This is a genomic window from Klebsiella sp. RHBSTW-00215, assembly GCF_014103785.1.
GTDB lineage: Bacteria > Pseudomonadota > Gammaproteobacteria > Enterobacterales > Enterobacteriaceae > Klebsiella.
Map to the genome: position 1 here is coordinate 228,544 of NZ_JABXQS010000001.1, position 115,343 is coordinate 343,886.

Below are 115,343 nucleotides of genomic sequence, written 5' to 3' on the forward strand. Positions count from 1 at the left end.
GGATCAACATGTTCGCCCTGGCGGTCAACGAAGAGAACGCCGCCGGTGGCCGCGTGGTGACCGCGCCGACCAACGGTGCCTGCGGCATCGTGCCTGCGGTGCTGGCCTACTACGACAAGTTTATCCGCAAAGTGAACGCCAACTCGCTGGCGCGCTATCTGCTGGTTACCAGCGCCATTGGCTCACTGTATAAAATGAACGCGTCGATCTCCGGCGCTGAAGTAGGCTGCCAGGGTGAAGTCGGCGTGGCCTGCTCAATGGCAGCGGCCGGTCTGACCGAACTGCTGGGCGGCAGCCCCGGTCAGGTGTGCATCGCCGCAGAAATCGGCATGGAACACAACCTCGGCCTGACCTGCGACCCGGTTGCCGGGCAGGTGCAGGTACCGTGCATCGAGCGTAACGCTATCGCTGCGGTTAAAGCCGTCAACGCCGCACGTATGGCCCTGCGCCGCACCAGCGAGCCGCGCGTGTGCCTCGATAAAGTCATCGAAACCATGTACGAAACCGGCAAAGATATGAATGCCAAATACCGCGAAACCTCTCGCGGCGGCCTGGCGATGAAGATTGTCGCCTGCGATTAACGCTCACGCCCGGTATGCTGCAGCATATCGGGCCCCTCTCCTTCAATTACGTTATATAAATGAAAATTTAGTTATTTATTGGTTATAAAGACGATTTGTTACCTTACGCAAAACCGCTTAAGGAGAACGAATCATGCTCAAACTATCTCGCCCGGCCCTGCTGCTACTGCTTGCTGGCTTATCCACTTCCGCGCTGGCGAAAACGCCGGAAACCGTCAATATCGGCTACCAGAAAGCCAATATCTTCGCGCTGCTGAAATATCGCGGCACTCTTGATGAGAACTTTAAAAAGCAGGGGATCGCCGTGCGCTGGATAGAGTTCCCGGCTGGGCCACAAATGCTGGAAGGGCTGAACGTCGGCAGCATCGACCTCGCCGCGACCGGTGATGCGCCACCGGCCTTCGCCCAGGCCGCACAGGCAGATCTGGTCTATCTGGCCCATTCACCGGCGAACCCGAAAACAGAAGCCATTGTGGTGGCGGAAAACTCAGCGATTAAGACTGTCGCCGATCTTAAAGGCAAGCGCGTGGGGTTAAACAAAGGCTCCGACGTGAACTACCTGCTGGTGGCCGCGCTGGAAAAAGCCGGACTGAGCTATAAAGATATCACCCCGGTCTACCTACCGCCTGCCGACGCCCGCGCCGCCTTCCAGCGTGGCGCCATTGACGCGTGGGTTATCTGGGATCCGTTCCTGGCGGAAGTGGAAACTAATGCCAAAGCCCGACAGATCCGCAACGCCGAAGGGCTGGTGCCGCACTACACCTTCTATCTGGCAAGCCGTAAATTTGCCGATACTTATCCGGATACTGCGAAGCAAGTGGTTGATGAACTGGATAAACTCAGCGAATGGGCCAATAGCCATCAGGATGATGCCGCCGGGATCCTTTCCACCTCAACCGGGCTGGATAAGGCCATCTGGCTGAAGACGCTGGCGCGCCTGCCCTACGGTGCCGAGCGCATGACGCCAGCGGTCTATAGCGAACAGCAGGCGCTGGCGGATACCTTCACCCGCATCGGCCTGCTGCCGGTGAAAGTCGATGTGCGCAGCGCCACCTGGTCGCTGGATAAACAGTAATTTAGCTTTCCATCCCCGGGTCGCGGCGCAAGCGCCTTACCCGGGCTACGAAACCGCAGACTGCACGGATCGGTAGCCCGGACAGGCGCGTCAAGCGCCACCTCCGGGAAAGCGCTCCGGCCCCACAAACCGCACGAGCCAGTCCCCCGCCCCTTTGGGGAGAGGGTTAGGGTGAGGGGAACCAACTGCACCATCTGTACTGGCCTGGTAAAACTCAACCCACCTTCTCTTCGCTCCCGACCGCGACCGGTGCGCCGTGGCGATAGCTGGCCCCCGGATGCGGCGCTGTCAGCCGTGGACCTGCGCCAAACAGCTTTTCACGCAGGGTTCCTTCGCGATACTCCTGCTTGAACACACCGCGCTTTTGCAGTTCAGGGATCAGCAGGTCGACCACGTCGCGGAAGGTTTCGTGCGTCACCGCATAGGCGAGGTTGAAGCCATCGACATCGGTCTCCTCCACCCAGGACTGCAATTCATCGGCAACCGTCTGCGGGCTACCGACCACCAGCGGGCCGAAGCCGCCGATCCCGGCCCAATCCGCCAGCTTCTGCACCGTCCACTGGCTATTCGGATCAGCGGTTGAAAACGCCTCCACCATCGACTGAATCGCATTGGTATGCAGATACTCCAGCACCTGATCTGGCTGATACTGACCAAGGTCGATTCCGGTCCAGCCCGAGAGCAGCGCTAGCGCCCCTTCGTAGCTGACGTACGGTTTATACTCCTGCCATTTCGCCTGCGCTGCGCTGTCGGTCTCACCGACGATGACCGTCTGCATATTGAAGATCAGGATGCTGCGCGGATCGCGTCCGGCCTCTTCGGCACGGCGGCGAATATCCGCCACCGTCTTTTTCAGCAGCACTTTTGACGGCGCGCCAACGAACACGCACTCCGCATGCCCGGCGGCAAACTGCTTACCGCGGCTGGAAGCGCCCGCCTGATAGAGCACCGGCGTGCGCTGCGGTGACGGTTCACATAGATGGATCCCCGGTACAGAAAAAAAGTTGCCCTGATGATTTATCGGGTGAATTTTTCGCGGATCGCTGAAGATCTTACGCTCCCTATCGCGCAGCACCGCACCATCTTCCCAGCTCCCCTCCAGCAGCTTATAGACCACCTCCAGATACTCATCGGCATAGTCGTAGCGGGCGTCGTGGTCGGTCTGCGCTTTCTGGCCAATATTGCGCGCACCGCTCTCAAGGTATGAAGTCACAATATTCCAGCCGACCCGCCCTTTGGTCAGATGGTCGAGAGTCGACAGACGACGGGCAAACGGATACGGATGTTCAAAGGAGAGCGAAGCGGTCAGGCCGAATCCCAGATGCTCCGTCACCAGCGCCATCGGCGTAATCAGGGCCAGCGGATCGTTAACCGGCACCTGTGCCGCCTGGCGAAGCGCCGCATCGCCATTACCGTTCAGCACATCGTAAACGCCGAGCACATCGGCAATAAACAGGCCATCAAACTTACCGCGTTCCAGCAGTCGCGCCAGATCGACCCAATACTCAAGGTCTTTATACTGCCAGGAGCGGTCGCGCGGATGGGCCCATAGCCCCGGCGACTGATGGCCGACGCAGTTCATATCAAAAGCGTTCAGACGAATTTCACGTTGTGATGACATAGCACTTCTCCACGGCGCGCCCCGGCAGCGGGACGCGCGCATAATCATTAAGGGAATCAGGGATAAAAGACGTTCAGAACGCCGGACATCGGGTGGATTGTTTGATTCCCAGGGTTAGCAGAGCTTCGGCCGCGACGTCGGCGGCATGGTCAGCCACCTGCGGCAGGCCCATCAGTTCACCAAAGAACCCCCGCGCGGCAGGCCCGGAGATCAGCAAGTTGGGCACGGCACGGCCCTCCCGATCAACGGCGCGGGAGCGCTCATCAACATCCAGCCCCAGCCCAAGGGCATCGGCACAAATCAGCCCGCGCTGGCTCAGTTGGCGCAGCAGTGGCTGGCTGTCGGTCAACGCGCCGTGCGCCGGGCCGGTGGTTAAAATTAAATGATCAACGGTCACTCGTTGCGGTTCACCGCGCCGAGGCGACAGGGTTAGCGTCAGCTTTTGCGCGTCGGCTTCCAGCGCCGTCAATCTCGCGGCCTGTACGCTCAGGTTGCCATCACGCTGGCGCTGTTCAAGCACCTCAGCCACCTGCGGGGCGATACGGTAGCGGTGAACATCCCAGTAGCTGCGCAAATGGCGCAGAAAGCGCTGACGATCGGCAACCGTCAGTCCCCGCCAAATGCGTTGCCCCTGGTTGCGCACCGCGTCCAGTACCACCTGCCAGGCCAGTCCCTGCTCCGCTGCGCAGTCGATATCCTTGCGGATCTTCCGCAGCCGCTGGCGCAGCGAACCCTCGTCGTATTCAGCGGGCCAGCTCGCGCTGTTGCCGCTCTGGTTGCTGCGGGATAACAGCCCACGGCGTGAAAACGCGGTAATCGGCCCCCGATGGCCCAGGCGCGTTAGGGTGGCGATGGTATCCGCCATCATCAGGCCAGTCCCCATAACCGCCACGCTCGTCTCTGGTGCGATATTTTCCAGAGCGCCCGCTCGCCAGGGGTTAGCGATTAACGCCGGATGTTTCTCAAACGGTTTAGCCAGCAACGGTAAAGAAGGTGGCGGATGGCTTATCGCCAGTACCAGCAGATCAGCTGATAACCGACGACCACCGTCGGTGACCACCTCGCCATCATTAAAGCTCAGCGCCTGTTCGCGCAGATGTACCAGCCGTCCTTCGCTGGCACGCGCCGCCCCGGCAAAACGCTCAGCAATGTAACGGCCAAACTGCCCGCGCTGCGGATAAACCGTGCCGTCCGCAAGCTGGGCCTGCGGATCGTCAGCAAAAGCAGGCTGGTGGCGGTACCAGCTATCAAATGCACCGTCCTCTTCCCCCGCCAGCTGCATCCGCGCGGCAGGAACGTTGATCCGATGGCTCGGCTCCGTCGTGGAATAGGCCACGCCCGCGCCGGGGATCTCGCGCGGTTCCAGTAGCGTCACCCGCACGCCAACCGGGGCCAGTCGCAGTAGATGAATAGCCACCGCCGCGCCGCTAAATCCGCCGCCGACAATCACCACATGGGGTTCAGTTTGCATAGTCCAGCGCCTTCAACATTTGGCCTCCTCTCAGCTTGCGCTGACCTGTTTTACCGGGCGCTTATCGCCGCCGATGGTTTCACCGAACGGGCCGGTATTCACGCTACGCGCTTTCGGCTGATCATGGCCTGCCAGCGGCAGTAGCGGCATCACCAGGTCTGCGAAGCGATGCGCCTCTTCCAGATGCGGATAGCCGGAGAAGATAAAGTTGGTGATACCGAGCGCCTGATATTCACGAATGCGTTCCGCCACCTGTTGTGGGTTGCCAACCAGCGCCGTCCCTGCCCCGCCTCGTACCAGCCCTACGCCCGCCCACAGGTTTGGCGCAATGCGCAGATTGTCGCGCGAACCTTTATGCAGCGCGCTCATCCGCGACTGTCCGGTGGAGTCCATGCGGGCAAAAATTTTCTGCGCCTGGGCGATAGTGTCGTCATCAAGATGAGAAATCAGGCGATCGGCAGCTGCCCACGCTTCCTCTTCGGTTTCACGAACAATCACGTGCAGACGAATACCGTATTGCAACGTGCGTCCACGGGCGGCTGCGCGCTCGCGCACTACGGCCAGCTTTTCGGCCACCAGCGCGGGCGGCTCGCCCCAGGTCAGGTAAGTATCGATTTGGTCGGCGGCGACATCGATGGCATCTTCAGAAGAACCGCCAAAATAGAGCGGCGGGCCGTTTTCCTGCACCGGAGGAAACAGTACTTCCGCGCCCTCAACGTGAATATGCTCGCCGTGATAGTCCACATTTTCGCCTTTCAGCAGACGCGAGTAAACATCGAGAAATTCGCGGGTCACCTGATAGCGTTCGCCGTGACTAAGGAAAATACCGTCACCTTTGTTCTCCACCGGATCGCCGCCGGTGACGACGTTAATCAGCAGCCGACCGCCAGACAGGCGATCGAGCGTCGCCGCCATTCTCGCCGCCAGCGTCGGCGGTTGCAGGCCTGGACGGACGGCGACCAGGTAGCGCAAACGGCGGGTCAGCGGCGCCAGCGCCGAGGCCACCAGCCAGGAATCTTCACAGCTTTTCCCGGTGGGGATCAGCACGCCGTAGTAGCCAAGGCTATCGGCCGCCAGCGCCACCTGCTGCAGGTAAGGCAAATCAACCGGGCGTCCCCCCTCTGCGGTGCCCAGGTAGCGGCCATCACCGTGGGTAGGCAGGAACCAGAACACATTGATTTTCTCGTCGGCTTTTTGGGTCATTATCTCTTTCCTATATAACCATATTCGATATTTATCGAAGTGTTGTTTTAATTTAGTTATATGAGTGTTAGCGATAATCATGCCAATGGTAAATAAAAAATTAACCAAACAAATTCAGTGTGTTGGCAGAGATTAAATTTCACCTTGCTGTTGCAAATGCGCCAGCCAATGCGACCAGACTGTCGCTTTTGCAACAGTCCGGCGAGTTTACCCTCTGGTTTCCGCCGTCGGCACAGGATAAGTTCAGGGCATCAACTACCGGAGATCCGCCATGCTGAACCCTGAATTCCCATCCGCTACGCCCGTGCTAATCGACCCGGCGTCAAAAGCGTTTCAGAGTCTGTTGGATAAACTGGCCCCTACCGAAGCGACGGTGCTGATCGTCGGCGAAACCGGCACCGGTAAAGAGGTTGTCGCCCGCTACCTGCATCACCATAGCCCGCGCCGTCACCGGCCGTTTCTGGCGGTCAACTGCGGCGCGCTCAGCGAAAGCCTGGCGGAAGCGGAGCTGTTTGGTCATGAAAAAGGGGCCTTTACTGGCGCGATACAAAGCCATCCTGGCTGGTTCGAGGCAGCGCAAGGCGGCACGCTGCTGCTCGATGAAATCGGCGAGCTGAGCCTGTCGCTACAGGTCAAGCTGCTGCGCGTCCTGCAGGAGCGCGAAATCACCCGCGTCGGCTCACGCAAAGCGATCAAGGTCGATGTGCGGGTGATCGCCGCCACCCACGTTGATCTGATGCAGGCCATCCGCGAACGTCGTTTCCGCGAAGACCTCTACTACCGGTTGAATATCGCCATCGTGCCGCTGCCACCATTGCGCCAGCGCCGTCAGGATATTCCCGTGCTGGCGGACCATTTCCTCTCGCTCTACGCCCATCGTCTGGGCCGCCCGGTTTGCCGTCTGGCCCCGGAAACCCTGGCAAGGCTGATGGATTACCCCTGGCCGGGCAATATCCGCGAGCTGGAGAACACCCTGCATAACGCGGTGCTACTCAGTAAAGAAGAGGTCATTAGCCCTGCCCAGCTACGGTTGACGACCCTAAGCAGTGCGCTACCGGCAGCCAGCGATAATGAACTGGACGACCTTATTCACCACCAGCTCTCCCTCCCGGGTGAGCCGCTGTGGGAGCGGGTCACCGGGGCGTTGATTCGCGGCGCGATGGCACACTGCGACGATAACCAAAGCCAGGCCGCGGCGTTGCTAGGCATTAGTCGCCACACGCTGCGCACGCAGCTGGCGAATTTTGGCATGATTAAAGGCCGCCGCAGGCTGGAGCCGACTTATCGTCCGGCGGTAAATAGTGACAGTCATGACCGGGAACTGCGCATCGGTTTTCAGCGTTTCGGCAACCTCGGTATCCTGAAAGCGCGGCAAAGTCTGGAGAAAGCCTTTGCCAGCCACGGCGTCAGCGTGCTGTGGAGCGAGTTCCCCGCCGGGCCACAGTTGCTGCACGCGCTGGCCTGCGATGAGATAGATTTCGGTACCACTGGCGAAGCGCCTCCGGTCTTCGCTCAGGCCAACAACAGCGATCTGGTCTACGTCGCCTGGGAGCCGCCCGCACCGCAAAGCGTGGCGATGGTCGTCCCGCAGCACAGCGATATCCACACCATTGCCGACCTGCGTGGCAAGCGCATCGCGCTGAATAAAGGTTCTAACGTTCACTGGCTGCTGCTGCATATTCTGGAAGAGGCCGGGCTAGAGTTGAATGACGTCAAAGTGGTCTACATTCCACCGAAGTACCCGCTAGCCGCCAGCGATTATCTAACAGTTGATGCGTGGATGATGTGGGATCCGCTACTCAGCGATGCGGAATGTAGCGGTGAATTACGGGTCGTCACCAGCGGTGAGGGGCGCGTCAACAACCACCATTTCTACCTCTCGCGCCGCGACTACGCCATCCGCAATAACGATATTATGCAGCGCCTGGTTGCCGAATTAACGCAGACCGGGCAGTTTATCGACCAGCACCGTGATGAAGCTGCAAACCTGCTCTCTGCGGAGCTGGGGATTAATGCCGCTTCGCTGACCCGAGCATTAGGCCGCCGCAGCCATCGTACACGCCCGATGGAACTCAACGTGATTCGCGCCCAGCAAAGTATCGCCGATCGTTTTTACGCCCTGGGGCTTATCAACAAACCGATTTCGGTGCGCGAAGCGGTCTGGTACGGCGACGCCACTAATAGCGAACCCAGCCTGCTGATGCACGTCGATTAGGTCGAAACTGCGAGTCATCTTCCTGATTCTCCTGGTGCCAATAGCCTCATCCGCGCAGCGATGTTACCCTAAAAGGCATTAAGAACAGGAGCCTATCTATGGGGACATCCGTGGCCGTTCATCTACTCATCGTCGACGCACTTAATCTCATTCGCCGCATCCACGCGGTGCAGGGGTCGCCCTGCGTCGATACCTGCCTGCACGCGCTTGAACAACTGGTGGTCCATAGCCAGCCGACTCACGTCGTGGCGGTGTTTGATGATGAAGACCGCGCTCACGGCTGGCGACATCAGCGCCTGCCGGACTATAAAGCCGGGCGCGCACCGATGCCGGAAACCCTCGAAGCGGAGATGCCAGCACTGCGAGCGGCGTTCGAGCAGCGTGGGTTCCGCTGCTGGGCGATCTCCGGCAGCGAGGCCGACGACCTTGCCGCCACTCTGGCGGTGAAAGTGGCGCAGGCCGGGCATCAGGCCACCATTGTTTCCACCGATAAAGGCTACTGCCAGCTGCTGTCGCCAACTATCCGCATTCGCGATTATTTCCAGAAACGCTGGCTGGATGCGCCGTTTATCGCCAAAGAGTTCGGCGTCACGCCCGAGCAACTGCCTGATTACTGGGGGCTGGCGGGCATCAGCAGCTCAAAGGTTCCCGGCGTGGCGGGGATTGGGCCGAAAAGCGCCGCCCAACTGTTAACCGATTTTCAGGATCTGGAAGGGATCTACGCGCGACTGGCGGAAGTGCCGGAGAAGTGGAGTAAGAAGCTGGAAGAACATAAAGAAATGGCGTTTACCTGCCGTGAGATAGCACGCCTGCAAACCGATTTGCAGCTGGATGGCAACCTGCAACAGCTGCGTCTGGCACGGTAGCGCTATCCTGCCCGCAGACGATGGTGAACCCGTTGCCCGGATGGCGCATCCTGCCCACAGACGGCGGCTACCCCGTAGCCCGGGCAAGGCGCTTTGCGCCGCCCCCGGGAGCAGAGTGCAGAGGGGCAGAATTTCCCGGAGGCGATGCTGCGCATCTGTCCAGGCTACCATCCCGCAGACGGCGGTAAACCTGTTGCATCCTGCCCACAAAGCGGCATCAAACACAGGCCGGATAAGGCGATACGCCGCCATCCGGCTGCCGGGAGAAAACATTCTCTTAGGCTTTATTCTTCGATACGTAGTCCGTAGGTTTTGAATTTTTCCAGCACGATAGCGATCGCCTCGTCATCAAGCACCGGAACCGGATCGACAATAGCCAGCGTGCTGAGGTAGAGCTGCGCCAGCACTTCCACCTCATGCGCCAGCCACAGTGCTTTTTCCAGATTCGCTTCGCAGGCGATCAGGCCATGGTGCTGCAACAACGTCGCTTTACGGTTTTTAAGGGCTACGGCCACATATTCAGACAGCTCGCGGGTCCCAAAAGTGGCGTATGGTGCGCAGGGGATAGAATTACCGCCCGCCGCCGCAATCATGTAGTGAATAGCCGGAATAGGACGGTTGAGGATCGATACCGCCGTGCAGTGAACCGCATGGTTATGCACCACCGCGTTAACGTCAGAACGCGTCTGATAAGCCGCCATATGAAAACGCCACTCGCTGGATGGCAGTTTGCCCTGCTCATGCTGACCGTCGGCATCAATATAAACAATGTGTGCTTCGGTCAGTTTTTCATAAGCGATGCCCGTAGGCGTTATGAGCATTCCCCCTTGATAACGCACGCTCACATTACCTGCGGTTCCCTGGTTTAATCCCAGGCGGGTCATTTCCAGACAGGTATCAATAATCTGCCGGGCCAGTCTATTTCGTTCCATTTCTTACCTCTCTTTATGATGCTCAATACGACAACAGACGACTCACCTGGCATGACGCCCTGGCGCTGTTGAATAATGCGAATAATTGTTCACCATCATCATCCTGAATAATGAGAAAGGAATTTACATCACCACATTCTGTGACACCCCTCACTTATTTAAAGCTAAAAAAAACAGATAGCTCATTTTTAATTTCTCAAAAATGCCCGTTATTACTGATACATTAGAAAACGGGCATTTTAGCGATAATTGTAACAACTGCCCGTTTTCCACATTATAAATTTAATCGGTCATTCTCTTTGTGGGTTTTAGAATTAACATTCTCAAACGGTCATGTTTTCCTGATTATTAAAGTGATGATAATCACATAAAATCAATCAATAGATGCTAAGTGTGACCACCATCATATTAAAAGACGTTTTTTATTTGAAAATGCATTCATGAGTTCATTCCGTGATGTTTATTTCACTGTTTACACCGTCACCGGAACTCCCCTGATTTTTGCGGTCTGGTGGGTATAACCAACCACACTCTAATGCTGCTGAACACGCTTCTGAACCAATGAGGATGCTATGGGAAACACAACAATACAAACGCAGAGTTTTCGTGCGGTAGATACAGGGCAAAGCAAGCGCTACATTATTCCCTTCGCCTTACTGTGCTCGCTATTTTTCCTTTGGGCGGTCGCCAATAACCTGAATGACATCTTATTACCCCAATTTCAACAAGCTTTTACGCTAACTAATTTTCAGGCCGGACTAATCCAATCCGCTTTTTATTTTGGCTACTTCGTCATTCCTATCCCTGCGGGGATCTTGATGAAAAAATTAAGTTACAAAGCAGGGATTATTACCGGATTATTCTTATATGCTTTAGGCGCAGCATTATTCTGGCCAGCCGCCGAAGTGATGAACTACACCTTATTCCTGATTGGATTATTTATTATCGCCGCAGGCTTAGGTTGTCTGGAAACGGCGGCGAATCCTTTTGTTACCGTTTTAGGGCCAGAAAGTGGTGGACACTTCCGACTTAATCTGGCGCAAACTTTTAACTCTTTTGGTGCCATTATCGCCGTCGTCTTTGGGCAAAGTCTTATTTTGTCTAACGTGCCGCATCAATCTCAGGAAGTGCTCGATAAAATGGCGCCCGAACAGCTCAGCGCCTATAAGCACAGCCTGGTGTTATCGGTACAAACCCCTTATATGATCATCGTCGCGGTCGTCTTACTGGTCGCTCTGCTGATTATGTTGACCAAATTCCCAGCCCTGCAAAGTGATGATCATAGTGATGTCGGACAGAGTTCATTTTCAGCATCGTTTTGCCGCCTGGTGCGCATTCGCCACTGGCGCTGGGCGGTACTGGCGCAGTTCTGCTACGTCGGCGCGCAAACCGCCTGCTGGAGCTATCTGATTCGCTACGCTATCGAAGAGATCCCCGGCATGACCCCAGGCTTTGCCGCCAACTATCTGACCGGCACCATGGTGTGCTTCTTTATCGGTCGCTTCACCGGTACCTGGCTTGTCAGCCGCTTTGCGCCGCATAAAGTCCTGGCAGCCTACGCCCTGCTTGCCATGATCCTGTGCCTGATTTCAGCCTTCACGGGCGGCCAAATCGGCCTGTTGGCCCTGACGCTGTGTAGCGCATTTATGTCGATTCAGTATCCGACCATCTTCTCGCTGGGTATCAAAAATCTGGGACAGGACACCAAATACGGCTCCTCTTTCATCGTCATGACCATCATTGGCGGCGGCATCGTCACCCCGGTCATGGGTTTTGTCAGCGACGCCGCAGGCAGTATTACGACCGCAGAGCTCATTCCGGCACTTTGCTTTGCCATCATCTTCATCTTTGCCCGTTTCCGTTCACAAACGGCAGCTAACTAAACATTTATCCGAATAACGTGAGGAATCTGTAATGAAAAAAATCAGCTTACCGAAAATTGGTATTCGCCCGGTGATTGATGGACGTCGCATGGGAGTGCGCGAGTCGCTGGAAGAGCAAACCATGAATATGGCGAAAGCCACCGCCGCGCTTATCACCGAGAAACTCCGCCACGCCTGCGGCGCACAAATTGAATGCGTGATCGCCGATAGCTGTATCGCGGGAATGGCCGAATCCGCCGCCTGTGAAGAGAAATTCAGCAGCCACAACGTCGGTGTCACCATTACCGTCACTCCGTGCTGGTGCTACGGCAGCGAGACGATCGACATGGACCCGCTGCGCCCAAAAGCCATCTGGGGCTTTAACGGCACCGAGCGCCCTGGCGCGGTGTATCTTGCGGCAGCGCTGGCGGCGCACAGCCAGAAAGGCATTCCGGCATTCTCCATTTACGGTCATGACGTGCAGGATGCCGATGACACCTCCATTCCGGCAGATGTCGAAGAAAAACTGCTGCGCTTTGCCCGCGCCGGTTTAGCGGTCGCCAGCATGAAAGGCAAAAGCTATCTTTCCGTCGGCGGCGTGTCGATGGGGATAGCCGGTTCCATTGTCGATCACAACTTCTTCGAATCCTGGCTGGGCATGAAGGTGCAAGCGGTGGATATGACCGAACTGCGCCGCCGTATCGATCAGAAAATCTATGACGAAACCGAGCTGGAAATGGCACTGGCGTGGGCGGATAAAAACTTCCGCTATGGCGAAGACCAGAACGCGCAGCAGTATAAGCGTAATGAAGAGCAGAGCCGCGCGGTGCTCAAAGAGAGCCTGCTGATGGCGATGTGCATCCGCGACATGATGCAGGGCAACAAGAAGCTGGCGGAAAAAGGGCTGGTGGAAGAGTCGCTGGGCTATAACGCCATCGCCGCCGGCTTCCAGGGCCAGCGTCACTGGACCGATCAATACCCCAACGGCGATACCGCCGAAGCGCTGCTCAATAGTTCATTCGACTGGAACGGCGTACGTGAGCCGTTTGTCGTCGCCACCGAGAACGACAGCCTCAACGGAGTGGTAATGCTGATGGGACATCAGCTAACCGGTACCGCTCAAGTGTTTGCCGACGTCCGCACCTACTGGTCGCCGGAAGCGGTAGAACGCGTCACCGGAAAACCGCTGACCGGGCTGGCTGAGCACGGCATTATCCACCTGATCAACTCCGGCTCGGCGGCGCTGGATGGATCTTGTAAACAGCGAGATGACAACGGCAAACCGACCATGAAACCACACTGGGAAATCAGCCAACAGGAGGCCGACGCCTGCCTGGCAGCCACCGAGTGGTGCCCGGCGATTCATGAATATTTCCGCGGCGGCGGCTTCTCTTCCCGCTTCCTGACCGAAGGCGGCGTGCCGTTCACTATGACCCGCGTGAATATCATCAAAGGCATTGGTCCGGTACTGCAAATCGCCGAAGGCTGGAGCGTTGAGCTGCCGAAAGAGATGCACGACCAGCTTGATGCCCGCACCAACTCCACCTGGCCCACCACCTGGTTTGCACCGCGCCTGACCGGTAAAGGCCCGTTCTCCGACGTCTATTCAGTGATGGCGAACTGGGGCGCTAACCACGGCGTGCTGACCATCGGCCACGTCGGCGCCGACTTTATCACCCTGGCGTCTATGCTGCGTATTCCGGTGTGCATGCATAACGTCGAAGAGGCGAAAATTTATCGCCCTTCCACCTGGTCTGCGCACGGCATGGACACAGAAGGCCAGGATTACCGCGCCTGCCAGAACTATGGCCCGCTGTACAAGCGTTAATGCGGCTTTGCCCGGTGGCGCAAGCTTACCGGGCCTACGGGCGCGTGAACCGTAGGCCGGATAAGCGCAGCGCCATCCGGCGACGTTTATGGAGTTATATATGAAACAAGACGTCATCCTGGTTCTCGACTGCGGCGCCACCAACGTACGGGCGATTGCCGTTGACCGACAAGGAAAAATTATTGCCCGTGCCGCCACCGCAAACGCCAGCGATATTGCCGTGGAGAACAGCGCCTGGCACCAGTGGTCGCTGGAGGCCATTGTGCAACGCTTCGCACAGTGCTGTCGGCAGATTCGCAGCGAACTGTCCTCCTGTCGGGTTCGCGGCATCACGGTCACCACCTTCGGCGTCGATGGCGCGCTGGTTGATGAACACGGCGAGCTGCTCTATCCGGTGATCAGCTGGAAATGCCCGCGCACCGCAGCCGTTATGGAAAGTATCAGCCGTTTTATGCCCCCGCAGCAGCTCCAGCAAATCTCCGGCGTCGGCGCGTTTAGCTTCAACACCTTGTACAAGCTGATATGGCTGAAAGAGAACCACCCGCAGTTGCTGGAGCAGGCCCACGCCTGGCTGTTTATTTCCTCGCTCATCAACCACCGGCTGACCGGGGAATTCACCACCGATATCACGATGGCGGGCACCAGCCAGATGCTGGACATCCACCAGCGGGATTTCAGCACGGAAATCTTACAAGCCACCGGCCTGCCGCGCCGCCTCTTTCCCCGCCTGGTCGAAGCGGGCGAGAAAATAGGCACGTTGCAATCTGATGCCGCGAACTTGCTGGGCTTACCCACCGGTATTCCGGTTATCTCCGCCGGACACGACACGCAGTTTGCGCTGTTTGGCGCGGGCGCAGAGCAGGATGAACCGGTACTCTCATCCGGCACCTGGGAAATTCTGATGGTGCGCAGCGCCCAGGTCAACACGCCGCTGCTTAGCCACTACGCTGGCTCCACCTGCGAGCTGGATAGCCAGGTAGATCTCTATAATCCGGGCATGCAATGGCTGGCTTCCGGCGTGCTCGAATGGGTGCGCAAGCTGCTGTGGACGTCGGAAACGCCGTGGCAGACGCTGATTGAAGAGGCGCGAGTTATTCCTGAGGGTGCTGAAGGCGTGAAGATGCAATGCGACCTGCTCGCCTGCCAAAACGCGGGGTGGCAGGGCGTGACGCTCAACACCACTCGCGGTCATTTCTATCGCGCTGCGCTGGAAGGGTTAACGGAACAGCTTGCGCGCAACCTGCAAACGCTACAAAAAATTGGCCACTTTAAAGCGACCGAACTGCTGCTGGTCGGCGGCGGCAGCCGTAACGCGCTGTGGAATCAGATCAAAGCCAATATGCTCGATATTCCGATTAAGGTGCTGGATGATGCCGAAACCACCGTGGCCGGAGCGGCAATGTTCGGCTGGTACGGCGTCGGTGAATTTACCAGCCCGGAACGGGCCAGAGCGCAGGTGAGCTACGAATACCGTTATTTTTATCCGCAAACCGAACCCGAACTGATTGAGGGAATTTGAGATGCTAAAGACTATTTCACCGTTAATCTCCCCAGAACTGCTGAAAGTGCTGGCGGAAATGGGGCATGGGGATGAGATTATTTTTTCCGATGCCCACTTCCCGGCGCACAGCATGGGGCCGCAGGTGATTCGCGCCGACGGGCTGTTAGTTAGCGATCTGTTGAAAGCCATCATTCCGTTATTTGAACTCGACAGCTACGCCCCGCCGCTGGTGATGATGGCTGCGGTAGAAGGCGATACGCTCGACCCGCAGGTTGAAACGCGCTATCGCGATGCGCTTTCAGGCTCTGCACCCTGCCCCGATATCACCCGCATCGACCGCTTTGCCTTCTACGAGCGGGCGCAAAAAGCCTTTGCGATCGTTATCACAGGTGAGCGTGCCAAGTACGGGAATATTCTTTTAAAAAAAGGGGTAACGCCGTAATCTCATGCCGCAGCGCCCGTCCAATGCGGGCGCTCCTCGAACGCCAGGGTGAGAAAAATGAAAGCGGCACGACAGCAAGCGATTCTAGACCTGCTCATGAACCATACCAGCCTGACCACCGAAGCCTTATCGTTACAGCTTAACGTCAGCCGGGAAACCATTCGTCGCGACCTCAGCGAACTCCAGTCCCAGGGGAAAGTGCTGCGCAACCATGGTCGGGCAAAAGTGATTCATCGGGAAAACCAGGACAGCGGCGACCCTTTTCACATCCGTCTTAAAAGCCATTACGCCCACAAGGCAGATATCGCGCGTGAAGCCCTTGCGTGGATAGAAGAAGGGATGGTTATCGCCCTTGATGCCAGCTCAACCTGCTGGTATCTGGCCCGCCAGCTGCCGGATATCGACCTTCATGTGTTTACCAATAGCCAGCCGATTTGCCAGGAATTGAGCAAGCGCGAAAATATTCAGCTCACCTGCTCCGGCGGTACGCTCCAGCGCAAATATGGCTGTTACGTCAGCTCGTCGCTTATCTCGCAGCTCAAATCGCTGGAAATCGACCTGTTTATTTTTTCGTGTGAAGGCATCGATAGCGACGGCGCGCTTTGGGACTCGAATACGGTCAATGCCGATTTTAAATCGCTGCTGCTGAAGCGGGCTTCGCAATCGTTACTGCTGATTGATAAGAGCAAATTTAATCGTTCGGGGGAGGCGCGGATCGGCCATCTGAATGATGTGACGCATATTGTTTCTGATGTATCGCAGTCATAATGGCTATTTGCAGCGCCGGATGGCGGCTTAACGCTTTATCCGGCCTGCAAAATCGACAAAACTAGCGTTCGTCGCGACGACCACCGACGGCAGCCCACAGGCGGCGCACGTGAACGGTCACTTCTTCGCGATCGTGATACAGCTGGCGCGCCTGGATTTGCGCGTTAATGCCGTGCTCGTCCAGTTGCTCCTGAATATAAGCCAGGTTGCGCGATAGCTCTTCATAGCGTTTTTTCATCGGCAGCTTAAGGTTAAAGATAGTTTCACGACACCAGCCATTCACCAGCCACTGCGCCATTAGCGCCGACACTTTCGCCGGTTTTTCCACCATATCGCACACCATCCATGAGATGTTGTTGCGCGTCGGACGATATTTGAAGCCATCTTCACGCAGCCAGGTCACCTGCCCGGTATCCATCAGGCTTTGCGCCATCGGGCCGTTATCCACCGAGGAGACCCACATGTTGCGCTGCACCAGCTGATAGGTCCAGCCGCCGGGACAAGCCCCGAGATCTACCGCGTACATGCCGTTCGCCAGACGCTCATCCCACTCATCTGCCGGAATAAAGGTATGAAACGCCTCTTCCAGCTTGAGGGTTGAACGGCTCGGCGCGTCAGACGGGAATTTAAGGCGCGGAATACCCATATAGAACGGCGAGTTGTTATTGGACAACGAATAGCCGGTATAGCAGCAGCCGGGGGCGATAAAGAACACATGCACCACCGGGCGTTTCGGCGTTTCATAGTTGGTCAACACCCCCGCCTCGCGCAGCGCCGCACGCAGCGGTACTGTAAACTTACGGCAGAACTTCATCAGCTCTTTGCTTTCGTTGGTATCAGCGACCTCAACGCGCAGATCGCCGCCTTTTTCGACCACGCCCTGCAGCATCCCGACAATCGGAGTGATCCTGTCTTCCGGCGGCAGGTCGCGCAGCAGCTCGCTGACAACAAACATCTGACGAGCAAACACCAGCGAACTGAACGGCAGTTCACGCACCAGCTTTTCGCCGTCTTCAGCCTGATAGCACTCAAAAATTACATAGCCGGAGTCGTCTTTGACTCGGGCAAAACCAAATACCTCAAGGCGGCCAGCCTTATCGGTAATTTCTGCTGCGCACTCTTTCTCAAACCCAGGGCGACAATAGAGGACAACTTTATTCATGAACAACGCCCTTACGTTTCAGACGAATTGCACCAATTAACATTAATACCCAACCGGCAAGGAAGCAGACGCCTCCCACCGGCGTAACGAACGCCCACAGGCGTAAATGCGATAGCGCCAGACAGTACAGGCTGCCGCTAAAAAGAACGGTACCGAGCGCCATAAACACGCTGCTCCAGTAAAACCAGATGCTGATACGGCGCTGCATCGCCACCGCCAGACCAAAAATTGCCAGCGTGTGGAAAGCCTGATATTGCAGGCCGGTATGGATCCAGCCCATTTCCACAACGCCCATCGTTTTACTTAAAACATGCGCACCAAAAGCGCCCAGAGCCACAAAGATAAAACCGCTTATCGCGGCGAATATCAGCATAAAACGGCTGGTCATGTGATTACCCTACAATGATTTATTGTTCGTAACGAAAGCGAAATTTTTCTTGTTCATTAGCCGCTTTTGCCAGAATCCACTGGCGGAAGGCAGCTATTTTACCCAGTTCAGCCTGACTGTCATGACAAACGAGATAAAACGCATTCTTGCTGACCAGAACATCATTAAACGGGCAGACCAAACGGCCTGCCTCAATCTCGGACTGCGCCATCACGTTGTTGGCCAGAGCGACACCTTGTCCATGGATTGCGGCCTGCAGCACCATTGCGCTGTGGCTAAAAATCGGTCCCTGTTGCACATTAATATGGTTTAGACCCAACTGGCGGGTATAAGTTTGCCAGTCGCGACGGGAAGCATCGTGTAACAGCGTATGTTGCGCCAGATCGGCAGGTGTTTTCAACGCTTTGTCACCAGTAAGCAACAATGGCGAGCAAACCGGGAGCAGACATTCGGCGTATAATTTTTCAACGCGCAGCCCCGGCCAGTTGCCGCGGCCATAAAAAATCGCCACGTCGACATCATCCGCCAGCTTGTCTTCCTGACGGTCTACCGCCTGGATTCTGACATCGATTCCCGGATAAGCTGAGTTAAAGCTTGTGAGTCTCGGCACCAGCCACTGTATGGCAAAACTGGGCAGCATACTGACGGTCAACGCCCCTTTTGCACTTCGTGCCTGAAGCTTGCGGGTCGCCTCGGTGAGCTGGGAAAAAATATCTTTAATATCCTGAAAATAGCTCTGTCCCTCTTCCGTCAAAAGAAGAGAACGATTGCGTCGACGGAACAGCTTGAGGCCGAGGAAATCCTCCAGGGACTTGATTTGGTGGCTGACTGCGGCCTGGGTCACAAAAAGCTCATCGGCGGCGCGAGTGAAGCTAAGATGACGTGCGGCTGCATCAAAAACACGTAATGCATTCAGAGGTGGCAAACGCTTTGACATAGTTATTCTGGCTTAGATGTTAAGGCAATTTAACAAACAGGAAACAACAGTTAACCTATTAGTTTTTTTTATCTGAGCCATTATAATTTGTCCGTTGAGGTTCTACCAGCAAATACCTATAGTGGCGGCACTTCCTGAGCCGGAACGAAGAGCTTTTTTTGGAATGCGTGTTCCAACAAGCTTTTGGCTTACGGTTGTGATGTTGTGTTGTTGTGTTTGCAATTGGTCTGTGTGTGCGGACCATGGTAGCTAAGCTACCCCTTTTTCACTTCCTGTACATTTACCCTGTCTGTCCATAGTGATTTAATGTAGCACCGCAATGCGCGGTGCTTTTTTTTGCCTGCTAAATGTCAATCACTTATCCAGTTCGCCCAACTGTTTTACATCTGAGCGATTAATCTGCTGCTTGTTTCCCCAGGCATCTTTGTAGGAAATCATCCCGGTATCATTGTCCGTTTGCGGTTTCCCGTCCGTCACAATGGTGCGCCCGTCATTAGTGTGCATCACGTAGTTGGAAGAACAGGCGCTCAGACCGAAGGTCAGCACACAGGCAGAAATAATGGCGGCAGTCTTATTCATTTTCATCTTTCTCTCCTTACGACTATTTATACTGTTTATGATTCATTCATCACCAGGTTAAAACGCAAACCCAACACTATTCAGCATAACCATCTTTTACACCGCCGAAGTCACATTCAGAAAATTCCACTCGTTAGCACAAACCTTGTATCGCCAGCCGATTTGCGCGACGATCGCCGAATCAAAATGAGGAGCTCATGAACGCATTCAACCCCGTCCAATTTCGCGCCCAGTTCCCGGCGCTGGCCGATGCTGGCGTCTATCTTGATAGCGCAGCAACGGCGCTTAAGCCGCTGGCGGTAATCGAGGCCAGCGACCAGTTTTATCGGCTCAGCGCGGGTAACGTCCATCGCAGCCAGTTCGCCGCTGCTCAACGCTTAACCGAACGCTATGAAGATGCGCGCGAACGCGTGGCGGCGCTGCTTAACGCCCCTTCCGGCAAAGATATTGTCTGGACGCGCGGCACCACTGAGTCCATCAATATGGTGGCGCAGAGCTACGTCCGTCCGCGTCTGAAGCCGGGCGATGAAATTATCGTCAGCGAAGCTGAGCATCACGCCAATCTGGTTCCGTGGCTGATGGCCGCAGAGCAGACCGGAGCCCGGGTGGTGAAGCTTCCGCTTGCGGCCAATCGCCTGCCGGATGTGGCTCAACTGAGTTCCCTGATTACGCCGCGCAGCCGGGTGCTGGCTATCGGCCAGATGTCCAACGTCACCGGCGGCTGTCCGGATCTGGCGTTGGCGATTGATCTGGCCCACGCTGCCAATATGGTAGTGATGGTGGATGGCGCGCAGGGCGCGGTGCATTTCCCGGCGAACGTACAGGCGCTGGATATCGACTTTTATGCCTTCTCGGGTCATAAGCTTTACGGGCCAACCGGCATCGGCGCGCTGTATGGCAAAAGCAAACTGCTGGCCGAGATGTCGCCCTGGCTCGGCGGCGGGAAAATGATTACTGAAGTCACCTTCGACGGCTTTAAAACCCAGCCTGCGCCTTACCGCTTCGAAGCAGGAACGCCGAATATCGCCGGAGTGATTGGCCTGAGCGCGGCGCTGGAGTGGCTGGAAGAAACCGATATTGCCCAAGCGGAAAGCTGGAGCCGCAGCCTGGCAACGCTGGCGGAAGAGGAGCTGGCAAAGCGTCCGGGCTTCCGTTCCTTCCGCTGCCAGGACTCCAGCCTGCTGGCGTTTGATTTTGACGGCGTGCACCATAGCGACATGGTCACGCTACTGGCGGAGTCCGGCATCGCATTGCGGGCCGGTCAACACTGTGCTCAGCCGCTGCTGGCGGCGCTTGGCGTCAGCGGTACCCTGCGAGCCTCGTTTGCGCCTTATAATACGCAAGACGATGTTTATGCGCTGGTGCACGCCGTTGACCGCGCCCTGCAAATACTGGTGGATTGATGACGACTTCTCACCCTTTTGGTACCCGCATTACTGAAGAGGCCTTGCGCCAGACCTTCGCTCCACTCACCCAGTGGGAGGATAAATACCGCCAGCTGATTTTACTCGGTAAGCAGCTTCCGGCGCTGCCGGACGATCTGAAAGCCCGTGCCAAAGAGATTGCCGGGTGTGAAAACCGCGTCTGGCTGGGCTATTTCATTGATGCCGAGGGCAAACTGCATTTCTACGGCGATAGCGAAGGCCGCATTGTGCGCGGCATGCTGGCGGTGTTATTAACCGCCATTGAGGGGAAAAACGCCGGGGAACTGCTGGCACGGGACCCGCTGACGCTGTTTGATGAGCTGGGACTACGCAGTCAGCTCAGCGCCTCGCGCAGCCAAGGGCTGAATGCGCTGAGCGAGGCTGTTCTCACCGCCGCCCGCGAGGTTTAAGCTCACCCCGGGGGCGGCGCTTGACGCGCCTTGCCCGGGCTACGGGTTAGTGCGATTTTGTAGCCCGGACAGGTGCGCAGCACCGCCTCCGGGGAATTACCCGACAGAAGCCGCCGCTTCACGCGCCATCTTCGCCAGCATTTTCTTCAATGCATGGGAGACGGCGACAAAACCAAAGGTCGCGGTCACCATCGTTGCCGCGCCAAATCCGGATGCGCAATCCATCCGTTTTGGACCCTCGGCGGTGCTTTTCATCGCGCACACGCTGCCGTCTGCCTGCGGATACACCAGCGCTTCAGTGGAAAAGACGCAATCAATGCCCAGCTTACCTTTACTGTTCTTCACCACCCCAAACTGGCTTTTTAGCCGCTCGCGCAGCTTGGCTGCAAGCGGGTCCTGGATGGTTTTAGCCAGATCGGCGACCTGAATTTGCGTCGGGTCGATTTGCCCACCCGCACCGCCAGTGGTCACCAGCGGCACCTTATAGCGACGGCAGTAAGCGATCAACGCCGCTTTCGGGCGCACGCTGTCGATGGCGTCAATCACGTAGCTAAAGCCGACGCCGAGATACTCCGCGACGTTTTCCGGGGTGACAAAATCGTCCACCACCGTCACCCGACACTCGGGGTTGATCAGGCGAATGCGTTCCGCCATCACCTCGGCTTTCGCCAGCCCGACGTTACCGCCCAGAGCGTGGATCTGGCGATTGGTGTTAGTCACGCAGACATCATCCATATCGATAAGGGTAATCGCGCCAATCCCAGTTCTCGCCAGCGCTTCCGCCGCCCAGGAACCTACGCCGCCAATACCGACCACGCAGACATGCGCATCGGCAAAACACTGCAGCGCTTTTTCACCATATAAACGCACCGTACCGCCAAAACGCTGACGCCAGGCATCGCTGATTACAACAGACATAAAACCTCAGAATAAGTGGAAATTCCCGGAGGCGGCGCGTTGCGCCTGTCCGGGCTACCAGACCAACCGTAGTACCGGGGAATATTCCCGGAGCTGCGCGTTAACCGCTAAAGACGTTGCCAGCGCCCGGCGCGCTTTTCAGCACCCATACGCGACCATAGTGGTTATACCAACCGGCACGATGCCCGGCATCTGCGCCAATGCCCTGGTAAATATCAAAGTGCTGACCCTTAATCGCACCGCCAACGTCCAGAGCAACCATTAAGCGCAACTCGTACTGGCCGTTAAACTTACCGTTATTATCCAGTAGCGGCACTTCCGCCAGCAGCGTGGTTCCCGCAGGAATAATCGAACGATCGGAGGCGACCGATGCACGGCCAATCAGCGGCACCGCGCTGGCGCCTTTCACCGGCGCGAAAGACTGCGGCTTAAAGAAGACGAACGACGGGTTCTGCTCCAGCAGTTCACGAACTTCCGCCTCGCTGTGCTTTTCACCCCATTCGCGGATCGCCTGCATCGACATATCTTCACGCTTCACTTCGCCGCGATCGATAAGCACCTTACCGATGCTGTAATAGGACCAGCCGTTTTTCCCGGCATAGCTAAAGAAGTTCAGCGGCGAACCGTCGCCAAAATCAATATAGCCGCTGCCCTGCACGTCCATTATAAAGTTGTCCATCAGCGAGTTGCTGTAGGCCAGGATGTAGTTGTCGCTCAGAGCACCCGCGTAAATGCTGGCGCGGGACGGCAGCTTACCGCGCTTGGGCGGCATACGGTAAATCGGATATTGGAACTCGCCCTGGCGAGTATGGCGCGCCTGCACCACCGGCGTGTAGTAGCCGGTAAACTGGACGTTACCGTAGTTGTCCGTCCCCTGCATCTGCCAGGCATCGATACCAAACTGGCTCAGCGTGCGGGTATCACCGCCGGAGCGCAGCCAATCCTGCAACGCGTTGTAGACGTTGCTCTGACTATTATAGAGGCGCGGCGAGGCGCTACGGATTTTGCTCACCTGCTCGGAGAAGTCACCAGCGTTAATCGGTGAGCCGACCGCATCAGGTTGGTTAACCAATGAAAACGGCTGGGTGAGTTTGCCTTCATTATACTGCTGACCGCGATCGGTCGGTTTTGAGGAACAGGCGGCCAGCATTGCCAGCATTGCCCCTGTTACTGCGTATTTTGCCCAACGTCCTTTCATGGTATCTCTTCTTTATGCAACTAAGCCCGGGTGCGTGATGAAGATAACAAACCCCCAGGGCTAATGAAATGCGCTTAGGCACGGCAAAGACAGTTTTGCGCAAAAAACAGACTAACAATGCTTCCATATGCATCAATTCTTACAAAATTGACGATTTCTATGAAAAAGGGTTGCATCAAAACGTTAGCAGAGTATAGTGCGCTTCCACGGACGCGGGGTGGAGCAGCCTGGTAGCTCGTCGGGCTCATAACCCGAAGGTCGTCAGTTCAAATCTGGCCCCCGCAACCAATTAAAATCAGAGAAGTAACGTTACTCGATGGAAGAGTAATGACGGACGCGGGGTGGAGCAGCCTGGTAGCTCGTCGGGCTCATAACCCGAAGGTCGTCGGTTCAAATCCGGCCCCCGCAACCAATTAAAATCTGATGCAAGTTTACTCGATGAAGAGTAAAGACGGACGCGGGGTGGAGCAGCCTGGTAGCTCGTCGGGCTCATAACCCGAAGGTCGTCGGTTCAAATCCGGCCCCCGCAACCAACATCATAAACACCCTCAAGGGTGTTTTTTTGTTTCTGCGTTCCGCAAATCCCAGACCTTTCACGGGAACGGCTTAGCACCGTCCCCGCAAATCTCCTCAGCCTTTTGGCAACACAATATTGCTTGCCGCCAGCATGCCCATATCGTGGTACATCGCACAGGCCGCTTCGACAATTGGCATGGCCAGCGCCGCGCCGCTGCCTTCTCCCAGGCGCATACCCATATTGAGATACGGATCCAGCTCCAGGTGCATCAGCGCCGTGCGTGCGCCCTTCTCTGCCGAATAGTGCGACGGTATCAGATAGGGTTTCACTTCCGGCGCAATTCGGCACGCCGCCAGCGCCGCCGCGTAAGACAGGAAGCCATCGAGCAGTACCGGCAATCCACAGGAAGCCGCGCCCAGCATCACGCCCGCCATCCCCAATAAATCAAAACCGCCTACTTTCGCCAGCACGTCCAGACCATCATTCGCGTCAGGCTGGTTAACGGCGATGGCTCGACGCACCACTTCCACTTTGTTACCGACTTTGGTCAGCGGTAAATTCGCGCCAATCCCCACCACTTCTTGCGCATCGCTACCGGTCAGAACGCTGACAATCGCCGCCGCCGGGGTAGTATTCGCCATCCCCAACTCACCAACGCCAAACAGCGTGACGCCATCTTCCGCCAGCCCACGGGTATAGCGAATCACCTCCAACAGCAGCTCTTCGGCCTGACCACGGCTCATTGCCGGGCCGACGGCGATATTTCCGCAACCACGCGCCACGCGCATATTGATAACGCCAGGAATCAGCTCGGCATCAATCCCGACGTCAATCACATGCATTTCCGCCCCTGCTTGCGCCGCCAGCACGCAAACGCCGGTCTTGCCCAGCGTCATATTCGCCGCCTGAATCGCAGTCACCACTTTGGGCGAAATCGCCACCCCTTCATCCCAAACGCCGTGGTCGGCGCACATCACCAGCAGCGCCTTCTTTTTCACCTGCGGCACGCCTTCAAGACCGGGCATTCCCGCGAGCTGTACGGCCAGGTCTTCAAGGCGTCCAAGGCTTCCCGGCGGCTTAAGCAGGCCATCAATATGGAGTTGCGCGCGCGCCATTGCATTTTCATCAAGCGCAGGGATCGCGCCCAGTAGAGAGGTTAAGCTTTGCATTGAAATTCTCGTCATGTTGGCTGGCTCATGGCAGAGCCAGCAGGAAGAATAACTCCCGGTACGGAGCGCCTGATTTATTTGATTTTTACGCCAATGCCCGACACCACCAGCCAGACCTCATCCGCCGCCGCCGCAAGGCGCTGATTCACCCGCCCGGCGATATCGCGGAAATGGCGGGCCAGACGGTTTTCCGGCACGATCCCCATCCCCACCTCATTGGTTACCAGCACCACGTGAGCCGGGCAGCGCTGACAGGCGGCAATCAGCACCGCGATTTCGGCGTCAATAGCCCGCTCCATCGCCGCGTAATCCCAGCCGTCCGGCGAACTGTCGCCGCCCAGCGCAAACAGCAAATTGGTGACCATGGTGGTAATACATTCCAACAAGATCGCTTCTTCGGGATGGTTATCCGGCGTTATCAGCTCATCAAGCTGCTGCCAGCGCTCAGCCGTGCGCCAGTGCGCGGGCCTGCCGTCGCGGTGGTGCTGGATCCGCGCCGCCATCTCATCATCAAAAATCTGCGAAGTGGCGATGTACAGCACCTGCGGCGAGTGGGCGATCAGCGCTTCGGCGTGACGACTTTTACCGCTGCGCGCCCCGCCAGTGACTAAAGTCAGCATACGGGCTCCTGATGCTGGCGCATGATGGCGTAGATTTTTTCGATATCAATATTCTGGCGCATCGCGTCGGCCAGTAGATCGAACTGCTGGGATTTGTACTGCGCATACTGGAAGTCACTATCGAGCGCCGCCAGACCTTTACGCTGGCGCAGGCCGTTAACCAGCGCGCGGGTGAATTCATCGCTATCAAACAAGCCATGAAGATAGGTACCAAACGCCAGACCATCGTCGCTCACCGCGCCGTCCGCCACGCTCAGCCCGTTTTTATGTAATTGCATCAACGAACGGCAGCCGTCGTGCAGCTCGGTCTCGCCCATATGAATTTCATAGCCGCGTACGGCAAGCCCTGCAGTTTCCGCCAGCCACTCCGGCAGCGCTGGAGCCAGTGTCGCCGTGACCTGAGTGGTGGTTTTGTGCTGTGCGAAGTGGGTCACGGTATTGAGCAACCCTAGCCCGGGCTGGGTGCCAAGTCCCGATTCCACCTCATCAATAATGGTTTCGCCGAGCATCTGGTAGCCGCCACAAATCCCCAGCACCGGCACGCCCTGACGCCGGGCCTGCAGCACCGCGTGCGCCATCCCGCTTTCGCGCAGCCAGAGCAGATCGCCGAGCGTATTTTTGCTGCCCGGCAGGATCACCATATCCGCGCCCGCCAGTTCCTGCGGCTGGCGAACATAGCGCACGCGAACGTCCGGCTGAGCCGCCAGCGCGTTGAAGTCGGTAAAGTTGGAAATATGCGGTACCTGGACCACGGCAATCTCAATGTCACGCTTATCGGTGCGCAGGTATTTGCCTTTTTGCAGCGCCACGCCGTCTTCGTCTTCGAGATCAACATCCAGCCACGGCATCACGCCGAGCACCGGGACGTTGGTCAGCGCTTCTATCTGCTCGATACCCGAGTAAAGCAGCGTCACGTCGCCGCGAAATTTGTTAATGATCACCCCTTTGACCCGCGCACGTTCGTGGTCGTGCAGCAGTGCGAGGGTGCCGTAAATGGAGGCGAAGACGCCACCGCGGTCGATATCCGCCACGAGGATCACCGGGCACTGCGCCATTTCGGCCATGCCCATATTGACGATGTCGCGGTCGCGCAGATTGATCTCCGCCGGGCTGCCCGCCCCTTCCAGCACCAGCACATCATGCTCGGCTGCCAGGCTGTTATAGACCGAAAGGATCTGCTCGCGCAGTCGCGGCTTGTATTCGTGATAGCTCACCGCGTCCATATCGGTCGCCACCTTGCCCATCAGCACCACCTGGGCTTTGCGGTCGCTGGTCGGCTTGAGCAGCACCGGGTTCATACGCACATCCGGGGCAATGCCGGCTGCTTCAGCCTGGAAAATCTGCGCACGCCCCATCTCTTTGCCATCCGGCGTGATACCGGAATTGAGTGCCATATTCTGCGATTTAAACGGCGCGGTACGCTGCCCGTCCTGATAAAAAATACGGCACAGCCCCGCCACCAGCACGCTTTTACCGACGTCAGAAGCGGTGCCCTGTAACATAATTGCCAGCGTCATGACGCCTCCTTCATTGCATGATTTCGCATCCGCTCAAAAAACTCGTCTTCGGTTTTGCACAGCGGCAGCCCCAGCTGCGCATGCAGTTTCACCAGCCACGGCTGGGTGAGTCCAGCTTGCGTCATTAACTCGCTGCGGGAAAATACCTCGCCGGGTTCACCGTGCGCCAGCACTTCGCCACGACGCAAAACGTAAACCGCATCGCTGACTTCATAAATCAGATCGATATCGTGGCTGGAGATCACCACGTGGTTGCCTTGATCGACAATGCGCTTAATGATGTCGATCATCTGCGCGCGCCCGGAGGGATCGAGGCCCGCTGTGGGCTCATCAAGCAGTAAATAGCGTGCCTGCAGCACCAGCGCGCCGGCAATCGCCACGCGTTTTTTCTGCCCGTGGCTCAGGCACTGAATCGGCTGCTGGCGAAAAGACTGCGCATCAACCAGGGTCAGCGCATCGTCCACCCGGCGGGCAATTTCATCTTCCGCAACGCCCAGGTTGCGCAGGCTGAAGGCGATATCGCTGTCGATATCGGTATAAAAGATCTGCTGATCCGGATCCTGAAATACGGTCGCCACCTGTTGACGCAGCGCCAGCAGGCCGCGCTTGCCGTAATCCAGCGGCTTTCCTTGCCACAACACCGCCCCTTTTTGCGGGCGCAGCAGGCCGCTCAGGTTCATAAAAAGCGTGGATTTTCCGCAGCCGTTTGCCCCCACCAGCCCGGTCACGGAGTGGTGAGAAAAATCCAGCGTCAGCCCCTTCAGCACCAGCTCATCCTGATAGCGAAACCAGAGATCGGTCGTGGCAAGCATACTTATCCTTAGAGGTGAAAATCACCCTGGTACAGTTTGATATCCAGCGTGGTGCTCATTTGTTGGTAGCGGATCATCACCCGGGTAAACAGCAACCCCACCAGCATCGCCAGCGAGCGATAGCCTTTCGGCACGCTACGGTAGCCAAAACGCAAAGTTTGCGCACGGTGAATCGCCAGCGCTTCGTCCAACAGAATAAAAATAAAGCGCCAGGTCAGCAGGATTTGCTCGGTCAACAGTCGTGGTACCCGACCGCGCTTAAGCAGCAAAATCAGCTGCGGGAACGGCAGGTTCAGCACCAGCCAGAAGGTTGACGCCAGCGCCGCCAGGCTGCGCCAGAAGGTCTCATTAGCGGTGTTCAGCCCCGCTGACGTGATGCCCAGCCAGTAGCTTCCCAGCGGAACGCTCACCAGCAGAGCATGCGGGTCGCGGCTGATGCTAAACAGAATGGTCAGCACGCCGATCAACAGGAAGCCGAACGGTAGCGCCATCCAGCGGCACCAGCGCCATAATGAAACCCGCAGCAGCCAGCAGGTCAAGGCGGCAATCAGCACCATTTCAATACCCTGCCCCAGCGGAGGCAGGGTAAAGGCCAGCACCATCAGCAGCAGCCAGAACAGAAACTTGCGCTCTGGCGCGACGTGAAACCAGCGGCTTTGATAGCTTAGTCTGTCAAACCCGGTCATCACGGCGTTGTCTGCCTTTGCTGTAGCCCAAAATATAGAAAATCACCGCCGCGCCAAGAGAGCCCTGTAGCGTAAACAGCAGACTTTCAATCTCCCCGCTCGCCGGTTCGTACAGCGGCTGGAACCATGGCTCATAGTGCGGTGCAACCACCTGAATCTGGCTCTCCGCCTCGCCGTCCGAACCGCCATATTCCCCGCCGTGATTAATAAAGAACGGCAGGATCACCAGCGCCACTACCATCGCTAACAATATCAGCGTCTTTTTCATGTTAATGCCCCTGTGCGGTCTGTGCGGTGATCAGCTGACGTTTGGTCAACTGGTCGTAGATCATGACGGTTAACAACCCTTCAGCGATGGCGATCGGGATCTGCGTCAGGCAGAAGATCCCCATGAATTTGACGATCGAGCCGGTTGCGCCCGCCGTCGGATCCGGGAAGGCCACGCCAAGCTGCACGGAGGTGACAAAGTAGGTCACCAGATCCGCCAGCATCGCGCAGAGAAAGACCCCGACATCGCGGCGAATCCCCGCCCGGCAGGCCATTTTCCACACCATATAGCCGACCACCGGCCCAATCACCGCCATCGACATGCCGTTAGCGCCGAGCGTTGTCAGCCCGCCATGCGCCAGCAGCAGCGCCTGGAACAGCAGCACGATAGCGCCAAGGATCGCCACCACGCCCGGCCCGAACAGAATGACCGCCAGGCCGACGCCGGTCGGGTGCGAACAGCTGCCGGTGACGGAAGGAATTTTCAGCGCCGAGAGCACAAAAATAAACGCTCCGCACAGAGCCAGCAGTACCTTCTGGTTGTTATCTTCCTGCACGATACGGCGCAGGCGCACCAGCCCGTACCACAGGCAAGGCAGAAACAGCAGCCACCATGCCAGGGCCCACATCGGGGGTAAAAATCCCTCCATGATGTGCATCGCGAAGGCCTTTTCGGGAACCACTATCAGCAATAGCGCCGCAGCTAACCCGCTGAAAGACAGCTGTTTTAGCTGTTGTTCAAGTTTCATTCTGCATACTCCCACTGTTTATTCACCAGGATGGTCGAAAAATAGGGCAGCGGCTGTTCGTCGCTGACATCATTCAGATGACGCCAGCACTGTTCGCCGGGCAGCGTGGCCTCGGACATCATCAGCGCGGCATCGAGCAGGCCGTTTTTCTCCAGCAGCACTTTAATGCGGGGGAAACGGCCATACACTTTCATCAGCACCAGGCTTTCATGCTGGCGCAGCGCCTGTTCAATTTCTTCTTCCGGCGCGGTGCAGGAGACCACCGCCAGCGACTGTTGCTCCATAGCCAGCGGCGTTTTTGAACGCGCGGCAATGGCGGCGAAAGAGGTGACGCCGGGAACAATCTCCAGCCAGTTCGCACAGCCGATACGCTGGAGTAAGAACACCCAGGTGCTGAACAACATGGCGTCGCCGAGGGTAATAAACCCGACCTGTTTACCCGCCTCCACTTCGTGCACCAGCGCAGCGGCAACTTCGTCCCAGACCGCCTCTTTTTCCGCACTGTCAGCGCTCATCGGAAAATGGCAGCAGCGTACTTCGGTCTGTTCGCCGATATATTCACGCACGATGGAAAGCGCCAGGCTGTCACCGCCTTTACGTCCGGCGGGGGCGTAGAGAATATCCAGTTTGCCAAGAATGCGCGCCGCGCGAACGGTAATCAGGTCGGACGCGCCCGGCCCGGTGCTCAGGGCATACAGTTTGCCGCTCATGCCGCTTCCTCCATCGCCAGATTCAGCGCCTGCTGTAGATGGGCGACGAACATTGCGCGCACCGCCGGGTTCTCTCCCAGCCCGCTAAGCCACGGCGTCGCCGGAATACCGGCGGCGTTGAACAACGTTTTCCAGGAGTCCTCTTCATCGGAGGCCATATCGTTGATGGCATGATCGCCCGCCACCAGCATCAACGGCATCAGGTGAACGCCGGTAACCTCCTGCTGGCGCAGGCTGTCGATAAGAATGTCAACTTCTGGATAACTTTCGACTGCCCCAACCCGCGCCGGAAAGCGCTGGGCGGTCATCATATGGTCCAGACAGGCGTAGGCGGCGAAGGCGTGATGACTGGCACCGTGCCCCATAAAGACCACCGTTTCTTTCTCAGCAAGCGGCGGCATCTGCTGACGCAGTGCGTGCATCAGTTGAACATAATCGTCATGGCTGCTCAGCAGCGGCGCGCCCAGCGTCAAGCGGGCGAATAGCGGGCGCATGCTTTGCACTTCGCGAACGATCTTTTCGTATTCATCGCCGTTAATGATGTGCAGCGACTGAATCGCCACATCCTGATAGCCCTGTTCGGCGAGCTTCTGCAAAGCCTGCAACGGCGTATCAATCTCGATACCATCACGCTGCTTGAGCTTGCGAATAATCATCCCGGAGGTAAAGGCGCGAAACGTGTCGCGGTCAGGACAGCTGGCCGCCAACTCACGCTCGCAGGCGACAATGTTCTTTTCACAGGTGTCGGGATAGCTGGTGCCAAAACTGATCACCAGAAGCGCTTTTTTCATTTCTGACTCCTTAAGCAGCGGCCAGCCAGCGCGCTAAGCGTTGGGCAAAGGCAGCCTGACTTTCCAGTAACTCTTCACCCGTCACCAGCGGTGCCGGGCGCGTAATCACGATGCAGGGGATACCGGCATCAAGACAGGGTTGTACTTTTTCCTGATAGCCGCCTTCCGCGCCGGAGGCCTTGGTGATCACCACATCGGCGCGGCACTGGCGGTAAAAAGCGGCGTTAAACTCGGCGCTGAACGGCCCGCATAGCGCGAAGATCTCGCCGACGCCAAAGCCAAGCTCAGCGCACTGCGCGATAACATCGGGAACGGGCAGTACGCGAGCCAGCAGCGTTTTTTCACCTAATCCTGCCCGCCAGCGCGCCAGATCTTTGCTTCCCGTGGTGAGCAATACGCGCTGACCAAAGCCCCGCGCCACATCGCAGGCTTCTTCGATGCTCTGCACGGTATAAAGCTGTGGATGCGTCAGGTTGCTAAGCTGTTCCGGGCGCTGATAGCGGCTGAGCAACACGCCAGCGATTTCACAGGCGCGGATGATGTTACGACTCACCACTTCGGCGTAAGGGTGCGAAGCGTCAATGACCCAGCGAGTACGGTTGGCCTTTAGCCAGGCAACCATCTCCTCCAGCTCAAGTCGCCCGCAGCGAACCTGACCCTGAATATCGCCTGCCAGCTGCTGGCCGGTCGGCGTTGCCACCGACAGGGTGTATTTGACCTGCGCCGCGTCCAGCTGTTGGCATAGCGCCCGCGCGTCGCTGGTTCCGCCCATGACCAGCACTTCGCCAAAGCTCACAGCACATAGCCTCGCGGCGTGATCATCAGGCCATCCTGTATATAGGTCGCTTTATTACCTACGATCACCAGGCTGGTCATATCGACGGGTTCAAAATCCATCTCCCCCAGGGTGGTCAGCCATTTTTCCTGCTTTTTGCGCCCGGCGGATTTCACTACGCCCACCGGCGTTTGTGCGCTTTTTCTGGCAGACAGCAGTTCAAAGGCACGGGCCAGATGTCCTTCGCGGCCGCGGCTGCGCGGGTTGTAAAAACAGATAACGAAGTCGGCTTCACCTGCGGCAACAATTCGTTTTTCAATCACCGGCCACGGCGTCAGCAGGTCGCTGAGGCTGATATGGCAGAAGTCGTGCATCAGCGGTGCGCCCAGTAGCGAGGCGGCGGCGATACTGGCGGTCATCCCTGGAATAAGGCGGACTTCTACGTCGAGCTTCTGTTTGCTCACCAACTCCAGCACCAGTCCCGCCATGCCGTAAATACCGGCGTCGCCGCTGCTAATCAGCGCCACGTTATGCCCGGCCTGCGCCAGCTCAATCGCCGCCTGGCAGCGTTCAATCTCTTTACACATCCCGGTTTTAATCACCTGCTTATCGCCGGTAAAGGCTTTCACCAGGTGGGTGTAGGTTTTATAACCCACGACGATTTCCGCCGCCTGTAACGCCTCAATCGCTTCCATAGTCATCATTGACTGTGAGCCAGGGCCAATCCCGATTACGCTTAACATCAGTGTGAAACTCCCAAAGTAATAGTGACGCCCTGTTCGCGCAGGGTTTCGCCCAACAGTTGCCCATGGCTCAGCAGCCACGCCGCCGGACCCGATACGCTCCCAACCCCCACCGTTTGGCGAACAAACGAGGACGCAGGGAAATGATGTTCATGCTCACGCAGCGCGTCAGCGGTAAAGGTTTCAAACGGCACGCGACAGCAGGAGGCCAGCTGGATCAGCCCCTGCTCGTGTTTCTTCAGCGTGACGCTGCCGATGGCTTTCAGGGCCAGCGGATCGAGGCGCTGCGCTTCAAGCTGGCGCGCCAGCAGCGCCGCTAACAGCGGAAACGGCGTATCGCGGCGGCAGCCGATGCCCGCAACGACGCGCTGCGGCACCAGCTTCCAGTGCGGCACGGCGATCTCCGGCAGCTCGTTGCGCAGAGTGATGCAAATAAGCGCATCCAGTTCGGGAAGCTGATTCAGGTCAGAAACGGTAATAAACCCACGCCGGTCGCAGTGATTGACATCTTCATCCAGCTCTTCATCCCACCACAGGCCGACGCGCTGATGGCTGACTAGCATCTGGTTAATGATTTTCACCGCCGCGCGGAAGTCGGTCATCCGCGCGTTAAGCTGGAATGCCAGGGTATCGAGGGCCGCCATATCGTTAACGTCGGTGGCGGTGGTGATCACCGGATCGGCACCGAGCATTCCCGCCAGATAGCGGCTCAGAGCATTAGCCCCGCCCGCGTGACCGGAGAGCAGGCTGATGACGTGCTGCCCGCGTTCATCGATCACCACCACCGCTGGATCGCTGAACTTGTCATTAACCAGCGGCGCCAGCACGCGCACCGCGATACCGGTCGCACCGATGAAAATCAGCGCCGAGTAGCTGCTGAAGGCCTCGCGCGCGGCGTTGGCGAAGCCGTTTTCAAAGGGTAGAAACCCCTCCTCCAGCAGCTTCTCGCTGGTAAAGCAGGTTAACGGCAGCATTGCCGCCAACCTTTTCGCCAGCAAGACACCTCCGGGGGTCAAGCAGAAAAGAGCGATAGATTCAGGCTTTACGGTATTCATGGCTAAAGTCCGCCGCGTAGAGTTTTGAGTAGTGATACTCGTCCCCAAGGAAATTCCCGACCAGAATGAGCGCCGTTTTACGGATCCCTGCATCGCGGACCTTGTCGCCGATATCGGCCAACGTGCCGCGCACGGTCTGGCTTTCCGGCCAGGTCGCTTTATAGATAACCGCCACCGGCGTGGTGGCCGGGTAGCCGCCTTCAATCAGGCGTTCCGCCACCCGATGAATGCGCTGCACCGAGAGATAAATCGCCATTGAGGTCTGGTGGCTGGCAAACGCTTCAAGCTGCTCGCGTTCCGGCACCGGCGTGCGCCCTTCAAGACGGGTAATAATCAGACTCTGAGAGACTTCCGGCACGGTGTACTCGACGCCCAACTCCGCCGCCGCGCCCAAAAATGCGCTGACGCCCGGCACCACCTGCCAGTCGATACCGCGTTTAGTCAGCTCTTCACCCTGCTCGCGTACCGAACCGTACAGCGAGACGTCTCCGGTCTGTAAACGCACCACCGTTTTCCCGGCTTTTACGCCCGCTTCCATCAGGTCGAGAATTTGCTCCAGATGCAGTTCGGCGCTGTCGTGGCACTCAGCTCCTGCCGGGCAATACTCCAGTAATTCGGTGTTTATCAGCGAACCGGCGTAGATCACCACCTGGGCCTGCTGCAACAAGCGGTAACCCTTGAGGGTAATCAGCTCACGGTCGCCCGGCCCTGCGCCAACGAACCACACACTACGGGGGTCAAATGTCTCAGCCATGGTTTTCTTCCTTCTGACAGGCGATAACAAAAACGGGATTATTCGGTTTGAAATAGTGGCCGCTGCCAAGCCGGGTCAGCGACGAAACGTTAAGCTGGAGGCAATCGACCTGTTCGATCCCCCGTTGTTGCAGATAGTCGAGGGCGGAGTTCAGGTTCTCTTGCAGAATAAAGGTCATCACCAGACGACCGCCGGGATAGAGCTGCTGCCAGGACCAGTCAATCAGTTCCCCAAGATGGCCGCCGCTGCCGCCCATAAAAATGGCGTCGGCCCGTTCAGTTATCACCATCGGCGCTTCGCCGGGCAAGATCTCAATGTTGCCGCAGGCGAAGTGCTGGCGATTTTCGTCCAGCAGTTGCAGAGCCGCCGGGTTGCGTTCGACCGCCGTCACCTGTAGCGAGGGGTATTGCAACGCCGCCTCAATCGACACGCTGCCGGTACCGGCGCCGATATCAATCAGGTGGCTTGCCCGGTGCAGTTCAAGTTTGGCCAGCGCCAGCGCGCGAACCGCTTCTTTGGTCATCGGCACTTTCTCGCCGCGCAGAAAAAGCTCATCTTTCATCGAGGATCACCACCGCGTTCATTTCATATTCAGCGTCGACCTCACTAACCGGCAGCCAGTGAATGCGCTCATTTTCCATCGCCAGATTTTCGCCAATCACCATCCAGCGATACCCTTTTCCCCGCGCCGTCAGCTGGGCGGCAATTTCACGCGGCCCGCAGCGTCCGTCGGTCACCATCGCCACTTTGCTGTGGCGAGCCAGCTCATCGAAAGAGACCTCTCGCCCGTGACTGCTGGTCAGCCAGATATCGTTCATATCGATTCCGGCGCGGGCGCACAGGTATTGCACCGCGCTGATACCGGGGATAATGCGCACGCGTTCGATGCCAAAGTGGGCAATCAGCCGCGTGCCGATGCCGTAAAACAGCGGGTCGCCGGAGGCCAGCACCACCACTTGCTGCGCTTCACGCTCTTCGAGCCATTCCAGCAGCTCGGCAATATTGGCACCCAGCGCAAACTGCTCGCCGTGAAATTCAGGGAACTGCAATAGATGCCGCTTGCCGCCAACCAGGGCGTCTGCCGTCGCCACCGCCTCACGCGCCGCGGGCGTCATCAGATGCAGGCCCGACGGCCCCATGCCGACAACCGTTAACATGACATCTCCCGAGCGATCTCTTCGACCGGGCGATTGCTGCCGAGAACCTTGTTATCAAAGGAGAACATGATGGCGTCGCAGGTGGGCGGCGTTTTGGTAAAGCGCAGCATCTGCATCACCCGCAGGCAGATGCGCTCGGCAAGATGGTCGTAGATATGCTGAAAACCGTATGCGTCGATATGCTCCATCGCCGCTTCAGTGGTATCGCATTCGCTGACCAGCCGCAGCAGCTCCAGCGGCGCGCCGAGCAGCGCCAGGTGCGCGACGAGCGTTTCCATGCGCGCATCGGCAATATGGCTGTGGGTGTGGAAAATACCGGCGGCAATTTTAATCAGCTTGCCGGGATGGCCGATCAGCACAATCTGGCGGAAACCAAGGCGCACGGCCTCTTCAATCATGTAGCCGACAAAGTTGCTCATGGTGACCACCACCTGAGAATCAATCCCCATCTGCTCGCGAACAAAGCGCTCGCCGTGGTTGCCCGGCACCAGCACCACGCGCTCCAACCCCGCCGCGCGTTTGATCTCCAGCTCCAGCGACAGCGAACGCTTCCAGCTCTCCTCCGACATTGGCGTGACGATCCCGGTGGTACCGATAATCGAGATGCCGCCTAAAATACCGAGCCGTGAGTTGTAGGTTTTCTGCGCCCGCTCTTCGCCTTCCGGTGCGAAAATTTCTACCGCCGCCCCGCGCGATGGGCCAATCGCTTCGCGCACCGCTGACTCAATGGTGTGGCGCGGAGTACGGTTAATTGCCGGACTGCCGATGGGCAGGCCAATCCCTTTGCGCGTCACGGTGCCGACGCCTTCACCGCCGCGCAGAGTGATGTCGCCGGAGTCATCAAGGGTCACACGAGCAAAAATCATCATCCCGTGGGTGGCATCAACATCGTCGCCGCCGTCTTTACGAATCGCGGCAATCGCCTGCTGTCCTTCGACGTGCGGCGACTCGACGTTAAGACACAGCGTCACGCCGGACGGGGTAATAATCGAGACCTGATGAATCAGATGCTGGCGCATCACCATCAGCGCCGCGACTTTTGCCGCCGCCGTCGCGCAGGAGCCGGTGGTATAGCCTTTACGCAATGCCTTGCCGTTGTGCCACACCGGGGAGTCGAAGGATTGCTCGCTCATCGCGCCCCCTGCTGGTGATACAGAATGGCGTTGACGATAGCCGCGGCGACGTTGCTACCGCCTTTGCGACCCAGAGCGGCAATGGCTGGCAGGTTGCTTTGCGTCAGGGCCTCTTTCGATTCCGCCGCGCCGACGAAACCAACCGGCACGCCAATCACGCCGTTCACCGCGACATCATGCTCAAGCAGACGAAACAGCGCGGTGGGGGCATTGCCGAAAACAAACACCTTCTCGCCCTCTTCGGTAACCGCGATGTCAACCGCCGCCATCGAGCGGGTCATCCCCTGCGCTTTCGCCTCCGCCACTACGCGCGGATCGCTGATATAGCAGCGGCACTCGCCACCGGATTTAGCCAGCAGGGTTTTATTAATCCCGGAGAGCGCCATGGTGGTATCGGTATACAGGGTGCAGGGCTGGCTCAGGGCTGCGCTGAGGCGCTCAAGAACATCGGGGGAAAACCACAGAATATCCAGCCAGTCAAAATCGGCGGTGGTGTGGATCACCCGTTTGATAATGGCTTCATGCAGCGGGCTGGCAAAGCGGTAGTCCGGGCGAGTTTCTGCAATAATGTCGCCAATAATGTCGAAGCTTTTCGCCTCAATCGCCTGTGGTTGCTGGATATAGTGCATTTATTTGTCCTCAGGCCACGCCAACCAGCCAGTACCGCGTCGCCATAAACAGCGCCAGTGCCAGGGTCGAGGCTACCCACATCAGTCGAATCGTTCGGGAAATATCGTCTACGGCAATGTCGCGCGTCGCGTCGCCAATCCACGGCTTCTCCACGCGCTGACCAAAGTAATCATTGGGGCCACCAAGCTGAATGCCGAGCGCCCCGGCAACCGCCGCCTCTGACCAGGCGCAGTTCGGGCTGCTGTGGTTGTAGCGATCGCGCCAGCCAATACGCAGCGCGCGGTCGCCCGCTTCACGGCAGAGGAAAGCGGCCAGGCTGATAAGCAGCCAGCTCAGGCGAGCAGGAATAAAGTTGGCAACATCATCAAGGCGGGCGCTAACCATGCCGATGGCGCGGTATTTTTCATGTTTGTAACCGACCATCGAGTCGAGGGTGTTGACCGCTTTATAAGCCATCGCCAGCGGCGCGCCGCCCAGCAGTAGAAAGAAGAGCGGCGCAATAATGCCGTCAACGGCGTTTTCCGCCACCGTTTCCACCACCGCACGGTTAATCTGCTGCGGCTCAAGTTGCGAGGTGTCGCGCCCGACAATCCACGACAGCTTGACGCGGCTTTCCGCCAGATCGCCCGCGCGTAGTGGACGCTCAACATCCCGCGCCGACTGCGCCAGACAGCGTCCGGCCAGCACGGTGAAGATCATCCACACCTCAAGCACCCAGCCAAGCCACGGATGAATCATCTGCGCCAGCGTCAGCACGCCCCAGGAGATACCCCACGTGAGGCCGACCACGATGACCCACATCACCCCGCCGCCGATGCGTAAAGCAAAGTCGCTGTGGCAGTAGCGGCGCACGCTGCGCTGAACGGCGGAGATCAGGTTGCCTATCCAGCGCACCGGATGCGGCCAGCTCTGCGGGTCGCCGATGATAAAATCGAGGAGCCAGGCAACGCACCAGGCCAGCAGCGTCATTGGGCGCTCCTTGCGGCAGCCAGCCAGTGGTTGAGCATCGCCGGACGCTGGGCGAAATGCAGATGCAGGTAGCTGGCAAAAGTGTTGCCTACCTGCCAGCCCCCCGACCACTGCTGAAGCGTCAGCCCGTCGCGCACTTTACGGCAGGCCAGCACCGCCGGGTTTTCCGGGATGAAATCTGAGTAGTGAAACTCGTGCCCGCGTAGGGTTTCACCGGGTGCTGCCAGCAGCGTTTGCCGCATCGCCCTCGCTTCGCAGTAGCCAAAGCGGGTGAGCCGTTTGCCCATCTTGCTGTGGCCGGGAATAAGATTGGCCATCGGGTAAACTTCACCGCCGGCGTCTTCAAGGGTGCTGCCGAGATACATCAGCCCGCCGCATTCGGCGTAGATAGCCACCCCGCGCCGATGCGCATCCTGCAACTGCGCCAGCATGGCGGTATTGGCCGCCAGCGCGGCGGCATGAATTTCCGGATAACCACCGCCAAGCCAGATCATCTGGCACGGCGGGAGTTCGCTATCGTGCAGCGGGCTGAAGCGCACAATATTCACTCCGCAACGTTCAAGCAGGGTGAGGTTATCCGGGTAGTAAAAGTTGAAGGCTTCGTCGTCTGCCAGCGCCAGAGTCAAACCTGCTCCGGCAGCAGGCGACGGTAGCGCAGGCCACTCCCCGGTGGGTAAAGCAGTAAGCTGGCTGAGGGTCAGAAGTTGTTCAATATCCAGAGTTTGCGCCAGCGTTTGGGCAAAATCGCGCCACGGCTGCTGGTTAACCAGCGATTCTCGGGCGGTCACCAGCCCCAGATGGCGTTCGGGCAAGGCCACGCCTTCCACTCGCGGCACGTAGCCGAGAACCGGCAGCGCGCAGTAGCGTTCAATCGCGCTTTTCAGTAGCTGATAGTGGGATTCGCTGTTAACGCGATTGACGATAACGCCAGCGATATTCAGGCTGGGATCGAAGTGCTGAAATCCCATTACCGTGGCGGCGATGGAGGTGGATACCGCTTTGCCATCGACCAGTAAAATCACCGGGCAGCCGAGCTGTTTGGCCATCGCGGCGGTGCTGCAATAATTCGGGTCGGTGCCATAGCCGTCATAAAGCCCCATGACGCCTTCAATCACCGCGATGTCCGCCTGCTGCATCTGTTCACAAAACAGCGCATTGAGAATCGGTTCCGGGAGCATGAAGCTGTCGAGGTTGCGGGAGGCGACGCCGCTGACGGCGGTATGCCAGCCGGTATCGAGATAATCCGGGCCGACTTTACAGGGCTGAACCCGCATGCCGCGCTGTTTCAGCAGGCTGAGCAGACCGAGCGTAACGGTGGTTTTGCCACAACCGCTGCCGGTCCCTGCGAGAATAAATGCATGCTGCCTGGCTGCCATACCCTGATCCTGTTCAGGGTGGTAGGGCTGTAGAGGTGCGCGCAAACCCAGTCTTTCGACTGTACGCATCTGAGCAACCCACTTCCCACCGAAGTTGTTGGTAGTCACCGACAGGCAGGTCTTCTGGCTTAGCGTCGTCCTCTCCCATCCTTCCCAATCTCGCGATCAGTGGTCAAATATGGGTTCGTCAGCATCACAGCAGCGGGGGCTGCGGGGGATTTACACCCCCTTCCCTGGCACCTGTCGGTTTTCTCGAGCGGGATGAGTCCTCACTCGAATAATTTCTGGAACATCTTACGGAGGCTGGATGGCTTCCGTCATCTCTAATATCTAATTGCAAAATCTTTTCATTACGCCTGCGGCGACCTGAAAGCAATTTCTGATAACACTCTATCCCATCAAATAAATAAAAACTGGTGCAGCTTAGCGCTCTCTCATTATTAATTTGTTGCGCTATGACAATTTATTGCTCTGGATGAGAGTTTTTCATTTTATAATGAGGCAGATACGGGGGCATATCAAAAATCGGCAATAACAAAATATTGTCATTTAAAATGGTTCAGTTTGTGATCTGGCATTAATTTGTTGGCGATAAGCCTGCGGAGTCACCTGATAGGCCTGGCGAAAAACTTTGCAAAAATAGCTGGTTTGAGAAAATCCTAAATTCCGCGCAATGCTGGCAATACTCCAGTCGCTGTGACACAGCAGCTCTTTGGCGCTCACCATCCGCTGATGGTTAACCCACGCGTTAAAGCCAATTCCCTGATATTTTTTGAACAGCTTACTGAAGTAGTACGGGCTGAGATAAACATGGGCGGCAACGTCTTCCAGGCGAAGCTCATCAGACAAATGGGCATCGATATAGCGCAACGCCTTCTTCATTTTACTGTCATGGGGGCTAACGGCCCGGCTGGCGCGCGCGGGTTCAGGCTGCTGCGGATTGTCTTTAATCACGACAAAATTGAGCTGTTTTTTAAGACAATTTTCTACTATTAGCTTGAGTAAATCGGCGGAAGCAATGACGCGCGAGTAGTCCATCTCCGGTACGTCGCGGAACGCTTTGACCAGCTCAGGATCGGTCTGCCAGCGGTCATCGACGTTCAAAATGTCGACCAGTTCAACATCGTTACTTAAGCGCACCTGCCCGCATAGCACAAAGCCCACCAGGTGCCCGGCAATAACCAAAGGGATGGAAAAATCGGTTAACCCGGCGTGGCAGCGATAGATACAGAGCTGATCGGTTTTTGAAGCTTCCAGACCACCGCAGCGGTCGCTCATCCGACAGCGGGTGCTGTGCTGAGGGTGCTGACGCATCAGCTGACAGAAAGGCGTAAAATTAAACAGTTCAGAAATTTCATCACCGTGAATATTGACTACCACAACCGCCAGACTGGTGGCCTGCGCAAAATCCTGTGCGATTTTATTGATGAGTTCTGAGTTCAGTGTGCTCGCAGAAATCATGATAAAACCTCTCAGTTAATTTTTTGTTATAAATAAAACATTTCTTTAATATTCACTTACTTTCATCATCATTTGCCGCCAACGATAAAAGAATAATACGATAGCAAATGTCTCCCATCCGTGGGAGACATTTTGGGCGACTTCGTGATACCGGTTCATGAAAATTTTTAGTTATTTCAGCGGATACATCAATCCTCTAATTTACAGGTATTACAGGGTAAGTTATTACCAATCAGATAACGATAGATAGCCGCCCCCAGACAGGCCCCGATTAACGGTGCAACAATCGGCACAATAAAGTACGGAATATCCCGTCCGCCAGTCATCGCGATATCACCCCAGCCCGCCATCCACGTAAATAGCTTCGGTCCAAAATCACGCGCCGGATTCATCGCAAACCCGGTAAGCGGCCCGGTGGATGCGCCAATAACCGCGACCAGTAAACCAATCAGCAGCGGAGCCAGCGGCCCTTTTGGCACACCGTTACCGTCGTCAGTCAGTGCCATAATCATCCCCATCAGCATGGAGGTAATCACCACTTCGACCAGCGCCGCATGCCAGATGCTCAGTGATGCCGCGGGATAGGTACTAAAGATGCTTGCCAGCTGCAGGCTCTCTACGCTACCGCGCACGATATGGTGTGTGGCTTCAAACTCGGTAAACATTGTGCTGTAAAGCACGTAGGCCAGCACAGCTCCGCCAAAGGCGCCTGCGACCTGTGCAATGATGTAAGGAAAAACTTTTCGTCCCGGAAAACAAGCAAATAACCACAACGCGACGGTAACAGCAGGGTTGAGATGGCCACCGGATATTCCTGAGGTCAGATAGACAGCAAGAGAGATCCCCAATCCCCATATGATGCAAATCTCCCACAATCCGAGGCTTGCTCCCGCCACCTTTAACGCGCTCAGGCAACCGATGCCGAAAAACAAAAACAGCCCGGTGCCCAAAAACTCGGCGGTACATTGCGCTTTTAGCGAATCATTCATTGTGACACCTTCTTAGCAGAGTTCGTGTCCTGACCAGCCAACATCCTGCTGGCAGTAGAGTACAGCGGGCACCACTATATGAATTCCTGTCTGCAAATTGTTGGCAACCTGCTGACGGCCAGCCCGGAAAATTCGGGCATGGATAACAAATTATTGCCATTAAATAATTGCTGGCGGCATAGCACACGCGCGGCCTTCGCAATTAATCACCCCACCAGGCATGCAAAAATATTGCTATAACCAACTCGCTGTTTTCCAACAAGCATCACAAATCGTTTTTTTCGCATAGCAGATAAAATTAAAATCGTCATAAACAAATTTGTAAATATGGAATATACAAAACAAAATAATCACATCAAAACAAATAAATAAAATAATACAAATCAACAAGTTAAATTATAAAATAGCAATTTTATATTATTGATAGCCCACTATTTTTTCATCATCAAATTCAAGTCAGCCATTCTTTTTCCTCGCATCTTCTTATAGTCCCAACTATCGGAACACTCCATGCGAGGTCTTTATGCAACAAGAAGCACTAGGAATGGTAGAAACCAAAGGCTTAACCGCAGCCATAGAGGCCGCTGATGCAATGGTTAAATCGGCCAATGTGATGTTAGTGGGCTATGAAAAGATTGGCTCCGGGCTGGTAACCGTCATCGTCCGCGGTGATGTCGGTGCGGTTAAAGCGGCAACCGATGCAGGTTCCGCCGCCGCACGTAACGTAGGTGAAGTGAAAGCCGTACACGTCATCCCACGTCCTCACTCCGATGTAGAAAAAATCTTACCGAAGGGAATTAGCCAATGAGCAGCAATGAGCTGGTTGAACAGATCATGGCGCAGGTGATTGCCCGAGTGGCAACGCCGGAACAGCAGGCCACCCCTACTCACCCCCATCCTATACGAGAGACGGCTATGGCAGAAAAAAGCTGCAGTTTAACGGAATTTGTCGGGACCGCCATTGGCGACACCCTGGGTCTGGTTATCGCTAACGTTGATACCGCCCTGCTGGACGCGATGAAGCTTGAAAAGCGCTATCGCTCCATCGGCATTCTTGGCGCACGTACCGGCGCAGGTCCGCACATTATGGCGGCGGACGAAGCGGTGAAAGCCACTAACACCGAAGTGGTCAGCATCGAACTTCCCCGCGATACCAAAGGCGGAGCAGGTCACGGTTCGCTGATTATTTTAGGCGGCAACGACGTTTCTGACGTCAAGCGCGGTATCGAAGTCGCGCTGAAAGAGCTCGATCGCACCTTCGGCGATGTTTACGGCAACGAAGCCGGGCATATCGAGCTGCAATACACCGCCCGCGCCAGCTACGCCCTTGAAAAAGCGTTCGGTGCGCCGATTGGTCGTGCCTGCGGCATCATCGTCGGCGCTCCGGCTTCCGTCGGTGTGTTAATGGCCGATACCGCCCTGAAATCAGCCAACGTTGAAGTGGTCGCTTACAGCTCTCCGGCGCACGGCACTAGCTTCAGTAACGAAGCCATTTTGGTGATTTCTGGCGACTCCGGCGCAGTCCGTCAGGCGGTCACCTCCGCCCGCGAAATTGGCAAAACCGTCCTTGCGACCCTCGGTTCTGAACCGAAAAACGATCGCCCGTCCTACATCTAAACCCCACGAGGCTGATTCATGAGATCGAAAAGATTTGAAGCACTCGCGAAACGCCCTGTGAATCAGGACGGCTTCGTTAAAGAGTGGATCGAAGAAGGCTTTATCGCGATGGAAAGCCCGAACGACCCGAAACCGTCGATTAAAATCGTAAACGGCGCGGTGACCGAGCTGGACGGGAAACCGGTTAGCGAATTCGACCTGATCGACCACTTTATTGCCCGCTACGGTATTAACCTGAATCGTGCAGAAGAAGTCATGGCGATGGATTCGGTCAAGCTGGCGAACATGCTGTGCGATCCTAACGTAAAACGCAGCGACATCGTCCCCCTGACCACCGCCATGACCCCGGCGAAAATTGTCGAAGTGGTTTCGCATATGAACGTCGTCGAGATGATGATGTCGATGCAGAAAATGCGCGCACGCCGCACCCCTTCTCAACAGGCGCACGTCACCAACGTCAAAGATAACCCGGTGCAAATTGCCGCCGACGCCGCCGAAGGCGCATGGCGCGGGTTTGATGAGCAAGAGACGACGGTTGCGGTAGCGCGTTATGCCCCGTTCAACGCCATCGCGCTGCTGGTAGGTTCACAGGTAGGCCGTCCGGGCGTGCTGACTCAGTGCTCCCTGGAAGAAGCCACCGAGCTGAAGCTCGGTATGTTAGGCCACACCTGCTATGCGGAAACTATTTCCGTATACGGTACTGAGCCGGTGTTTACCGACGGTGACGATACTCCGTGGTCGAAGGGCTTCCTGGCCTCGTCCTACGCCTCTCGCGGCCTGAAAATGCGCTTCACCTCCGGTTCTGGCTCTGAAGTACAGATGGGCTACGCCGAAGGTAAATCGATGCTTTATCTGGAAGCGCGCTGCATCTATATCACCAAAGCCGCTGGCGTTCAGGGTCTGCAAAATGGCTCTGTAAGCTGTATCGGCGTGCCGTCTGCCGTGCCATCAGGCATTCGTGCGGTGCTGGCGGAAAACCTTATTTGCTCATCGCTGGATCTGGAATGCGCCTCCAGTAATGACCAGACCTTCACCCACTCCGATATGCGTCGTACCGCACGCCTGCTGATGCAGTTCCTGCCGGGTACCGACTTTATCTCCTCCGGTTATTCCGCGGTGCCGAACTACGACAACATGTTCGCCGGTTCCAACGAAGATGCGGAAGACTTTGACGATTACAACGTTATCCAGCGCGACCTGAAAGTGGACGGCGGTCTGCGTCCGGTTCGCGAAGAAGACGTTATCGCTATTCGTAACAAAGCTGCTCGCGCCCTGCAGGCCGTGTTTGCCGGAATGGGTCTGCCGCCAATTACCGACGAAGAAGTCGAAGCCGCGACCTACGCCCACGGTTCGAAAGATATGCCGGAACGTAACATCGTTGAAGATATCAAGTTCGCACAGGAAATCATCAGCAAAAACCGTAATGGCCTGGAAGTGGTGAAAGCGTTGGCTCAGGGCGGGTTTACCGATGTTGCGCAGGACATGCTCAACATCCAGAAAGCCAAGCTGACCGGGGACTATTTGCACACCTCCGCCATTATCGTCGGCGACGGACAGGTGCTCTCTGCGGTTAATGACGTCAATGACTATGCCGGTCCGGCAACGGGTTATCGCCTGCAGGGGGAACGCTGGGAAGAGATTAAAAACATCCCTGGCGCTCTTGATCCCAACGAGATTGATTAAGGGGTGAGAAATGGAAATTAATGAAAAATTGCTGCGCCAGATAATTGAAGACGTGCTCCGCGATATGAAGGGCAGCGATAAACCCGTCTCGTTTAATGCGCCTGCGGCATCCACTGCACCACAGACCGCTGCGCCTGCGGGCGACGGCTTTCTGACCGAAGTGGGTGAAGCTCGCCAGGGCACTCAGCAGGACGAAGTGATTATCGCCGTCGGCCCGGCATTTGGCCTGGCGCAGACCGTCAATATCGTCGGGTTACCGCATAAGAGCATTTTGCGCGAAGTCATTGCCGGTATCGAAGAAGAAGGCGTTAAAGCGCGCGTGATTCGCTGCTTTAAATCCTCCGACGTGGCGTTTGTCGCCGTTGAAGGCAACCGTCTGAGCGGCTCGGGTATCTCCATCGGCATTCAGTCGAAAGGCACCACGGTTATCCATCAACAGGGACTGCCGCCGCTCTCCAACCTGGAGCTGTTCCCGCAGGCACCGCTGCTGACGCTGGAAACCTATCGGCAGATTGGTAAAAACGCCGCCCGCTATGCGAAGCGCGAATCACCGCAACCGGTTCCTACGCTTAATGACCAGATGGCACGCCCAAAATACCAGGCGAAGTCGGCCATTTTGCACATTAAAGAGACCAAATACGTCGTGACGGGCAAAAACCCGCAGGAACTGCGCGTGGCGCTTTGATAAAGGATAACTCCATGAATACCGACGCAATTGAATCGATGGTTCGGGACGTATTGAGCCGCATGAACAGCCTGCAGGGCGATGCGCCAGCGGCGGCTCCTGCCGCTAGTGACGCGACCCGTAGCGCAAAAGTTAGCGATTATCCGCTGGCGAACAAACATCCGGAGTGGGTGAAAACCGCCACCAACAAAACGCTGGATGACTTCACGCTGGAAAACGTGCTGAGCAATAAAGTCACCGCTCAGGATATGCGTATTACCCCGGAAACCCTGCGTTTACAAGCGTCTATCGCCAAAGATGCTGGTCGCGACAGGCTGGCGATGAACTTTGAACGCGCCGCCGAACTGACCGCAGTACCGGACGATCGCATTCTTGAAATCTACAACGCTCTTCGCCCGTATCGTTCCACCAAAGAAGAGCTGATAGCAATGGCTGACGATCTCGAAAGCCGCTATCAGGCAAAAATTTGCGCAGCCTTTGTTCGTGAAGCGGCAACGCTGTACGTCGAGCGCAAAAAACTCAAAGGCGACGATTAAGGATTGCGTATGCGATATATAGCTGGCATTGACATCGGCAACTCATCAACGGAAATCGCGCTGGCGACGCTTGATGGGGCAGACGCACTGACGATTACGCACAGTGCGCTGGCGGAAACCACAGGAATCAAAGGCACGTTACGTAACGTGTTCGGGATTCAGGAAGCTCTTTCCCTCGTTGCAAAACGCGCGGGGATCAATGTCAGCGATATTTCGCTCATTCGCATTAACGAAGCCACGCCAGTCATTGGCGATGTGGCGATGGAGACGATTACCGAAACCATCATCACCGAATCGACAATGATCGGCCATAACCCGAAAACGCCGGGCGGAGTAGGCCTTGGTGTGGGTATCACGATTACGCCGGAGGAGCTGTTAACCCGCCCGGCGGACTCGTCCTATATTCTGGTGGTGTCATCAGCATTCGATTTTGCCGACATCGCCAACGTCATCAACGCCTCTATGCGCGCCGGATACCAGATTACCGGCGTCATTTTGCAGCGCGATGATGGCGTACTGGTCAGCAATCGGCTGGAAAAACCGCTGCCGATTGTTGATGAAGTTCTGTACATCGACCGCATTCCACTGGGGATGCTGGCGGCGATTGAAGTCGCCGTTCCGGGGAAGGTTATCGAAACCCTCTCCAACCCTTACGGCATCGCCACCGTATTTAACCTCACCGCCGATGAGACGAAAAATATCGTGCCGATGGCGCGTGCGCTGATCGGCAACCGCTCTGCGGTGGTGGTCAAAACGCCCTCTGGCGACGTCAAAGCACGCGCCATACCGGCCGGTAATCTGGAACTGCTGGCTCAAGGACGTACCGTGCGCGTCGATGTTGCCGCTGGTGCCGAAGCCATCATGAAAGCGGTCGATGGTTGCAGCAAGCTCGACAACGTGACCGGCGAGGCCGGGACCAATATCGGCGGCATGCTGGAACACGTGCGCCAGACCATGGCCGAACTGACCAACAAGCCCAGCAGCGAGATTTTTATTCAGGATCTGCTGGCCGTTGATACTTCGGTACCCGTCAGCGTCACCGGTGGTCTTGCCGGGGAGTTCTCGCTGGAGCAGGCCGTCGGCATCGCTTCGATGGTGAAATCAGACCGTCTGCAAATGGCGATGATTGCCCGTGAAATCGAGCAAAAGCTCAATATCGACGTGCAAATCGGCGGTGCTGAGGCCGAAGCCGCGATTCTGGGCGCGTTAACCACGCCGGGTACCACTCGACCGCTGGCGATCCTCGATCTCGGCGCAGGTTCTACAGACGCGTCAATCATCAACCCCAAAGGCGAAATTATCGCCACCCACCTCGCCGGCGCAGGCGATATGGTCACGATGATCATTGCCCGCGAGCTGGGGCTGGAAGACCGCTATCTGGCGGAAGAGATCAAGAAATACCCGCTGGCCAAGGTCGAAAGCCTGTTCCATTTACGCCACGAGGACGGCAGCGTCCAGTTCTTTCCGACGCCGCTGCCTCCCGCCGTATTCGCCCGCGTCTGCGTGGTGAAACCCGATGGACTGGTGCCGCTTCCCGGCGATTTAGCGCTGGAGAAGGTGCGCGCCATTCGCCGCAGCGCTAAAGAACGCGTCTTCGTCACCAACGCCCTGCGCGCGCTGCGTCAGGTCAGCCCGACCGGCAACATTCGCGATATTCCGTTCGTGGTTCTGGTCGGCGGCTCGTCGCTGGATTTCGAAGTTCCGCAGCTGGTCACCGATGCGCTGGCGCACTACCGCCTGGTTGCCGGGCGAGGAAATATTCGCGGCAGCGAAGGCCCAAGAAACGCGGTGGCAACTGGCCTGATTCTCTCCTGGTATAAGGAGTTTGCTCATGGACAGTAACCACACCACTCCGGCAATTGTCATTACCGCTATCGACGACTGCGCCAGCCTCTGGGGCGAAGTGCTGCTGGGTATCGAAGAGGAAGGCATCCCTTTCTTGATTCAACATCATCCGGCTGGAGACGTCGTAGACAGCGCCTGGCAGGCGGCGCGCAGCTCGCCGCTGCTGGTCGGCATTGCCTGCGATCGGCGCACGCTGGTCGTGCACTACAAGAATTTACCCGCATCCGCGCCGCTTTTTACGCTGATGCATCATCAGGACAGTCAAGCCCAACGCAACACAGGTAACAACGCGGCACGGCTCGTCAAAGGGATCCCTTTTCGGGATCTCCATGCTTAAACACAGGAGAACGGCAGTATGAATAACGCACTGGGACTGGTTGAAACAAAAGGGCTGGTCGGCGCCATTGAAGCCGCCGATGCGATGGTGAAATCCGCCAACGTGCAGCTGGTGGGCTACGAAAAAATTGGCTCTGGTCTGATTACCGTGATGGTTCGCGGCGATGTTGGCGCGGTTAAAGCAGCAGTAGACGCAGGCAGCGCGGCGGCGAGCGTAGTGGGTGAAGTGAAATCCTGCCACGTTATCCCGCGTCCGCACAGCGACGTTGAGGCCATTTTACCGAAAGCTTGATCGATGGCGAATAAGGAGCACCGCGTGAAGCAATCTCTTGGATTACTTGAAGTTTGTGGTCTGGCACTGGCTATCAGCTGCGCCGATATCATGGCGAAATCCGCTTCTATCACGCTGGTCGCCCTCGAAAAGACCAATGGTTCAGGCTGGACGGTTATTAAAGTGACCGGTGATGTCGCCTCCGTGCAGGCGGCGATCACCACCGGCGCACATTTTGCCGAACAGCGAAATGGCCTGGTGGCCCACAAGGTCATCGCCAGGCCCGGAGAAGGGATAATGCCCGCAGAAACTCCCCCGCCCTCCGTCATGGCACCTGAACCTGAAGAGCCAATCATGGCCGATGTCGTTTCTGAAGAGCCAGCAGATGAAGTACCACAGGAAGCCGGACTGGTCAGCTGCAACCTGTGCCTGGACCCGAAATGCCAGCGCCAGAAAGGCGATCCTCGTTCTCTTTGCCTTCATTCAGGCAAGCGAGGTGAAGCGTAATGGATAAACAGCTTCTGGAATCAACGGTTAGCAAAGTTCTTGATGAGATGCGCGAGCGCCCGATTCCGCTGGGCGTCTCGAATCGTCATATCCATCTGTCTGCGCAGGATTACGCGCAGCTTTTTCCCGGCCATCCCATCAGCGAGAAAAAAGCGCTGCTGCAGCCGGGGCAATATGCTGCGGAACAAACTGTCACCCTGGTGGGGCCAAAAGGGCAGCTCAAAAACGTACGCCTGCTTGGTCCACTGCGCTCAACAAGCCAGGTGGAAATATCGCGCACCGACGCAAGGACGCTGGGAGTGGCAGCACCGCTGAGAATGTCCGGCAACCTGAAAGGGACGCCGGGCATCCGTCTGGTCAGCCCCTTTGCCGAACTGGAATTATCTTCTGGGGTGATTGTCGCCCAGCGGCATATTCATATGTCGCCGCTGGATGCCCTGATCCTGCGGGTCTCCCACGGCGATAAGGTCTCCGTGGCAATCGAAGGCGACGAGCGCGGGCTGATTTTCAACAACGTGGCGATTCGCGTTTCACCGGACATGCGCCTCGAAATGCATATCGATACCGATGAAGCCAACGCTGCTGGTGCCGATAACCCGCAGGCCTTTGCCCGGCTGGTGGCCCCACGATGAACGGCGAAATTCTGCAGCGCATTGTTGAGGAGATTGTCTCCCGGCTGCAGCGTCGCGCCCACAGCACGGCGACGCTGAGCGTTGCGCAGTTGCGTGAAGCGGACAGCCGAAGCCTGTTCTGTCAGCACGCGTCGTTGCGCATTCTGCTCATCGACCTGCCGCTGCTGGGCCAGCTTGCTGAAGCGGAAACCGACGACCCTGCAGCCTGGAAAATTCACGACGCCCTGGCTTTCGGCATCCGCGTACAGCTCTCCGTGCATAGCCAGCTACTGCCGGTTATCCCGGTAAAAAAACTGGCTCGTCTACCGGTGATGTTCACCGACGAGCACGGGCTGGCGCTGACTCTGCACGCCGGTTCGCTGCTGAGCTATCGCGATGTCGCAAGCCTGGGCAAAGGACGCCTGGTTCTCCATCGCAAATGCATCGTGACCGCACTGGCGCATGAAGCGGCAAGCGCGCGGAATATTCAATTAATTAAGCAGGAGTAAATCATGCATCTGGCACGAGTCACGGGCGCGGTTGTCTCCACGCAAAAATCGCCCTCCCTGGTAGGGAAAAAGCTGCTGCTGGTACGTCGGGTCAGCGCCGATGGCGAACTTCCCGCATCACCAACGTCAGGCGATGAAGTTGCCGTTGACTCCGTCGGCGCAGGCGTCGGCGAACTGGTGCTGCTTAGCGGCGGCTCCAGCGCCAGACATGTCTTTTCCGGGCCCAATGAGGCCATTGACCTCGCCGTTGTCGGCATTGTAGATACGCTTTCGCGTTAAGGGGCGATTATGGCGATTTATACCCGAACAGGTGACGCCGGTACCACATCGTTATTTACCGGCCAGCGGGTGAGCAAAACCCACCCGCGCGTCGAAGCCTACGGCACGCTGGATGAGCTGAACGCCGCGCTGAGCCTGTGCGCCTGCACCGCTGCGGATGAAAGCCATCGCATCTTACTCGAGGCCATCCAGCAGCAAATTTTCTGGTTTAGCGCCGAACTGGCCAGCGACAGCGAGCAGCCGTCGCCCAAACAGCGCTACATCAGCAGCGAAGAGATTTCGGCTCTGGAAGCCGCTATCGATCGGGCGATGGCCCGCGTCGAGCCGCTGCACAGTTTTATTTTACCCGGTCGCTGCGAAGCCGCGAGCCGCCTACATTTTGCCCGTACGCTGGCCCGCCGGGCCGAACGCCGCCTGGTTGAGCTGGCCGCAGAAATCAACGTGCGCCAGGTGCTGATGCGCTACATCAATCGCTTATCAGACTGCCTGTACGCCCTGGCTCGCGCCGAAGATAGCGATGCGCACCAGAACGATATCATCCGTGAAATCAGCAAACGCTATCTGGCTGCCAGCCAGCCCCCCCGCCTCAAGGAGACGACGCCTATGGCTCTCTCGTTTCACGACCTCCACCAGTTGACTCGCTCCGCCGTAGAGCGCGCCCAGCAGCTACAGGTGCCGGTGGTGGTCAGCATTGTTGACGCGCATGGTACGGAAACCGTCACCTGGCGGATGCCGGACGCCCTGCTGGTCAGCAGCGAACTGGCACCGAAAAAAGCCTGGACCGCAGTCGCTATGAAAACGGCAACCCATGAACTGAGCGATGTCGTTCAGCCGGGCGCCGCGCTTTATGGCCTGGAAAGTCATTTACAGGGAAAAGTCGTTACCTTTGGCGGCGGTTACGCTCTGTGGCGTGACGGTCTGTTGATTGGGGGTCTGGGCATCAGCGGCGGCAGCGTTGAGCAGGACATGGATATAGCACTGGCTGCTATTGCGGCCATTAACGTGGGAACTCATCAATGAATACTTCTGAACTCGAAACCCTCATTCGCACCATTCTCAGCGAGCAACTGACCCCGGAGCAAACGCCGAGCCAGCCTCAGGGCAAAGGGATCTTCCAGTCTGTCAGCGAGGCAATCGACGCCGCGCACCAGGCGTTCTTACGTTACCAGCAGTGCCCGCTGAAAACGCGCAGCGCCATCATCAGCGCAATGCGTCAGGAGCTGACGCCGCTTCTCGCCTCGCTGGCGGAAGAGAGCGCCAATGAAACGGGCATGGGCAATAAAGAAGATAAATTTCTGAAAAACAAGGCCGCTCTGGACAACACGCCGGGCGTAGAAGACCTCACCACCACCGCGCTAACCGGCGATGGCGGCATGGTGTTATTTGAATACTCACCGTTTGGCGTCATCGGTTCGGTCGCCCCAAGTACCAACCCGACGGAAACCATCATCAACAACAGCATCAGCATGCTGGCGGCGGGCAACAGCGTCTACTTTAGCCCGCATCCGGGAGCGAAAAAGGTCTCTCTCAAGCTTATCAGCCTGATTGAAGAGATTGCTTTCCGCTGCTGCGGCATCCGCAATCTGGTGGTCACCGTCGCAGAGCCAACTTTCGAAGCCACCCAGCAGATGATGGCCCACCCGCGCATTGCGGTACTGGCGATTACCGGCGGACCGGGCATTGTGGCGATGGGCATGAAGAGCGGTAAGAAAGTGATTGGCGCAGGTGCGGGCAACCCGCCTTGTATCGTCGATGAAACGGCCGATCTGGTGAAGGCAGCGGAAGATATCATCAACGGCGCTTCGTTCGATTACAACCTGCCCTGTATTGCCGAGAAGAGCCTGATCGTAGTGGAGAGCGTCGCCGACCGACTGGTACAGCAAATGCAAACCTTCGGTGCGCTGCTGCTAAGTCCTGCCGATACCGACAAACTCCGCGCCGCCTGTCTGCCAGAAGGCCAGGCGAATAAAAAACTGGTCGGCAAGAGCCCATCAGCCATGCTGGAAGCCGCCGGGATCGCCGTTCCTGCCAAAGCGCCTCGTCTGCTGATTGCCATCGTCAACGCCGACGATCCGTGGGTGACCAGCGAACAGCTGATGCCGATGCTGCCAGTGGTGAAAGTCAGCGATTTCGATAGCGCGCTGACGCTGGCGCTGAAGGTTGAAGAGGGGCTGCATCACACCGCGATCATGCACTCGCAGAACGTGTCGCGCCTGAACCTCGCAGCGCGCACCCTGCAAACCTCAATATTCGTTAAAAACGGCCCATCCTATGCCGGGATTGGCGTCGGCGGTGAAGGGTTTACCACCTTCACTATCGCCACGCCAACCGGTGAAGGGACCACGTCGGCGCGAACTTTTGCTCGCTCACGGCGCTGCGTGCTGACCAACGGCTTCTCCATCCGCTAACCGAGGTCGCGATGAATACTTTCTCACTACAAACGCGGTTGTACAGCGGTCAGGGCAGTCTGGCGGTGCTTAAGCGCTTTACCAACAAGCACATCTGGATAATCTGCGATGGGTTTCTGGCGCGCTCGCCGCTGCTGGATACCCTGCGCAACGCGCTGCCCGCAGATAACCGCATCAGCGTCTTTAGCGAGATAACGCCGGACCCCACCATCCACACCGTGGTGCAGGGCATTGCGCAAATGCAGGCTCTGCAACCGCAGGTGGTGATCGGTTTTGGCGGCGGCTCGGCAATGGACGCGGCGAAGGCCATCGTCTGGTTTAGCCAGCAGAGCGGGATCAACATCGAAACCTGCGTGGCGATCCCGACCACCAGCGGCACCGGTTCTGAAGTCACCAGCGCCTGCGTGATCAGCGATCCTGATAAAGGTATCAAGTACCCGCTGTTCAACAATGCGCTGTATCCGGATATGGCGATCCTCGACCCGGAGCTGGTGGTCAGCGTACCGCCGCAGATTACCGCCAACACCGGTATGGACGTGCTGACCCACGCCCTGGAGGCCTGGGTGTCACCGCACGCCAGCGACTTTACCGACGCGCTGGCGGAAAAAGCCGCCAAACTGGTGTTCCAGTATCTGCCCACGGCGGTGGAAAAAGGTGACTGCGTAGCGACGCGCGGGAAAATGCACAATGCTTCAACGCTGGCGGGGATGGCGTTCAGTCAGGCGGGTTTGGGGCTTAATCACGCGATAGCTCACCAGCTCGGCGGACAGTTTCATCTGCCGCACGGGCTGGCCAATGCGCTGCTGCTCACGACGGTGATCCGCTTTAACGCGGGTGACCCGCGCGCCGCCAAACGCTACGCGCGGATGGCGAAGACCTGTGGTTTTTGCCCGGCAGAAGCTAATGATATCGCGGCGATCAATGCGCTGATTCAGCAAATCGAACTGCTTAAGCAACGCTGCACCCTTCCCTCACTGGCCGCTGCGCTTAAAGAAGGAAAATCCGACTTTTCCGCGCGCATTCCAGCGATGGTGCAGGCTGCGCTGGCTGACGTCACCCTACGCACCAACCCGCGTCCGGCTAATGCCGAAGCCATTCGGGAACTGCTGGAGGAACTGTTATGAGTACCGCCGTCAACGCCGTTGAAATGTCTCATAGCGCTGATGAAATTCGCGAGCGCGTTCGCGCAGCGGGCGTCGTCGGCGCAGGTGGCGCAGGCTTTCCCGCTCACGTAAAGCTGCAGGCGCAGGTGGAAATTTTCCTGGTGAACGCCGCCGAGTGTGAACCGATGCTCAAAGTTGACCAGCAGCTGATGTGGCAGCAGGCCGCGCGTCTGGTACGCGGCGTGCAATATGCGATGACGGCAACCGGCGCTCGCGAAGGGGTCATTGCCCTGAAAGAGAAGTATCACCGGGCTATTGAAGCATTAACCCCGCTGCTGCCTGCCGGTATCCGTCTGCATATCCTGCCGGATGTTTATCCGGCGGGTGATGAGGTGCTGACCATCTGGATGGCAACCGGCCGCCGGGTCGCTCCGGCTGCGCTACCAGCCAGCGTCGGCGTGGTCGTCAATAACGTGCAAACCGTCCTTAACGTTGCCCGGGCGGTCGAGCAGCAGTTTCCGGTCACTCGTCGCACGTTGACCGTGAACGGCGCGGTCGCCAGACCGTTGACCGTTACCGTCCCCATCGGCATGTCGCTGCGCGAAGTTCTGGCGCTGGCGGGCGGTGCAACGGTTGACGACCCCGGTTTTATTAACGGCGGCCCGATGATGGGCGGCCTGATTACCTCGCTGGATAACCCGGTAACCAAAACCACCGGTGGTCTGCTGGTGCTACCGAAAAGCCATCCGCTTATCCAGCGGCGAATGCAGGACGAGCGCACGGTGCTTTCCGTCGCGCGTACCGTCTGCGAGCAGTGCCGTCTGTGCACCGATCTCTGCCCGCGGCATCTGATTGGCCACGAACTCTCCCCGCACCTGCTGGTTCGGGCAGTGAACTTTCACCAGGCCGCCACGCCGCAGCTGCTGCTGAGCGCCCTAACCTGCTCGGAATGCAACGTTTGTGAAAGCGTGGCCTGCCCGGTGGGGATCTCGCCGATGCGCATCAACCGGATGCTGAAACGCGAGCTGCGGGCGCAAAACCAGCGCTATGAAGGGCCGCTATATCCGGCCGATGAGATGGCGAAATATCGCCTGGTGCCGGTGAAACGGCTGATCGCCAAACTGGGCTTAAGCCCCTGGTATCAGGAAGCACCACTCTGCGCTGACGAACCGTCAGTGGAAAAAGTGACCTTGCAGCTGCGCCAGCATATTGGTGCCAGCGCAGTGCCGAATGTCACGCAAGGGGAACGCGTCACGCGCGGACAGTGCATTGCCGATGTCCCGGCAGGTGCATTAGGCGCGCCGATTCACGCCAGCATCGACGGCGTTGTATCGGCCATCAGCGAACAGGCCATCACGGTTGTAAGAGGTTAACCATGTCTCAGGCTATAGGAATTTTAGAACTCACCAGCATCGCCAAAGGCATGGAACTTGGTGATGCCATGCTGAAAAGCGCCAACGTCGATCTACTGGTCAGCAAGACCATCTGCCCAGGTAAGTTTTTACTGATGCTGGGCGGCGATATCGGCGCGCTCCAGCAGGCCATTGAAACCGGCACGTCGCTGGCGGGCGAGATGCTCGTCGACAGCATGGTGCTGGCGAACATCCATCCCAGCATTCTCCCGGCTATCAGCGGCCTGAACAGCGTCGAAAAACGCCAAGCGGTCGGCATCGTCGAAACCTGGAGCGTAGCGGCCTGCATCAGCGCCGCGGACCGGGCGGTGAAAGCCTCAAACGTCACCCTGGTAAGAGTGCATATGGCCTTCGGCATCGGCGGTAAGTGCTACATGGTGGTGGCGGGCGACGTTTCTGACGTCAATAACGCCGTGACGGTTGCCAGCGAAAGCGCGGGCGAGAAAGGGCTGCTGGTTTACCGTTCGGTGATCCCGCGCCCGCATGAAGCCATGTGGCGACAGATGGTGGAGGGATAATGGAAAGACAACCGACAACGGATCGCATGATTCAGGAATACGTGCCGGGGAAACAGGTCACCCTCGCGCACCTGATTGCCAATCCAGGCAAAGATCTCTTTAAGAAGCTGGGCCTGCCGGATGCGGTTTCCGCCATTGGCATCCTTACCATCACACCGAGCGAAGCGTCGATTATCGCCTGCGATATCGCCACCAAATCCGGCGCGGTGGAGATTGGTTTTCTCGATCGCTTTACCGGCGCGGTGGTGTTGACCGGCGATGTTTCCGCCGTCGAATATGCCCTCAAGCAGGTGACGCGCACGCTGGGCAATATGATGCAGTTCACCACCTGTTCGATCACCCGGACGTAAGCCAATGAAGCGTTTGATGTTTATCGGCCCCAGCCAGTGCGGAAAAACCTCGCTGACCCAAAGCCTGCGCGGCGAAGCGCTCCATTATAAGAAAACTCAGGCCATTGAATGGTCGCCGATGGCCATCGACACGCCGGGCGAATATCTGGAGAACCGCTGCCTGTATAGCGCCCTGCTGACCAGCGCCTGCGAGGCCGACGTCATCGCGCTGGTGCTGAATGCCGACGCCCAGTGGTCGCCCTTTTCTCCGGGTTTTACCGCCCCGATGAACCGACCGACGATTGGCCTGGTCACCAAGGCCGATCTGGCCGAGCCGCAGCGTATTTCGCTGGTTGCGGAGTGGCTTACGCAGGCTGGCGCACAGCAGATTTTTATTACCAGCGCGTTGAATAACTCGGGTCTCGACGCCGTGCTGGATTTTCTGAATTCGAAGGAACCTTTATGTCTTACAAAATAATGGCTATTAACGCCGGCAGCTCATCATTAAAATTCCAGCTGCTGGAAATGCCGCAGGGCGAGACGATCTGTCAGGGACTGATTGAACGTATCGGCATGGCCAACGCTCAGGTAACGATAAAAACCCCTGCGCAAAAATGGCAGGAGTCGGCGCCGATCGCCGATCATCGCGAGGCTGTCACCCTGTTGCTGGAAAAGCTTCTTGGCTACCAGATTATTCAGAGCCTGCAGGATATCGACGGCGTCGGTCACCGCGTGGCGCACGGCGGGGAACGTTTTAAAGATTCGACACCGGTCACCGATGAAACCTTAGCGGAAATTGAGCGTCTGGCTGAACTAGCCCCGCTGCATAACCCGGTTAATGCGTTGGGGATCAAAGTGTTCCGCCAACTGCTGCCCGATACGCCGTCGGTCGCGGTATTTGATACCGCTTTTCACCAGACGCTGGACGAGCGCGCGTTTATTTATCCGCTGCCCTGGCGCTACTACAGCGAGTTGGGCATTCGTCGCTATGGATTCCACGGCACCAGCCATAAGTACGTCAGCGCGACGCTGGCAGAAAAGCTGGGCGTGCCGCTGAGCGCGCTGCGCGTGGTGTGCTGCCATCTTGGTAACGGTAGCAGCGTTTGCGCCATCAAAGGCGGGCGTTCCGTGAACACTTCGATGGGCTTTACGCCGCAGTCCGGCGTGATGATGGGCACCCGCAGCGGCGATATCGACCCGTCGATTTTACCGTGGCTGGCGCTGCATGAGGGCAAAACGCCGGAGCAGCTCAACCTGTTGTTAAACAATGAATCGGGCCTGCTTGGCGTCTCCGGCGTCTCGCACGATTATCGCGATGTCGAACAGGCTGCTGACGGTGGCAATCAGCGGGCATCCCTGGCGCTGACGCTGTTTGCCGAGCGCATTCGCGCCACCATCGGCAGCTATATCATGCAGATGGGCGGCCTGGACGCGCTGATCTTTACCGGCGGCATCGGCGAAAACTCGGCCCGCGCCAGAAGTGCCATCTGCCACAACCTGAATTTTCTCGGGCTGTCGGTCGATGAAGAGAAAAACCAGCATAACGCCACCTTTATTCAGGGTGAGAACGCGGTCGTCAAAGTGGCAGTCATTAATACTAATGAAGAGTTGATGATTGCCCGCGACGTTATGCGTCTCGCGCTTCCCGAAGCGCAGACGTTAACCGTTTCAGCCTGAGTTCGCCGCCCGGCAAGTTGCGGTGAATCATGGAAATAGCGGGATCGGCATGACACTATGCGCCCTGGCAATCTGAGCAAAGGGTAGAAAAACGTGGCTGTTGCGCAATGCCCCGCCTCCTGTGGCGAACTCATCCAGGGCTGGATCCTCGGCAGCGAGAAGCTGGTCTCCTGCCCCGTTGACTGGTACAGCACCGTCGAGGTGGACTACGGTTCACCTCGTACGGATGAGCGTCCGCTTTCACGGGCAATGGTCGACCGGCTGCTGAACTACTGGCGCTATCCGGCTGACCTCAGCAAAGAGATTCGTATCGACATTTGCTCCACCATTCCGGTCGCCAAAGGCATGGCCAGCAGCACTGCGGATATCGCCGCAACGGCGGTAGCTACCGCGCATCATCTCGGCCACCCGCTGGATGAAACCACCCTCGCCCAACTGTGCGTTTCTCTGGAACCGACCGACAGCACCCTGTTTCGCCAACTGACGCTGTTCGATCACAACACCGCCGAAACGCAAATAGCCTGCCATTCTCAGCCTCAGCTTGATCTGCTCGTACTTGAAAGCCCCGCCACGCTGCTGACCACTGATTATCACCGCCTTCCCCGACTTGAAAAGCTGCACGCTCATTCTGCCGCCCTGCAACAGGCTTGGGAGAAAATCCAGCAGGCCTGTCAGACGGATGACCCCCGTTGCATGGGAGAAGCGGCAACGCTCAGCGCCATCGCCAGCCAGCACCTGCTGCCTAAACCGGGGTTTGATACGCTGCTGGAGCTGGTAGAGGAGTGTGATTTATACGGCCTGAACGTGGCGCACAGCGGTAGCGTTGTTGGCCTGATGCTCGACCGTGAACGTCACGATATAGAGTATTTGCAGCGGCGGCTGGTGGAAACACGGCTAAGCGAATACTGGCCCGAGCAACACCTGCTGCGCATGGTGCAGGGCGGCGTCGAATTGCGCTAGCGCCGACAATCATATTTCCCGGAGGCGGCGCTCGACGCGCCTTGTCCGGGCTACCGGCCCGCAGACGACTGTAAACTCGTAGCCCGCAGACGCCAGGAACATCTACCCGGTAAATACCTGCCTGAAAGCCGTTAGCAACTGGGTGTTTTCCTGCTGGCTGCGGATCGCGACGCGGAAGTAGCGCCCGTCCAGCCCCGGATAATTGGAACAACTGCGGATCAGGATATGCTGTTGCAGCATGGCGTATTGCAGGTCAAGGTCCGGCACGTCGCAACGCAAAAACAAATAGTTGGCCCGGCCAGGATAAACCATCAGGCCGGGAATGTGGCGCAGTTGATGGTAAAAACGCTGCCCCTCTTCCTCCAGCCACAGCCAGGTTTTCTGCTGATAGTCGCTATCCTGAAGAATGATTTCACCCGCCAGCGCAGCAAAGGCGTTAATTGACCACGGCATCTGTCGCTCGCGCATTCGCGCCACCGCCCGTTCATCACCATTGACCAGATACCCCAGGCGCAGGCCGGGGATGGCATAAAACTTGGTGAGCGAACGCAACACCCATACGTGTGGGTTATCGCGCAAAAGCGGAATAAATCCCGGCTCATCGGGAATAAAATCGATAAACGCTTCATCAAGAATCAGCGCGATTCCCAACGATTGACAACGCTGCGCAATTAATTCGAGCAGGCGACGTTCGGGTAGCAGTCCGGTCGGATTATTTGGTGTACAGAGGAATAAGCAGTCCAGATCCGGCGTCAGGGCATCAAGGATAGCGCCAGTCAGCTGCCAACCATCCTCTTCATGCAGAAGAAATTCCCGCACCGCGCAGTCAACCGATTGCAGCGCCCGGCGATACTCGGCAAAACCCGGCGTGACGATCATCGCCTGACGGGGCTTCAGGCCCTGAACGAGGGTGAAGATCGCTTCCGTTTCGCCATTTCCAGCGAGGATCCACGAAGCGGGAACCTGATGATGTTCCGCCAGCGCGAGGTGCAGTTGCTGATACTCAACGTCCGGATAGCGTTCAGCACAGGCCATATTATCGATGATGGCGTGCTTTAAACTTTCCGGCATCCCCAGTGGATTAATATTGGCGCTAAAATCCAGCAGTTGTTCCGCAGAGATTCCCAATAGCGCGGCGGCCTCGCGGATGTTTCCGCCGTGCGCGCTCTTCAATAGAGCCATTTACATTCCCGTTGCGTTACCCTCGCCTTGCCAGCGTCGCGCCGTCAGCGAAGTAGGCTTTAATCCCTGCCAGAATCGACTCTGCAACCTGCTGCTGGAATTTCGCCGTTTTCAATTTACGCTCTTCTTCGACGTTACTGATAAACGCGGTTTCCACCAGAATCGATGGAATATCCGGCGCTTTCAGCACCGCGAAGCCCGCCTGCTCAACGCGATTCTTGTGCAGGTTATTAATATTGCCCATCTTTTCCAACACTGCCTTGCCAAACTTCAGGCTATCGGCGATGGTCAGCGACTGCACCATATCAAACATGGTGTGATCGACGTAGCGATCGCCGCTTTTGCTTACGCCGCCAATCAGATCCGAGGCGTTCTGGGTCTGGGCCAGAAACTTCGCCGCGGTACTGGTGGCTCCCTTGGTCGATAGCGCAAAGACCGAAGAGCCGCTGGGCTGCCGACTGGTAAACGCATCGGCGTGAATAGAGACAAACAGGTCGGCACGCTGCTTCTGCGCCTTGGCAACGCGCACCTTCAGCGGGATAAAGACATCCTCGTTGCGGGTCATATAGACCTTCATATTGCCCTCTTTCTCGATCAGCGCGCGCAGTCGTCGGGCAATTTGTAGCACCACGTCTTTTTCGCGAGTGCGATATTTCCCCACCGCGCCAGAGTCTTCACCACCGTGGCCGGGGTCGAGCATAATCACGATCGGCCGATCGCGCCCGGCTTTACCCGGTTTCGGCCCGCTTTCCGCAGGGGGAACCTGACGCTGAAGATCGCCTTTATTGTAATCCTCAAGCAGCGCCAGCAGCGGATCCTGCACATCGGTGGCATTGGAGGGGTAGAGATCCATCACCAGACGCTCTTTAAAACCAGCAACCGGGGCCAGCGCAAAGAGCTGAGGTTTCACGTTCTGTTTGAGCTCAAACACCATACGCACGGTTTGCGGATCGAACTGACCCACGCGAGCGGACTGAATATAAGGATCGTCGCCGCGAATCTGCCCGCCCATTCCTTTTAACACCGAGTTGAGGTTAACACCTTCCAGATCCACGACCAGTCGTTCAGGATTACTGAGCGCAAACTGCCGATACTTCAGAATATGATTGGACTCCACGGTGACGCGGGTGTAGGTCGACGATGGCCAGACTCGCACGGCAACAACCTGCGCCGCGGCAGCCAACCCAACCGGACTCACACTCATTAACCACATGGCGCCCGCCCCTTGTAAAAAACGGCGGCGGCTTAATTCTGACTTGTATCCCGACATGCCACTCCCAAGCAGTAAGAAATCATTGGTATTTAAAACAAACAGATTGACCAGAAACTTTAACGAAAGGCGTATAACCTGTCATCTATAAAAGGGTAAACAATCTTTGACACCCTGATTTAGCTCACACTGCTTTCTCAACTCAGCAACAAATTGGCGCTTGCGTTTACCGGCAAAACAGAATAAAAATACACTAATTACGAATAATCATGCATTGAGGTTGTGTCATGGTGAAGGAACGTCGCACCGAACTGGTAGAGGGATTCCGCCATTCTGTCCCCTATATTAACGCCCATCGGGGTAAAACGTTTGTCATCATGCTGGGCGGAGAAGCCATCGAGCATGATAATTTTTCTAGTATAGTCAATGATATTGGCCTTCTTCACAGCCTGGGTATTCGCCTGGTGGTGGTTTATGGCGCACGCCCGCAGATTGACGCCAACCTGGCAGAGCATCGTCACGAGCCGGTTTATCACAAACAGACCCGAGTGACTGACGCCAAAACGCTTGAGCTGGTTAAGCAAGCGGCGGGCATGCTGCAGCTGGAAATTACCGCTCGCCTGTCTATGAGCCTGAACAACACGCCGTTGCAGGGTGCCCATATCAACGTAGTCAGCGGCAACTTCCTGATCGCGCAGCCGTTAGGGGTAGATGACGGCGTGGATTATTGCCACAGCGGACGCATTCGGCGCATTGATGAAGAAGCCATTCACCGCCAGTTGGATAACGGCGCGATTGTGTTGATGGGCCCGGTTGCGGTGTCGGTCACTGGCGAAAGCTTTAACCTCACTTCCGAAGAGATTGCCACTCAGCTGGCGATTAAGCTGAAAGCCGAAAAAATGATCGGCTTCTGCTCGTCGCAAGGGGTCTACGACCAGAATGGCGATATCGTTCCCGAACTGTTCCCCAACGAAGCTCAGGCGCGGGTTGAGGAGCTGGAAGCAGACGAAGATTATAATTCCGGCACGGTGCGCTTCCTGCGCGGGGCAGTAAAAGCCTGCCGTAGCGGCGTGCGTCGCTGTCACCTGATCAGTTATCAGGAAGACGGCACGCTGTTGCAGGAACTGTTCTCACGCGACGGTATCGGTACCCAGATTGTGATGGAGAGCGCCGAACAGATCCGTCGTGCCACCATCAATGATATCGGCGGGATCCTTGAACTGATTAGCCCACTGGAGCAACAGGGCATCCTGGTGCGGCGTTCGCGCGAACAGCTGGAGATGGAAATCGATAAATTCACCATTATTCAGCGTGATAACACCACGATTGCCTGCGCCGCGCTCTATCCGTTCCCGGAAGAGAAAATCGGTGAAATGGCCTGCGTGGCGGTGCATCCGGATTACCGTAGCTCATCGCGCGGAGAAGTTCTGCTCGAGCGCATTGCCGCTCAGGCGAGGCAAATGGGCCTGAGTAAGCTGTTCGTGCTGACGACCCGAAGCATTCACTGGTTCCAGGAGCGCGGCTTTACCCCAGTAGACGTCGACCTGCTGCCGGAGAGCAAGAAAGAGATGTACAACTATCAGCGCCGTTCAAAAGTGCTGATGGCGGACTTGAGTTAATGTCCTTCCCCGGTTCACGGTGTAAAACAGCCTCCGCACCAGATTTATAGCTCCACCGCCGGGAATATTCCCGGCGGCAATACGATGCGCCAAGCCTGGCTTCCGGCATATCTGATAAATAATTACACAGCGTTAATCTAAATGTATAATTTAGCCTGACTACAAAGGAAAGCAGGCTATTTATGGATAATTCTGGCAACTGGTTTACCCGCAATATCAGCATTATTGTTATCGTGCTCTCTTTATATCCCTGGCTGCTGCTATTAATTGCAAGCCTGAATGGCGCAAGTAAAGCAAGCTGGTTACTGAGAGCAGGTGCCGGGATAGCTATTTATGCCTTCGCGCTGTCTGTCATTAATCTGATTATTTCAATCATTTTTATTGTCTTTACTCATATAGTTACCCCCTCAGCAGCAAAAAACTCCGCAGGGCGTTTCTTTGCTATCAACTCCATTTCTGCCGTCTGGGTATTGTTACTTTCACTTCTTGTTTCACAGGGGTAACGACATAGCTATGGTTTATCCTGTCTATGAATTCAAATTAAGGAATATAGATTAATGGTGAATAACTCAGAAAACGGATTTGTGAAAAATATAAAAATAATCGTCACCGTTATTTCGCTCTACCCCTGGCTGCTCATTCTGCTGATGATGATGGGGAGCGGAGGCTCGTCAGGAAGCGCTTACGGTGCCGGGCTGTTTATTTTCTTTATCTTTATGATCCTCTCCGTTATTAACCTGGTGATTTCCGCCATTGTCCTCGTGGTGGCCAACGTCTCGACCCCACCGCTTGCAAAGGGTTCGGCGAAGTATTTCTTCGCCATGAACTCCATATCGCTGCTGTGGATAATGCCTTTAGTCGCCCCTTATTAGCGCCCGGCAGATTCAGAGATGCCCCTGCTCCGCAAAGATCTCCGTCAGCCCGCTGCGACGTTCGGTACGTGCGACAACCGCCTGAGTCAGCACTTGTTCATCGGCATAAATTGACAGCTGCTGTTTGGCGCGAGTAATGGCGGTGTAAACCAGCTCACGCGTCAACAGCGGCACGCTGCGGGAAGGCAGGATCAGCGCCGCATGATCGAACTCCGAGCCCTGCGATTTGTGCACCGTCATCGCCCAGGCGGTATCGTGCTCCGGCAAGCGGCTCGGTTGTACCGACTTGATGCTGCCATCGGGCATCGGGAACCAGACGCGCAGGCCGTCACCTCTTTCCAGCGCAATGCCGATATCGCCATTAAACAGCCCCAGCGCGCTATCGTTGCGGGAGATCATCACCGGACGCCCTTCATACCAGCGTGAATGGCGCGGCAGGGTAATTGCCCGCTTGCGGTTTAGCATCTGCTCCAGCTGTTCATTCACGCCGCTAACGCCGTAGGGACCATCGCGCAGCGCGCACAGCAACTGGAACTCACCGAATGCGGCAATCATCTCTTCGGGTTCGGCTCGTTCGCGCAGCAACTGCAGGAAACGACCGTAGCCCGCCTGCGCCTGGATGAGCATCGCCTCGTACTCTTCGGTGGTACTCAGCGGATGCAGAGTGATGTCGTCGAATGGTTGGCGCAGCGTCGCGCGTACTGCGCTACGTTCGCCGCTGTTCACCGCATAAGCCAGATTTCCAATGCCGGAATGGCGACCAAAACGGTAGCTTTTTTGCAGCAGGCACAGGCTGTCACGCAGCGCCCCCGCCGCTTCGCTCTCGCCCGCAGGCACCGGCTGACCCGTTAATCGCCCCAACTGGGCCGCGCGTTCGGGGGTATATCCCGCATTAACCCAGGCACAAATATCACCGAGTACCGCCCCGGCTTCTACCGAGGCCAGCTGATCGCGGTCGCCAAGGAAAATGACCCGCCCATGTTCAGGCAGAGCGTCAATCAGGCGCGACATCATCGGCAGGTCGATCATTGAGGCTTCATCGACCACCAGCACGTCAAGATGCAACGGGTTTCCGGCGTGATAGCGCAGCCGCTGGCTCCCCGGCTGAGCGCCAAGCAGGCGATGGAGGGTGCTGGCTTCGGTCGGCACCAGCGCCTTTTGCTCGTCCGTTAACGGCAGACGGCGCAGCGCAGCGCCAAGGGATTCGGTCAGGCGCGCCGCGGCTTTGCCGGTTGGCGCCGCCAGGCGGATGCGACAGCGCGGGCTGGCGTGCGTCTGAATCAGCGCCGCCAATAGTTTGGCGACGGTGGTGGTTTTTCCGGTACCGGGGCCGCCGGAGATCACCGAAATCCGTCGGGTCAGAGCAACCGCTGCGGCCACTTTTTGCCAGTCAATATCATCCCCAAGCGGAAACAACGCGTCCAGCGTTGAAGCCAAACGGGCTTCATCAACATCCAGTACCTGATTGGCTTCGTTGAAAAAGCGCGCGACGGTCAGTTCATTGCGCCACATACGGTTGAGGTAAAGCCGTTCGCCGCAGAGAATGATGGGCGTCGGCCGCTCGCCGCGGCTGACCGCCTCAGAGCCAAGCAGCAGCGTTGACCAGTCGTCCGGGGTACCTGTCAGCTCAAGGATTTGCTCGCGCAGGCCCGCCGCTTTTCCACTCAACAGCTCATCATCTTCGAGACGAGAAATTGGCAGGCAAACATGCCCTTCACCCGCATCGCGGCTCAGGATCGCGGCGGCCAGTTTCACCGCCGGATGCGCTTCTTGCGCCACCATCAGCGCAAACTGGACATCCAGCGGGCGCAGCAGACGCTGCTCAGCGGCCTCCAGCAACAGTTCGTCCATAGTCATAGCGCCACCTCCTGCGTTTCCCCGGCAAACAGCGCATCAAGGCCGTCAATCAACGGCAGCGCCGGGCGGGTGGTAAAGATCCCCTGACCGCCGTCCTGTCCGTCCATACCGCGTAAAAAGAGATAAATCACGCCGCCAAAATGGTGTTCATAGTCGTAGTCCGCAATACGATGGCGTAAATAACGGTGCAGCGCCAGGCTGTAGAGCTGATATTGCAAATCATAACGATGCGTGCGCATTGCCTGCATCATGGCGTCCTGGGTATAGGCCTCGCGATCTTGCCCCAGCCAGTTCGATTTGTAATCCAGCAGGTAATAGCGGTCATTATGGCGAAATACCAGGTCGATAAAGCCTTTCAACATGCCGCGTACCTGACGGAAATCGAGGGTTGGGGTATCAACGGAGAGCGGATCGTACTGACGGATTAGCGCGTCCAGACGCAGCGGATCCAGAGGCTGTTCGATGGGTAGATAAAAGGCCATCTCTACCTGTTTATCGCTTTCGCTAAGCTGATTCAGGGCGATCTCCGCCCCCGGCAGGCGGGTGCGCAGCACACCGTCGAGCCATTCGGTCAGCACTGGAGTCCATTTCTCCTCGAACCCGCTCAGCTGTAGTTTCTCCGCCATCCAGTCGGCGGGCACCGGCAGGGTGAAATCAATATCTTCAAACAGGCTATGCAGAAACGTCCCCGGCGATGCGCCGCGCGGGAACTGGTGCGGCGTGAGCTGCGGCTCTTCCATTACTTCGCCAACGCCTGCGGCATCGACATCCAGGCGCGGCAGAAGATCCTGCGCCGCGCTGTGGCCGTGCTGCTGTAAACCGGAATAGCTGGTGACTCGCCAGTCGTCGACCACCGTGCGCTCAAGCATACGCGCACAAAGCGGCGGCAGTTCCGTCTGCGGAGCCTGCCAGGGCGTCAGATCCGTAAGCACAGGACGTTGCAGAGCAATATCATCGCAGCAGAAAGTCTGTAAACGAGCCGTTAGCCCTGCGGCATCCATCGCCTCCCCGCCCTGGAGCAGGCGGCCCAACGCACTGTGGTGAAAATCGCTGGCACCAGGTTTATCGCTACGGCGGGTGCTGAGCGGCGCAACGCCAAGGCTACAGTGCCAGACCGCACGGGTCAGCGCCACGTACAGCAGGCGCAAATCTTCAGCCAGACGTTCGGCCTCCGCCAGTTCCATACTGCCGTCATCCTGCCCGAGGTCGAGGACCGCCGCAAAGGAACTTCTGTCGTGATAAAACGCTTGATCTTGTTTACGAAAACGCGCGATAAACGGCAACCAGACCAGCGGATATTCCAGACCTTTTGATTTGTGAATGGTGACAATCTGCACCAGGTGCTTGTCGCTTTCCAGGCGCATCTGCTGGCTGGAGGCATTGCTATCCGGCTCGGCGATATGCTGCGCCAGCCAGCGTACCAGCGCATGTTCACTTTCAAGCTGGTTGGCAGCTTCCTGAAGTAGCTCGCTGATATGCAGAATATCGGTCAGGCGTCGTTCGCCACCGTTTGTAGCGAGCAGATTTTCGGCGATACGTCGCGCGGTCATCAGCGCGCGTAGCATCGGCATGACCCCACGCTGACGCCAGATTTGCCGGTAGCCGCTAAACTCCTCAACCAGTTCATCCCACGCCCGTTCATCCTGATTGAGGTTTTCGATATCCCGAGCGTTCAGGCCGAACATTGAGGTCGCCAGCGCGCTGCGCAGGGTATTTTCGCGTTCGGGCGCCAGCACCGCCTGCAGCAACCATAGCAGCTCCTGCGCTTCCGGCGTTTCAAACACGCTATCGCGGTTGGAAAGGTAGACGGAAGGTATCGACAACAGCTGGAGGGCATCGCGGATCAGCGAGGCCTCCTGGCGGTTACGCACCAGCACCGTGATATCCGAGGCCTGAACCGGAGAGGATTTTTCACCACGCCATAGCAGCGCTTTGCCCTGCTGACCCGCGCTGAGCCAGTCGCGAATTTGCCCGGCGCAAATCTGCGCCATAAATGTTTGATAATCCCCCGAGCCAACGGCCTCGCCCGGCATCAGCCAGACGTTCATTGCGGGGATCACGGCATCATCAACAGTAAAGCGCAGCCCCTGGTTTTTATCCGCCGATTTGACCGGCAGGAACGGGATTTCGCGAAACATAAAGGGGTTATCGCTGAGGCTAAACAGGTGATTGACGCTTTCAACCATTCCCGGCGCGGAGCGCCAGTTAGTATCCAGCGTATAGTGGGCGCTCACATCGCCACGCGCTCTCATGTAGGTAAAAATGTCCGCGCCGCGGAAGGCGTAAATCGCCTGCTTCGGGTCGCCAATCAGCAGCAGCGCGGTGTCTGCCTGCTGTCGCCAGATACGACGAAAAATACGATACTGCTGCGGGTCGGTATCCTGGAATTCATCGATCATCGCTACCGGAAAACGCTGACGAATCGCGCAGGCCAACGCTTCGCCGCTATCACTACGAAGAGCATCATCAAGGCGACTGAGCATATCGTCAAAGCCCAGCTCGCCGCGGCGACGTTTCTCCCGGGCCACTGCTTCACGGATTTCGACCAAAGCCCTGGCGATAACCAGATCGGTCAACGTTAACGGTGAAGCCAACAGCTTCTCTACCGCGCTAAACAGCGGATGTACCGGCGATTCACCGCCCGCTTTGGTGCGTTCAAGCAAGAAAGCCTGAGAGAACTTTTCCAGCGCGTCCGGAAGCTGATAGCCCAGGGTCTCTTCCTGTGCCCAGGCATTCACTTTCTCCAGCCACTTTCCCTGATTTCCGCGGTTGAACTTGCGCCGGTCGAGGCCTGAATTTTCCAGTACAGCCTCAATTTCGCCTGCCTGTTCCAGCCACTGCTGCTTAAGCGCATTAATGCGCCCGATAATTTGCTGATGGCGTTCGGCCAGCGTTTCTTCGGCAGGTGGTGGAGATTTTAGCTGCGGCGCTTCGCCTTGCAGCCAGCGGTCGATTGATTTCAGCAGGTCACGGGGGCCTTTCCACGCTTCATGAATAACCGCGGCGATATCGCGCGGCAGCGGATAGCAGTGGCGACGCCAGAAGTCGGCGCAGGCCTGATAGCGCAGGCGGGATTCATCTTCAATAAGCTGCTGTTCAAACAGCATGCCAGATTCAAAAGCGTTGAGGCTCAACATCCGCTGACAGAAGCCGTGAATGGTAAATACCGCCGCTTCGTCCATTTGGCGTTCCGCCAGCAGCAGCCTTTGCGCGGCGAGGTTCTTGTCAGGTATTTCCGCCAGCAGTCCGGCATAGAGAGGGTTATCGGTACTGTCACGCAGGCAGGCGATGCGCAACTCGTGGATGTTGCTACGAATACGCCCGCGCAGCTCTTCGGTCGCCGCTTCGGTAAAGGTCACCACCAGCAGTTCTTCAACGCTGACCTGCCGGGGAAAGGCGGATTTACCGCCCAGCCCCAGCAGCAGCCGCAAATAGAGCGCGGCAATGGTAAAGGTTTTTCCGGTGCCCGCAGAGGCTTCTATCAGGCGCTCGCCCGTCAGGGGCAAGCGCAGGGGGTCAAGAGACTCGGCGGTTTCGGTCATTCATTCTCTCGCATCAGGGGTAAGGATTTCTGCAATGCGCTGACGTTTTCCCAGACTTTGCCATCCTGCGGATGTGCGTATTCCGTCTTGCCGTTCTGGCTCCCGGAAACCTGGGAAAGTATCGCCATGCCTTGCGGATCCACTACCGTCTGATGGAAGAAGTCAGCAAGTTTTTGCGGCGTCAGCAGTTTAATCTGAGCCACTACTTTATCACGTGAATCAAAACGCATATTACCGCGATCGAAATCTTTGCTCAGCTTTGATGCCTCATCGCCCAGGGTCTGCGGTGCCTGCTGCATCTGGCTAATAACCGCCTGCTGGATCTGCGCAAACTCTTCCGGCTTCATCGCCCGCAATTTGGCTTCCGCCGTCGGGAAGAAGGCCTGGAAACGCTGCCACAGGAATTCAGGCTGCTTGTCGTTACTTTGCAGCAGGAAGCCCATTCCCCACTGGCGGCCAACGTTCATTGAGAAGGCAAAAACCGCATAGCCCAATTGTTCTTCCGTGCGCAGTTGGTTGTAAAACCACGGCTGCACGATTTGCCCGAGAAGAGAACTCGCAGCAGAACTGGTGTATTCATCGACGTTCGGCGGCGCGAAGACGGCGGCCAGCGCGGAGTCCGTGCTGTTGCCCGCTTTTTCAAAAATAGCCAGCTGTTTGCTGTTTATCAGCACGTCTTTATTACGGCACCATTCGTTGCCGTCTGCCCCCAGCTGTTTTTGAATCTGCCGCGCCATAGCGGTTGATTGATCGGCAGTGAGATTACCAATTACCAACAGCTCCGGACGCCCTTTGGCTTTGAGATTATCACGGTACTCCAGCACCTCTTTAAGCGTAATCGAGGGCAGCAGCGCCCGGCGATCTTCGCGCTGGAAATACGGCACCTGTGAAACCATCTGAACCGGCATGATCGCCTGATCGTAGGCTTTGCCTTTATCCGCCGAGTCCATCATCTGGGCGTACCAGGATTTAGCCTGCTCCAGTTGTTCTTCGGTCGGCGTATAGCTGAAGTAACCATCCAGCAGCGCGTTAAAGAGTTCCGGAAGATGCTGCGTGTAGCCGTTGGCGTTAACCATCAGCCCATTATTAGCACCGGTGGAGAAGCTGATGCCGCCGACCGCCGCCTGGTTGCTAAGCTGGTCAAGCGCGATACCCGCCAGATAATCATTAAGGGCAAACATCACCTGACGACGGGCGCTGTCCATGCCCTGCGGGTTACGCAGGACCAGCGAAATATCCGCCTTCGGTTCACTGGCGAAGTACTGGCTCGGCGCGTAAATCACACGTAGCGTCGGCTCATCAACGATCAGCTGTGGATGCGGATAAGCCTTGTCGCTTTTGATTAAGGTGAAATCATCAGGAATATAGGGGTTCAGCACCGCTAGCTTAAGGTCAATGGCGCTGGATTTCTGCTGCCAGTCGGCAAAGGTCTGCGCGCTGATTTTATCCACCTGATAAGGCGCGTTAACGAAGTAGGCCGTCTTGTTATGCGGTTCCTTCGGACTGATATACCAGATGCGGGCGTTTTGCGGCGTCATCATCGCCAGACGGTCTTTAATCGCCTGCGGGTCGTAACGGTCGGCAATGTTGACGACGTCCAGAGTATGCTCAACCGGCACGCGGATCATGGTGTCAGCCAGCCATTCGACGTAATCCATATCGCGATTAATTGATGGGTAGCGGAAATCGAGCGCCAGCACATGGGACAGTTCATCAAAATAGCGTTTATCAATTCCCTGGCTACGCAGCAGATTGAGGTAACTGAAAATGGCCGCTGTGACTTCATCACGATGCGCCAGGCCTTTATCCGTCAGGGTTGCGGAAATAGCCAGCACCCCGCTGTTGCCGTTAACCACCGGGTCGGAATCGGCACGGATACCTTCAACCAGTCCTTGCTTTTGCAGCCAGTCAGAAAGCGTGCCCGGGCTACGGTTGCCGATCATATAGGTCACCAGCTCGTCGGTTTTACTGCGGAACTGGTCGCTATTGTTATCGATGCGGAACTCAACGCGCAGCACTTTACGCGGCATCGCCGGGACATAGTGAATGATGATGCCCTTTTGCGCATCGGTCACCACCGGCACGGTAATTTCCGGCTTGCTGATATTATGGTTCGGCACGCGACCATAGGTAGCCGCAGCGATGCTCGCCAGCTCCGGCAGAGGTTTGTTGCTGTAGATCACCGCTTTCATCAGGTTGGCGGAATACCAGCTATCGCGGAAGGTATGCAGCGCATCGAGTACCGGCTTGCCGGGCTTGTCGCTCAGCGTTTCGAGGTTACCGCCGGAAAAATGCGAGCCTGGGTGCGCCGGGTTGATGGTTTCAGCGCTAACCTGCGCCATCCGCATCCCGTCACGGGTTCGCGCCATCGTTAGCTCGGCGTTAACTGCATTACGCTCGCGGTCGGCATATTTTTTATCCAGCAGCGGCGCGGCAATGGCGTCAGCCAGACGATCAACAGCGCCGTCCAGCGCATCGTTTTCCACTTCAAGATAGAACGCGGTGCGATACGGCGCGGTACTGGCGTTATGGCTGCCGCCGTGCATTTTGAGGAACTCGGCGAGGCTATCAGGCTGCGGATATTTCTGCGAGCCCATCAGCGTCATATGTTCCAGGAAGTGAGCCAGTCCCTGATGCTCCACGGGATCCTGTAGTGAACCCACAGGGACGACCAGCGCCGACAGCGATTTCACCGCCTGCGGATCGGAAACCAGCAGAACCACCATGCCATTATCCAGGCGAATCGCCTGATATTGACGGGTATCTTTTTCGCTTTTACGAATGGTTTCCTGAATCGGTTGCCATCCGGTGTCTGCCTGACTTAACGGTGCCCAAAGGGCGGCCAGAACTACAATAACCTTGAACCATAAACTGCGGGGCATTCACGGACCTCATCATTAACAAACCTGGCGCTGCACGGTATGCAGCCTTAATAAAACATCAGTCCGTGATTCGTTGCGCATCATAAATGAACAGCCATATATTGCGCAATTTTTATACTATTAAAATTTTATTCGGACTGATGGAAACGAAATACCGGCAGCAAATAGCGCTGCGTTTGCGCGATAATCTCTTCATAGTATTCCGGCTCCAGAGTGCGCCACAGGCGCTGATACCAAACATCGGTACCCTCACCGCTGACCACCATGTTCCCTTCATAGGCCTGAAGAAATTTACTACGCGCTTTCTGCTGCGTCTCTTCATCCATTAACATGACATCCTTTTCGGCGTCGTAACAGACTTTTAGCCATGCACCTCCGCTTTCTGGCAGCAGCAGTAGCGGTTTAGACATCCCTTGCAGATAACCGTCAACCAGTTCATTCAGGTATCCTTGAGCCTGCTCTTGCGCCAGCGGAGGGAAATGCCACTCCCCGTCTTTGCGCACAAACAGTCGACTTTCGCCGATACCGCCACTTGCACAATAGACAAGATGCTCCAGCCAAAGTTGCATTCCCTGCGCCACGCTCAGCAGCGATGGCCGCCAGCGCAGCAAACCGTCGGATTGTACCTGCTGCAACCACCCAGTAATGTTGACTCCGTTACATTGCAGATCGATTTCCAGACTCTGCCCCGGTTTGCGGCTGGCAATGACCCGCTCCGCCAGGTTTTGCATCTCTTGTCGCTGGGTCTCCCAGGCCAGTTCGCCGAAAGCGCCATAGGGTAACTCTCCGGCGGCACGGAAACGGCGATACATCACCGAGGCGTCCTGCTGCTCAATCAGCGTATTCAGCAGTTGCTGGTTCAGCTGATAGCGGCTCAGCCCTTCAAGGGTGAAAGGTTCATCGTCGGGGATTTCGCTCTCTTCCGAGCGGAAATTAACCCGCAGCCGCTGCTGGAAGAAGGCGCGAACCGGATGCTGCCAGAAACGCAGCAACTGTTCGAAAGGGAGGTGGTCAATTTTCGGGGCGGGTAGCGGCTGGATAAAATCACCGTGCGCCTCCCCCTGCTGGCTGGCGGCTGCCAGCCATTCCCGGGCATAGCTTTGATCTTCGTTGTCTTGAAAGTTGGCGGCATCAAAAGGCATGCGCGTATGCAGATGAGTGATGTGCTCTTTGACACGACGCTCGCTGGCATCGCAATCCAACGACTCATCGCCCGCCAGACAGTGGCTTTGACCGATATAGTCCGCCAGCTCCTGGACCAGAACGGAAGGATAGCGCTCGCTATTATCCTGAATAGAGCGACCAATATAGCTGATATACAGCTTCTGCTCGGCCGACATCAGCGCTTCGAGGAACAGATAACGGTCATCATCACGACGGCTACGGTCGCCACGCTGCGGTTTCTGGCTCATTAAGTCAAAACCCAGCGGTGCCAGAGTACGCGGATAAACGCCGTCGTTCATTCCCAGCAGGCAGACCACTTTAAAAGGAATCGAGCGCATGGGCATCAGGGTACAGATGTTCACCGGCCCGGCAAGGAAGCGCTGGCTGATGCGCTGCTGATCGAGGCGCTGGGAGAGTTCATCACGAAGCAAAGATAGCGGCACCGCTTCGCCGTACTGGGCCTCAACGCCGCCATCAATCACCGCCTGCCACTGTTGTTCAATAAGCGCCAGAGCCGCCTCTGTTTCGCTATCTGGCAGGAAAAAGTCGTTCAGCAGGTCACGGCATACCGGCAGCCACTCCGCCAGAGGGCGCTCCTGAGCCAGCCCGCGCCGCCAGAGATTAAGCTGCATTAGCAAGGATGCCAGGCTACCCACCAGTTCGGCGATAAGCCCGCTCGACTCATCGTATGGCAGAACCGAGCGCCACTCCCCCTCGCTGCTGTCCATTGCGTAGCCCAACAGCATCCGCGTCAGGCCAAAGCGCCAGGTGTGCTGGCCGGTTGCCGGGAGATCCAGCTCACGAACGTTGTCGTCATCCATCCCCCAACGCACGCCGGATTCGTTAACCCACTGGCGTAGGTAGCGTAGCCCCTCTTCGTCAATATAAAACCGCGCCGCCAGCACCGGAACGTCCAGCAGCGCCAGCACGTCTTCGCTGGCAAAACGGCTATCGGGCAGCGAAAGGAGGGTAATAAATGCCTGTAGCGCAGGATGCGATTCACGGGCGCGACGGTCGGAAATCGCCCACGGTAGCCAGCGTTCGCCGCTGGCGCTGCCGAAGACGGCCTGGATATAGGGACTGTAGCTATCGATATCCGCGACCATGACGATAATATCGCGTGGCGTCAGTTCGGGATTCTCTTCGAGCATCGCCAGCAGCCTGTCGTGCAGCACCTCGACCTCGCGCTGCGGGCTGTGGCAGACATGAATCATCAGGCTGCGATCGTCCAGCGCTAAAGGGCGCTTGCTGCGGCTGTTGGCGAACTCCTCGGCGCTACGCCCGGCCACTGCGCCATTGCGCAGATCGAGGATGTCAGCCTGAAGATTATGCAGCAGGTTGTCAGGTACGATATCAACAAAAGCATCCAGCTCTTCATAGCGTTCCAGACCCGCCAGTAAGTAGATATAGTCACGCCCCAGCTTGCCCCAGGAGGCCAGCATTGGGTTGCCGACATCCTGCTCCCCGGAATCATTAAATAATCCGGGTGCCTGTTCAGTATCACGGAACAGCGGCAGCTCTCGGGTCGTTTCACGATGATGGCGACGCTGGCGGGATATCAGTCTGGCCAAAAATGCGGGATCTTTGATGTCACCCCAGTAGTAGCGGCAAGGGTTAGTGAAGAGGACGTAAACATCAACATGCTTACCCAGCGCCTGTAGCGCCTGCAGGTACACCGGCGGCAGCGCCGAAATCCCACAAATAAATACCCGCGACGGCAGCCCGGCAGGAGGCTCTTCAGCGGATTCAAGCGCGCTGATAAAGCGTTGATACAAGTTGGCGCGATGCCACAGCGGCTGACCCAGTTCCGCAGTGTACTCCACCAGCTCTTTCCATAACGGCGCTTGCCAATCCTGTGCCTCGCCAAGGCCGTCCACGCGCCCGTCAGCCTCCCAGCGTATTAGCCATTCAGGGCGATAAACCAGATACTGGTCATAGAGATCCGCTACCCTTGTCGCCAGTTGAAACAGTTTGCGCTTGTCACTGTCGTCGCTCAGATAGTGGCGCAGCAGCGTGAAGGCTTCATCGTCAAGACGCTGAGGCAGCAAGGTCATCAGCTTCCAGCTCATGCTCTGTTTGCTGAACGCGCTTTCCCCGGGGATATCTTTCAGCACCCGTACGAACATGTCCCAGATAAAACTGGCTGGCAGAGGGAATTCAATATTGGCCGCGATCCCGAATCGCTTCGCCAGCGTCATCTGTAGCCATTGCGCCATCCCGGTACTCTGCACCAGCACCATTTCAGGAATGAAAGGGTCATCCAGCCGCTGGCGTTCGACGATAAATTCCATCAACGCTTCAAGCACATCCAGACGGTTTGAGTGGTACACCCTTAACATATTCGCTCCTGGCTACTGACTGACCGGGCAATGCAGCCGGGTCATCTGCGCCCGCCTTGCGGTGGGCATCGTGATCGTTACCGTGATGCTGACACATCTTTGCACCGATGTCTGCACACGGGATACCTGTCGGTTTGCTGGAATCTCGGCAGGGCTAAGCTGCCCGAATCGCCATGCGTCACGCCACAGCTGACGATACTGATTGAGCTGCATAAAACCATTAGCCAGCCCACGTTGATATCCCGCCAGCGCGGTAACGGTCATTATCAGCAACACTAAAGCTAGCAGCGTTTCCGGCAGGCTAAAACCGCGTTGTCGCCTCAAGGCATCTGACATAAGCTCGCCTCCTTTAGCGGGCAAAAATCACTCCAGCCGTGGGGTGAAAAGCGCAGCTGGTTTTGCTCTACCACGCCAGACTGCCACAACAGCATGGTGCCGCTACCGCCTATCAGCAATACCGATGCGTCGCTGAAAATGCGCATGCAAGCGCGCCAACCAAATTCGCCATTCTGCTGGCAGTTCACTGCATTCTGCAACGGCCAGGAGAGTCCCTTTCCCCACTGTAGTGCGGAATGCGCACCAGCAGTATCGCGAAGCGCCTGCGTTTCGCTGGCCGTTTGCGCCAACAAAGAACGCTGCTGCTGGTTTAACCCCTGAAGCAGCAGACTACCAAGCGCTAACAGCAGGAGCACCATCAGCAACGAAGAGATACCGCGCTGGCGATTCACAGGTTATATCCCGTTACGCTGTATTCCGCCTGCGCGTGAATTCGCGAGTCAGCAACGGATTGCGCCGCCAGCGTTATTGATAGCTCAGGGGGATAATCCGTCCTGCCCTGCCGGGTAATCTGAAACGTGGTGACTTTAATCGCCGCCGGGTTGGTCATTCTCTCCCAGCCTTTGCCGCTACAGTCACTCGCCCCGCGTAAGGTTTCCAGCGCGCCATCGCGTAGCCGAAAGCCTGTCGTATCAGATTCCGACGACGGTGAGGCATTCCAGACCCCGTCGCTGTTGCCATCCCAGCGCAGGAGCACACAATCACCGCTGCCTGTAATGTGCAGCGCTTCCCCGCTACAGCGTCCATTGCAATAACCGGCGCGTTGCAGATGCTTCGCCACGGCATAGAGACGCTGCCAGAGTTCATTTTCCAGAGACTGCTGCTGGGTCTGGTTCAGAACCGCTCGCTGCAAAGAGGGCAAAAAGCGGGCGCTTCCGAGTAATAAAACGGAGCTAATCGCCATCGCTATCAGCGTTTCGGGGAGAGAAAAGCCACGATGAATTACTGACATGATGTCGTCTCCTCGCCGCGACACAGGCGGATTCTCCCCCAGTTGGAAACAATAATATTCCAGCCGCCCGCTGCGCTTTGCAGCCTTATATGCCCGGCCCAGGCGGTATTGCGCAGGCCGTAAAACCCAAGACCTGGTGTGATCGCACTGAGCGAAACGTCCGGCCACAGCGGTTGCAACGTGAAAGCGCTCTTTACGCTACAGTTGGCCGCCGCGCCGGTGGCACTCAGGCACCAACCCTCCGCGCTTTGCCCGACGTTTAATATTCGGTCGCGGTTGTGCCAGTTGGCGTCGTCGCGCAACAGCACAAGATAGTCCCGGACCTGGCAAGCGGTTTGCCACAGGCGCTGCTGCTGTCGCCAGCTCTGCCATCCGTATAGCCCACTGGCGCTAAGAATGACAACCAGCATCATCGTTATCAGGGTTTCAATCAGGGTATAGCCATGTTCTCTGTTCATGGGCCGAGTATGCGTATCCTTGATGACTGATACGAACGGCAAAGTGAGGGTTTGCGTCGCGCGTCGGAGAGTATTTAAAGCGTTGCAATGGGTTGCAAAGGTGCGGGAAACCAGCTCGCAAAAAGCGGGTTCTGATCACGGTTTATAGCCGTCGTTTAGCAGGGTTGGCACATAAAAAAACCGCCTGCAGAATGAAGTGAACTCCATTCTGCAGGCGGTTTTCCAAGTCTCAGGATTCGCACACCGCGACTTTAATCGCCAGACCGCCTCGTGCTGTTTCACGATATTTGGCATTCATATCTTTGCCTGTCTCAAACATCGTTTCGATGACTTTATCCAGTGAGACTTTTGGATCGCTGGTACGATACATCGCCATGCTGGCCGAGTTAATGGCCTTCACTGCCGCAATCGCGTTACGCTCAATGCACGGTACCTGAACCTGTCCGGCCACCGGATCGCAGGTCAGACCGAGGTTATGTTCCATGCCGATTTCCGCGGCAATGCATACCTTATCCGGACTGCCGCCCAGCAGCTCTGCCAGTCCGGCAGACGCCATCGAGCAGGCCACCCCCACTTCCCCCTGACAACCAACCTCTGCCCCGGAAATAGACGCATTCATCTTGTACAGAATGCCAATCGCACCCGCGGTCAGATAGTAGCGCATATAGATTTCCGGCGTCACCGCCTTGATAAAGCGATCGTAATAGGCCAGTACCGCCGGGATAATTCCGCAGGCACCGTTGGTCGGTGCGGTAACGACTCGCCCGCCCGCCGCGTTCTCTTCCCCTACCGCCATCGCGAACATATTGACCCAATCCATCGCACTCAGTGGTGTAATCGACTGGCTCTGCGGTGCCAGCACGCGGTGCAGCGCAGAAGCACGACGTGGCACTTTTAGTGGTCCAGGCAAAATGCCTTCCGTGTTCATACCCCGGTTAATAGCGTTTCTCATGGTCTCCCAGATTTTCGCCATATTTTGCTCAACGCTCTCCCTGCCGTGGCGGGCGATCTCGTTTTTCATCATCACCGCAGAAATTGACAGGCAGTTGTCCTGGCAGTGTGCCAGCAGGTTGCGGGCAGAATAGAACGGGAACGGAATATCGACCTCCGCGTCCTGATTCTTGCCAAAGTTTTCCTCCGTGACGATAAAACCGCCGCCAATGGAATAGTAAGTCTGAAAATGGACGATTTTTCCGTCGCAAAACGCGGTAATACTCATGCCATTTTCATGTAGCGGCAGAAACTCATTGTGAAAACGCATGCATTCTGCCACCGGGAACTGAATTTCTCTCTGGCCTTCTTCAATAAACAGACGATGCATGGTGTTTACATCGCAAATAATGCCGGGAATGGCGTCGATATCAACGGTATCAGGTAAATACCCGGACAGCCCAAGAATAATTGCAATATCGGTATGGTGGCCTTTACCCGTTAATGACAGGGAGCCATACACATCCACCACCAGACGAGTCACTTTATGCAGCAGGCCTTTTTCCTGCAGGGTATCAACAAAATGTTTTCCTGCTTTCATCGGCCCAACAGTATGTGAGCTGGACGGCCCGATGCTGATTTTGAAAATATCGAAAACGCTAATCATGTGGCACCCATGCGGTTACAAAGCAAAACGGATGTGCCGCCTGCAACAGGCGGCGCTGAAAACTTAGCTGAACAGTGAGAAGAAGATGGCAGAGATGGCAATTAACCCCATCACAACCACAAACACGTTGCTGATGTGACCACTGTATTTGCGCATGGCTGGCACTTTGTTGATGGCATACATCGGCATCAGGAACAGAATCATCGCGATAACCGGGCCGCCCAGCGTTTCAATCATGCCCAGGATACTCGGGTTCAGTGTCGCTACAATCCAGGTGGTCACCAACATGAACAGCGCAGTGATCTTGTTCAGTTTGTTGATTTCTATTGATTTCCCTTTACCGCGCAGGGACTTAATCACCATGCCATTGAAACCTTCACGCGCACCGAGGTAGTGGCCGAGGAAGGATTTGGTAATCGCAATCATCGCGATGATAGGTGCCATCCAGGCAATCACTGGCGCATTAAAGTGGTTCGCCAGGTAAGAGAGGATGGAGATGTTCTGTGCTTTCGCTTCCGCCAGGTTTTCCGGAGAGAGGCTCAGCACGCAGCTGAACACGAAGAACATAACGGTCAGCACCATCATGATGTGGGCAAAACCCAGGATACGGGAACACTTACGCTCAGCGTCCTGACCGTATTCTTCACGTTTTGCCACCGCAAAAGAGGAGATGATTGGCGAATGGTTGAAGGAGAAAACCATTACCGGGATGGCCAGCCACAGGGTCATCCACAGACCATTACCCGTTGCGGAAGCGCTGCTCAGCGACAGGGTATCCAGTACCGCACCATTCCATTGTGGGATCAAATAAAGTGCCAGCAGCATCAGCGCAAACACGAACGGAAACACCAGCACGCTCATGGCCTTAACAATCATTTTTTCGCCAAAGCGGACAATGCCCATCATGCCGATAATCAAAATCAGCGACAAAATAGCGCGCGGCGGAGACGCAAGGCCAAGCTGGTGAGTAATAAAGCTATCAACCGTGTTGGTAATTGCGACGCTATAGACCAGCAGAATAGGATAAATAGCGAAGAAGTAGAGCAGCGTAATAAGCTTACCCGCACCAGTGCCGAAATGCTCTTCAACCACTTCGGTAATATCTTCACCCGGATTTTTTCCCGAGAGAACAAAACGGGTTAAACCACGGTGGGCAAAAAACGTCATAGGGAATGCGATAATTGCCATAATGATCAACGGAACTAAGCCCCCAACCCCGGCGTTAATCGGCAGGAAAAGTACCCCTGCGCCAATCGCAGTACCGTACAGACCCAGCATCCAGACGGTATCACTTTTTCTCCAGCCGCTGCTCTCGCGAGCAACGAGGGTATTTTGAACGGTTTCCATAGTATGGCCTCAGTAATATAGAGTAGTGTCAGATTTATTTGACTCTGATTCAGGTAATAAATGTGCTGTGTTTATTTGGCTATTTTATTAAATACAACTAAGCTGATTCACTAACCGCGATCACATAACCTGATTTATAGAGAGGACTTTTAACGCATCAAAAATAGCACCAAAAATTTAATATTTTTTAAAGTATCATTTTTAATACGTTATTATTTCGACACCCACTTCAATTAGCCATATATTTATATATTTTAATTCCAGAGATAACAAACGATATTTGTCATACAATTCATGAGAATCAAAAAACATTATCTCCAATTTAAATATGTCAGATTGCTGATGGCTGCCAGACTGAGCAACCGTGGCAGGTTTCCACACCGGGCGACACCACAACGGCGTCCCGATGAGCCGTTATCGAGCCTGGTTTCTGAGGAAATATCCGAATTTGAGCCTCTGCCAGTCCGGTAAACAGCATCAACACCGCCACGAGGGCAATGGACAGTAACCGTCGCCGCAGAAGTACCTTAAACAACTGAAGAATATAACAACATCCAACTATTTAAAGGCGCTACCAAAAAAACAATGTTGTGACTATCGCAAAAGAGAAATTATCTGCTTTATTTATAATTTAATATGCTAAATAATCTGTCAGGATTTATTACGCAGTAGAGGAATTGAAATGCGTTTCAGTACGATGCCCGACAGTGAAATTATTTCTGAATTGTGCCGCAGAATTAAAGAAACGCGTATACAGCTTGGGCTGTCACAGATTGAGCTGGCCGAGCGCGCACAGGTCGGCGCTGCAACCATCAAACGCGTTGAATTAGGCGAGTCCGTAACTCTCAGTACGCTTATTGGTATTTTACGTGGTCTGGATCGTCTGCATCAGTTGGAGTCTGTTTTATTCGATTCACACATTCGTACCTTTAACGCGCAAATCAATACCACGACACCTTCCCGTATCCGTATTCGGAAAAAAACACATCAGCCAAAAGAGAAATTTGCCGCGACCGCACAGACCAACGAGGCAAACGCCACCATTAACGAATGGTACACCTCATCGGCCTCTCACAGCGTGGTGTGGTCTTTCCAGCCGCCTGACGCAGAGAAAAAAGGGTAGTCAGCTTTGGGGAACGGTGCCGTTGCCAGCGCCAAATAGCTTTGATGTCCCTCCGGTATCATCCTTTCCAGAGAGGGAATAAAGGGCAACAGATTGCTTGAATCTGACTGAATAGTTTTGTCTTCCATAAACAACAAACCCCTACTTGCTGGATATCCAACTTTCGGGGTTCACTTCAAGTATCAGCGGTTTTTCGTCGTCACTTCCAGATCAAATCGCCACTGGCGCTTTAATCCCCGGATGCGGGTCATAGCCTTCAATTTCGAAGTCTTCAAAACGGTAGTCGAAAATCGACGCCGGTTTGCGTTTGATGACCAGCTTCGGCAGCGCGCGCGGTTCGCGGCTCAGCTGCAGATGCGTCTGCTCCATATGGTTGCTGTACAGGTGAGTGTCGCCGCCAGTCCAGACAAAATCGCCTACTTCGAGGTCGCATTGCTGTGCGACCATATGCACCAGCAGCGCATAGCTGGCGATATTGAACGGCAGGCCGAGGAACACGTCGCAAGAGCGCTGATACAACTGGCAAGAGAGCTTGCCGTCCGCCACATAGAATTGGAAAAACGCGTGGCACGGTGCCAGCGCCATTTTGTTCAGCTCGCCTACGTTCCATGCCGAGACGATGATGCGGCGCGAATCCGGGTCGTTTTTCAGCTGTTCCATCACGGTGCTGATCTGGTCGATATGACGTCCATCCGGCGCAGGCCATGAACGCCACTGTTTACCGTAGACCGGTCCCAGATCGCCGTTCTCATCCGCCCACTCGTCCCAGATGGTGACGTTGTTTTCGCGCAAATACGCAACGTTAGTATCACCTTGCAGGAACCACAGCAGTTCATGGATGATGGAGCGTAAATGACAGCGCTTGGTCGTCACCAACGGGAATCCTTCCTGCAGGTTAAAACGCATCTGATGGCCGAAGATAGAGACTGTGCCAGTTCCGGTGCGGTCATTTTTTTGCGTGCCCTCAGCGAGCACTTTCTGCATCAAATCAAGATACTGTTTCATGGTTCCTCAAGAGTTTTGTTGCTGCGGACGACAACGGTACGCCCAGACCATCATTATGATACCCGCAAGCACCATTGGGATGGAAAGAATCTGCCCCATGCTGATGTACTGTACCCAGCCGCCGGTGAACTGCGCGTCGGGCTGGCGGAAGAATTCTACGACGATGCGGAACAGGCCGTAGCCAATTAAGAACAGGCCAGAGACCGAACCGGTTGGGCGCGGTTTGCGGATAAACAGGTTCAGGATCAGGAACAACACCACGCCTTCCAGCGCCATTTCATAGAGCTGCGAAGCGTGACGCGGCAGCGCGCCGTAAGTGTCGAACAGCGATTGCCACTCAGGATGCGACGGCAGCAGCGCCAGATCTTCTGCACGGGAGCCGGGGAAAATCATCGAATAGTGAAAGCTCGGATCGACGCGTCCCCACAGTTCACCGTTGATAAAGTTGCCCAGACGCCCGGCACCCAGGCCAAATGGAATCAGCGGCGCAATAAAATCAGAGACCTGGAAGAAAGTGCGCTTCGTGCGTTTGGCGAAGATGATCATCACCAGAATCACACCGATGAGGCCGCCATGGAAGGACATCCCGCCGTCCCAGACGCGGAACAGATAGAGCGGATCGTCGAGGAATACCGGCAGGTTATAGAAAAATACATAGCCAATACGACCTCCGAGGAAGACCCCGAGGAACCCGGCATACAGCAGGTTTTCAACTTCGTTTTTCGTCCAACCGCTGCCCGGACGATTGGCCCGACGGGTGGCCAACCACATCGCAAAAATAAACCCGACCAGGTACATCATGCCGTACCAGTGGAGGGCGAGCGGTCCAATGGAAAATATTACCGGATCAAACTCCGGAAAATGCAGGTAGCCACTATTCATCTGTCACCATAAACACTTGTTATTCCGCCGAAAGTGGACAGCGGTTATCGTTCGCGCCCGCCAAAAACGGGCGCTCCAAAGGCTGCGAATGATAGCATAAGCGTTAAGGACGATCCGCGCCGGACATGTAAAAGATATGTATACGAATGCGAATACGTAGCTGAGCATTCCCGGAGGCGGCGCGCTGCGCCTGTCCGGGCTACCCAACCCGCAAACTGTAGCCCCCGCTAGCGGCCACCGCGAATCAGGCCGCCGAGACCGCGTCTCTCCATAAAGGCGGCAACCTGGTGGCGAACTTCCGCAGTCATTTGCGCTTCCAGACTGCGGTGAGAAAGCTCCTGAGCCTCATTGATATCAATACGGCGCAGCAGGTATTTCACCCTCGCCACCGAACGACCGTTCATCGACAGATGGCGATAACCAAGACCAATCAGGATCGTCACGCACATCGGATCGCCCGCCATTTCCCCGCAAAGACGCAGGTCGATACCAAAACGCTCGGCATCACGGGCAATCATCGCCAGCGCCCGCAGTACCGCCGGGTGCAGGCTATCGTACATACTGGCGACTCGGGTATTGTTACGATCCACAGCGAGAAGATACTGCGTCAGGTCATTAGTGCCAACGGAGATAAAATCGACGCGGCTGGCCAGTTGCGGCAGCATAAAGACCATCGAGGGCACTTCCAGCATCACGCCAAGACGCGGACGTGGAATGGCATAACCGATCATCTCTTCCACTTCACGGCTGGCGCGATCGATAAGACGGCGGGCCTCATCCACTTCATCCAGGCTGGTGACCATCGGTAGCAAAATGCTGAGATTGCCGGTCGCCGCGTTGGCACGCAGCATCGCGCGCACCTGAACCAAAAAGATCTCCGGCTGATCGAGCGTGATCCGAATGCCACGCCAGCCAAGGCACGGATTTTCTTCACTAATCGGCATATATGGCAGCTGTTTATCCGCCCCGATATCCAGCGTGCGCAGGGTCACCGATTTCTCGTTGAACATCTGCAACATACCCTGATACTGCGCAACCTGCTCCTCTTCAGAGGGGAAGCCGCTTTGCAACATAAAGGGGATTTCGGTGCGATACAGACCAATGCCGTCGACAAAATTGCCAAGTTTTTCTTCGTGCTCAGGGCTCAGGCCCGCGTTGAGCATCACTTTTACCCGCTCACCGCTTTTCAGTTCGGATGCGCGTTCGAGATCGTCTTCAGCCAAGCGACTGAGCTCGTTTTCTTCGCTGATCAGGCGCTGATACTCTTGCAGCAGCACCGGCTCCGGGTCAACCAGCAGCTCGCCGCGATAGCCGTCGACGATCAGGGTATGTCCGTGCAGCAGCGAAGGCTGAATATCCGCCCCCATCACCGTCGGAATGCCCAGCGCACGGACCATAATCGCAGCGTGTGAGTTCGCCGCGCCGTCGCGAACGACCACGCCCGCTAAACGCTCCTGGGGAACTTCCGCCAGAGTCGCCGCCGACAGCTCATCGGCCACCAGCACAATGCGCTCTGGCCAGGTATTCGGACCTTGAATACTGTCATCAAGATGGAAAAGCAGCCGCTGGCCTAGCGTACGCAGATCGCCCGCGCGCTCTTTCAGATAACCATCGCTGAGCGCGGCAAACTGTTCGGCGAACTTCTCGATAATCTTCTTCACCGCCCACTCAGCCACCGCACCCTGATCGACTTCGGCGAACAGCTCACGGCGCAGGCGCGCGTCGGAAAGCAGGTGTGAATAGAGATCAAAGATTGCCGCTGTCTCTTTCTGCGCCCCGGCAGAATAGCGCTTGCTGTAGCGGCGAAATTCGTTGGCCGCCTCTTCCAGCGCGCCGGTCAACCGTTCGCGCTCGGAAGCGGTATCAAGCGTCGAGGCTTCGTAGACCTGCTCCATCAACGGCAGGCTGACGTCCATCCAGCCTTCGGCAATCGCGACGCCCGATGAAGCGGGCAGCGCGCGGATGCGGGTCTGACGATATTGACCGAACAATGCGGTCAGCTGAGATTGAGAGAGAATGCCGGCGATTTGCGTGGCCAGAGTGACAAGAAAAGACTCTTCGCTTTCATCGAACTGACGCAGCTCGCGCTGCTGTACTACCAGTACCCCCAGCAGCTGACGCCGCTGGATGATCGGAACACCAAGGAAGGCGCGAAAACGGCCCTCTTTTACCGCAGGAATATATTTAAAGCTGGGGTGCTTTTGCGCGTCGGCAAGGTTAATGGGTTCCGCCAGTCGGCCAACCAGACCGACCAGGCCTTCATCAAAAGCGAGCGCAACAATACGCCCGCGGGGCTTTTTCAACCCGCGAGTCGCCATCAGGTAATAGCAGCGTCGGTCGTTGTCAGCCAGATAAACCGAACAGACTTCCGTCTCCATCGCGGCGCAGATATCGGTTACCAGGATATCCAGCGCCTCGTTTAAACGCGGCGCACTCGCGACCTTCTCGACTATTTCTCGCAACCGAGTGAGCATAATGTGCGTGGCTTAACCTCTTTTACGTCGATATGCAGGCGCGCTTTGCGGCTTAGGCGCGCTCTCCGCTAGCGCCATCGTGACGCTGGCAAACTCTTTCATCACCCGGCGGTAAACGTCGCGCTTAAACGACACCACCTGGCGTACCGGGTACCAGTAACTTACCCATCGCCAGCCATCAAACTCAGGTGTACTGCTGGTTTGCATATTGACATCCGCATCACTGCCGATCAATTGCAGGAGAAACCACTTTTGTTTCTGGCCGATACATACCGGCTTTGTGTCCCAACGCACCAAACGCTTAGGTAATTTGTAACGCAACCAGTTACGGGTTGAAGCCAGGATCCGCACATCTTTGCGGCTTAACCCAACTTCTTCGAACAATTCCCGATACATCGCTTGCTCTGCTGATTCTCCTGGATTAATGCCCCCTTGCGGGAACTGCCACGAGTGCTGACCATAGCGCCTGGCCCACATGACCTGGCCCTGGCGATTACAGATTACAATGCCGACATTTGGGCGGTAGCCATCGTCATCAATCACCGGACTACCTCAAAATAAGCTTCAATGTGAATGATTGTTTCACACTCGCTGGAAACGGTAAACCACTCTGTTAGCACGATGAGATCGAATAACATTTGAATAACTCACAGTAATACCCCGAGTTATAAACAGCGAAGGCCATCACCGGGCGATTTTATTCACTTTTTCTGTGGATAGAGTTGTGAAGAAGTATGGAATTAACCAGGGAAAACCCGGAGTAATCCGAACAGCGTAGTGATAACACAAATAAATAATGACATGTTTTTCATTAAGTTATAATGAAAAACTTTCATAAACCATAGCATAACGTGATGATCATCACATATGAGATCCTGGAACTGATGAAAGATCGAGCAATGTTGGTTTTATCCACAGCTTAAGCAAGCCAACTGAGCATATTTCGTCTAAAAACTCGATTTTACCCGCACGTCAAGGCTGTAAATGGAAACAGTAGTGGGGCTTTTCCCCAGTTATCCCAGTTTTCTGTGGATAACATGGTGTAAGATCCTGTTCATTGCCAGTGACCAGTTCTGGAAAACTCGTTTTAACAATTTTTAAAGCGGTAAAAAATAGAAAAAAAAGTCATACGAATCATCACATTGTCATACTTACCCCAGAAAAGGTAAACTCTATCCACAACGGATGAAATTACCGCTCATTTTTTAGACAGAGGTTTCTTGTTATGCCAACCATTGCGCCGCTCCCATCACCACCGCAAAGCCAGGAGCAACTGCTGGCCCAGGCGCAGCAGTTAGCAGGTTATTCGTTAGGTGAATTGGCCGCACTGGCGGGCATTCCGATCCCACGCGATTTAAAACGTGATAAAGGGTGGATCGGCATTCTGCTGGAGATTTGGCTAGGAGCCAGCGCGGGCAGTAAACCCGAGCAGGATTTTGCCGCGCTGGGCGTTGAGCTTAAAACGATACCGGTCGACTTTCAGGGCCGTCCGCTGGAGACCACCTTCGTCTGCGTTGCACCGCTTACCGGCAATAGCGGCGTCACCTGGGAGAGTAGCCACGTGCGCCATAAGCTTAAGCGCGTATTGTGGGTACCCGTTGAAGGCGCGCGCACGATCCCACTTGCCGAGCGCCGCGTCGGAGCGCCGCTGCTGTGGAGCCCGAGCGAAGAGGAAGATCGCCAGCTGCGCATGGACTGGGAAGAGTTAATGGACCTGATCGTTCTGGGGCAGGTTGAGCGTATCACCGCTCGCCATGGCGAAGTACTGCAGTTGCGTCCAAAAGCCGCGAACAGTAAAGCGCTAACCGAAGCCATCGGTACTCACGGCGAGCCCATCCTTACTCTACCGCGCGGGTTTTATCTAAAGAAAAATTTCACCGCCGCCCTGCTGGCCCGCCATTTCCTTCTCTCCTCTAAATAACGACCAGAGGATGATTAATTTTTTGTTCTGCCGCAATGGTTGCATATAATTGCATCTTTCTATTTTGCAGGACTTTGAACGATGTTATTTGCATGGGTAACCGATCCTAACGCCTGGCTGGCGCTTGGTACGCTGACGCTGCTGGAGATAGTGCTTGGGATCGATAATATTATTTTCCTCTCTCTGGTTGTCGCAAAACTCCCCACCGCGCAACGGGCTCATGCCCGCCGCATCGGGTTAATGGGGGCGATGATCATGCGTCTGGCGCTGTTGGCGTCAATCGCATGGGTCGTCAAGCTCACCAATCCACTGTTTACCGTGTTCAGCCAGGAGGTCTCTTTTCGCGATCTGATTCTGCTGCTCGGCGGGCTGTTCCTTATCTGGAAGGCAAGTAAAGAGATTCACGAATCGATCGAAGGGGAAGAGGAAGGGCTGAAAACCAACGTCCATTCATTTATGGGCGCGATTGTGCAAATTATGCTGCTGGATATTATTTTCAGCCTCGATTCGGTGATCACCGCCGTTGGGCTGTCGGATCATCTGTTTATTATGATGGCTGCGGTCATTATCTCGGTGCTGGTGATGATGTTTGCCGCTCGTTCGATAGGCGATTTTGTTGACCGCCACCCTTCAGTCAAAATGCTGGCGCTGTCGTTTTTGATTCTCGTCGGCTTCACGCTGATGCTCGAAAGTTTCGACGTGCACGTGCCGAAAGGTTACATCTATTTCGCAATGTTCTTTTCCATTGCGGTTGAAAGCCTCAACCTGCTGCGAAATAAAAAAAACCCACTGTAACCCGCTAAAATGCAGCCCTGAAACGGGCTGCAATCCTTTTTTAAGACTTAACTGCTTTTTATGTCTCACAAATCAGGCTATTAATATACTGGTACGAGGTGCGGCCATAAATAATAGAGGTAACAACAATGAAAAAATGGGCAGTATTGATTTCCGCCGTAGGACTAGCGTTCTCGGTTTCCGGTTGCAGCAGCGATTACGTGATGGCGACCAAAGATGGTCGTATGATTCTGACTGATGGTAAACCCGCAGTAGATGATGATACCGGTCTAATCAGTTACGAAGATCAGCAAGGTAACAAAATGCAGATCAATCGTGATGACGTTTCCCAGATTATTAAACGTTAAGGTATTTCGTTGACCAGCAGCTTGTCATTCATCGCGTGGCTGCGCTGCCTCTTCAACATCCTTCAGTTTTCAAAAAAGAGTCGGGAAAATCTGATGCATCCGCAGGGATAAATCAGGCTACGTTTCGCAAGCCCGGCTTTTTTGATCTTTTTACTTCCTCTTTTTCTCCCCCTCTGCCATTTTTATATTCCTTTGTCGGGGAACGCCTGACCTTGTAGATAAAAAAGGAAGCTGGCTATGCAGTATCACCGTATCCCACACAGTTCTCTTGAAATCAGCACGCTGGGGCTGGGCACAATGACGTTTGGTGAGCAGAATAGCGAGGCCGACGCACACGAGCAGCTCGATTACGCCGTCAGTCAGGGTATCAATCTGATTGATGTCGCTGAAATGTATCCCGTCCCGCCTCGCCCGGAAACCCAGGGCCTGACGGAAACCTACGTCGGTAACTGGCTGGCTAAGCGCGGCAATCGCGAGAAGCTGGTTATCGCCTCTAAAGTTAGCGGCCCTTCTCGCAACAACGACAGCAGCATTCGTCCTGACCATAAGCTGGATCGTAAAAACATCCGCGAGGCGCTACACGACAGCCTGAAGCGCCTGCAAACCGATTACCTCGACCTCTACCAGGTCCACTGGCCACAGCGCCCAACTAACTGTTTTGGCAAGCTGGGCTATACCTGGACCGACTCCGCTCCGGTCGTCACTCTATTGGATACGCTGGAGGCGCTCGCTGAGTTCCAGCGCGCCGGGAAGATTCGCTATATCGGCGTTTCTAACGAAACGGCGTTTGGCGTGATGCGTTATCTGCACCTGGCAGACAAACACGACCTGCCGCGCATTGTAACCATCCAGAATCCGTACAGTCTGGTGAACCGCAGTTATGAAGTGGGCCTGGCGGAAGTGAGTCAATATGAAGGTGTCGAGCTGCTGGCTTATTCCTGTCTGGCGTTCGGTACGCTGACCGGGAAATACCTTAATGGCGCGAAACCGGCCGGAGCGCGCAATACGCTGTTCAGCCGCTTTACGCGCTATAGCGGAGAGCAGACGCAGAAAGCAGTGGCAGCCTATGTCGATATCGCTAAGCGTCACAATATTGACCCGGCTCAGATGGCGCTGGCCTTCGTGCGTCGCCAACCGTTTGTCGCCAGCACTCTGCTTGGGGCGACGACGATGGAGCAGCTTAAGACTAACGTCGAGAGCCTCCATCTGGAGCTCAGCGCAGAGGTTTTAGCGGAGATTGAAGCGGTGCATCAGGTTTATACCTACCCGGCACCGTAAGACAGGAAAGCCCCGGGTCGCGGCGTAAACGCCTTACCCGGGCTACAAAATTCCAGAACCGCGCAGGCTTTTTTCCCGGAGGCGATGCTACGCATCTGTCCGGGCTACACGTTCGTGCGGTTTTGTAGCCCGGACAGGCGCAACGCGCCGCCTCCGGGAGATTATTTACGCCGTCCCCAAATCCACAGGGCGGCGATAGCCAGGGCAAACACCACGCCGAAGCCAATCCCTACGCCGACAACCGGAATACCGATGCTCACCGCCAGAGAATAGAGGCCCAGCATCAGCAGCATCGCCACGTTTTCGCCGAGGTTCTGCACCGCGATCGCGTTACCTGCGCCAACCGTATGCTTCCCGCGCTCCTGGAGCAGCGCATTCAACGGTACGATAAAGAAACCGCCGAACGCGCCGAGCAGCAACAGCAAGCCAAACGCCGGTAACAAGGCTTGTTGAATGGCAAAGAAAACCACGACAATGCCAATTAAGAAACCGGCAGGCAGACAGCGGGACACCGTTTCCAGCGTCACCAGCTTCGCCGCCGCACCGGCACCCAGCACAATCCCTACTGCCACCATCGCGTTGAGATAAGTCGGCATCGCGTTGCTGGTGATCCCCAGCGCCACCGGTACCCACAACACCAGCAGGAAGCGCAGCGTAACGCCCGCGCCCCAAAATAAGCTGGTACCCACCAGCGAAAAGCGGGTTTCGCTGTTGCGCCATAGCGTGGTACAGGCGCTAAAGAAACTGTGAGTCATCGGCTTAAAGCGCCATGACTGCCCCGGACGCGCCGCGGGCAGCTTCGGGATCCACAGGTTGGCCACCACCGCGCCGGCATACACCACCGCGCAGACGCTGAGCGCCGCAACAACATGCCAGTCCGCCAGAACACCACCGGCCATTGAGCCAAGCAGTATCGCCGCAATGGTTGAGGACTCCATCAAGCCGTTAGCTTTCACTAACTTATCACCGGTCGTCAGCTCGCCGAGGATACCGTATTTGGCTGGAGAATAGGCGGCTGCGCCAATGCCCACTAACGTGTAGCCAATAAACGGGTTCACGCCGAAGCAGATGCAGCCTGCGCCGACAAGCTTCAGCCCGTTAGCGACCATCATCACCCGCCCTTTAGCGAAGCTATCGGCAAACTGCCCGACAAATGGCGCAAAAAGAATGTAAGCGCCCACAAACAGCATCTGCAATACCGGCTGACTCCACTCCGGGTAGAACAGCTGCTTCATCAGCGCCAGGGTGGCGAACAGCAGCGCGTTATCGCCAAATGCCGAGAGAAACTGGGCGCAGATAACCGCCACCATCCCTTTCGAGTACAGCGAATTGTTAGTGTGTACTGACTCACTCATGGGAATGTTCCGTCTGTTCTACCATACCTTTGAGGGTGACAAAGTCCGGCTTGCCGCTGCCCAATAACGGGAGCTGCTTAAGCCAGCGAATGTCGCGCGGTACCGCCAGCTCCGGCACGCCGTGTTCACGGGCATAGCGCAGCAGTTTTTCACGATTCAGTTCATTATCGGTGGTAAACAGCACCAGCGCCTCGCCCTTGCTGGCATCTTGTTTAATCGCCGTGCCGTGCATTTTGTCCGGCGAAATCGCCAGCGCCAGCTGCTCGACCATCTCCAGCGACACCATCTCACCGGCGATTTTGGCAAAGCGCTTGGCACGGCCCTGAATTCGCACATAGCCTTGCTCATCAAAGCCGACGATATCCCCGGTGTCATACCAGCCGGTTTCCACTTCGCCGTGCTGATTTTCCGCCGTCGGTGCTTCCAGCACGCCAGGGTTTTCTACCCGCAGATAGCCTTTCATGATATTCGGGCCTTTGAGCTGTAAACGGCCCCCCTCTTCAATACCAGGCATCGCCAGCAGACGGGCGTCCATGCCAGGCAGAATACGGCCAACAGTGCCCACTTTCGCCGCCATTGGCACGTTAATCGATACGACCGGCGCGCATTCGGTGACACCGTAGCCTTCAAGAATGCGCAGGCCGAACTTGTCCTGCCAGATCTGCTTCGTGCTTTCCTGCAGCTTCTCTGCCCCCGCGACAACGTAACGCAGGCGATAAAAATCATACGGATTGGCAAAGCGGGCGTAGTTGGCGAGGAATGTCGAGGTACCGAACAGCACGGTACAGTTGCGGTCGTACACCAGCTCCGGCACCACGCGATAATGCAGCGGGCTGGGATAGAGAAAGACTTCTGCGCCGGTAAACAACGGCGTCAGCAAGCCTACCGTCAGACCAAATGAGTGGAACAGCGGCAATGCCGACATAAAGCGGTCGTTGGCGGTGAAGTCAGCGATGGTTTTAATCTGCTCAACGTTGGCCAGCAGGCTCTTGTGGCTATGCACCACACCTTTCGGGTGACCTTCCGAGCCGGAGGTAAACAGGACCATCGCCGCGTCTTCCGGCTGCTGCTTAACCTGCGCCAGCTTCGGCATCAGCAACCGACTGAAAATCCACAGTTTATCGGCAGCGGTGACGTCACCTTTTAAATCTTCGAGGAATACCCAGCGCACCTGAGTCAGTTGCTCCGGCAGATGCCAGAGTTTGCCTTTGTCGAGGAAGGTACGGGAAGTAAAGATGGTTTTGATTTCCGCAGCGGTAATCGCACTGCTCAGGCCTTTGATCCCGGCGGTGTAGTTCATCATCGCCGGAATGCGCCCACGGGCGACAGCGCCAAAAATCACCGCCGCGCTAATCCCGGCATTCGGTAACATCAGGCCGATTTTTTCGCCCTGCGCGCTGTATTTTTCCAGAATACGCGCCACAAACAGCGTTTTGGTCAGCAGCTTACGGTAAGTGTCCGGCTGAAAATTAATATCTTCCACGCAGTTTTTGCGCGCACCGTAACGGTCCTGAGCCGCCAGCAGCGCCTCGTACAGCGTTTCGCGCGGGCGCACCGCCATCCGCGCTTCCATCATGATTTGGTGCAGCATTTCACCGGCGATTTTACGCCGGTCGCGGGCGCGCGGCGCATCCGGCATCACCAGATGCGTCGGTGGCAGCACATGCAGTTGAATACGCGGGAACAGGCGGCGCTTAACCAGCCCCTTCAGGCGACTAAAGGGCGTGAGTTCAGCACCTTCGATTCGCAGCGGCACAATCGTCGCCTGCGACTTCGCCGCCACAAAGGCTGCGCCGTCATAAATTTTCATCAACGAACCGCTCACCGAGATCCGCCCTTCCGGGAAAATCACCACCGGACGCCCCTGTTCAATCAGGCGCACCAGATGCTTGATTGACATCGGTTTGGTCGGGTCCAGCGGGACGAAATCAATAATTGGCCTTAGCGCACGCATAAACCAGCGATCGGTAATCGAGGAGTACACCGCAAAGACGGGGCGCACTGGCAAGAAAAGAGCCAGCAGTACGCCATCAAGAAATGAGACGTGGTTTGGCGTAATCAGTACCTTTTGCTGGTACAGCGCCTGCGTGTCACCGGTTAGCTTTACCCGGTACAATCCTTTGAATAGCAGTCTAAAAAATCCTAAAAGCATAACAACTCCGTTTGACCGGTTAATCAGTCAAAGCAGGTTACACGAGAAGGCATGGAAAATGCAGTATAGGTAGCGGAATTCAGAGCAAAAAAAACCTGCGCATCTGCGCAGGTCGGTGCAAGATAATCAGTACGAAAAGCGTACTTAAAAAACTCACCTATCAATACCTCTGGGATCCTGATTGTCTCGTTTTTTCACCCGCCGACACCAGTCATAAAACGCAAGGGAATGAGCCTAAGTGCAACCAGTTATTGCTATTTTCGGTAACTGTAACAATGGCTAACGGCGGGCAAAAAAAAACCTGCGCATCTGCGCAGGCTGGTGTAATTAGAGTAGTCAACCTGAAGTCGACTCCACCTATCAATACCTCTGGGATAACCAGAATATCAATGCCCTGAATGGGTAAACCAGCGAACATTCGCAACAGCTAATCGCAAAGTGTAAGCAAAGGTGTGAATTATCCCTTCCTGTATCATTCGTCAGAATGCCTGTGGGTAACTTTTTCACCAGCAAGGCTAATCTGCATCACAATTGCGCTAACCCAATAGTACCGAGCCTTGAATCTGCCGCACTTTCCCGTAACATAACCGATATGTAAGCGTTTACCCTAAAAGGCCTGGTATGGCGACTATAAAGGATGTAGCCCGACTCGCAGGAGTTTCTGTCGCTACCGTCTCCCGCGTTATCAACAACTCACCAAAAGCCAGCGAAGCCTCTCGCCAGTCGGTAGGCGCGGCAATGGAAACGTTAAATTATCATCCAAACGCCAATGCCCGCGCGCTGGCGCAGCAGTCAACGGAAACCGTCGGTCTGGTGGTGGGCGATGTTTCCGACCCCTTCTTTGGCGCAATGGTCAAGGCCGTCGAACAGGTGGCCTACAATACCGGCAATTTTTTGCTGATCGGTAACGGCTATCACAGCGTCCATAAAGAGCGCCAGGCGATTGAACAACTGATTCGCCATCGCTGTGCCGCGCTGGTCGTTCACGCCAAAATCATCCCTGATGACGAACTGGCCTCGCTGATGAAACAAATTCCCGGCATGGTATTAATCAACCGTATTTTACCCGGCTTCGAGCAGCGCTGCGTGGCGTTGGACGACCGCTACGGCGCATGGCTGGCGACCCGCCATCTGATTCAACAAGGGCACACTCGCATTGGCTACCTGTGTTCCAACCACGCCATTTCTGATGCCGAAGATCGTCTGCAAGGGTATTACGATGCCTTAAAAGAGAGCGGTCTGCCGTGCAACGACCGGCTGGTGACGTTCGCTGAACCCGACGAGAGCGGCGGCGAACTGGCAATGACCGAGCTGATGGGGCGCGGGAGAAACTTTAGCGCCGTAGCCTGCTATAACGACTCAATGGCCGCCGGTGCGATGGGTGTGTTAAACGATAACGGCATTGATGTACCGCGTGAGATTTCGCTGATCGGCTTTGATGATGTGCTGATTTCACGCTACGTGCGCCCGCGACTGACCACAGTGCGCTACCCGATAGTGACCATGGCGACTCAGGCTGCCGAACTGGCGCTAGCGCTGGCGGAACATCGTCCAGCACCGGAAATTACCCACCTTTTCAGCCCGACGCTGGTCCGCCGTCATTCAGTGATCGCGCCGCTTGATGGCGACAAATCGTAGCGGTATAAACTGACGGCGGTGGCCGGATAATCCAGGCCCTCGCCGATATATTGCCAGCCAAAACGCTCATAAAAATCGCGGCAAGCGGAGTAGAGAAACAACTCGCAATAACCCTGCGTCCGGGCATACTCAATAACGTGCTGCTGTAGCTTACCCGCCAGCCCCTTCCCCCGCGCCTCTGGCGCAACGTACAGCGCCGCCATCCACGGATACAGGTCCTGACGGCTGATCAAGTCGCAGCGCCATAGCCCGACAGTTGCCAGCAGTTTCCCATCTTCGACGGCAATAAAGGTGATCGGTAGCGCGTCGGGCATCTGGCTGTGTTCAACAATGCTGGCAAAAAAGGCCTGCGGCAGCGTATCGCCGCCAAACGCCTGCCATAGCCACTCCGTCACCTGCTCGGCGTGCTGCGCCCCGGCGTAAAGAGGCTGAATAATCACACCAGCTTTCCCTGAAAAATCGGCACCGACTCAAACAGATAGCCGTCAAAGTCCGGCGCGTCTTCATCGGAAAGCTCCAGCAGGCTATTTTTCACATTTTCGAGATGCTGCCACATCGCCTGCCAGGCCCCCATCACGTCGCGACGGCGCAGGGCGGCGAGGAGCGTTTGCCGGTCACCAAGCCACTTCAGGCGATAAGCGCGGCTGGCGATATGCACATTGAACTGCTGCCACAGCGGGCTGCTGTCCATTTGCAGCCAGATGCGCTCAACCGTCGCCAGCAGCATCTGATTTTGCGTCGCCCCGGCCAGCAGCAGGTGAAACAGTCGGGCGTTATCCTGGCTGGTATCGTTGGCGGCGATAGCCCGCTGCTCCTGTTCGATAATCCTTTTCAGGTTATCGATGTCGGCGCGGGTGGCCATTTTGGCGGCAAAAGCGGCGATATTGCTCTCCAGCAGCTGACGAGCCTGCAGGATTTCAAACGGCCCGACGTCGCTGCTCAGCATCTGTTCTTCCTCGCTATCGTCCTCATGCGGGATGCGCATGACGTACACCCCAGAGCCCTGGCGAATATCGACAGTCCCCTGCAGCTCCAGCATCAGTAGCGCTTCACGCACGATCGTCCGACTCACACCGTAGGTTTCGGCGATATTGCGTTCCGGCGGCAGGCGCGACCCGATGGGATAGCGCCCCTGCGCAATCTGTGCGCGTAAATCATCACCAATTTCCTGGTAGGGTTTCTTTTCCGGCGGAATGATAGCCTTCTCCACAATATCACCTGTGCGTTTTGAGCCTGCGAGTCAATATCGGCGCTATCTTAGCAAAATTTAAGCCCGGCTAGCGCCACTCATCGTCAATATCCAGCGTTAACTCACGACTGTCACGCAACTGACGGAACCAGCTGGCGGAAGCCTTCGGTCGTCGCGCCCGGTTATTTTGCAGATCGATTTCAATCAGCCCGTAACGATTTTTAAAGGCGTTCATCGGCGAAACGTTGTCAGTAAACGCCCACAGCATATAGCCGTGACAGTTGGCCCCCGCTTCGCGCGCGCGCAGGGTTTGCCACAGATGCTCGCTGATAAATCGAATGCGGTAGTCGTCAGCGATGGTGCCTTCGCTGTTACGAAACTGCCCTTCGTTCTCCACGCCCATACCGCTTTCCGCCACAAACCACGGGATATTGCGATAATCCTGTTTGATGCGCATCGCCATATCAAAAACGATTTGCGGATAGATTTCCCAACCGCGGGAGCTGTTCATCTTCCGTCCCGGAAGTTCAAAGGGCTCATAATAGTAAGCCGGATGGAACGGCGTTTGCGGGTGCCAGGCGCGCGACGGAGCCTTAACGCGATGTGGGTAGTAGAGATTAATCCCCAACTCATCGACGGTGTTTTCACGGATAACCGCTAATTCTTCCGCGCAATAATTCCAGGCAACATCATGCTTTTCGAGCAGGGTAAACAGCTCCTGCGGGTATTCGCCGTGAACCAGCGGATCGAGGAATACCCGGTTATAAAACAGATCGTAGATTTCGGCGGCGTGCACGTCATGGGGCGCTCTGGAACGCGGATAAGTGACCTCCGGGTTGAGAATACAACCTACCGTGCCGCGATAACCCTTCTCGCGAAACAGCCTGACCACTTTCGCCGTCGCCAGCACTTTGTGGTGATTCCACTGCATCCAGGTGCCGGTGTTCTGTTCGTAGGGCCAGCGCAGCGCATCCAGGTAAACCCGAGTCTGCACCACAATCGGCTCATTGAAGGTAAACCAGCGCGTCACCTTGTGGTGATAACGGGCAAAAACCTTCTCTGCGTACTGCACAAACAGCTCCACCACTTTTTTCGATGCCCAGCCGCCGTACTGCTCCAGCAAATAGCCCGGGAGTTCATAGTGCTCAAGGCAGATCATCGGCTCAATACCGTTCGCCAGCAGCTCATCGAACAACTGGTCGTAATACGTCGCGTACGCTTCATCGACAGTAACGTTTTCATAGTCGGTGAGAAAACGCGACCAGTTGATTGAGGTCCGGTAATGAGTCAGACCCGCCAGCTTCATCAACTGTACATCTTCGCGAAAGCGGTTGATAAAATCGGTCGCCACCGCCGGACCATAGCCGTTATGCCAGACGTGGCGGTCGTTCTTGTACCAGAGATCCGGCCAGGAATCCTGGCCCTCTTGCTTGCCGCTCCAGCCCTCGGTTTGCCATGCCGAAGCGGCAGCACCGAGGATAAAATCGTGGGGGATCGCCATCCTTACTGTACTCATAGTGTCCTCATGCGTTTTGGCTGACCTGTGCGTTTTCCGCCTGGCGCTGAGCGGTGTCCGCACGGCGGGAGGCAATTTTGACGAACGGCAGATAGATAAGCACCGCGGTTACGATGCAGATAAGCTGCGTGACCACCGCGCCCATCGAGCCCGCCGTAGAAAGCCAGGCGTTAATCAGCGGCGGCGTGGTCCACGGCACCATCACCACCGCTTTACCAGCAAAACCGGCGGCAGTCGCAAAGTAGCCGATGCTGCCGGTCACCAGCGGAGTGATAATAAAGGGGATCGCGAGGATCGGGTTGAGCATGATCGGCATGCCGAAAATCACCGGCTCGTTGATATTGAACAACCCGGGACCAATCGACAGTTTGGCGATCTCCTTCATCTCTTTGCGTTTCGTGCCGATCATCACCGCAATCAACAGACCAATCGTCAACCCTGAACCGCCGATGCTCATATAAACATCCCAGAACGGCATGGTAATGATATTCGGCACCTCTTTGCCCTGCTCAAAGGCGCTCATATTGACGGTGATCGCCCCCAGCAGCAGCGGCTCGCGGATCGGTTTGATCATCTGGTTACCGTGGATGCCGATAACCCAGAACAGCTGCGCAACGAACATCAGCAGCAGGATCCCCGGCAGACTTTGTACCACGCGCTCCAGCGGCTGCTGCACTACTTGATAAACCGCGTCATAGAGATACATGCCGGTGGCCTGGTGAAAAATAAAGCCAAAGGTGGCAATCAGCGTAGTGGTGATAATTGATGGGATCAGAGCGGAAAACGACGCCGATACGTTGGGCGGTACGGTATCCGGCATTTTGATCTTCAGCCCCTTACGCCCTTCCAGCCAGCAGTAGATCTCCACCGACAGAATGGCGATAAACATGCCGAGGAACAGGCTGCGGGTATCGGAGAACTGGCGCAGCAGCACATCTTTCACTTCATGCATTTGCCCGTCGACCATCATCTCGACGGTGGTCGGCGTGACGCAAATAAAACAGATTACCGCCAGCAGCCCTGGGAACAGGCTCTTGATACCGTTAATCCGCCCGAGCTCGATACCGATAAGAAAGACCGCACCGATGTTGAGAAAGTTAAGCGTCGCGTAGTTAATCGCGCTGGTGATCGGTTTTAGCGCCGCCAGAAAAGAGAGCGACTGAAAACTGGCCAGTCCGTTTTTAGGATCCAGCACCATGTTGGAGATCAGCACCGAAAAGGCACCGACAATGATCACTGGCATCAGGGTAATAAAGGCAGACTTTATTGCCATGATGTAGCGATAGCTGTTGAATTTCGTGGCGAAACTCCCCAGAGAGTCGATCAGTTTGTCCTGCAATGCCATAGAGGATACCTCAGGTTTAAGGGCTTTTAGCGCACCAGGTGTACAGCCAAACACCTATTGGCATACCAAAAATAATCACTGGTGAGAAAAAGTTCTGTGACTAAGCTCGCAACCTCTCTACTGGTATTCCAAATAACGCAAAATTGGCATACCGCATTTGCTATTTGATTTTTTCAGACGATCAATTCCTGTAAAAGCGTGATCACGATAGTTTTTTACGCTGCCTTGAGGCCATATCCCCCTGAATGTCTGTGATAAACTGCGCGTTACCACGTGATATCAGGAATCGTAACAATGGCAACAATGCTGGATGTCTCAATTCGCGCAGGCGTCTCTAAAGCGACGGTTTCCCGCGTGTTGAACGGCACAGGTCAAGTGAAAGAGAGCACCCGCCAACAGGTTTTTAAGGCGATGGAAGAGCTGGGCTATCGGCCTAACTTTCTCGCCCGCTCGCTGGCTAACCGCACGAGCAACAGCATCGGTCTGGTGGTCTCCACCTTTGATGGTTTCTATTTCGGACGCTTGCTACAGCAGGCATCCCGACAAACGGAGGCCTGGGGCAAACAGCTGATCGTCACCGACGGCCACGATGCGCCGGAGCGTGAAGAAGAAGCGGTGCAGATGCTGGCCGATCGCCAGTGCGATGCCATCGTGCTCTACACGCGCCATATGAGCGAAAAGAAAATCATGTCGCTGATTGAGTCCATCGACATGCCGCTGGTGGTCATTAACCGCGATGTCAGCCAGGCGCGAGAGATCTGCGTGTTCTTCGAACAACAGGACGCGGCGTTTCAGGCCGTTGAGTACCTGATTACCCAGGGTCATCGCGATATCGCCTGTATTACCGTGCCGATGCACACGCCGACGGGTAAAGCCCGTCTGGAAGGTTATCGTAATGCGCTGAAAAAACACGGTATCGAGTGGGATCCGGCCAAAGTGAAGTACGGCGATTCCACTATGACCCGCGGTTATGAACTGTGCCGTGAACTGTTAGAAGAGAAGACGCCGTTTAGCGCGCTGTTTTCCTGTAACGATGATATGGCGCTGGGCGCTTCGAAGGCGCTGTATCAGGCGGGGCTGCGGATCCCGCAGGATATTTCGCTGTTCGGTTTCGATGACGCGCCGAGCGCAAAATGGCTGGAACCGGGGCTGTCCACGGTCTATCTGCCGATCGATAACATGATAACCACCGCTATCGATCAGGCGATCAAGCTGGCAAACGATCAGCCGATTGAGACGATCCCGCCTTTTACCGGTACGCTGGTGCTGCGCGAATCGGTGACAACCGGGCCGTATTACAAATAATTAGCTGAAGTTGCAATTGCCCGGCGGCGGCTAACGCCTTACCGGGCCTACGAAATTCACAATCCCCGTCGGGTAAGCCGTCACCCGACAGAGACGCGGGCACTATGGGCAAAACGCCTTCACATCAACTTATAGCAGCTCAAGCGCCAACAGCTCTTCAATCGTCTGACGACGACGGATCAGCCGCGCTTTGCCGTTATCGAACAGCACTTCAGGTAACAGCGGACGGCTATTGTAGTTAGAGGACATCGATGCGCCGTAAGCGCCGGTGTCGTGCAGCACCAGGTAATCACCCGGTACTACCGCTGGCAGCAGCCGCGTTTCCACCTTTCCCCCTTCCTGCTGGGTAAAGACATCGCCCGATTCGCATAGCGGCCCGGCGACCACGGTTTTAATCTCCCCAGCAGCGCTAAGGTCGCGGCCATCAGCCGCCAGAGCGGTGATGTGGTGATAGCTACCGTACATTGACGGGCGCATCAGATCGTTGAAACCGGCGTCAATCAGCACGAAGTGGCGGCTGCCCATCTCTTTCACGCTGCGAACCTGAGAAACCAGCACCCCGGATTCCGCCACCAGGAAGCGACCCGGCTCGATTTCCAGTTTCACCGGATGACCCAAATGCTTCGCCACCTGCTCGCGCGCCGCATTCCACAATCCGAAGTAGTGATCGGTATCGATCGCCTCCTCATCTTCATGGTAGGGGATCGACAACCCGCCGCCGGCCGAGATCGCCTGCAGATCCTGGCCGAACTCGATGACCTGACGCACCATCGCGCCGCATACCTGTTCCAGATGGCCATAATCGACGCCGGAACCAATATGCATATGAATACCCACCAGCTGTAGCTGGTAGCGGCGCATCACTTCCAGCGCCGCCGGTAAATGGCTGTACCAGATCCCATGTTTGCTGTTTTCGCCGCCGGTATTGGTTTTTTGACTGTGACCGTGGCCGAAGCCTGGATTCACGCGCAGCCAGACGCGGTGGCCCGGAGAGACTTCACCCAGTTGGCTTAGCATGTCGATAGACCCGGCGTTGACCGGGATCTGCAACTCTTTCACCCGCTCCAGCGTTGCATCGTCAATCAGGTCAGCGGTAAAAACGATATCTTCCGGATGCTGGTGCGGATCGTATCCCGCCGCCAGCGCGCGCTCGATCTCGCCCAGCGACACCGAATCCACTTTAACGCCCAGTTCGCGCATCAGGCGCAGAATATGAATATTTGAACAGGCCTTCTGCGCAAAACGCACGACGTCGAACTTACTCAGTTGGGCAATCTGGCGACGAATAATCTGCGCGTCGTAGACCCAGACCGGGCAGCCGAATTCGGCAGGCAACCGCAGCAGGTTCTCTGCGGTCAGATCGGTATCAGTAGCGTAAAGCGAGCGTGGCATAAGGAACTCCGGTGCTGTGTGTGCGTTGTTTGTGTTTTTTTACGATTACGCCACAGCCTGTAAGGAATAAAAAATATCGTTTTATTGCCAGTCTATGCAAAAATGATATAGTTCACGTCACTTGAGGAACCCCCATGCCCGCCGTAAACCTGCGCCATATTGAAATTTTCCATGCGGTAATGACCACCGGCAATCTGACGGAAGCCGCGAGGATGCTGCATACCTCGCAGCCGACCGTCAGCCGCGAGCTGGCGCGCTTTGAAAAGGTATTGGGCCTGAAGCTGTTTGCCCGCGCCCGCGGTCGCCTGCAGCCAACGGTTCAGGGGCTACGCCTGTTTGAAGAAGTGCAGCGCTCGTGGTATGGCCTCGACAGAATCGTCAGCGCGGCGGAAAGCCTGCGCGAATTCCGCCAGGGCGAGCTGTCGGTAGTATGTTTACCGGTTTTTTCCCAGTCGTTTTTACCCCTGTTGCTACAACCTTTTCTGGCGCGCTATCCGGACGTCAGCCTGCAAATCGTCCCCCAGGAGTCGCCGCTGCTGGAAGAGTGGCTTTCAGCTCAGCGCCACGATCTTGGTCTGACTGAAACGCTCCATACCCCCGCCGGAACCGAGCGCACGCCGCTGCTGACGCTAAATGAAGTGTGCGTACTGCCGCAAGGCCACCCGCTCGCCGCTAAACAAGAGCTGACGCCTGCGGATTTTCACGGCGAAAACTATATCAGCCTGTCGCGAACAGATAGCTACCGTCAATTACTGGATGCTTTATTCCTCGATCATCAAGTCAAACGGCGAATGGTCGTCGAAACGCACAGCGCGGCCTCAATTTGCGCGATGGTACGCGCGGGGGTGGGGATCTCGGTGGTTAACCCACTCACCGCGCTGGATTACGCCGGCAACGGGGTAGTGGTGCGCCGCTTTAGTATTGAAGTGCCGTTTACCGTCAGCCTGGTTCGCCCACTGCACCGCCCCGGCTCTGCGCTGGTCGATGCTTTCGCTCTGCATCTGCAAAATAGCCTGCCGCGCATCCTGACCCCGCTCGAAGCGGTGCTTACGAAAGCATAAACTCCACCGCATCCGCCGCGTGAATCGCCGCGGTATCAAACACTGGCAGCGGGCTGCTTTCTGCGGGTACCAGCAGACCGATTTCGGTACAACCGAAAATCACGCCTTCAGCCCCCTGCTCCGCCAGGGCGTCAATGACCTGCAGATAGTAGTCACGCGATTCTGCGCTAAAGGTTCCCAGGCACAGTTCATCAAAGATGATCTGGTTGATACGTTCACGGTCTTCAGCTTCAGGAATCAGCGTGGCGATAGCGAACTGCTGCTGTAAGCGGCCGCGATAAAAATCCTGCTCCATGGTATAGCGCGTTCCAAGCAGGGCGACGCGGCTTTGGCCTTTGGCAGTAATCGCTCGCCCGGTGGCATCGGCAATATGCAGGAACGGCACGTCGCAGCCCGTTTCAATGGCTTCGGCAACCTTATGCATGGTGTTAGTACACAGCACGATGCCTTCGGCCCCCGCTTGCTGTAGCCCGAAAGCCGCCTGTGCCAGGATCTCGCCCGCACGGTCCCAATCACCCGAGGACTGGCAGGCCTCGATTTCATGAAAATCCACGCTGTGCAGCAGCAGGCTGGCGGAGTGCAGACCGCCCAGGCGCGCTTTGATACCTTCGTTAATCAGGCGATAGTAGGGAATCGTCGATTCCCAGCTCATCCCACCCAACAGGCCAATCGTTTTCATCATTCGCTCCTTATGTGAAGTCCTTCAGTGAACCAAACTTGTGATCAACTTTCCACCTTCTCCTGACGATCGTTTCCTTTTGGTTTTTTGTAGGATAAATTAAATAAAACGATGTTTCATTTAACTACAGGATCAGCGGATGTTTATTTTTCATAAAGAGACCACCCTTGAAGATCTGGGCAATGGCGTCACCCGTCGCATTCTTGCGCATGATGGCAAGATGATGGCGGTCGAGGTGAACTTCGAAGCGGGCGCCATCGGGCCAATGCATAACCACCCTCACGAGCAGCTCACCTATGTGCTCTCCGGTGAGTTTGAATTCACCATTGGTGATGAAAAGCACGTGGTTAGCGCGGGCGATACGCTCTACAAGAAACCGGAAATCATGCACGGCTGTATCTGCCTGAAGCCGGGGACGCTGCTCGATACGTTTACCCCTGTCCGTCAGGATTTTCTGCAAAAATAGTTTCCCCTCACCAGGGCATGCCTCGCATGCCCACCATTTTCTGAACTTTTCCGCCAAAAATAATTGTCATAAAGTATGTTCAATAACAATCATTAGCAAAGCAATTAACCCCGCCAGACCAGCCTCAGCTCTCATTTTCACCCCCCTTCTCAACTCCCCGCTATCTCTGCAAAATGCGCGCGCTCGCATTTTTTGAAACATCGTTTCGACTTTGATCACATTTCCGAGATGAACTGAATGACTCTGTAATAAATCGCAATAAAATAAATTTAAAACGGTGTTTTACAAAATCAGGACACCAGGTAAGGCAAAATCAAAAAACACATGCTCTGTAGGGATTTTTAGAGTGAAAAGAGCTCAAAAACTCAAAGCTAACAAGGGATGACTCATCGCTGACATACCAGGAACGCATTAACTTTCCGGCGACACTCCTCGCGGGAAAGGCACTAAACCCGAATCCGTATTACAAACTCGTAAGCCAGGTAGGTATGTATGAATGAAAACAGAATGCTGGGATTGGCATGGATATCGCCCTATATCATAGGGTTGATAATCTTCACCGCCTTTCCCTTTGTTTCATCTTTCTTCCTCAGTTTCACTGAGTACGATTTGATGAGTCCACCGGTGTTTAACGGCATCGAAAACTATCGCTACATGCTGACTGAAGATGGCCTCTTCTGGAAATCCATGGGCGTGACGTTTGCGTATGTCTTTTTAACCATCCCATTAAAACTGGCTTTCGCGCTGGGGATTGCTTTCGTCCTCAACTTTAAACTGCGCGGCATCGGTTTTTTCCGTACCGCCTACTACATTCCGTCGATTCTCGGCAGCTCAGTCGCCATTGCCGTTTTGTGGCGCGCACTGTTTGCCATCGACGGCCTGCTGAACAGCTTTATCGGCGTGCTCGGCTTCGACCCGGTTAACTGGCTCGGCGAGCCTTCGCTGGCGCTGATGTCCGTCACCCTGCTGCGCGTCTGGCAGTTCGGTTCAGCGATGGTTATCTTCCTTGCCGCCCTGCAGAACGTGCCACAATCTCAATACGAAGCGGCAATGATCGATGGCGCTTCAAAATGGCAGATGTTTATGAAGGTCACGGTGCCGCTGATCACACCGGTGATTTTCTTCAACTTCATCATGCAGACCACTCAGGCGTTCCAGGAGTTTACCGGCCCGTACGTCATAACCGGCGGCGGCCCAACCTACTCCACCTATCTGTTCTCGCTCTACATCTACGACACCGCATTTAAGTACTTCGATATGGGTTACGGCGCGGCGCTGGCATGGGTGCTGTTCCTGGTCGTCGCGGTCTTTGCCGCCATTGCGTTTAAGTCTTCGAAATATTGGGTGTTCTACTCCGCCGATAAGGGAGGCAAAAATGGCTGATATCCAACAAATCTCGCAAGCAAGGGACATTGCCGAACGTGAAGTCGCACGGACTCTGCGTCGTGAGAAAATCAACGCCAGTATCCGCTATGTAATCCTGCTGTTCGTTGGCCTGCTGATGCTCTACCCGCTGGTATGGATGTTCTCGGCGTCGTTCAAACCGAACCACGAGATCTTCACCACCCTGAGCCTGTGGCCTGCCCACGCGACCTGGGATGGTTTTATCAACGGTTGGAAAACCGGCACCGAGTACAACGTCGGCCACTACATGCTGAACACCTTCAAGTATGTGATCCCGAAAGTACTGCTGACCATTATCTCCTCCACCATCGTGGCGTACGGCTTTGCCCGCTTCGAGATCCCATGGAAGAAGTTCTGGTTCGCAACGCTTATCACCACCATGCTGCTGCCAAGCACCGTGCTGTTGATTCCTCAGTACCTGATGTTCCGTGAAATGGGCATGCTGAACAGCTATCTGCCGCTGTACCTGCCGCTGGCGTTCGCCACCCAAGGGTTCTTCGTGTTCATGCTGATTCAGTTCCTGCGCGGCGTTCCGCGCGACATGGAAGAAGCGGCGCAAATTGACGGCTGTAACTCCATTCAGGTGCTGTGGTACGTCGTCGTACCGATTCTGAAACCGGCGATTATCTCGGTGGCGCTGTTCCAGTTCATGTGGTCAATGAACGACTTTATCGGCCCGCTGATTTACGTCTACAGCGTTGACAAGTATCCAATCGCACTGGCGCTGAAAATGTCCATCGACGTCACGGAAGGCGCTCCGTGGAACGAAATTCTGGCAATGGCGAGCATCTCCATTCTGCCATCCATCATCGTGTTCTTCCTGGCACAACGCTACTTCGTACAGGGCGTTACCAGCAGCGGAATTAAAGGTTAAGAGGGAAATATCATGGCTGAAGTTATTTTCAACAAACTGGAAAAGGTTTACTCCAACGGCTTCAAAGCGGTACATGCTATCGACCTGAAAATCGCTGAAGGTGAATTCATGGTGATCGTCGGACCATCCGGCTGCGCCAAGTCAACCACCCTGCGTATGCTGGCTGGTCTGGAAACCATCAGCGGCGGCGAAGTACGCATCGGTGAAAAAATCGTTAACAACCTCGCGCCAAAAGAGCGCGGGATCGCGATGGTGTTCCAGAACTATGCGCTCTACCCACACATGACCGTGCGTGAAAACCTGGCCTTTGGCCTGAAGTTAAGCAAGCTGCCAAAAGCGCAGATCGAAGCCCAGGTTAACGAAGCGGCAAAAATCCTCGAACTGGACGATTTGCTGGACAGACTACCGCGCCAGCTCTCCGGTGGTCAGGCTCAGCGTGTGGCCGTAGGCCGTGCGATTGTGAAAAAGCCAGACGTGTTCCTGTTTGACGAACCGTTATCTAACCTGGATGCCAAGCTGCGTGCTTCGATGCGTATTCGTATCTCTGACCTGCATAAGCAGTTGAAGGCATCCGGTAAACCGGCGACTACGGTTTACGTAACCCACGATCAGACCGAAGCGATGACCATGGGCGACCGCATTTGCGTAATGAAGCTGGGTCATATCATGCAGGTGGATACCCCGGACAACCTCTACCACAAACCGAAGAACATGTTTGTGGCCGGCTTTATCGGCTCGCCGGAAATGAACATCCGCGCCAGCAAACTGACAGAAGATAACGGCCAGCTGTCCCTGACTATTGGCAATCAGACCATGCCGTTAAGCGCCGCGCTAAAAGAGAAAGTCGCCAGCTACGCCGGTCAGGATATGTTCTATGGTATTCGCCCTGATTTTGTCTCGCTCTCCGATGAGCCGTTCGCTGAAGGCGGTTGTATTGGTGAAATGGTTCGCGCCGAAAACATGGGACATGAATTCTTCATTTACCTGAAAGTTGGCGAGTATGAACTGACTGCACGAATTCCTTCTGATGAAGCTAAGCCCATGATCACCAAAGGACTTCATCGTAAGGTGTACTTTAAGTTTGATATGAATAAGTGCCATATCTTTGACGCTAAAACTGAACAGAACATCTCTCTGTGAACACTGGAGTATTAAAATGAAAAAAGTGCTTTTAAGCGCCGTAATCTCCGCAACTCTGGGCCTTACCGCGTTACCGTCAATGGCGAAGGATGTCGACCTGCGTATGTCATGGTGGGGCGGCAACGGCCGCCACCAGGTGACGCTGAAGGCGCTGGAAGAGTTCCATAAACAAAACCCGGATATTAACGTTAAAGCAGAATACACCGGCTGGGACGGTCACCTTTCACGCCTGACCACGCAGATCGCTGGCGGCACCGAACCTGACGTGATGCAAACCAACTGGAACTGGCTGCCGATCTTCTCGAAAAACGGCGAAGGCTTCTACGATCTGAATAAGATGAAGGACGTTATCGATCTGAGCCAGTTCGATGCCAAAGAGCTGCAAACCACCACGGTGGACGGCAAGCTTAACGGTATTCCCATTTCCGTCACCGCCCGCGTGTTCTACTTCAACGATGAGACATGGAAAAAAGCCGGCGTCGAGTACCCGAAAACCTGGGACGAACTGATGGCGGCGGGTAAAACCTTCGAGAGCAAGTTGGGTAAACAGTATTACCCGGTGGTGCTGGAGCACCAGGACACCCTGGCGTTGCTGAATTCATATATGATTCAGAAATATAACCAACCGGCTATCGACGAAAAAACCAAGAAGTTCTCCTACAGCAAAGAGCAGTGGGTCGAATTCTTCCAGATGTATAAAAAGCTTATCGACAGCCACGTGATGCCGGACACCAAGTACTACGCCTCGTTCGGCAAAAGCAATATGTATGAAATGAAGCCGTGGATTCAGGGCGAGTGGGCGGGGACCTATATGTGGAACTCCACCATCAACAAATACTCCGATAACCTGAAGCCGCCAGCGAAGCTGGATCTGGGTAACTATCCGATGCTGCCGGGCGCTACCGACGCGGGTCTGTTCTTTAAACCAGCACAGATGCTCTCCATCGGTAAATCGACCAAAAACCCGGAAGCAGCGGCGAAAGTCATTAACTTCCTGCTGAACAGCAAGGAAGGGGTTGATACCCTGGGCCTGGAGCGCGGCGTACCGCTGAGTAAAGTGGCGGTGCAATACCTGACCGAAGACGGCACCATTAAAGCCGATGACCCGGCGGTATCCGGCCTGAGACTGGCGCAGTCCCTGCCAACCAAACTCTCCGTGTCGCCATACTTCGATGACCCGCAGATCGTTGCCCAGTTCGGCACCTCTCTGCAGTACATCGATTACGGACAGAAAACGGTCGAAGAAACGGCAGCAGATTTCCAGCGTCAGTCTGACCGTATCCTGCGCCGCGCGATGCGCTAACGGCTCGTTATCCGTACCTACCCCGCAGCCCTGGCTGCGGGGTATTTTTTTAGCAAGGAGTCAATCATGAAAGGCAAAATCATCCCGCTGAACTTTCGGACCACGCAGGACAGCGAAACCGGTCACCAGGTGATCCGGATGACGCCATCGCATGTTATCTGTCACCGCAATTACTTCTATCAAAAATGCTTTACACAGGACGGTAGCAAGCTGATTTTCGGCGGCGCGTTTGAAGGCCACTGGAACTACTATTTACTCGATATCGCCGCCCAGCAGGCCACTCAGATTACCGACGGGCCGGGCGATAATACCTTCGGCGGTTTTCTTTCTGCGGATGACCAGGCGCTGTGGTATGTCAAAAACAACCAACAGCTGCGCCGCGTGGATTTGGCGACGCTGGAAGAACAGGTTGTTTATCAGGTGGACGACGAGTGGGTCGCTTACGGCACCTGGGTTGCTAATAGCGATTGCAGCCAGCTGGTGGGAATTGAAATCAAAAAAAGCGACTGGCAGCCGCTGACCGACTGGAGCAAGTTCCGCGACTTTTACTTTACCGAACCGGAATGTCGTCTGATTAATATCGATCTACACAGCGGTGAACAGCGTGTGGTATTGCAGGAAAAACGCTGGCTCGGCCACCCGATTTATCGTCCGTTTGATGACAACACCATCGCCTTCTGCCACGAAGGCCCGCGCGATGCGATCGATGCCAGAATGTGGCTTATCGACGCTGACGGCAGCAATATGCGTAAAGTTCGCCAACACCAACCGGGAGAGAGTTTTACCCATGAGTTCTGGGTGCCGGATGGTTCCGCGCTTTATTATGTCGCGCATCAGGAAAACGATCCGCATCGTTATCTGTATCGTGCCGATCCGGTAACGCTGGAAAACCAACAACTGATGGCGATCCCCCCTTGTTCACATCTGATGAGCAATCATGATGGTTCTCTGGTGACCGGCGACGGCGCGCCGCACAGCACCGGTGATATTCATCTTAACGATCCGTTTATCTGGGTATTTGATATTCATACAGGTGAGCAAAAAGCGATTTGCCGTCATGATTCGACCTGGAAAGTCATCGAAGGCGAGCGTCAGGCAACGCATCCGCATCCGTCATTTTCACCAGATAACCGCTGGGTGCTGTTTACTTCCGATAAAGAAGGCATGCCCGCGCTGTATCTGGCTGAGGTGTAGTCGCTCGACAACGTCCCCGGCTGTGGGCCGGTAGTCCGGACAGATGCGCAGCATCTCCTCCAGGACATTCAGCTACTCTGCATTCTGATCCCGGGGGCGGCGCAAAGCGCCTTGCCCGGGCTACGGGACCGCAGACGGCTAAAAACGGGTAGCCCAGACTGATGCGCAGCATCGCCTCCGGGACATTCAGCCACTCAGCATCCTGATCCCGGGGGCGGCGCAAAGCGCCTTGCCCGGGCTACGGGACCGCAGACGGCTAAAAACGGGTAGCCCGGACAGATGCGCAGCATCGCCTCCGGGACATTCAGCTACTCTGCATTCTGATCCCGGGGGCGGCGCAAACGCCTTGCCCGGGCTACGGGACCGCAGACGGCTAAAAACGGGTAGCCCGGACAGATGCGCAGCATCGCCTCCGGGACATTCAGCTACTCTGCATTCTGATCCCGGGGGCGGCGCAAAGCGCCTTGCCCGGGCTACGGGACCGCCGCAAGCTTGCGATGGGGTAGCCCGGGTAAGGCGTTTACGCCGCAACCCGGGAAAACCGGTCAGAAGAAATACTTAAACCGCACCCGAGCGCCGTAGCGCTCATCGGTATTGCCGCTTTTCGCCGCCGACGAATCCAGCCACGACGCATAGGCTCCGAGGTAAATATTAAAGTTCGGCATATCCATAATATTCGGCAGCAGCCATGAAGTGTGAATAGTATGGATGTCGTAGCGCCCCGGCGTCAGGATCGCGCAGTCGCCGTCACATTCCGCGCTGACACCGGACATATTAAACCGGTCGATTTTATTATGCGCATAGATATAGCCCAGCTCCACGCGGTGCCATAACGCATTGATACCGGCGCTGAAATCCTTTTCATCCGCCGCATCCAGATACGCGGTGCTCAAATTTACCACCGCCCCATCCTCGGCATCGGTTTTCAGAGTATTCCAGCTCAGCGTCATGCCGTAGCCGGTGCGGCTGGACTGATCGACCCAGCGACCGTTTTGATTCTGATAACCATAGGCGTTATTGACGAGGTTACTCTCCATCGCCGCAGCTACCGACCACGCACCCGACTGCCACGCCGCCACCGGGCGCACATAAACCACGTTTTTGCGGTTATCCAGCGCGTTGCCATGATAATTCTGGTCGACAAACAGAGAGCTACCGTCTTCCACCAGCGTATTAACCTCAAAGTACCAATTATCAAGGTTTTTACTCAGCAGGAAGTTACCGCCGCTGCTGCTACGCCCGCGCCCCTCTTTCATCATGTAAATATAGCCATAACCATCGCTATACAGATCGTTCGCCGTATTGCCGGAATATTCAATAAAGGTATCCTGATTCAGCGGGAACATATCGTAAGCTTCGAAGCGACCAATTTTTATTTTCCAGTCACTCTCCTGACCAAAGAAAAATGCCGCGTCATCAAGATTCATTTTACCATTCATATCCGCCAGCGGCTGGACGCTGAATCCAGCATATTTCCCGTTAGCGCCTTTGCGTAATCCATCAAAGCCCAGAAGAATACGTCCGTTAATATCCCAACGTTCTTTATCTCCCGGTGCCCAGTTTTTATTAGCGCTGGTTTTCACCGACGTTAAACTACCGGTGCGGCTGGCGCCGTCCATATTAAATTCAACGTCGCCATAGAATTTTAATTCACCATAATCATTAAGCTGCAAAGCGGGCTTAGCGGGTGCGGTACTGGCCACCGCCGTTGGCGTCTCCTGACGTTTTAGCGCTCGGATCTCCGCCTCCGCGCTGGATGCCCGCTGTTCCGTCGCTTTCAGCCGTTGCTCCATTTGCGCCAGCCGTTCTTCGAGTGTTAATGGCTCCTGCGCCTTAGCCAGAGGGGTAAATAAAGACGTCAGAAAACACCCGACCCAGATTTTATTCATCGGCAAACCCTTTTATTAAATTAAGTTTTTATTTATAGGTAAAACACGACAATAATAACCCGCCCATCGTCGAAGACGGGTTATTAACGATAATGAAACAATGATTATTCGAGCTGCCAGGCTCCCGCTTCAGTTAAAAACGCCGAACCGCTCCAGGCAAATAAAGCCAATTCGCGATTGTCTGCATCCGGATATATACGACTACTGAGACAAGCCTCACCATCATTAACAAACACTTCGACGGAAGAGCTATCGAAGAATATCCTTAACTTCAGCTCTGCCCCTGCGGTCAACGGCACGCTACGTACCCCGCACAGACCATACTGCGGATAATGACGCTCCAGCACCAGGCGCTGCATCTGCGCGTCCACGTAAATACGCAGACCATCACCGAAGCTCAGACCATACTGCTCAGCGCTGCTGTTGGCGCAATCCCAGTTCAGGATGACCTCCATGGCTTCACAGTTTTCCACCATCATCGTCTGCTGGTTTTTCAGCGTTGTGACCGGCCACGGGAACCAGGCCCCGCGCATGCTCTCGACCTCTTTAGCCGGGCGCATTTGCAGACGGTTATCCGCGCTCAGGCTCAACTCGCGCGGTAGCGAAAGCATACCCGACCAGCCATCCTGCTGCTCCGGCTGCGGCGATTCCCACATATCCAGCCAGCCAATCACGATACGGCGGCCATCGGGGGTGAGAAAGCTCTGCGGGGCATAAAAATCGTGCCCATGATCCATCTCAACAAATTCCCCCTCGCGAACAAACGCCTGGCCCGGCCGCCAGTCGCCGAGCAGATAGCCGCTCTGGAAAAGGTTACGGTTCTGATAGCCTTTTGCCGCAATCCCCTGCGGGGAAAACATCAATATGTGTTTACCATTGAGAGTGAAAAAGTCCGGGCACTCCCACATATAACCCATCTCTTTCTCTGCCTCGTCGAGAACGCCCGCGTCGTGCCACTGGCGCAGATCGGCAGAACGATACAGCCGCACCTGCCCTGTGTCGCCATCGCGAGCGCCGACGATCATGTACCAGCACTCCCCTTCCCGCCACACTTTCGGGTCGCGGAAATGGTGCATGTCCGGCGGGGTATCGACCACGATCCCCTGGCGCTCAAAGTGAATACCGTCGCGGCTGGTAGCCAGACACTGCACCTGATAGAGATTAGCCTCATCGCTGGCGTCACCGTGGAATTTATGCCCGGTATAAATCAGCGCCAGCGTATCGCCATCAACGACCGCCGATCCGGAGAAACAGCCGTCTTTATCCTCCGGGCCTTCCGGGGCCAGCGCCACCGGCAGATGCTCCCAGTGAACCAGATCTTTACTGCGCGCATGCCCCCAGTGCATCGGCCCCCACTGGGTCGAGTACGGGTGATGCTGATAAAAAGCGTGATACCAGCCGTCGAACCACACCAGACCATTCGGGTCGTTGATCCAGCCCGCGCGGGCGGCCAGGTGGTAGCGCGGATACCAGCGCAAGTTCAGCGCCTCGCGTTTAGCCTGTAATTCCTGTTCAGCGTTGGCAATTGTGTACGTCATAGTCTTCACTCTTTTGATTCAGATAGCGGTGGGCTGCGAGACCAGCGGGTCCGAAGAGGACTTCGTGGAACGCAACAAGAAGATGGAGATAAAGGTGGTGCAGAACACCAGCAGTCCCATAATCAGATAGGACTGGGCAAAACCGTATTTCTCGTAGCTATAGCCCGCCAGCGGCGACAGTATCGTGGCGATAACCGAGCTGGTGCAGGCGAAGCCCACCAGATACAGCGTGGAAGAGAGGCGTTTATCGAAGTTTAAGCTGTTGTATTTAAAGATAGAGACCAGCAGTATCGGCAACTCGACTGCGTGCAGCAGCTTGGTAATGGAGATAAGCAGCGGCCCTTCAACCAGCCCGGAAGCCACCATGCGCATCGCCATCACCATTCCGGCGAAGATCAGGCCGTTTTTCGCGCCAATGCGGTTAACCAACCACGGGGCGCAGAACATGCCCGCAGCTTCAAGAAAGACCTGGAACGAATTCAGATAGCCATACATCGCGTTCCCTTCCTGCAGCGTCGGGAACTGTGAGGAGAAGTAGACCGGAAACTGCTGGTCGTAAACGCCGTAGATGCAGGTGCCGATCACAAAGAATACCAGCGCCCAGAAACGCGGCAGGGTCAGCAGGCGCAGCGCATCTTCCAGCGTCACTTTACCGCCAGCCACCGCTTCCTCCATCGCCTGTGACGCAGAGAAAACCCGCAGCCGCGCCAGTAAAATAAAGAACACCAGGCCGGAGCAGCTGGCTACCGCAAAGTTTAAATGCGGGTTGATGTTGAACAGCAAACCGGCAAAGAACGTCGCCACCGCCCAGCCCAGCGAACCCCACATCCGCGCCTTGCCGAATTCAAACTGGCTCTGGCGCGCTACACGTTCGGTATAAGATTCCAGCACGCCGATGCCGCCGTTAAAGGTCAGGCCGATATAAATCCCGCCAAAAATACTGCCGAGTAACACGTTAATTTTCAGCAGGTAGCCAAAAAGCATATAGGCCGGGCCTGAGAGGATCAGCAGAACGGTGATGTACCAGAGCAGATTCTTACGCAGGCCGAGCTTGTCCTGAATAAAGCCGTAGCAAACCTGCGCAAACAGCGCAGAGACGGAGAGCACCGCGTAAATAAAACCGGTGTCTCCCGGTTTCAGACCCACTTCCTGATACAACCAGATAGAGAGCAGA

Annotated in this window: 107 protein-coding genes, 3 tRNA genes, 2 pseudogenes and 1 riboswitch (2 of these 113 only partly in view); of the genes and pseudogenes, 52 read left to right on the plus strand and 60 right to left on the minus strand. The window is 56.0% G+C overall.

Translation table 11 applies throughout. From position 1 onward, the window contains the following. Both HV127_RS01115 and HV127_RS01120 read left to right on the plus strand, forming a co-directional pair. Positions 1-581 carry the final stretch of an L-serine ammonia-lyase gene (locus HV127_RS01115; RefSeq protein WP_182234580.1) on the plus strand. It extends 787 nt beyond the left edge of the window, so 581 of the gene's 1,368 nt are visible here — the last part of the coding sequence; its start codon lies beyond the left edge, outside the window; the stop codon is at positions 579-581. A 133-nt stretch (positions 582-714) separates the two neighbouring features. Beyond that, on the plus strand, positions 715-1,656 hold the full coding sequence (locus HV127_RS01120; RefSeq protein WP_182234582.1) for an aliphatic sulfonate ABC transporter substrate-binding protein: 942 nt from the start codon (positions 715-717) through the stop codon (positions 1,654-1,656). A 214-nt stretch (positions 1,657-1,870) separates the two neighbouring features. Here the strand turns inward: HV127_RS01120 and HV127_RS01125 are convergent, their stop codons facing one another. The 3 genes from HV127_RS01125 to ssuD all read right to left on the minus strand — a co-directional run bounded on the left by HV127_RS01125 (position 1,871) and on the right by ssuD (position 5,951). Beyond that, positions 1,871-3,277: an LLM class flavin-dependent oxidoreductase gene (locus tag HV127_RS01125; protein WP_182234584.1), complete on the minus strand. Its 1,407-nt coding sequence runs from the start codon at positions 3,275-3,277 to the stop codon at positions 1,871-1,873. A 73-nt stretch (positions 3,278-3,350) separates the two neighbouring features. Further along, positions 3,351-4,748: an FAD-dependent oxidoreductase gene (locus HV127_RS01130; protein WP_182234586.1), complete on the minus strand. Its 1,398-nt coding sequence runs from the start codon at positions 4,746-4,748 to the stop codon at positions 3,351-3,353. Positions 4,749-4,778: 30 nt separating this feature from the next. Further along, positions 4,779-5,951, minus strand: a complete 1,173-nt coding sequence (ssuD, locus tag HV127_RS01135) for an FMNH2-dependent alkanesulfonate monooxygenase (RefSeq protein WP_182234588.1) — start codon at positions 5,949-5,951, stop codon at positions 4,779-4,781. Positions 5,952-6,222: 271 nt separating this feature from the next. On the opposite strand from ssuD, the gene HV127_RS01140 reads away from it, so the two are divergent. Together HV127_RS01140 and xni are read left to right on the plus strand one after the other, a co-directional pair. Further along, the gene (locus tag HV127_RS01140) at positions 6,223-8,166 is read left to right on the plus strand and encodes a sigma-54-dependent Fis family transcriptional regulator (protein ID WP_182234590.1); all 1,944 of its coding nucleotides are present in this window, start codon (positions 6,223-6,225) and stop codon (positions 8,164-8,166) included. A 110-nt stretch (positions 8,167-8,276) separates the two neighbouring features. Next, complete coding sequence (gene xni, locus HV127_RS01145; RefSeq protein WP_182240521.1) at positions 8,277-9,032, plus strand: flap endonuclease Xni; 756 nt, start codon at positions 8,277-8,279, stop codon at positions 9,030-9,032. 284 nt (positions 9,033-9,316) lie between these two features. Here the strand turns inward: xni and fucA are convergent, their stop codons facing one another. Continuing rightward, the gene (gene fucA, locus HV127_RS01150) at positions 9,317-9,964 is read right to left on the minus strand and encodes an L-fuculose-phosphate aldolase (protein ID WP_182234592.1); all 648 of its coding nucleotides are present in this window, start codon (positions 9,962-9,964) and stop codon (positions 9,317-9,319) included. Between the two features lie 572 nt (positions 9,965-10,536). On the opposite strand from fucA, the gene fucP reads away from it, so the two are divergent. The 5 genes from fucP (at position 10,537) to fucR (ending at position 16,365) form a co-directional block, all read left to right on the plus strand. Continuing rightward, entirely contained in the window at positions 10,537-11,847 is a 1,311-nt protein-coding gene (gene fucP / locus HV127_RS01155; protein WP_182234594.1) for an L-fucose:H+ symporter permease, read from the plus strand. A gap of 31 nt (positions 11,848-11,878) precedes the next feature. Further along, positions 11,879-13,654, plus strand: a complete 1,776-nt coding sequence (gene fucI / locus HV127_RS01160; RefSeq protein WP_182234596.1) for an L-fucose isomerase — start codon at positions 11,879-11,881, stop codon at positions 13,652-13,654. Positions 13,655-13,754: 100 nt separating this feature from the next. Next, positions 13,755-15,173, plus strand: coding sequence for an L-fuculokinase (gene fucK / locus HV127_RS01165; RefSeq protein WP_182234598.1), 1,419 nt, complete (start codon positions 13,755-13,757; stop codon positions 15,171-15,173). Position 15,174: 1 nt separating this feature from the next. Next, on the plus strand, positions 15,175-15,597 hold the full coding sequence (gene fucU, locus HV127_RS01170) for an L-fucose mutarotase (RefSeq protein ID WP_112213906.1): 423 nt from the start codon (positions 15,175-15,177) through the stop codon (positions 15,595-15,597). A gap of 57 nt (positions 15,598-15,654) precedes the next feature. Continuing rightward, positions 15,655-16,365 (plus strand): L-fucose operon activator, encoded by a 711-nt coding sequence (gene fucR, locus HV127_RS01175; protein WP_181485067.1) that lies wholly within the window; start codon positions 15,655-15,657, stop codon positions 16,363-16,365. A 61-nt stretch (positions 16,366-16,426) separates the two neighbouring features. Here the strand turns inward: fucR and rlmM are convergent, their stop codons facing one another. The 4 genes from rlmM to HV127_RS01195 all read right to left on the minus strand — a co-directional run bounded on the left by rlmM (position 16,427) and on the right by HV127_RS01195 (position 19,431). Beyond that, entirely contained in the window at positions 16,427-17,527 is a 1,101-nt protein-coding gene (gene rlmM, locus HV127_RS01180) for a 23S rRNA (cytidine(2498)-2'-O)-methyltransferase RlmM (RefSeq protein WP_110275899.1), read from the minus strand. Then, on the minus strand, positions 17,520-17,915 hold the full coding sequence (locus tag HV127_RS01185; protein WP_112213909.1) for a DUF423 domain-containing protein: 396 nt from the start codon (positions 17,913-17,915) through the stop codon (positions 17,520-17,522). The genes rlmM and HV127_RS01185 overlap by 8 nt, the downstream gene beginning before the upstream one ends. 19 nt (positions 17,916-17,934) lie before the next feature. After that, positions 17,935-18,852: a glycine cleavage system transcriptional regulator GcvA gene (gene gcvA, locus HV127_RS01190; protein ID WP_182234600.1), complete on the minus strand. Its 918-nt coding sequence runs from the start codon at positions 18,850-18,852 to the stop codon at positions 17,935-17,937. Positions 18,853-19,206: 354 nt separating this feature from the next. Beyond that, the gene (locus tag HV127_RS01195) at positions 19,207-19,431 is read right to left on the minus strand and encodes a YgdI/YgdR family lipoprotein (protein WP_014226620.1); all 225 of its coding nucleotides are present in this window, start codon (positions 19,429-19,431) and stop codon (positions 19,207-19,209) included. Between the two features lie 197 nt (positions 19,432-19,628). Between HV127_RS01195 and csdA the strand changes: the two genes are divergently transcribed. Beyond that, positions 19,629-20,834, plus strand: a complete 1,206-nt coding sequence (gene csdA / locus HV127_RS01200) for a cysteine desulfurase CsdA (protein ID WP_182234602.1) — start codon at positions 19,629-19,631, stop codon at positions 20,832-20,834. Beyond that, positions 20,834-21,265: a cysteine desulfurase sulfur acceptor subunit CsdE gene (csdE, locus tag HV127_RS01205; protein WP_182234604.1), complete on the plus strand. Its 432-nt coding sequence runs from the start codon at positions 20,834-20,836 to the stop codon at positions 21,263-21,265. Before csdA ends, csdE begins: the two co-directional genes overlap by 1 nt. Positions 21,266-21,361: 96 nt before the next feature. Here the strand turns inward: csdE and tcdA are convergent, their stop codons facing one another. Both tcdA and mltA read right to left on the minus strand, forming a co-directional pair. Beyond that, entirely contained in the window at positions 21,362-22,183 is an 822-nt protein-coding gene (gene tcdA, locus HV127_RS01210; protein ID WP_182234606.1) for a tRNA cyclic N6-threonylcarbamoyladenosine(37) synthase TcdA, read from the minus strand. A 100-nt stretch (positions 22,184-22,283) separates the two neighbouring features. Further along, a complete protein-coding gene (mltA, locus tag HV127_RS01215) occupies positions 22,284-23,381 on the minus strand; it encodes a murein transglycosylase A (protein WP_182234608.1) in 1,098 nt (365 codons plus the stop codon). Positions 23,382-23,592: 211 nt separating this feature from the next. Here mltA and HV127_RS01220 point away from each other — a divergent pair. The 3 genes from HV127_RS01220 (at position 23,593) to HV127_RS01230 (ending at position 23,914) form a co-directional block, all read left to right on the plus strand. After that, a tRNA-Met gene (locus tag HV127_RS01220) sits at positions 23,593-23,669 on the plus strand. Positions 23,670-23,716: 47 nt separating this feature from the next. Then, positions 23,717-23,793: transfer RNA gene (locus tag HV127_RS01225), tRNA-Met, on the plus strand. Positions 23,794-23,837: 44 nt separating this feature from the next. After that, positions 23,838-23,914 (plus strand) — tRNA-Met (locus tag HV127_RS01230). Positions 23,915-24,011: 97 nt separating this feature from the next. Here HV127_RS01230 and cobT read toward each other — a convergent pair. The 21 genes from cobT to pduF all read right to left on the minus strand — a co-directional run bounded on the left by cobT (position 24,012) and on the right by pduF (position 42,261). After that, positions 24,012-25,067 (minus strand): nicotinate-nucleotide--dimethylbenzimidazole phosphoribosyltransferase, encoded by a 1,056-nt coding sequence (gene cobT / locus HV127_RS01235; protein WP_182234610.1) that lies wholly within the window; start codon positions 25,065-25,067, stop codon positions 24,012-24,014. Positions 25,068-25,141: 74 nt separating this feature from the next. Continuing rightward, complete coding sequence (cobU, locus tag HV127_RS01240; protein ID WP_110275907.1) at positions 25,142-25,687, minus strand: bifunctional adenosylcobinamide kinase/adenosylcobinamide-phosphate guanylyltransferase; 546 nt, start codon at positions 25,685-25,687, stop codon at positions 25,142-25,144. After that, entirely contained in the window at positions 25,681-27,204 is a 1,524-nt protein-coding gene (locus tag HV127_RS01245) for a cobyric acid synthase (protein ID WP_182234612.1), read from the minus strand. Before HV127_RS01245 ends, cobU begins: the two co-directional genes overlap by 7 nt. Next, complete coding sequence (locus HV127_RS01250) at positions 27,201-28,016, minus strand: energy-coupling factor ABC transporter ATP-binding protein (protein ID WP_182234614.1); 816 nt, start codon at positions 28,014-28,016, stop codon at positions 27,201-27,203. Before HV127_RS01250 ends, HV127_RS01245 begins: the two co-directional genes overlap by 4 nt. An 8-nt stretch (positions 28,017-28,024) precedes the next feature. Next, positions 28,025-28,702, minus strand: coding sequence for an energy-coupling factor ABC transporter transmembrane protein (locus HV127_RS01255; protein ID WP_142982688.1), 678 nt, complete (start codon positions 28,700-28,702; stop codon positions 28,025-28,027). Beyond that, positions 28,689-28,970: an energy-coupling factor ABC transporter substrate-binding protein gene (locus HV127_RS01260; RefSeq protein ID WP_110275911.1), complete on the minus strand. Its 282-nt coding sequence runs from the start codon at positions 28,968-28,970 to the stop codon at positions 28,689-28,691. Before HV127_RS01260 ends, HV127_RS01255 begins: the two co-directional genes overlap by 14 nt. A 1-nt stretch (position 28,971) precedes the next feature. Beyond that, the gene (gene cbiM, locus HV127_RS01265; protein WP_110275912.1) at positions 28,972-29,718 is read right to left on the minus strand and encodes a cobalt ECF transporter S component CbiM; all 747 of its coding nucleotides are present in this window, start codon (positions 29,716-29,718) and stop codon (positions 28,972-28,974) included. Next, a complete protein-coding gene (locus tag HV127_RS01270; protein WP_182234616.1) occupies positions 29,715-30,428 on the minus strand; it encodes a cobalt-factor II C(20)-methyltransferase in 714 nt (237 codons plus the stop codon). Before HV127_RS01270 ends, cbiM begins: the two co-directional genes overlap by 4 nt. Next, complete coding sequence (locus HV127_RS01275; RefSeq protein WP_182234618.1) at positions 30,425-31,219, minus strand: sirohydrochlorin cobaltochelatase; 795 nt, start codon at positions 31,217-31,219, stop codon at positions 30,425-30,427. The genes HV127_RS01270 and HV127_RS01275 overlap by 4 nt, the downstream gene beginning before the upstream one ends. A gap of 10 nt (positions 31,220-31,229) precedes the next feature. Further along, the gene (locus HV127_RS01280) at positions 31,230-32,015 is read right to left on the minus strand and encodes a cobalt-precorrin-6A reductase (RefSeq protein WP_182234620.1); all 786 of its coding nucleotides are present in this window, start codon (positions 32,013-32,015) and stop codon (positions 31,230-31,232) included. Continuing rightward, positions 32,012-32,737 carry a precorrin-3B C(17)-methyltransferase gene (locus HV127_RS01285; RefSeq protein ID WP_182234622.1) on the minus strand — a complete coding sequence of 242 codons (726 nt, stop codon included), beginning with the start codon at positions 32,735-32,737 and terminating at the stop codon, positions 32,012-32,014. Before HV127_RS01285 ends, HV127_RS01280 begins: the two co-directional genes overlap by 4 nt. Further along, positions 32,737-33,792 carry a cobalt-precorrin 5A hydrolase gene (gene cbiG / locus HV127_RS01290; protein ID WP_182234624.1) on the minus strand — a complete coding sequence of 352 codons (1,056 nt, stop codon included), beginning with the start codon at positions 33,790-33,792 and terminating at the stop codon, positions 32,737-32,739. Before cbiG ends, HV127_RS01285 begins: the two co-directional genes overlap by 1 nt. Further along, complete coding sequence (locus HV127_RS01295; RefSeq protein WP_182234626.1) at positions 33,773-34,546, minus strand: cobalt-precorrin-4 methyltransferase; 774 nt, start codon at positions 34,544-34,546, stop codon at positions 33,773-33,775. Before HV127_RS01295 ends, cbiG begins: the two co-directional genes overlap by 20 nt. Next, positions 34,539-35,108 (minus strand): decarboxylating cobalt-precorrin-6B (C(15))-methyltransferase, encoded by a 570-nt coding sequence (locus HV127_RS01300; RefSeq protein ID WP_182234628.1) that lies wholly within the window; start codon positions 35,106-35,108, stop codon positions 34,539-34,541. The genes HV127_RS01295 and HV127_RS01300 overlap by 8 nt, the downstream gene beginning before the upstream one ends. Further along, on the minus strand, positions 35,098-35,703 hold the full coding sequence (locus HV127_RS01305) for a cobalt-precorrin-7 (C(5))-methyltransferase (RefSeq protein ID WP_182234630.1): 606 nt from the start codon (positions 35,701-35,703) through the stop codon (positions 35,098-35,100). Before HV127_RS01305 ends, HV127_RS01300 begins: the two co-directional genes overlap by 11 nt. After that, positions 35,697-36,836, minus strand: a complete 1,140-nt coding sequence (gene cbiD / locus HV127_RS01310) for a cobalt-precorrin-5B (C(1))-methyltransferase CbiD (protein ID WP_182234632.1) — start codon at positions 36,834-36,836, stop codon at positions 35,697-35,699. The genes HV127_RS01305 and cbiD overlap by 7 nt, the downstream gene beginning before the upstream one ends. Next, positions 36,833-37,465: a cobalt-precorrin-8 methylmutase gene (locus HV127_RS01315; protein WP_182234634.1), complete on the minus strand. Its 633-nt coding sequence runs from the start codon at positions 37,463-37,465 to the stop codon at positions 36,833-36,835. Before HV127_RS01315 ends, cbiD begins: the two co-directional genes overlap by 4 nt. A 10-nt stretch (positions 37,466-37,475) precedes the next feature. After that, positions 37,476-38,435: an adenosylcobinamide-phosphate synthase CbiB gene (gene cbiB / locus HV127_RS01320; RefSeq protein WP_182234636.1), complete on the minus strand. Its 960-nt coding sequence runs from the start codon at positions 38,433-38,435 to the stop codon at positions 37,476-37,478. After that, on the minus strand, positions 38,432-39,811 hold the full coding sequence (locus HV127_RS01325; RefSeq protein WP_182234638.1) for a cobyrinate a,c-diamide synthase: 1,380 nt from the start codon (positions 39,809-39,811) through the stop codon (positions 38,432-38,434). Before HV127_RS01325 ends, cbiB begins: the two co-directional genes overlap by 4 nt. A gap of 95 nt (positions 39,812-39,906) precedes the next feature. Next, positions 39,907-40,070, minus strand: a riboswitch (cobalamin riboswitch). Positions 40,071-40,360: 290 nt separating this feature from the next. Further along, positions 40,361-41,272 (minus strand): regulatory protein PocR, encoded by a 912-nt coding sequence (gene pocR / locus HV127_RS01330; RefSeq protein ID WP_182234640.1) that lies wholly within the window; start codon positions 41,270-41,272, stop codon positions 40,361-40,363. A 188-nt stretch (positions 41,273-41,460) separates the two neighbouring features. Then, the gene (gene pduF, locus HV127_RS01335) at positions 41,461-42,261 is read right to left on the minus strand and encodes a propanediol diffusion facilitator PduF (protein WP_182234643.1); all 801 of its coding nucleotides are present in this window, start codon (positions 42,259-42,261) and stop codon (positions 41,461-41,463) included. A gap of 523 nt (positions 42,262-42,784) precedes the next feature. On the opposite strand from pduF, the gene pduA reads away from it, so the two are divergent. The 21 genes from pduA (at position 42,785) to HV127_RS01440 (ending at position 59,547) form a co-directional block, all read left to right on the plus strand. After that, the gene (gene pduA, locus HV127_RS01340; protein ID WP_110276481.1) at positions 42,785-43,069 is read left to right on the plus strand and encodes a propanediol utilization microcompartment protein PduA; all 285 of its coding nucleotides are present in this window, start codon (positions 42,785-42,787) and stop codon (positions 43,067-43,069) included. Then, positions 43,066-43,878: a propanediol utilization microcompartment protein PduB gene (gene pduB / locus HV127_RS01345; protein WP_110276480.1), complete on the plus strand. Its 813-nt coding sequence runs from the start codon at positions 43,066-43,068 to the stop codon at positions 43,876-43,878. The genes pduA and pduB overlap by 4 nt, the downstream gene beginning before the upstream one ends. Before the next feature lie 18 nt (positions 43,879-43,896). Next, positions 43,897-45,561, plus strand: a complete 1,665-nt coding sequence (pduC, locus tag HV127_RS01350) for a propanediol dehydratase large subunit PduC (protein ID WP_112213931.1) — start codon at positions 43,897-43,899, stop codon at positions 45,559-45,561. Positions 45,562-45,571: 10 nt separating this feature from the next. Continuing rightward, positions 45,572-46,246 carry a propanediol dehydratase medium subunit PduD gene (gene pduD / locus HV127_RS01355; RefSeq protein WP_112213932.1) on the plus strand — a complete coding sequence of 225 codons (675 nt, stop codon included), beginning with the start codon at positions 45,572-45,574 and terminating at the stop codon, positions 46,244-46,246. A 14-nt stretch (positions 46,247-46,260) separates the two neighbouring features. Continuing rightward, a complete protein-coding gene (pduE, locus tag HV127_RS01360; protein WP_110276477.1) occupies positions 46,261-46,782 on the plus strand; it encodes a propanediol dehydratase small subunit PduE in 522 nt (173 codons plus the stop codon). Positions 46,783-46,791: 9 nt separating this feature from the next. Further along, positions 46,792-48,624 carry a propanediol dehydratase reactivase alpha subunit PduG gene (pduG, locus tag HV127_RS01365; RefSeq protein WP_182234645.1) on the plus strand — a complete coding sequence of 611 codons (1,833 nt, stop codon included), beginning with the start codon at positions 46,792-46,794 and terminating at the stop codon, positions 48,622-48,624. Further along, positions 48,614-48,964, plus strand: coding sequence for a propanediol dehydratase reactivase beta subunit PduH (gene pduH / locus HV127_RS01370; RefSeq protein ID WP_182234647.1), 351 nt, complete (start codon positions 48,614-48,616; stop codon positions 48,962-48,964). The genes pduG and pduH overlap by 11 nt, the downstream gene beginning before the upstream one ends. Positions 48,965-48,982: 18 nt before the next feature. Continuing rightward, positions 48,983-49,255: a propanediol utilization microcompartment protein PduJ gene (pduJ, locus tag HV127_RS01375; RefSeq protein ID WP_110276474.1), complete on the plus strand. Its 273-nt coding sequence runs from the start codon at positions 48,983-48,985 to the stop codon at positions 49,253-49,255. Positions 49,256-49,258: 3 nt separating this feature from the next. Further along, the gene (locus tag HV127_RS01380; protein WP_110276473.1) at positions 49,259-49,741 is read left to right on the plus strand and encodes a BMC domain-containing protein; all 483 of its coding nucleotides are present in this window, start codon (positions 49,259-49,261) and stop codon (positions 49,739-49,741) included. Further along, positions 49,741-50,373, plus strand: a complete 633-nt coding sequence (locus HV127_RS01385) for a phosphate propanoyltransferase (protein ID WP_112213937.1) — start codon at positions 49,741-49,743, stop codon at positions 50,371-50,373. Before HV127_RS01380 ends, HV127_RS01385 begins: the two co-directional genes overlap by 1 nt. Continuing rightward, positions 50,370-50,861, plus strand: a complete 492-nt coding sequence (gene pduM, locus HV127_RS01390; protein WP_110276471.1) for a microcompartment protein PduM — start codon at positions 50,370-50,372, stop codon at positions 50,859-50,861. The genes HV127_RS01385 and pduM overlap by 4 nt, the downstream gene beginning before the upstream one ends. Positions 50,862-50,864: 3 nt before the next feature. Then, positions 50,865-51,140: a propanediol utilization microcompartment protein PduN gene (gene pduN / locus HV127_RS01395; RefSeq protein ID WP_004133641.1), complete on the plus strand. Its 276-nt coding sequence runs from the start codon at positions 50,865-50,867 to the stop codon at positions 51,138-51,140. Between the two features lie 9 nt (positions 51,141-51,149). Continuing rightward, positions 51,150-52,160 (plus strand): two-domain cob(I)yrinic acid a,c-diamide adenosyltransferase PduO, encoded by a 1,011-nt coding sequence (gene pduO / locus HV127_RS01400; RefSeq protein ID WP_182234649.1) that lies wholly within the window; start codon positions 51,150-51,152, stop codon positions 52,158-52,160. Then, complete coding sequence (gene pduP, locus HV127_RS01405; RefSeq protein ID WP_182234651.1) at positions 52,157-53,548, plus strand: CoA-acylating propionaldehyde dehydrogenase PduP; 1,392 nt, start codon at positions 52,157-52,159, stop codon at positions 53,546-53,548. Before pduO ends, pduP begins: the two co-directional genes overlap by 4 nt. A gap of 11 nt (positions 53,549-53,559) precedes the next feature. Further along, positions 53,560-54,672 (plus strand): 1-propanol dehydrogenase PduQ, encoded by a 1,113-nt coding sequence (gene pduQ / locus HV127_RS01410; RefSeq protein ID WP_182234654.1) that lies wholly within the window; start codon positions 53,560-53,562, stop codon positions 54,670-54,672. Then, complete coding sequence (gene pduS / locus HV127_RS01415) at positions 54,669-56,024, plus strand: cobalamin reductase PduS (RefSeq protein ID WP_182234656.1); 1,356 nt, start codon at positions 54,669-54,671, stop codon at positions 56,022-56,024. Before pduQ ends, pduS begins: the two co-directional genes overlap by 4 nt. 2 nt (positions 56,025-56,026) lie before the next feature. Beyond that, positions 56,027-56,581: a propanediol utilization microcompartment protein PduT gene (gene pduT / locus HV127_RS01420; RefSeq protein WP_110276466.1), complete on the plus strand. Its 555-nt coding sequence runs from the start codon at positions 56,027-56,029 to the stop codon at positions 56,579-56,581. Next, on the plus strand, positions 56,581-56,931 hold the full coding sequence (gene pduU / locus HV127_RS01425) for a propanediol utilization microcompartment protein PduU (RefSeq protein ID WP_182234658.1): 351 nt from the start codon (positions 56,581-56,583) through the stop codon (positions 56,929-56,931). The genes pduT and pduU overlap by 1 nt, the downstream gene beginning before the upstream one ends. A gap of 4 nt (positions 56,932-56,935) precedes the next feature. Next, positions 56,936-57,388: a propanediol utilization protein PduV gene (gene pduV / locus HV127_RS01430; RefSeq protein WP_000826277.1), complete on the plus strand. Its 453-nt coding sequence runs from the start codon at positions 56,936-56,938 to the stop codon at positions 57,386-57,388. Continuing rightward, entirely contained in the window at positions 57,373-58,587 is a 1,215-nt protein-coding gene (locus HV127_RS01435) for an acetate/propionate family kinase (RefSeq protein ID WP_182234660.1), read from the plus strand. Before pduV ends, HV127_RS01435 begins: the two co-directional genes overlap by 16 nt. Positions 58,588-58,680: 93 nt before the next feature. Continuing rightward, positions 58,681-59,547, plus strand: a complete 867-nt coding sequence (locus HV127_RS01440; RefSeq protein ID WP_182234662.1) for an L-threonine kinase — start codon at positions 58,681-58,683, stop codon at positions 59,545-59,547. 102 nt (positions 59,548-59,649) lie between these two features. Here HV127_RS01440 and cobD read toward each other — a convergent pair whose 3' ends face one another. Then, positions 59,650-60,729 carry a threonine-phosphate decarboxylase CobD gene (gene cobD, locus HV127_RS01445; RefSeq protein ID WP_182234664.1) on the minus strand — a complete coding sequence of 360 codons (1,080 nt, stop codon included), beginning with the start codon at positions 60,727-60,729 and terminating at the stop codon, positions 59,650-59,652. 16 nt (positions 60,730-60,745) lie between these two features. Beyond that, complete coding sequence (gene amiC / locus HV127_RS01450) at positions 60,746-61,999, minus strand: N-acetylmuramoyl-L-alanine amidase AmiC (protein ID WP_112213947.1); 1,254 nt, start codon at positions 61,997-61,999, stop codon at positions 60,746-60,748. Between the two features lie 227 nt (positions 62,000-62,226). Between amiC and argA the strand changes: the two genes are divergently transcribed. From argA to HV127_RS01465, 3 genes are all read left to right on the plus strand, one after another. Continuing rightward, entirely contained in the window at positions 62,227-63,558 is a 1,332-nt protein-coding gene (argA, locus tag HV127_RS01455; protein WP_110276460.1) for an amino-acid N-acetyltransferase, read from the plus strand. A 182-nt stretch (positions 63,559-63,740) separates the two neighbouring features. Then, positions 63,741-64,061 (plus strand): hypothetical protein, encoded by a 321-nt coding sequence (locus HV127_RS01460; RefSeq protein WP_182234666.1) that lies wholly within the window; start codon positions 63,741-63,743, stop codon positions 64,059-64,061. Between the two features lie 81 nt (positions 64,062-64,142). Next, complete coding sequence (locus HV127_RS01465) at positions 64,143-64,430, plus strand: hypothetical protein (protein WP_182234668.1); 288 nt, start codon at positions 64,143-64,145, stop codon at positions 64,428-64,430. A 12-nt stretch (positions 64,431-64,442) separates the two neighbouring features. On the opposite strand, the gene recD is transcribed toward HV127_RS01465, so the two are convergent. From recD to HV127_RS01515, 10 genes are all read right to left on the minus strand, one after another. Next, complete coding sequence (gene recD, locus HV127_RS01470; protein WP_182234670.1) at positions 64,443-66,287, minus strand: exodeoxyribonuclease V subunit alpha; 1,845 nt, start codon at positions 66,285-66,287, stop codon at positions 64,443-64,445. Continuing rightward, positions 66,284-69,829, minus strand: a complete 3,546-nt coding sequence (gene recB / locus HV127_RS01475) for an exodeoxyribonuclease V subunit beta (protein ID WP_182234672.1) — start codon at positions 69,827-69,829, stop codon at positions 66,284-66,286. Before recB ends, recD begins: the two co-directional genes overlap by 4 nt. Then, complete coding sequence (gene ptrA, locus HV127_RS01480; RefSeq protein ID WP_182234674.1) at positions 69,826-72,711, minus strand: pitrilysin; 2,886 nt, start codon at positions 72,709-72,711, stop codon at positions 69,826-69,828. Before ptrA ends, recB begins: the two co-directional genes overlap by 4 nt. A gap of 128 nt (positions 72,712-72,839) precedes the next feature. Continuing rightward, positions 72,840-76,214: an exodeoxyribonuclease V subunit gamma gene (gene recC, locus HV127_RS01485; RefSeq protein WP_182234676.1), complete on the minus strand. Its 3,375-nt coding sequence runs from the start codon at positions 76,212-76,214 to the stop codon at positions 72,840-72,842. A gap of 12 nt (positions 76,215-76,226) precedes the next feature. Then, positions 76,227-76,550, minus strand: a complete 324-nt coding sequence (locus HV127_RS01490) for a prepilin-type N-terminal cleavage/methylation domain-containing protein (protein ID WP_182234678.1) — start codon at positions 76,548-76,550, stop codon at positions 76,227-76,229. After that, positions 76,535-76,942, minus strand: a complete 408-nt coding sequence (locus HV127_RS01495; protein WP_182234680.1) for a DUF2509 family protein — start codon at positions 76,940-76,942, stop codon at positions 76,535-76,537. Before HV127_RS01495 ends, HV127_RS01490 begins: the two co-directional genes overlap by 16 nt. Next, positions 76,939-77,502 carry a prepilin peptidase-dependent protein gene (locus HV127_RS01500; protein ID WP_182234682.1) on the minus strand — a complete coding sequence of 188 codons (564 nt, stop codon included), beginning with the start codon at positions 77,500-77,502 and terminating at the stop codon, positions 76,939-76,941. Before HV127_RS01500 ends, HV127_RS01495 begins: the two co-directional genes overlap by 4 nt. After that, complete coding sequence (locus HV127_RS01505) at positions 77,493-77,960, minus strand: prepilin peptidase-dependent protein (RefSeq protein WP_182234684.1); 468 nt, start codon at positions 77,958-77,960, stop codon at positions 77,493-77,495. The genes HV127_RS01500 and HV127_RS01505 overlap by 10 nt, the downstream gene beginning before the upstream one ends. Positions 77,961-78,189: 229 nt before the next feature. Next, positions 78,190-79,557: an L-serine ammonia-lyase gene (locus tag HV127_RS01510; RefSeq protein ID WP_181485020.1), complete on the minus strand. Its 1,368-nt coding sequence runs from the start codon at positions 79,555-79,557 to the stop codon at positions 78,190-78,192. Positions 79,558-79,620: 63 nt separating this feature from the next. Beyond that, positions 79,621-80,904, minus strand: coding sequence for an HAAAP family serine/threonine permease (locus tag HV127_RS01515; RefSeq protein ID WP_182234686.1), 1,284 nt, complete (start codon positions 80,902-80,904; stop codon positions 79,621-79,623). A gap of 682 nt (positions 80,905-81,586) precedes the next feature. Here HV127_RS01515 and HV127_RS01520 point away from each other — a divergent pair. Further along, positions 81,587-82,027 carry a helix-turn-helix transcriptional regulator gene (locus HV127_RS01520; protein WP_182234688.1) on the plus strand — a complete coding sequence of 147 codons (441 nt, stop codon included), beginning with the start codon at positions 81,587-81,589 and terminating at the stop codon, positions 82,025-82,027. A gap of 210 nt (positions 82,028-82,237) precedes the next feature. Here HV127_RS01520 and thyA read toward each other — a convergent pair whose 3' ends face one another. From thyA to HV127_RS32000, 5 genes and pseudogenes are all read right to left on the minus strand, one after another. Next, complete coding sequence (gene thyA / locus HV127_RS01525) at positions 82,238-83,032, minus strand: thymidylate synthase (RefSeq protein ID WP_182234691.1); 795 nt, start codon at positions 83,030-83,032, stop codon at positions 82,238-82,240. A 6-nt stretch (positions 83,033-83,038) separates the two neighbouring features. After that, a complete protein-coding gene (gene lgt, locus HV127_RS01530) occupies positions 83,039-83,914 on the minus strand; it encodes a prolipoprotein diacylglyceryl transferase (protein WP_182234693.1) in 876 nt (291 codons plus the stop codon). 227 nt (positions 83,915-84,141) lie between these two features. Next, positions 84,142-86,388: a phosphoenolpyruvate--protein phosphotransferase gene (gene ptsP, locus HV127_RS01535; RefSeq protein ID WP_181485015.1), complete on the minus strand. Its 2,247-nt coding sequence runs from the start codon at positions 86,386-86,388 to the stop codon at positions 84,142-84,144. Positions 86,389-86,400: 12 nt separating this feature from the next. Then, positions 86,401-86,931 carry an RNA pyrophosphohydrolase gene (gene rppH, locus HV127_RS01540; RefSeq protein ID WP_112213962.1) on the minus strand — a complete coding sequence of 177 codons (531 nt, stop codon included), beginning with the start codon at positions 86,929-86,931 and terminating at the stop codon, positions 86,401-86,403. Positions 86,932-87,352: 421 nt separating this feature from the next. Further along, a pseudogene (locus tag HV127_RS32000) lies at positions 87,353-87,427 on the minus strand (hypothetical protein); the annotation flags it as partial. 186 nt (positions 87,428-87,613) lie between these two features. On the opposite strand from HV127_RS32000, the gene mutH reads away from it, so the two are divergent. From mutH to HV127_RS01565, 4 genes are all read left to right on the plus strand, one after another. After that, a complete protein-coding gene (mutH, locus tag HV127_RS01550) occupies positions 87,614-88,309 on the plus strand; it encodes a DNA mismatch repair endonuclease MutH (protein WP_182234695.1) in 696 nt (231 codons plus the stop codon). 81 nt (positions 88,310-88,390) lie between these two features. Continuing rightward, positions 88,391-89,104 carry a TerC family protein gene (locus tag HV127_RS01555; protein ID WP_112213964.1) on the plus strand — a complete coding sequence of 238 codons (714 nt, stop codon included), beginning with the start codon at positions 88,391-88,393 and terminating at the stop codon, positions 89,102-89,104. A gap of 128 nt (positions 89,105-89,232) precedes the next feature. Next, a complete protein-coding gene (locus HV127_RS01560; protein WP_004867116.1) occupies positions 89,233-89,451 on the plus strand; it encodes a YgdI/YgdR family lipoprotein in 219 nt (72 codons plus the stop codon). 237 nt (positions 89,452-89,688) lie between these two features. Next, positions 89,689-90,729, plus strand: coding sequence for an NADP(H)-dependent aldo-keto reductase (locus HV127_RS01565; RefSeq protein ID WP_182234697.1), 1,041 nt, complete (start codon positions 89,689-89,691; stop codon positions 90,727-90,729). A 161-nt stretch (positions 90,730-90,890) separates the two neighbouring features. On the opposite strand, the gene lplT is transcribed toward HV127_RS01565, so the two are convergent. The 3 genes and pseudogenes from lplT to HV127_RS31640 form a co-directional block, all read right to left on the minus strand. Continuing rightward, positions 90,891-92,084 carry a lysophospholipid transporter LplT gene (gene lplT, locus HV127_RS01570; RefSeq protein ID WP_182234699.1) on the minus strand — a complete coding sequence of 398 codons (1,194 nt, stop codon included), beginning with the start codon at positions 92,082-92,084 and terminating at the stop codon, positions 90,891-90,893. After that, on the minus strand, positions 92,077-94,236 hold the full coding sequence (gene aas / locus HV127_RS01575; RefSeq protein WP_182234701.1) for a bifunctional acyl-ACP--phospholipid O-acyltransferase/long-chain-fatty-acid--ACP ligase: 2,160 nt from the start codon (positions 94,234-94,236) through the stop codon (positions 92,077-92,079). The genes lplT and aas overlap by 8 nt, the downstream gene beginning before the upstream one ends. 211 nt (positions 94,237-94,447) lie before the next feature. Next, positions 94,448-94,699: pseudogene (locus HV127_RS31640) on the minus strand (hypothetical protein); the annotation flags it as partial. A 158-nt stretch (positions 94,700-94,857) separates the two neighbouring features. Here HV127_RS31640 and galR point away from each other — a divergent pair. After that, a complete protein-coding gene (galR, locus tag HV127_RS01580; protein WP_182234709.1) occupies positions 94,858-95,874 on the plus strand; it encodes an HTH-type transcriptional regulator GalR in 1,017 nt (338 codons plus the stop codon). Here galR and HV127_RS01585 read toward each other — a convergent pair. From HV127_RS01585 to HV127_RS01600, 4 genes are all read right to left on the minus strand, one after another. Then, positions 95,835-96,314 carry a GNAT family N-acetyltransferase gene (locus HV127_RS01585; protein WP_182234711.1) on the minus strand — a complete coding sequence of 160 codons (480 nt, stop codon included), beginning with the start codon at positions 96,312-96,314 and terminating at the stop codon, positions 95,835-95,837. The two genes, galR and HV127_RS01585, sit on opposite strands and share 40 nt — an antisense overlap. Then, complete coding sequence (locus HV127_RS01590; RefSeq protein ID WP_182234713.1) at positions 96,311-97,084, minus strand: GntR family transcriptional regulator; 774 nt, start codon at positions 97,082-97,084, stop codon at positions 96,311-96,313. The genes HV127_RS01585 and HV127_RS01590 overlap by 4 nt, the downstream gene beginning before the upstream one ends. 67 nt (positions 97,085-97,151) lie before the next feature. Further along, the gene (locus HV127_RS01595) at positions 97,152-98,579 is read right to left on the minus strand and encodes a glycoside hydrolase family 1 protein (protein WP_182234715.1); all 1,428 of its coding nucleotides are present in this window, start codon (positions 98,577-98,579) and stop codon (positions 97,152-97,154) included. Between the two features lie 7 nt (positions 98,580-98,586). Continuing rightward, a complete protein-coding gene (locus tag HV127_RS01600; RefSeq protein WP_182234717.1) occupies positions 98,587-99,924 on the minus strand; it encodes a PTS transporter subunit EIIC in 1,338 nt (445 codons plus the stop codon). A gap of 303 nt (positions 99,925-100,227) precedes the next feature. Here HV127_RS01600 and HV127_RS01605 point away from each other — a divergent pair, with 303 nt between their 5' ends. Beyond that, a complete protein-coding gene (locus HV127_RS01605) occupies positions 100,228-101,229 on the plus strand; it encodes a LacI family DNA-binding transcriptional regulator (protein WP_182240523.1) in 1,002 nt (333 codons plus the stop codon). Positions 101,230-101,358: 129 nt separating this feature from the next. Here HV127_RS01605 and lysA read toward each other — a convergent pair whose 3' ends face one another. Then, positions 101,359-102,621, minus strand: coding sequence for a diaminopimelate decarboxylase (lysA, locus tag HV127_RS01610; RefSeq protein ID WP_182234719.1), 1,263 nt, complete (start codon positions 102,619-102,621; stop codon positions 101,359-101,361). Between the two features lie 134 nt (positions 102,622-102,755). On the opposite strand from lysA, the gene HV127_RS01615 reads away from it, so the two are divergent. After that, on the plus strand, positions 102,756-103,682 hold the full coding sequence (locus HV127_RS01615) for a LysR family transcriptional regulator (RefSeq protein ID WP_182234721.1): 927 nt from the start codon (positions 102,756-102,758) through the stop codon (positions 103,680-103,682). Here HV127_RS01615 and HV127_RS01620 read toward each other — a convergent pair. Next, positions 103,669-104,361 carry an aspartate/glutamate racemase gene (locus tag HV127_RS01620; RefSeq protein ID WP_182240525.1) on the minus strand — a complete coding sequence of 231 codons (693 nt, stop codon included), beginning with the start codon at positions 104,359-104,361 and terminating at the stop codon, positions 103,669-103,671. The two genes, HV127_RS01615 and HV127_RS01620, sit on opposite strands and share 14 nt — an antisense overlap. Before the next feature lie 139 nt (positions 104,362-104,500). Between HV127_RS01620 and HV127_RS01625 the strand changes: the two genes are divergently transcribed. The 6 genes from HV127_RS01625 (at position 104,501) to HV127_RS01650 (ending at position 110,742) form a co-directional block, all read left to right on the plus strand. Beyond that, positions 104,501-104,827 carry a cupin domain-containing protein gene (locus HV127_RS01625; protein ID WP_110276432.1) on the plus strand — a complete coding sequence of 109 codons (327 nt, stop codon included), beginning with the start codon at positions 104,501-104,503 and terminating at the stop codon, positions 104,825-104,827. A 492-nt stretch (positions 104,828-105,319) separates the two neighbouring features. Beyond that, positions 105,320-106,210 carry a sugar ABC transporter permease gene (locus HV127_RS01630; RefSeq protein ID WP_110276431.1) on the plus strand — a complete coding sequence of 297 codons (891 nt, stop codon included), beginning with the start codon at positions 105,320-105,322 and terminating at the stop codon, positions 106,208-106,210. Further along, positions 106,203-107,105, plus strand: coding sequence for a carbohydrate ABC transporter permease (locus HV127_RS01635; protein ID WP_182234723.1), 903 nt, complete (start codon positions 106,203-106,205; stop codon positions 107,103-107,105). Before HV127_RS01630 ends, HV127_RS01635 begins: the two co-directional genes overlap by 8 nt. Before the next feature lie 12 nt (positions 107,106-107,117). After that, the gene (locus tag HV127_RS01640; protein WP_182234725.1) at positions 107,118-108,245 is read left to right on the plus strand and encodes an ABC transporter ATP-binding protein; all 1,128 of its coding nucleotides are present in this window, start codon (positions 107,118-107,120) and stop codon (positions 108,243-108,245) included. 16 nt (positions 108,246-108,261) lie between these two features. Beyond that, positions 108,262-109,548, plus strand: coding sequence for an ABC transporter substrate-binding protein (locus HV127_RS01645; RefSeq protein WP_182234727.1), 1,287 nt, complete (start codon positions 108,262-108,264; stop codon positions 109,546-109,548). A 66-nt stretch (positions 109,549-109,614) separates the two neighbouring features. After that, positions 109,615-110,742 (plus strand): oligogalacturonate lyase family protein, encoded by a 1,128-nt coding sequence (locus tag HV127_RS01650; RefSeq protein WP_275944516.1) that lies wholly within the window; start codon positions 109,615-109,617, stop codon positions 110,740-110,742. 545 nt (positions 110,743-111,287) lie between these two features. On the opposite strand, the gene HV127_RS01655 is transcribed toward HV127_RS01650, so the two are convergent. From HV127_RS01655 to HV127_RS01665, 3 genes are all read right to left on the minus strand, one after another. Continuing rightward, the gene (locus tag HV127_RS01655) at positions 111,288-112,631 is read right to left on the minus strand and encodes a carbohydrate porin (protein ID WP_182234729.1); all 1,344 of its coding nucleotides are present in this window, start codon (positions 112,629-112,631) and stop codon (positions 111,288-111,290) included. A gap of 104 nt (positions 112,632-112,735) precedes the next feature. Continuing rightward, on the minus strand, positions 112,736-114,169 hold the full coding sequence (locus HV127_RS01660; RefSeq protein WP_182234731.1) for a glycoside hydrolase family 32 protein: 1,434 nt from the start codon (positions 114,167-114,169) through the stop codon (positions 112,736-112,738). A gap of 18 nt (positions 114,170-114,187) precedes the next feature. Continuing rightward, positions 114,188-115,343, minus strand: the 3' portion of a protein-coding gene (locus tag HV127_RS01665) for an MFS transporter (protein WP_182234733.1). 86 nt of this gene lie beyond the right edge of the window; the window shows 1,156 of its 1,242 coding nt (coding positions 87-1,242); its start codon lies off the right edge, out of view; its stop codon occupies positions 114,188-114,190.

Coding starts and splice junctions, on each gene's coding strand:
- pduP (WP_182234651.1), top strand. CDS start 52,157: ATGAATACTTCTGAACTCGAAACCCTCATTCGCACCATTCTCAGCGAG.
- pduE (WP_110276477.1), top strand. CDS start 46,261: ATGAATACCGACGCAATTGAATCGATGGTTCGGGACGTATTGAGCCGC.
- lplT (WP_182234699.1), bottom strand. CDS start 92,084: ATGAGTGAGTCAGTACACACTAACAATTCGCTGTACTCGAAAGGGATG.
- HV127_RS01270 (WP_182234616.1), bottom strand. CDS start 30,428: ATGAGCGGCAAACTGTATGCCCTGAGCACCGGGCCGGGCGCGTCCGAC.
- HV127_RS01650 (WP_275944516.1), top strand. CDS start 109,615: ATGAAAGGCAAAATCATCCCGCTGAACTTTCGGACCACGCAGGACAGC.
- recB (WP_182234672.1), bottom strand. CDS start 69,829: ATGACCGAAACCGCCGAGTCTCTTGACCCCCTGCGCTTGCCCCTGACG.
- pduS (WP_182234656.1), top strand. CDS start 54,669: ATGAGTACCGCCGTCAACGCCGTTGAAATGTCTCATAGCGCTGATGAA.
- HV127_RS01565 (WP_182234697.1), top strand. CDS start 89,689: ATGCAGTATCACCGTATCCCACACAGTTCTCTTGAAATCAGCACGCTG.
- ssuD (WP_182234588.1), bottom strand. CDS start 5,951: ATGACCCAAAAAGCCGACGAGAAAATCAATGTGTTCTGGTTCCTGCCT.
- pduB (WP_110276480.1), top strand. CDS start 43,066: ATGAGCAGCAATGAGCTGGTTGAACAGATCATGGCGCAGGTGATTGCC.
- HV127_RS01555 (WP_112213964.1), top strand. CDS start 88,391: ATGTTATTTGCATGGGTAACCGATCCTAACGCCTGGCTGGCGCTTGGT.
- pduD (WP_112213932.1), top strand. CDS start 45,572: ATGGAAATTAATGAAAAATTGCTGCGCCAGATAATTGAAGACGTGCTC.
- fucU (WP_112213906.1), top strand. CDS start 15,175: ATGCTAAAGACTATTTCACCGTTAATCTCCCCAGAACTGCTGAAAGTG.
- HV127_RS01505 (WP_182234684.1), bottom strand. CDS start 77,960: ATGAACAGAGAACATGGCTATACCCTGATTGAAACCCTGATAACGATG.
- HV127_RS01515 (WP_182234686.1), bottom strand. CDS start 80,904: ATGGAAACCGTTCAAAATACCCTCGTTGCTCGCGAGAGCAGCGGCTGG.
- pocR (WP_182234640.1), bottom strand. CDS start 41,272: ATGATTTCTGCGAGCACACTGAACTCAGAACTCATCAATAAAATCGCA.
- HV127_RS01255 (WP_142982688.1), bottom strand. CDS start 28,702: ATGACCGGGTTTGACAGACTAAGCTATCAAAGCCGCTGGTTTCACGTC.
- HV127_RS01645 (WP_182234727.1), top strand. CDS start 108,262: ATGAAAAAAGTGCTTTTAAGCGCCGTAATCTCCGCAACTCTGGGCCTT.
- HV127_RS01635 (WP_182234723.1), top strand. CDS start 106,203: ATGGCTGATATCCAACAAATCTCGCAAGCAAGGGACATTGCCGAACGT.
- HV127_RS01460 (WP_182234666.1), top strand. CDS start 63,741: ATGGATAATTCTGGCAACTGGTTTACCCGCAATATCAGCATTATTGTT.
- fucP (WP_182234594.1), top strand. CDS start 10,537: ATGGGAAACACAACAATACAAACGCAGAGTTTTCGTGCGGTAGATACA.
- HV127_RS01600 (WP_182234717.1), bottom strand. CDS start 99,924: ATGGCATTGCAGGACAAACTGATCGACTCTCTGGGGAGTTTCGCCACG.
- argA (WP_110276460.1), top strand. CDS start 62,227: ATGGTGAAGGAACGTCGCACCGAACTGGTAGAGGGATTCCGCCATTCT.
- lysA (WP_182234719.1), bottom strand. CDS start 102,621: ATGCCACGCTCGCTTTACGCTACTGATACCGATCTGACCGCAGAGAAC.
- cobU (WP_110275907.1), bottom strand. CDS start 25,687: ATGCTGACTTTAGTCACTGGCGGGGCGCGCAGCGGTAAAAGTCGTCAC.
- csdA (WP_182234602.1), top strand. CDS start 19,629: ATGAACGCATTCAACCCCGTCCAATTTCGCGCCCAGTTCCCGGCGCTG.
- HV127_RS01630 (WP_110276431.1), top strand. CDS start 105,320: ATGAATGAAAACAGAATGCTGGGATTGGCATGGATATCGCCCTATATC.
- pduU (WP_182234658.1), top strand. CDS start 56,581: ATGGAAAGACAACCGACAACGGATCGCATGATTCAGGAATACGTGCCG.
- HV127_RS01605 (WP_182240523.1), top strand. CDS start 100,228: ATGCTGGATGTCTCAATTCGCGCAGGCGTCTCTAAAGCGACGGTTTCC.
- HV127_RS01275 (WP_182234618.1), bottom strand. CDS start 31,219: ATGAAAAAAGCGCTTCTGGTGATCAGTTTTGGCACCAGCTATCCCGAC.
- HV127_RS01120 (WP_182234582.1), top strand. CDS start 715: ATGCTCAAACTATCTCGCCCGGCCCTGCTGCTACTGCTTGCTGGCTTA.
- HV127_RS01295 (WP_182234626.1), bottom strand. CDS start 34,546: ATGGCTGAGACATTTGACCCCCGTAGTGTGTGGTTCGTTGGCGCAGGG.
- ptsP (WP_181485015.1), bottom strand. CDS start 86,388: ATGCTCACTCGGTTGCGAGAAATAGTCGAGAAGGTCGCGAGTGCGCCG.
- HV127_RS01510 (WP_181485020.1), bottom strand. CDS start 79,557: ATGATTAGCGTTTTCGATATTTTCAAAATCAGCATCGGGCCGTCCAGC.
- HV127_RS01285 (WP_182234622.1), bottom strand. CDS start 32,737: ATGTTAAGCGTAATCGGGATTGGCCCTGGCTCACAGTCAATGATGACT.
- pduQ (WP_182234654.1), top strand. CDS start 53,560: ATGAATACTTTCTCACTACAAACGCGGTTGTACAGCGGTCAGGGCAGT.
- thyA (WP_182234691.1), bottom strand. CDS start 83,032: ATGAAACAGTATCTTGATTTGATGCAGAAAGTGCTCGCTGAGGGCACG.
- HV127_RS01655 (WP_182234729.1), bottom strand. CDS start 112,631: ATGAATAAAATCTGGGTCGGGTGTTTTCTGACGTCTTTATTTACCCCT.
- HV127_RS01625 (WP_110276432.1), top strand. CDS start 104,501: ATGTTTATTTTTCATAAAGAGACCACCCTTGAAGATCTGGGCAATGGC.
- HV127_RS01560 (WP_004867116.1), top strand. CDS start 89,233: ATGAAAAAATGGGCAGTATTGATTTCCGCCGTAGGACTAGCGTTCTCG.
- HV127_RS01490 (WP_182234678.1), bottom strand. CDS start 76,550: ATGTCAGATGCCTTGAGGCGACAACGCGGTTTTAGCCTGCCGGAAACG.
- csdE (WP_182234604.1), top strand. CDS start 20,834: ATGACGACTTCTCACCCTTTTGGTACCCGCATTACTGAAGAGGCCTTG.
- fucA (WP_182234592.1), bottom strand. CDS start 9,964: ATGGAACGAAATAGACTGGCCCGGCAGATTATTGATACCTGTCTGGAA.
- pduV (WP_000826277.1), top strand. CDS start 56,936: ATGAAGCGTTTGATGTTTATCGGCCCCAGCCAGTGCGGAAAAACCTCG.
- pduJ (WP_110276474.1), top strand. CDS start 48,983: ATGAATAACGCACTGGGACTGGTTGAAACAAAAGGGCTGGTCGGCGCC.
- HV127_RS01620 (WP_182240525.1), bottom strand. CDS start 104,361: ATGAAAACGATTGGCCTGTTGGGTGGGATGAGCTGGGAATCGACGATT.
- HV127_RS01325 (WP_182234638.1), bottom strand. CDS start 39,811: ATGGCAGCCAGGCAGCATGCATTTATTCTCGCAGGGACCGGCAGCGGT.
- fucK (WP_182234598.1), top strand. CDS start 13,755: ATGAAACAAGACGTCATCCTGGTTCTCGACTGCGGCGCCACCAACGTA.
- tcdA (WP_182234606.1), bottom strand. CDS start 22,183: ATGTCTGTTGTAATCAGCGATGCCTGGCGTCAGCGTTTTGGCGGTACG.
- HV127_RS01125 (WP_182234584.1), bottom strand. CDS start 3,277: ATGTCATCACAACGTGAAATTCGTCTGAACGCTTTTGATATGAACTGC.
- pduO (WP_182234649.1), top strand. CDS start 51,150: ATGGCGATTTATACCCGAACAGGTGACGCCGGTACCACATCGTTATTT.
- pduH (WP_182234647.1), top strand. CDS start 48,614: ATGGACAGTAACCACACCACTCCGGCAATTGTCATTACCGCTATCGAC.
- HV127_RS01615 (WP_182234721.1), top strand. CDS start 102,756: ATGCCCGCCGTAAACCTGCGCCATATTGAAATTTTCCATGCGGTAATG.
- HV127_RS01315 (WP_182234634.1), bottom strand. CDS start 37,465: ATGCACTATATCCAGCAACCACAGGCGATTGAGGCGAAAAGCTTCGAC.
- HV127_RS01260 (WP_110275911.1), bottom strand. CDS start 28,970: ATGAAAAAGACGCTGATATTGTTAGCGATGGTAGTGGCGCTGGTGATC.
- HV127_RS01140 (WP_182234590.1), top strand. CDS start 6,223: ATGCTGAACCCTGAATTCCCATCCGCTACGCCCGTGCTAATCGACCCG.
- mutH (WP_182234695.1), top strand. CDS start 87,614: ATGCCAACCATTGCGCCGCTCCCATCACCACCGCAAAGCCAGGAGCAA.
- HV127_RS01660 (WP_182234731.1), bottom strand. CDS start 114,169: ATGACGTACACAATTGCCAACGCTGAACAGGAATTACAGGCTAAACGC.
- pduC (WP_112213931.1), top strand. CDS start 43,897: ATGAGATCGAAAAGATTTGAAGCACTCGCGAAACGCCCTGTGAATCAG.
- galR (WP_182234709.1), top strand. CDS start 94,858: ATGGCGACTATAAAGGATGTAGCCCGACTCGCAGGAGTTTCTGTCGCT.
- amiC (WP_112213947.1), bottom strand. CDS start 61,999: ATGTCGGGATACAAGTCAGAATTAAGCCGCCGCCGTTTTTTACAAGGG.
- HV127_RS01380 (WP_110276473.1), top strand. CDS start 49,259: ATGGCGAATAAGGAGCACCGCGTGAAGCAATCTCTTGGATTACTTGAA.
- cbiG (WP_182234624.1), bottom strand. CDS start 33,792: ATGAATACCGTAAAGCCTGAATCTATCGCTCTTTTCTGCTTGACCCCC.
- HV127_RS01520 (WP_182234688.1), top strand. CDS start 81,587: ATGCGTTTCAGTACGATGCCCGACAGTGAAATTATTTCTGAATTGTGC.
- pduA (WP_110276481.1), top strand. CDS start 42,785: ATGCAACAAGAAGCACTAGGAATGGTAGAAACCAAAGGCTTAACCGCA.
- lgt (WP_182234693.1), bottom strand. CDS start 83,914: ATGAATAGTGGCTACCTGCATTTTCCGGAGTTTGATCCGGTAATATTT.
- recC (WP_182234676.1), bottom strand. CDS start 76,214: ATGTTAAGGGTGTACCACTCAAACCGTCTGGATGTGCTTGAAGCGTTG.
- HV127_RS01640 (WP_182234725.1), top strand. CDS start 107,118: ATGGCTGAAGTTATTTTCAACAAACTGGAAAAGGTTTACTCCAACGGC.
- fucI (WP_182234596.1), top strand. CDS start 11,879: ATGAAAAAAATCAGCTTACCGAAAATTGGTATTCGCCCGGTGATTGAT.
- cbiB (WP_182234636.1), bottom strand. CDS start 38,435: ATGACGCTGCTGGCCTGGTGCGTTGCCTGGCTCCTCGATTTTATCATC.
- rlmM (WP_110275899.1), bottom strand. CDS start 17,527: ATGAATAAAGTTGTCCTCTATTGTCGCCCTGGGTTTGAGAAAGAGTGC.
- pduT (WP_110276466.1), top strand. CDS start 56,027: ATGTCTCAGGCTATAGGAATTTTAGAACTCACCAGCATCGCCAAAGGC.
- aas (WP_182234701.1), bottom strand. CDS start 94,236: ATGCTTTTAGGATTTTTTAGACTGCTATTCAAAGGATTGTACCGGGTA.
- HV127_RS01130 (WP_182234586.1), bottom strand. CDS start 4,748: ATGCAAACTGAACCCCATGTGGTGATTGTCGGCGGCGGATTTAGCGGC.
- HV127_RS01595 (WP_182234715.1), bottom strand. CDS start 98,579: ATGAGTACAGTAAGGATGGCGATCCCCCACGATTTTATCCTCGGTGCT.
- cbiM (WP_110275912.1), bottom strand. CDS start 29,718: ATGAAACTTGAACAACAGCTAAAACAGCTGTCTTTCAGCGGGTTAGCT.
- HV127_RS01250 (WP_182234614.1), bottom strand. CDS start 28,016: ATGCTTGCCACGACCGATCTCTGGTTTCGCTATCAGGATGAGCTGGTG.
- cobD (WP_182234664.1), bottom strand. CDS start 60,729: ATGGCTCTATTGAAGAGCGCGCACGGCGGAAACATCCGCGAGGCCGCC.
- cbiD (WP_182234632.1), bottom strand. CDS start 36,836: ATGAGCGAGCAATCCTTCGACTCCCCGGTGTGGCACAACGGCAAGGCA.
- HV127_RS01185 (WP_112213909.1), bottom strand. CDS start 17,915: ATGACCAGCCGTTTTATGCTGATATTCGCCGCGATAAGCGGTTTTATC.
- pduG (WP_182234645.1), top strand. CDS start 46,792: ATGCGATATATAGCTGGCATTGACATCGGCAACTCATCAACGGAAATC.
- HV127_RS01300 (WP_182234628.1), bottom strand. CDS start 35,108: ATGAAAGATGAGCTTTTTCTGCGCGGCGAGAAAGTGCCGATGACCAAA.
- HV127_RS01435 (WP_182234660.1), top strand. CDS start 57,373: ATGTCTTACAAAATAATGGCTATTAACGCCGGCAGCTCATCATTAAAA.
- HV127_RS01385 (WP_112213937.1), top strand. CDS start 49,741: ATGGATAAACAGCTTCTGGAATCAACGGTTAGCAAAGTTCTTGATGAG.
- fucR (WP_181485067.1), top strand. CDS start 15,655: ATGAAAGCGGCACGACAGCAAGCGATTCTAGACCTGCTCATGAACCAT.
- pduF (WP_182234643.1), bottom strand. CDS start 42,261: ATGAATGATTCGCTAAAAGCGCAATGTACCGCCGAGTTTTTGGGCACC.
- gcvA (WP_182234600.1), bottom strand. CDS start 18,852: ATGTCAAAGCGTTTGCCACCTCTGAATGCATTACGTGTTTTTGATGCA.
- HV127_RS01305 (WP_182234630.1), bottom strand. CDS start 35,703: ATGTTAACGGTTGTCGGCATGGGGCCGTCGGGCCTGCATCTGATGACG.
- HV127_RS01500 (WP_182234682.1), bottom strand. CDS start 77,502: ATGTCAGTAATTCATCGTGGCTTTTCTCTCCCCGAAACGCTGATAGCG.
- HV127_RS01195 (WP_014226620.1), bottom strand. CDS start 19,431: ATGAATAAGACTGCCGCCATTATTTCTGCCTGTGTGCTGACCTTCGGT.
- recD (WP_182234670.1), bottom strand. CDS start 66,287: ATGACTATGGACGAACTGTTGCTGGAGGCCGCTGAGCAGCGTCTGCTG.
- mltA (WP_182234608.1), bottom strand. CDS start 23,381: ATGAAAGGACGTTGGGCAAAATACGCAGTAACAGGGGCAATGCTGGCA.
- ptrA (WP_182234674.1), bottom strand. CDS start 72,711: ATGCCCCGCAGTTTATGGTTCAAGGTTATTGTAGTTCTGGCCGCCCTT.
- cobT (WP_182234610.1), bottom strand. CDS start 25,067: ATGCAAAGCTTAACCTCTCTACTGGGCGCGATCCCTGCGCTTGATGAA.
- pduM (WP_110276471.1), top strand. CDS start 50,370: ATGAACGGCGAAATTCTGCAGCGCATTGTTGAGGAGATTGTCTCCCGG.
- pduN (WP_004133641.1), top strand. CDS start 50,865: ATGCATCTGGCACGAGTCACGGGCGCGGTTGTCTCCACGCAAAAATCG.
- HV127_RS01245 (WP_182234612.1), bottom strand. CDS start 27,204: ATGACGCTGGCAATTATGTTACAGGGCACCGCTTCTGACGTCGGTAAA.